The sequence below is a fragment of the Larsenimonas rhizosphaerae genome, assembly GCF_026240105.1.
Classification (GTDB): domain Bacteria; phylum Pseudomonadota; class Gammaproteobacteria; order Pseudomonadales; family Halomonadaceae; genus Larsenimonas; species Larsenimonas rhizosphaerae.
On sequence record NZ_JAPIVE010000003.1, the window covers coordinates 403298 to 518640 of the forward strand.

The 115343-nt window shown below is 58.5% G+C and carries 102 protein-coding genes and 1 tRNA gene (1 of these 103 cut by a window edge); 42 read left to right on the forward strand and 61 right to left on the reverse strand.

What is annotated here, in order from left to right:
- Window positions 1–102: 102 nt before the first annotated feature.
- A complete protein-coding gene (locus tag OQ287_RS11960; RefSeq protein WP_265896579.1) occupies window positions 103–1149 on the forward strand; it encodes an ion transporter in 1047 nt (348 codons plus the stop codon).
- Here OQ287_RS11960 and OQ287_RS11965 read toward each other — a convergent pair.
- Window positions 1119–1949: an SDR family NAD(P)-dependent oxidoreductase gene (locus tag OQ287_RS11965; protein WP_265896580.1), complete on the reverse strand. Its 831-nt coding sequence runs from the start codon at window positions 1947–1949 to the stop codon at window positions 1119–1121. The two genes, OQ287_RS11960 and OQ287_RS11965, sit on opposite strands and share 31 nt — an antisense overlap.
- A gap of 204 nt (window positions 1950–2153) precedes the next feature.
- On the opposite strand from OQ287_RS11965, the gene OQ287_RS11970 reads away from it, so the two are divergent.
- The 3 genes from OQ287_RS11970 to OQ287_RS11980 all read left to right on the forward strand — a co-directional run bounded on the left by OQ287_RS11970 (window position 2154) and on the right by OQ287_RS11980 (window position 6977).
- Window positions 2154–4514, forward strand: coding sequence for an FdhF/YdeP family oxidoreductase (locus OQ287_RS11970; protein ID WP_265896581.1), 2361 nt, complete (start codon window positions 2154–2156; stop codon window positions 4512–4514).
- A 114-nt stretch (window positions 4515–4628) separates the two neighbouring features.
- Window positions 4629–5876: an EAL and HDOD domain-containing protein gene (locus OQ287_RS11975; RefSeq protein WP_250938931.1), complete on the forward strand. Its 1248-nt coding sequence runs from the start codon at window positions 4629–4631 to the stop codon at window positions 5874–5876.
- Between the two features lie 105 nt (window positions 5877–5981).
- Window positions 5982–6977: an acyltransferase family protein gene (locus OQ287_RS11980; protein ID WP_250938929.1), complete on the forward strand. Its 996-nt coding sequence runs from the start codon at window positions 5982–5984 to the stop codon at window positions 6975–6977.
- Between the two features lie 51 nt (window positions 6978–7028).
- On the opposite strand, the gene OQ287_RS11985 is transcribed toward OQ287_RS11980, so the two are convergent.
- From OQ287_RS11985 to crcB, 11 genes are all read right to left on the reverse strand, one after another.
- Window positions 7029–8159: a 5-(carboxyamino)imidazole ribonucleotide synthase gene (locus tag OQ287_RS11985; RefSeq protein WP_250938927.1), complete on the reverse strand. Its 1131-nt coding sequence runs from the start codon at window positions 8157–8159 to the stop codon at window positions 7029–7031.
- A 52-nt stretch (window positions 8160–8211) separates the two neighbouring features.
- Window positions 8212–8703 (reverse strand): 5-(carboxyamino)imidazole ribonucleotide mutase, encoded by a 492-nt coding sequence (gene purE, locus OQ287_RS11990; RefSeq protein WP_265896584.1) that lies wholly within the window; start codon window positions 8701–8703, stop codon window positions 8212–8214.
- A gap of 118 nt (window positions 8704–8821) precedes the next feature.
- Window positions 8822–9721, reverse strand: coding sequence for a hypothetical protein (locus tag OQ287_RS11995; protein ID WP_265896586.1), 900 nt, complete (start codon window positions 9719–9721; stop codon window positions 8822–8824).
- A gap of 96 nt (window positions 9722–9817) precedes the next feature.
- Window positions 9818–10525 (reverse strand): extensin-like domain-containing protein, encoded by a 708-nt coding sequence (locus OQ287_RS12000; protein WP_265896671.1) that lies wholly within the window; start codon window positions 10523–10525, stop codon window positions 9818–9820.
- A 221-nt stretch (window positions 10526–10746) separates the two neighbouring features.
- A complete protein-coding gene (locus OQ287_RS12005; protein WP_265896587.1) occupies window positions 10747–12411 on the reverse strand; it encodes a BCCT family transporter in 1665 nt (554 codons plus the stop codon).
- Between the two features lie 239 nt (window positions 12412–12650).
- Entirely contained in the window at window positions 12651–13445 is a 795-nt protein-coding gene (pstB, locus tag OQ287_RS12010) for a phosphate ABC transporter ATP-binding protein PstB (protein WP_250939157.1), read from the reverse strand.
- Window positions 13446–13528: 83 nt separating this feature from the next.
- Window positions 13529–14404: a phosphate ABC transporter permease PstA gene (gene pstA / locus OQ287_RS12015; protein ID WP_250938921.1), complete on the reverse strand. Its 876-nt coding sequence runs from the start codon at window positions 14402–14404 to the stop codon at window positions 13529–13531.
- Window positions 14401–15312 (reverse strand): phosphate ABC transporter permease subunit PstC, encoded by a 912-nt coding sequence (pstC, locus tag OQ287_RS12020; RefSeq protein ID WP_250938920.1) that lies wholly within the window; start codon window positions 15310–15312, stop codon window positions 14401–14403. Before pstC ends, pstA begins: the two co-directional genes overlap by 4 nt.
- Before the next feature lie 130 nt (window positions 15313–15442).
- The gene (gene pstS, locus OQ287_RS12025) at window positions 15443–16489 is read right to left on the reverse strand and encodes a phosphate ABC transporter substrate-binding protein PstS (protein ID WP_250938919.1); all 1047 of its coding nucleotides are present in this window, start codon (window positions 16487–16489) and stop codon (window positions 15443–15445) included.
- 110 nt (window positions 16490–16599) lie between these two features.
- The gene (locus OQ287_RS12030; RefSeq protein WP_265896588.1) at window positions 16600–16920 is read right to left on the reverse strand and encodes a hypothetical protein; all 321 of its coding nucleotides are present in this window, start codon (window positions 16918–16920) and stop codon (window positions 16600–16602) included.
- Window positions 16917–17327, reverse strand: coding sequence for a fluoride efflux transporter CrcB (gene crcB, locus OQ287_RS12035; RefSeq protein WP_407658256.1), 411 nt, complete (start codon window positions 17325–17327; stop codon window positions 16917–16919). The genes OQ287_RS12030 and crcB overlap by 4 nt, the downstream gene beginning before the upstream one ends.
- Window positions 17328–17617: 290 nt before the next feature.
- On the opposite strand from crcB, the gene OQ287_RS12040 reads away from it, so the two are divergent.
- Both OQ287_RS12040 and OQ287_RS12045 read left to right on the forward strand, forming a co-directional pair.
- Window positions 17618–18658 (forward strand): GGDEF domain-containing protein, encoded by a 1041-nt coding sequence (locus OQ287_RS12040; RefSeq protein ID WP_265896589.1) that lies wholly within the window; start codon window positions 17618–17620, stop codon window positions 18656–18658.
- Between the two features lie 83 nt (window positions 18659–18741).
- Window positions 18742–19875 carry an acyltransferase family protein gene (locus OQ287_RS12045; RefSeq protein ID WP_265896590.1) on the forward strand — a complete coding sequence of 378 codons (1134 nt, stop codon included), beginning with the start codon at window positions 18742–18744 and terminating at the stop codon, window positions 19873–19875.
- A 2-nt stretch (window positions 19876–19877) separates the two neighbouring features.
- Here the strand turns inward: OQ287_RS12045 and rmuC are convergent, their stop codons facing one another.
- Complete coding sequence (gene rmuC, locus OQ287_RS12050) at window positions 19878–21224, reverse strand: DNA recombination protein RmuC (RefSeq protein WP_265896592.1); 1347 nt, start codon at window positions 21222–21224, stop codon at window positions 19878–19880.
- Between the two features lie 161 nt (window positions 21225–21385).
- Here rmuC and OQ287_RS12055 point away from each other — a divergent pair, with 161 nt between their 5' ends.
- The 3 genes from OQ287_RS12055 (at window position 21386) to OQ287_RS12065 (ending at window position 23624) form a co-directional block, all read left to right on the forward strand.
- A complete protein-coding gene (locus OQ287_RS12055) occupies window positions 21386–22393 on the forward strand; it encodes an aldo/keto reductase (RefSeq protein ID WP_322974127.1) in 1008 nt (335 codons plus the stop codon).
- A 70-nt stretch (window positions 22394–22463) separates the two neighbouring features.
- Window positions 22464–23027: a type 1 glutamine amidotransferase domain-containing protein gene (locus OQ287_RS12060; protein ID WP_265896593.1), complete on the forward strand. Its 564-nt coding sequence runs from the start codon at window positions 22464–22466 to the stop codon at window positions 23025–23027.
- A gap of 36 nt (window positions 23028–23063) precedes the next feature.
- Window positions 23064–23624 carry a type 1 glutamine amidotransferase domain-containing protein gene (locus tag OQ287_RS12065; RefSeq protein WP_250938912.1) on the forward strand — a complete coding sequence of 187 codons (561 nt, stop codon included), beginning with the start codon at window positions 23064–23066 and terminating at the stop codon, window positions 23622–23624.
- A 65-nt stretch (window positions 23625–23689) separates the two neighbouring features.
- On the opposite strand, the gene OQ287_RS12070 is transcribed toward OQ287_RS12065, so the two are convergent.
- The 3 genes from OQ287_RS12070 to OQ287_RS12080 all read right to left on the reverse strand — a co-directional run bounded on the left by OQ287_RS12070 (window position 23690) and on the right by OQ287_RS12080 (window position 26635).
- A complete protein-coding gene (locus OQ287_RS12070) occupies window positions 23690–25150 on the reverse strand; it encodes a sodium:solute symporter family protein (RefSeq protein WP_265896595.1) in 1461 nt (486 codons plus the stop codon).
- Window positions 25140–25373 carry a hypothetical protein gene (locus OQ287_RS12075; RefSeq protein ID WP_265896596.1) on the reverse strand — a complete coding sequence of 78 codons (234 nt, stop codon included), beginning with the start codon at window positions 25371–25373 and terminating at the stop codon, window positions 25140–25142. The genes OQ287_RS12070 and OQ287_RS12075 overlap by 11 nt, the downstream gene beginning before the upstream one ends.
- 164 nt (window positions 25374–25537) lie before the next feature.
- A complete protein-coding gene (locus OQ287_RS12080) occupies window positions 25538–26635 on the reverse strand; it encodes an NADH:flavin oxidoreductase/NADH oxidase (RefSeq protein ID WP_265896598.1) in 1098 nt (365 codons plus the stop codon).
- Window positions 26636–26815: 180 nt separating this feature from the next.
- Here OQ287_RS12080 and OQ287_RS15290 point away from each other — a divergent pair, with 180 nt between their 5' ends.
- Entirely contained in the window at window positions 26816–28783 is a 1968-nt protein-coding gene (locus OQ287_RS15290) for a methyl-accepting chemotaxis protein (protein WP_322974128.1), read from the forward strand.
- A 90-nt stretch (window positions 28784–28873) separates the two neighbouring features.
- Window positions 28874–29305: a host attachment protein gene (locus OQ287_RS12095; protein WP_265896600.1), complete on the forward strand. Its 432-nt coding sequence runs from the start codon at window positions 28874–28876 to the stop codon at window positions 29303–29305.
- A gap of 69 nt (window positions 29306–29374) precedes the next feature.
- Here the strand turns inward: OQ287_RS12095 and rpmG are convergent, their stop codons facing one another.
- From rpmG to OQ287_RS12115, 4 genes are all read right to left on the reverse strand, one after another.
- Complete coding sequence (rpmG, locus tag OQ287_RS12100) at window positions 29375–29530, reverse strand: 50S ribosomal protein L33 (RefSeq protein ID WP_250938906.1); 156 nt, start codon at window positions 29528–29530, stop codon at window positions 29375–29377.
- Window positions 29531–29560: 30 nt separating this feature from the next.
- Window positions 29561–29797, reverse strand: a complete 237-nt coding sequence (rpmB, locus tag OQ287_RS12105) for a 50S ribosomal protein L28 (protein WP_250938905.1) — start codon at window positions 29795–29797, stop codon at window positions 29561–29563.
- A 168-nt stretch (window positions 29798–29965) separates the two neighbouring features.
- The gene (gene radC, locus OQ287_RS12110) at window positions 29966–30640 is read right to left on the reverse strand and encodes a RadC family protein (RefSeq protein WP_265896602.1); all 675 of its coding nucleotides are present in this window, start codon (window positions 30638–30640) and stop codon (window positions 29966–29968) included.
- A gap of 84 nt (window positions 30641–30724) precedes the next feature.
- Window positions 30725–31576 (reverse strand): 5'-nucleotidase, lipoprotein e(P4) family, encoded by an 852-nt coding sequence (locus OQ287_RS12115; protein WP_265896604.1) that lies wholly within the window; start codon window positions 31574–31576, stop codon window positions 30725–30727.
- Between the two features lie 125 nt (window positions 31577–31701).
- Here OQ287_RS12115 and coaBC point away from each other — a divergent pair, with 125 nt between their 5' ends.
- The 5 genes from coaBC to slmA all read left to right on the forward strand — a co-directional run bounded on the left by coaBC (window position 31702) and on the right by slmA (window position 36560).
- Entirely contained in the window at window positions 31702–32940 is a 1239-nt protein-coding gene (gene coaBC, locus OQ287_RS12120) for a bifunctional phosphopantothenoylcysteine decarboxylase/phosphopantothenate--cysteine ligase CoaBC (protein ID WP_265896605.1), read from the forward strand.
- An 11-nt stretch (window positions 32941–32951) separates the two neighbouring features.
- Window positions 32952–33410 carry a dUTP diphosphatase gene (gene dut / locus OQ287_RS12125; RefSeq protein ID WP_250938901.1) on the forward strand — a complete coding sequence of 153 codons (459 nt, stop codon included), beginning with the start codon at window positions 32952–32954 and terminating at the stop codon, window positions 33408–33410.
- A gap of 34 nt (window positions 33411–33444) precedes the next feature.
- On the forward strand, window positions 33445–34827 hold the full coding sequence (locus tag OQ287_RS12130; RefSeq protein WP_265896606.1) for a phosphomannomutase/phosphoglucomutase: 1383 nt from the start codon (window positions 33445–33447) through the stop codon (window positions 34825–34827).
- A gap of 151 nt (window positions 34828–34978) precedes the next feature.
- A complete protein-coding gene (gene argB / locus OQ287_RS12135; protein WP_265896607.1) occupies window positions 34979–35878 on the forward strand; it encodes an acetylglutamate kinase in 900 nt (299 codons plus the stop codon).
- 64 nt (window positions 35879–35942) lie between these two features.
- Window positions 35943–36560 (forward strand): nucleoid occlusion factor SlmA, encoded by a 618-nt coding sequence (gene slmA, locus OQ287_RS12140; RefSeq protein ID WP_265896609.1) that lies wholly within the window; start codon window positions 35943–35945, stop codon window positions 36558–36560.
- Here slmA and OQ287_RS12145 read toward each other — a convergent pair.
- From OQ287_RS12145 to ftsY, 5 genes are all read right to left on the reverse strand, one after another.
- Window positions 36557–38290 (reverse strand): putative bifunctional diguanylate cyclase/phosphodiesterase, encoded by a 1734-nt coding sequence (locus OQ287_RS12145; protein WP_250938896.1) that lies wholly within the window; start codon window positions 38288–38290, stop codon window positions 36557–36559. The two genes, slmA and OQ287_RS12145, sit on opposite strands and share 4 nt — an antisense overlap.
- Before the next feature lie 220 nt (window positions 38291–38510).
- The gene (rpoH, locus tag OQ287_RS12150) at window positions 38511–39380 is read right to left on the reverse strand and encodes an RNA polymerase sigma factor RpoH (protein ID WP_250938894.1); all 870 of its coding nucleotides are present in this window, start codon (window positions 39378–39380) and stop codon (window positions 38511–38513) included.
- Window positions 39381–39507: 127 nt separating this feature from the next.
- Window positions 39508–40479, reverse strand: coding sequence for a permease-like cell division protein FtsX (ftsX, locus tag OQ287_RS12155; protein WP_265896611.1), 972 nt, complete (start codon window positions 40477–40479; stop codon window positions 39508–39510).
- Window positions 40476–41144: a cell division ATP-binding protein FtsE gene (gene ftsE / locus OQ287_RS12160; RefSeq protein ID WP_250938890.1), complete on the reverse strand. Its 669-nt coding sequence runs from the start codon at window positions 41142–41144 to the stop codon at window positions 40476–40478. The genes ftsX and ftsE overlap by 4 nt, the downstream gene beginning before the upstream one ends.
- A gap of 3 nt (window positions 41145–41147) precedes the next feature.
- Window positions 41148–42653 carry a signal recognition particle-docking protein FtsY gene (ftsY, locus tag OQ287_RS12165; protein WP_265896612.1) on the reverse strand — a complete coding sequence of 502 codons (1506 nt, stop codon included), beginning with the start codon at window positions 42651–42653 and terminating at the stop codon, window positions 41148–41150.
- Between the two features lie 162 nt (window positions 42654–42815).
- Here ftsY and rsmD point away from each other — a divergent pair, with 162 nt between their 5' ends.
- Both rsmD and OQ287_RS12175 read left to right on the forward strand, forming a co-directional pair.
- Window positions 42816–43424 (forward strand): 16S rRNA (guanine(966)-N(2))-methyltransferase RsmD, encoded by a 609-nt coding sequence (rsmD, locus tag OQ287_RS12170; RefSeq protein ID WP_265896613.1) that lies wholly within the window; start codon window positions 42816–42818, stop codon window positions 43422–43424.
- 69 nt (window positions 43425–43493) lie between these two features.
- Window positions 43494–43694 carry a cell division protein ZapB gene (locus OQ287_RS12175; RefSeq protein WP_250938886.1) on the forward strand — a complete coding sequence of 67 codons (201 nt, stop codon included), beginning with the start codon at window positions 43494–43496 and terminating at the stop codon, window positions 43692–43694.
- Between the two features lie 26 nt (window positions 43695–43720).
- Here OQ287_RS12175 and OQ287_RS12180 read toward each other — a convergent pair whose 3' ends face one another.
- From OQ287_RS12180 to prfB, 7 genes are all read right to left on the reverse strand, one after another.
- Complete coding sequence (locus tag OQ287_RS12180; RefSeq protein WP_250938885.1) at window positions 43721–44200, reverse strand: GNAT family N-acetyltransferase; 480 nt, start codon at window positions 44198–44200, stop codon at window positions 43721–43723.
- Window positions 44197–45033 carry a hypothetical protein gene (locus OQ287_RS12185; protein ID WP_265896616.1) on the reverse strand — a complete coding sequence of 279 codons (837 nt, stop codon included), beginning with the start codon at window positions 45031–45033 and terminating at the stop codon, window positions 44197–44199. Before OQ287_RS12185 ends, OQ287_RS12180 begins: the two co-directional genes overlap by 4 nt.
- 9 nt (window positions 45034–45042) lie before the next feature.
- Window positions 45043–45351 (reverse strand): BolA family protein, encoded by a 309-nt coding sequence (locus tag OQ287_RS12190; RefSeq protein WP_250938883.1) that lies wholly within the window; start codon window positions 45349–45351, stop codon window positions 45043–45045.
- A 57-nt stretch (window positions 45352–45408) separates the two neighbouring features.
- Window positions 45409–46797: an MFS transporter gene (locus OQ287_RS12195; RefSeq protein ID WP_250938882.1), complete on the reverse strand. Its 1389-nt coding sequence runs from the start codon at window positions 46795–46797 to the stop codon at window positions 45409–45411.
- Window positions 46798–46835: 38 nt separating this feature from the next.
- Entirely contained in the window at window positions 46836–47222 is a 387-nt protein-coding gene (locus tag OQ287_RS12200) for a hypothetical protein (protein WP_250938881.1), read from the reverse strand.
- Between the two features lie 138 nt (window positions 47223–47360).
- Window positions 47361–48875 (reverse strand): lysine--tRNA ligase, encoded by a 1515-nt coding sequence (gene lysS, locus OQ287_RS12205; protein WP_250938880.1) that lies wholly within the window; start codon window positions 48873–48875, stop codon window positions 47361–47363.
- Window positions 48876–48905: 30 nt separating this feature from the next.
- A protein-coding gene (gene prfB / locus OQ287_RS12210; protein ID WP_250938879.1) for a peptide chain release factor 2 occupies window positions 48906–50004 on the reverse strand; the annotation gives its coding sequence in 2 pieces (ribosomal slippage) (window positions 48906–49928 and window positions 49930–50004; 1098 coding nt in all).
- A gap of 175 nt (window positions 50005–50179) precedes the next feature.
- Between prfB and OQ287_RS12215 the strand changes: the two genes are divergently transcribed.
- Entirely contained in the window at window positions 50180–51763 is a 1584-nt protein-coding gene (locus tag OQ287_RS12215; protein WP_265896617.1) for a peptide ABC transporter substrate-binding protein, read from the forward strand.
- Between the two features lie 43 nt (window positions 51764–51806).
- Here the strand turns inward: OQ287_RS12215 and OQ287_RS12220 are convergent, their stop codons facing one another.
- The 4 genes from OQ287_RS12220 to OQ287_RS12235 are packed head-to-tail and all read right to left on the reverse strand — an operon-like array spanning window position 51807 to window position 57634.
- Window positions 51807–52688: a transglutaminase family protein gene (locus OQ287_RS12220; RefSeq protein ID WP_250938876.1), complete on the reverse strand. Its 882-nt coding sequence runs from the start codon at window positions 52686–52688 to the stop codon at window positions 51807–51809.
- A 3-nt stretch (window positions 52689–52691) separates the two neighbouring features.
- Window positions 52692–55184 (reverse strand): circularly permuted type 2 ATP-grasp protein, encoded by a 2493-nt coding sequence (locus tag OQ287_RS12225; RefSeq protein WP_250938875.1) that lies wholly within the window; start codon window positions 55182–55184, stop codon window positions 52692–52694.
- 56 nt (window positions 55185–55240) lie between these two features.
- A complete protein-coding gene (locus tag OQ287_RS12230) occupies window positions 55241–56176 on the reverse strand; it encodes an alpha-E domain-containing protein (protein WP_250938874.1) in 936 nt (311 codons plus the stop codon).
- A gap of 3 nt (window positions 56177–56179) precedes the next feature.
- On the reverse strand, window positions 56180–57634 hold the full coding sequence (locus tag OQ287_RS12235; protein ID WP_250938873.1) for a circularly permuted type 2 ATP-grasp protein: 1455 nt from the start codon (window positions 57632–57634) through the stop codon (window positions 56180–56182).
- Between the two features lie 402 nt (window positions 57635–58036).
- Between OQ287_RS12235 and OQ287_RS12240 the strand changes: the two genes are divergently transcribed.
- The 9 genes from OQ287_RS12240 to OQ287_RS12280 all read left to right on the forward strand — a co-directional run bounded on the left by OQ287_RS12240 (window position 58037) and on the right by OQ287_RS12280 (window position 69627).
- Window positions 58037–59623, forward strand: a complete 1587-nt coding sequence (locus OQ287_RS12240; RefSeq protein WP_265896620.1) for a peptide ABC transporter substrate-binding protein — start codon at window positions 58037–58039, stop codon at window positions 59621–59623.
- Window positions 59624–59628: 5 nt separating this feature from the next.
- Window positions 59629–60543, forward strand: coding sequence for a C40 family peptidase (locus OQ287_RS12245; protein ID WP_265896621.1), 915 nt, complete (start codon window positions 59629–59631; stop codon window positions 60541–60543).
- A 28-nt stretch (window positions 60544–60571) separates the two neighbouring features.
- On the forward strand, window positions 60572–62170 hold the full coding sequence (locus tag OQ287_RS12250; RefSeq protein WP_265896622.1) for a peptide ABC transporter substrate-binding protein: 1599 nt from the start codon (window positions 60572–60574) through the stop codon (window positions 62168–62170).
- A 20-nt stretch (window positions 62171–62190) separates the two neighbouring features.
- Window positions 62191–63774, forward strand: coding sequence for a peptide ABC transporter substrate-binding protein (locus OQ287_RS12255; protein ID WP_265896623.1), 1584 nt, complete (start codon window positions 62191–62193; stop codon window positions 63772–63774).
- 39 nt (window positions 63775–63813) lie between these two features.
- Complete coding sequence (gene oppB, locus OQ287_RS12260) at window positions 63814–64740, forward strand: oligopeptide ABC transporter permease OppB (RefSeq protein ID WP_250938867.1); 927 nt, start codon at window positions 63814–63816, stop codon at window positions 64738–64740.
- 15 nt (window positions 64741–64755) lie between these two features.
- The gene (locus tag OQ287_RS12265; protein WP_265896625.1) at window positions 64756–65700 is read left to right on the forward strand and encodes an ABC transporter permease subunit; all 945 of its coding nucleotides are present in this window, start codon (window positions 64756–64758) and stop codon (window positions 65698–65700) included.
- 9 nt (window positions 65701–65709) lie between these two features.
- On the forward strand, window positions 65710–67305 hold the full coding sequence (locus OQ287_RS12270; protein ID WP_250938863.1) for an ABC transporter ATP-binding protein: 1596 nt from the start codon (window positions 65710–65712) through the stop codon (window positions 67303–67305).
- Between the two features lie 148 nt (window positions 67306–67453).
- Window positions 67454–68005 (forward strand): cupin domain-containing protein, encoded by a 552-nt coding sequence (locus tag OQ287_RS12275; RefSeq protein ID WP_265896626.1) that lies wholly within the window; start codon window positions 67454–67456, stop codon window positions 68003–68005.
- Between the two features lie 242 nt (window positions 68006–68247).
- Complete coding sequence (locus OQ287_RS12280; protein WP_250938859.1) at window positions 68248–69627, forward strand: glutamine synthetase family protein; 1380 nt, start codon at window positions 68248–68250, stop codon at window positions 69625–69627.
- Between the two features lie 110 nt (window positions 69628–69737).
- Here OQ287_RS12280 and OQ287_RS12285 read toward each other — a convergent pair whose 3' ends face one another.
- A complete protein-coding gene (locus OQ287_RS12285; RefSeq protein ID WP_265896628.1) occupies window positions 69738–71027 on the reverse strand; it encodes an NAD(P)/FAD-dependent oxidoreductase in 1290 nt (429 codons plus the stop codon).
- A gap of 219 nt (window positions 71028–71246) precedes the next feature.
- Between OQ287_RS12285 and pepF the strand changes: the two genes are divergently transcribed.
- Entirely contained in the window at window positions 71247–73133 is a 1887-nt protein-coding gene (gene pepF / locus OQ287_RS12290; RefSeq protein WP_265896629.1) for an oligoendopeptidase F, read from the forward strand.
- A 47-nt stretch (window positions 73134–73180) separates the two neighbouring features.
- Here pepF and OQ287_RS12295 read toward each other — a convergent pair whose 3' ends face one another.
- Complete coding sequence (locus OQ287_RS12295; protein WP_265896630.1) at window positions 73181–74449, reverse strand: OmpP1/FadL family transporter; 1269 nt, start codon at window positions 74447–74449, stop codon at window positions 73181–73183.
- A gap of 228 nt (window positions 74450–74677) precedes the next feature.
- Here OQ287_RS12295 and OQ287_RS12300 point away from each other — a divergent pair, with 228 nt between their 5' ends.
- The 4 genes from OQ287_RS12300 (at window position 74678) to OQ287_RS12315 (ending at window position 79590) form a co-directional block, all read left to right on the forward strand.
- A complete protein-coding gene (locus tag OQ287_RS12300; RefSeq protein WP_250938853.1) occupies window positions 74678–75124 on the forward strand; it encodes a MerR family transcriptional regulator in 447 nt (148 codons plus the stop codon).
- A 3-nt stretch (window positions 75125–75127) separates the two neighbouring features.
- Complete coding sequence (locus OQ287_RS12305; protein WP_265896631.1) at window positions 75128–77854, forward strand: heavy metal translocating P-type ATPase; 2727 nt, start codon at window positions 75128–75130, stop codon at window positions 77852–77854.
- Window positions 77855–78052: 198 nt separating this feature from the next.
- Window positions 78053–79069, forward strand: coding sequence for an ion channel (locus tag OQ287_RS12310; protein ID WP_265896633.1), 1017 nt, complete (start codon window positions 78053–78055; stop codon window positions 79067–79069).
- Between the two features lie 92 nt (window positions 79070–79161).
- Window positions 79162–79590 (forward strand): VOC family protein, encoded by a 429-nt coding sequence (locus OQ287_RS12315; protein WP_265896634.1) that lies wholly within the window; start codon window positions 79162–79164, stop codon window positions 79588–79590.
- Between the two features lie 10 nt (window positions 79591–79600).
- Here OQ287_RS12315 and OQ287_RS12320 read toward each other — a convergent pair whose 3' ends face one another.
- The 11 genes from OQ287_RS12320 to ffh form a co-directional block, all read right to left on the reverse strand.
- Window positions 79601–80209 (reverse strand): YitT family protein, encoded by a 609-nt coding sequence (locus tag OQ287_RS12320; protein ID WP_250938849.1) that lies wholly within the window; start codon window positions 80207–80209, stop codon window positions 79601–79603.
- A gap of 107 nt (window positions 80210–80316) precedes the next feature.
- Window positions 80317–82110, reverse strand: coding sequence for a single-stranded-DNA-specific exonuclease RecJ (gene recJ / locus OQ287_RS12325; protein ID WP_265896635.1), 1794 nt, complete (start codon window positions 82108–82110; stop codon window positions 80317–80319).
- Between the two features lie 56 nt (window positions 82111–82166).
- Window positions 82167–83555 (reverse strand): threonine synthase, encoded by a 1389-nt coding sequence (gene thrC, locus OQ287_RS12330; RefSeq protein WP_250938847.1) that lies wholly within the window; start codon window positions 83553–83555, stop codon window positions 82167–82169.
- A gap of 49 nt (window positions 83556–83604) precedes the next feature.
- Window positions 83605–84933: a homoserine dehydrogenase gene (locus OQ287_RS12335; RefSeq protein WP_250938845.1), complete on the reverse strand. Its 1329-nt coding sequence runs from the start codon at window positions 84931–84933 to the stop codon at window positions 83605–83607.
- Between the two features lie 108 nt (window positions 84934–85041).
- Window positions 85042–85773 (reverse strand): DsbC family protein, encoded by a 732-nt coding sequence (locus OQ287_RS12340; protein WP_250938843.1) that lies wholly within the window; start codon window positions 85771–85773, stop codon window positions 85042–85044.
- Between the two features lie 3 nt (window positions 85774–85776).
- Window positions 85777–86673: a site-specific tyrosine recombinase XerD gene (gene xerD, locus OQ287_RS12345; protein WP_265896636.1), complete on the reverse strand. Its 897-nt coding sequence runs from the start codon at window positions 86671–86673 to the stop codon at window positions 85777–85779.
- Window positions 86674–86769: 96 nt separating this feature from the next.
- Window positions 86770–87126: a 50S ribosomal protein L19 gene (gene rplS, locus OQ287_RS12350; protein WP_250938839.1), complete on the reverse strand. Its 357-nt coding sequence runs from the start codon at window positions 87124–87126 to the stop codon at window positions 86770–86772.
- 153 nt (window positions 87127–87279) lie between these two features.
- Window positions 87280–88065: a tRNA (guanosine(37)-N1)-methyltransferase TrmD gene (trmD, locus tag OQ287_RS12355; protein WP_250938838.1), complete on the reverse strand. Its 786-nt coding sequence runs from the start codon at window positions 88063–88065 to the stop codon at window positions 87280–87282.
- Window positions 88066–88101: 36 nt separating this feature from the next.
- Window positions 88102–88641 carry a ribosome maturation factor RimM gene (rimM, locus tag OQ287_RS12360; RefSeq protein ID WP_265896637.1) on the reverse strand — a complete coding sequence of 180 codons (540 nt, stop codon included), beginning with the start codon at window positions 88639–88641 and terminating at the stop codon, window positions 88102–88104.
- Between the two features lie 16 nt (window positions 88642–88657).
- A complete protein-coding gene (rpsP, locus tag OQ287_RS12365) occupies window positions 88658–88918 on the reverse strand; it encodes a 30S ribosomal protein S16 (protein ID WP_250938836.1) in 261 nt (86 codons plus the stop codon).
- A 157-nt stretch (window positions 88919–89075) separates the two neighbouring features.
- The gene (gene ffh / locus OQ287_RS12370) at window positions 89076–90476 is read right to left on the reverse strand and encodes a signal recognition particle protein (protein ID WP_250938835.1); all 1401 of its coding nucleotides are present in this window, start codon (window positions 90474–90476) and stop codon (window positions 89076–89078) included.
- Between the two features lie 245 nt (window positions 90477–90721).
- Between ffh and OQ287_RS12375 the strand changes: the two genes are divergently transcribed.
- From OQ287_RS12375 to OQ287_RS12395, 5 genes are all read left to right on the forward strand, one after another.
- Window positions 90722–91525, forward strand: a complete 804-nt coding sequence (locus tag OQ287_RS12375; protein ID WP_250938834.1) for a cytochrome C assembly family protein — start codon at window positions 90722–90724, stop codon at window positions 91523–91525.
- A 91-nt stretch (window positions 91526–91616) separates the two neighbouring features.
- Window positions 91617–92900 (forward strand): HlyC/CorC family transporter, encoded by a 1284-nt coding sequence (locus OQ287_RS12380; protein ID WP_250938833.1) that lies wholly within the window; start codon window positions 91617–91619, stop codon window positions 92898–92900.
- An 80-nt stretch (window positions 92901–92980) separates the two neighbouring features.
- Window positions 92981–93352: a PepSY domain-containing protein gene (locus OQ287_RS12385; protein WP_250938832.1), complete on the forward strand. Its 372-nt coding sequence runs from the start codon at window positions 92981–92983 to the stop codon at window positions 93350–93352.
- 3 nt (window positions 93353–93355) lie between these two features.
- Window positions 93356–94033 (forward strand): response regulator transcription factor, encoded by a 678-nt coding sequence (locus OQ287_RS12390; RefSeq protein WP_250938831.1) that lies wholly within the window; start codon window positions 93356–93358, stop codon window positions 94031–94033.
- On the forward strand, window positions 94030–95364 hold the full coding sequence (locus OQ287_RS12395; RefSeq protein WP_250938829.1) for a sensor histidine kinase: 1335 nt from the start codon (window positions 94030–94032) through the stop codon (window positions 95362–95364). Before OQ287_RS12390 ends, OQ287_RS12395 begins: the two co-directional genes overlap by 4 nt.
- Window positions 95365–95382: 18 nt before the next feature.
- Here OQ287_RS12395 and OQ287_RS12400 read toward each other — a convergent pair whose 3' ends face one another.
- Both OQ287_RS12400 and OQ287_RS12405 read right to left on the reverse strand, forming a co-directional pair.
- Window positions 95383–97281 (reverse strand): MFS transporter, encoded by a 1899-nt coding sequence (locus tag OQ287_RS12400; protein ID WP_250938827.1) that lies wholly within the window; start codon window positions 97279–97281, stop codon window positions 95383–95385.
- Entirely contained in the window at window positions 97278–97892 is a 615-nt protein-coding gene (locus OQ287_RS12405; protein ID WP_250938826.1) for a TetR/AcrR family transcriptional regulator, read from the reverse strand. The genes OQ287_RS12400 and OQ287_RS12405 overlap by 4 nt, the downstream gene beginning before the upstream one ends.
- A gap of 121 nt (window positions 97893–98013) precedes the next feature.
- Between OQ287_RS12405 and OQ287_RS12410 the strand changes: the two genes are divergently transcribed.
- Both OQ287_RS12410 and OQ287_RS12415 read left to right on the forward strand, forming a co-directional pair.
- Entirely contained in the window at window positions 98014–98709 is a 696-nt protein-coding gene (locus OQ287_RS12410) for an SOS response-associated peptidase (RefSeq protein ID WP_250938825.1), read from the forward strand.
- Window positions 98706–101519, forward strand: a complete 2814-nt coding sequence (locus tag OQ287_RS12415; RefSeq protein ID WP_265896641.1) for an insulinase family protein — start codon at window positions 98706–98708, stop codon at window positions 101517–101519. Before OQ287_RS12410 ends, OQ287_RS12415 begins: the two co-directional genes overlap by 4 nt.
- 37 nt (window positions 101520–101556) lie before the next feature.
- On the opposite strand, the gene sbcB is transcribed toward OQ287_RS12415, so the two are convergent.
- Genes sbcB through minC form a run of 4 tightly spaced genes read right to left on the reverse strand, consistent with a single transcriptional unit; the run spans window position 101557 to window position 104898 of the window.
- Entirely contained in the window at window positions 101557–103002 is a 1446-nt protein-coding gene (gene sbcB / locus OQ287_RS12420; protein WP_265896642.1) for an exodeoxyribonuclease I, read from the reverse strand.
- Between the two features lie 45 nt (window positions 103003–103047).
- A complete protein-coding gene (gene minE / locus OQ287_RS12425) occupies window positions 103048–103308 on the reverse strand; it encodes a cell division topological specificity factor MinE (protein ID WP_250938822.1) in 261 nt (86 codons plus the stop codon).
- Entirely contained in the window at window positions 103305–104120 is an 816-nt protein-coding gene (gene minD / locus OQ287_RS12430) for a septum site-determining protein MinD (protein WP_250938821.1), read from the reverse strand. Before minD ends, minE begins: the two co-directional genes overlap by 4 nt.
- A 55-nt stretch (window positions 104121–104175) precedes the next feature.
- Window positions 104176–104898, reverse strand: a complete 723-nt coding sequence (gene minC, locus OQ287_RS12435; protein WP_250938820.1) for a septum site-determining protein MinC — start codon at window positions 104896–104898, stop codon at window positions 104176–104178.
- Between the two features lie 299 nt (window positions 104899–105197).
- Here minC and OQ287_RS12440 point away from each other — a divergent pair, with 299 nt between their 5' ends.
- A complete protein-coding gene (locus OQ287_RS12440; protein ID WP_265896644.1) occupies window positions 105198–107972 on the forward strand; it encodes a DUF349 domain-containing protein in 2775 nt (924 codons plus the stop codon).
- Window positions 107973–108034: 62 nt separating this feature from the next.
- Window positions 108035–108111, forward strand: a tRNA-Met gene (locus OQ287_RS12445).
- A gap of 159 nt (window positions 108112–108270) precedes the next feature.
- On the opposite strand, the gene OQ287_RS12450 is transcribed toward OQ287_RS12445, so the two are convergent.
- The 6 genes from OQ287_RS12450 to OQ287_RS12475 form a co-directional block, all read right to left on the reverse strand.
- Window positions 108271–109398 carry a Gfo/Idh/MocA family protein gene (locus OQ287_RS12450; protein ID WP_265896645.1) on the reverse strand — a complete coding sequence of 376 codons (1128 nt, stop codon included), beginning with the start codon at window positions 109396–109398 and terminating at the stop codon, window positions 108271–108273.
- The gene (locus OQ287_RS12455) at window positions 109395–109598 is read right to left on the reverse strand and encodes a hypothetical protein (RefSeq protein ID WP_265896647.1); all 204 of its coding nucleotides are present in this window, start codon (window positions 109596–109598) and stop codon (window positions 109395–109397) included. Before OQ287_RS12455 ends, OQ287_RS12450 begins: the two co-directional genes overlap by 4 nt.
- A gap of 33 nt (window positions 109599–109631) precedes the next feature.
- Window positions 109632–110534 (reverse strand): myo-inosose-2 dehydratase, encoded by a 903-nt coding sequence (gene iolE / locus OQ287_RS12460; protein ID WP_250938811.1) that lies wholly within the window; start codon window positions 110532–110534, stop codon window positions 109632–109634.
- Window positions 110535–110567: 33 nt separating this feature from the next.
- Window positions 110568–112415, reverse strand: a complete 1848-nt coding sequence (iolD, locus tag OQ287_RS12465; protein WP_265896648.1) for a 3D-(3,5/4)-trihydroxycyclohexane-1,2-dione acylhydrolase (decyclizing) — start codon at window positions 112413–112415, stop codon at window positions 110568–110570.
- 1 nt (window position 112416) lies between these two features.
- Window positions 112417–114375: a bifunctional 5-dehydro-2-deoxygluconokinase/5-dehydro-2-deoxyphosphogluconate aldolase gene (locus OQ287_RS12470; RefSeq protein WP_265896649.1), complete on the reverse strand. Its 1959-nt coding sequence runs from the start codon at window positions 114373–114375 to the stop codon at window positions 112417–112419.
- Window positions 114376–114701: 326 nt separating this feature from the next.
- Window positions 114702–115343, reverse strand: partial view of an ATP-binding cassette domain-containing protein gene (locus OQ287_RS12475; RefSeq protein ID WP_250938804.1) — the 3' portion only. 258 nt of this gene lie beyond the right edge of the window; only the last 642 of its 900 coding nucleotides appear in the window; the start codon falls outside the window, past its right edge — the gene reads right to left on this strand; it ends in the stop codon at window positions 114702–114704.

Sequence of the window (115343 nt, forward strand, 5' to 3'; positions counted from 1 at the left end):
GAAATGTTATATCTCGTGATCATTCATGGAGGATACGGGCAGCTCCATGCCTGACGCGCTAGACTGTCGGCAGTAATGTCCCTTTTACTTCGGAGCTTTTGAATGCCCCCGTCCCGCATTACCCGACCTGCAGCCCAGGATGCCTTTCATGCCTGGTGGGACACCATCATTGTAGTGGTTGTTGGGCTTAACCTGCTGCTCATCCTGCTCGATACGTTATACGCCCTTGGCCCGGTACATGCTCTTGTAGACCTGGGACCAGCCAGCCTTCAGTCTACCGCCGCCTGGATGCACGCGAACTTCACCACGATCGACCTGTATTTTGTTGCCCTGCTGGCACTTGATGTACTGGCGGGCTGGCTTGTTGCTATTCGAGAAAGACGTTATCACCGATGGTTCTTCTATCCCTTCATTCACTGGTATGACGTCCTGGGCTGTATTCCGGTCAGCGGATTCAGGGTATTGAGAGTGCTGCGTGTGGTCAGTCTGCTGATTCGACTTCAACGCATGGGCACCATCAATGTAAGGCAATGGTCGGTCTATCAGTTCTGCTACAAGTATTACCAGATCCTGATGGAGGAGCTGACCGATCGCGTCGCCATCAAGATGCTTGGCAATGTACAGACGGAACTCAGTGACAACGGCAAGCTGACCGACCGCATCACCCGCGATGTCCTGCTGCCTCGTAAACAGGCCCTTATCGAGGACATGACAGACCGTACGATTCGCCTGATATTGCAGGCCTACGGTACTCATCGGGCCGATATTCTCGGCATGGTTCGCAGTCTCGTGCACGACACCCTGTCAGAAAATCCGGACATGCATCGCCTTAAACGGCTGCCAATGGGGGATACGCTGGCAACTGCCATGGAGCAAAGTCTGACCGAGGCAGTATGCGGTCTGCTGGATGGCAGCATACAACGTGTCAATCAGCGCCGCTTTCGGGATCTGGCCGAATCGATGGCTGAAAGCGGCTTTGATGCATGGATCGAGGATAATGCCAGTGCCAATCGTGAAATAGAGCAGGTCATGATTGAAGTGCTGGACGTCATGAAATCCCAGATAAGACAGCAGCAGTGGAAGATGGAATACGGTGCCGAATCCCGCCCCCCACACCATCAGGATGAAGCATCGTTCAATCCGAAATAACGCTTGAGCCAGTAATCGCGCATCCGGTGTGGCAACAGCGCCAACAGCGGCAACGCAAGCCCCCCATTACCCACACGGATAATGGCTGGCCGGCGCGACGCGGCAAGGGCTGAAGCAACCTTTTCGGCCAGGCGAGAGGCCGGCGTTGAGCTCAAGAGTTCTGAAGAACCTGCACGCTTGTCAATGCCGGCGCGAAACGGCCGCCACGGGGAGTCTTCCTTCAGGCGTCCCGAAAGCTCGTGACGTGCTCGCTGCCCAAACCGGGACTCGATGGCGCCAGGCCGTACCAGCACCACGTCGACCCCGAGAGGAGCCAGCTCCATGCGCATGGCATCGTTCAATCGGTGAAGCGCTGCTTTCGATGCGCAGTACACTCCAGCATAGGGAGAACTGACCTCCCCTGCGACACTCCCGATATTGAAAACAACCCCCCCACGCGCCTTCAAAAGCAGCAGTGTGGCGCGAGCAAGTCGCACCGGCGCCATCACATTGACCTCGAACTGATGGGTCAGCGCCTTATCATCGAAATCAAGTACCGGCCCCATGGCGCCGAATCCAGCATTGTTGATCAGTACATCCAGTCCCTGGTAACGCTGCTCCACGTCAGTAACAAGGGCATCCACCCCCTGAGCGTCCGTTACATCCAGAAGTCGTCCTTCTGCTCCCAGCGCCGTTATCCGAGCCAGATCCGCTTCACGACGCACCGTGGCAATCACGTGATAGTTCAACGTCACCAACTGCTGCACCAGAGCCAGCCCAATCCCACTGGAGCATCCGGTGATCAACGCGACCTGCGACATAGTCTTCTCCTGTAGTGCGAACGACCCTTGATTTCCCTACTTTAACCAAAAAGTGCTGAATGCGGCTCGTCATCACGCCGCCGACCACCTACATTTAAAGGCACTACCGTTGTTGCGGCGTTGTCTTATACCGCAGGCGCTCGGTTTCAGGCGTGAAGCCGAGCGCTCCTTTTATTTATTTCTTCCCTTTTTGTGAGGTGGCTCATGGATGAGACATCAAGTAAAACCTCTTCCGATATGCTGGGTACTCAGGACAAATCATCTTCTCCCGGCGGCGGCTGGCTGGCCCTGAAGGCAGTAGAACAGCATATGCTTCGACAGCAGGTGCCCTTCCGTGGCAACCGACTGATGCTCAAGATGAACAAGCCCGGCGGATTTGACTGTCCAAGCTGTGCGTGGCCGGATCCAGCCAAACCCCACATGGCTGAATTCTGCGAAAACGGTGCCAAGGCCGTTGCATGGGAAACCACACACAAGCGCACCACGCCGGCGTTTTTCGAGCAGCACACTGTGACAGCGCTTCGCGAGTGGTCTGATCATGAGCTTGAAAATCAGGGACGCCTGACCCATCCAATGCGCTATGACGCAAGCAGTGATCGGTATCAGGCCGTCAGCTGGGATGAGGCCATGGCTGATATCGGCGCGACTCTTCAGCAGGTGGGCAACCCCAACCAGGTAGAGTTTTACACCTCGGGGCGCGCCTCCAATGAATCCGCATTCATGTTTCAGTTGCTGGGGCGTCTCTATGGCACCAACAACTTCCCCGATTGCTCCAACATGTGTCATGAGACCACCACCGTGGCGCTTCCCATGAGTCTTGGCGTGGGCAAGGCTACTACCACACTCGATGATTTCGATTATGCCGATGCCATCTTCATTTTCGGCCAGAATACCGGTACCAACAGCCCAAGGATGATGGGCGAGTTGCACAAGCTGGTCATGCGTGGCGGCAGTGTCATCACGTTCAATCCGCTGCGGGAAAAGGCACTGGTCAAGTTTGCCAACCCGCAAAGCACACTCGACATGCTCAAACCCGACGGCACCAGGATCAGCGCCCAGTATCATCAATTGCGTATCGGAGGTGATATTGCCGCCATTCAGGGCATGTGCAAGGCACTGATTGAAATGGATGATGAGGCGCAACAGCGTGGCGAGCCTCGAGTACTGGACCACGAATTCATCGAAGCCCACACGCACGGCTTCGAAACCTATATGGCGCACTGTCGCTCCCTGACATGGGAGGTCATCGAGCATCATTCAGGCATGACCCAGTCAGCCATTCGCGAAGCCGCCGAGTGCTACAGCAAGTCCGAACGCGTCATTGCCTGCTGGGGCATGGGAATTACCCAGCACCGCTACGGTGGTGATGCCATCCACCAGATCATCAACCTGCTGCTCATGGGCGGCAATATCGGCAAGCGCGGCGCAGGTGCCTGCCCGGTTCGCGGGCACTCCAATGTTCAGGGTGACCGCACGGTAGGAATCTTTCACAAGCCAACCACGGAAATGCTGGACAACCTGGACAGCACCTTTGAGATCCAGTGCCCTCGTGAGCATGGTCATGATGTTGCCCTGTGCTGTGAGGCCATCATGCGTAACGAAGTATCCGCGTTCATTGGCCTGGGCGGTAATTTCTTTCGCGCAATTCCCGACCCGGAACGTGTTGCACAGGCAACGATCAACCAGCTGGATCTGACGGTTCAGATTTCCACCAAGCTGAACCGAAGCCATCTTGTTCATGGTAAAAAAGCCTATATCCTGCCTTGCCTTGGCAAGACCGAGCGGGATATCAAGGCCGGTGTTGCACAGGCCAGTACAGTGGAAGACGGGATGTGCATGGTGCATGCCTCAACCGGTGAACTTGAACCGGCCTCCCCTCACCTGCGCTCGGAAGTGACGATTATCAGCGATATTGCCCGCGCTACCCTGCCGGTTCACCCAAAGGTCGACTGGGCATGGCTGGCCGAGGATCACTCTCGTATCAGGGACCGGATTGAAGCCGTCTTTCCGGACATCTTTCCTCGATATAATGAACGCATTCAGATACCTGGCGGTTTTCATATCTATAACGCTGCCCGTGAACGGGTATGGCTGACCGATTCCGGAAAAGCCAACTTCCTGTTCGATGCCGATAAAATGGATTCCGGCATGACGCCCCCAGACGCCGATTACTTTCAGCTGCTTACCACCCGTGGCCATGATCAGTTCAATACAACGGTTTATTCGCTGGATGATCGCTACCGTGATATCTACGGAACGCGGATGGTCGCCATGATGAACCCGGAAGACATCGAGGCTCACGGCCTTGAGGCAGGCAACATGATTGCATTCAGTGCCGTGGCTGAAGATAACATTCCACGTCGTGTGGCCGGGTTCAAGGTCGTGCCCTATGATATTCCGCGTGGCTGCATTGCAGGTTATTATCCCGAGACCAATGCACTGATTCCGATCGCCAACAGGGACGAGCGCAGTAATACCATCGCCGGTAAATCCGTTCCGGTGACCATTGCTCTGATGGATAGTGAAGAGGTGGAGCGCACGACTGGCTTGCTCGCCACCGGCTGAACCGACTGGTCAAGGGCACAGGAAGCTGGCATGGGGCCAGCCGTTCTTCAAGCGGTTACAGATAGTGCCGATATTAGCGAAATATCGTACAAGCATCTGTCGGAGAAGCCCCCCATGCCAGCTGTCGATGAACAGAGCCTTATGCCCTGCACTGTGCTCTATGCACGCCAGCCGATTGTAGATCGCAACAAGACACTTAAAGGCTATGAGTTTCTTTTTCGACCTGCTGACGGTAGCGGCTGCTTTCCACTGGACATGGATGGAAACCAGGCCACGGGAACGGTACTTGCCAACGTATTCATCGAATCCGGTATCGAAAAGGCCTGTGACGGTACTAAAGCCTATATCAACTTCACCGAAGAAACCCTGCACGGCGACTTTCCCTTCAGACCCGAACACCTGGTGATCGAAGTACTGGAAACCGTTGATGTCACTGATGAGAATATCGAGGCACTGCGACACCTGTACGAGCAAGGCTATACGCTGGCACTCGATGATTATAGCCAGACCGACGCAGACCACCCCTTTCTTCCCTGGGTACGTATCGTCAAGCTGGATTTCCCGGTCTATGACGATATCGCATTGATCAGAACAGTCATTCAGCTCAAACGGCGCTACCCTTCCCTGCTGCTGCTTGCCGAAAAAATAGAAACACAGAGCGATTATGAGCAGTGCATGCAGGCAGGCATCGACCTCTTTCAGGGCTATTTTCTGGCAAGACCTGCTCCGGTTCATGGTAAACAGCTCGACATGAATCATGCGGGCATACTGAAACTTCTGAAGGTGTTGAACAGCCCGGATGTTACAACGCTTGAAGTGACCCGTATCATCGAAAGAGACCCGGCACTCAGTGTGCAACTTCTCAAGCTCGTCAATTCCGCCTACTACCAGCGCGCGACCGATATCGTTTCCATCAGACAGGCCACTCTGCTTCTGGGTCTGCAACGAATACGCAGCCTGGCAAGCCTGATGGCATTGACGCGCACCAGCCAGACCGGCACTGCACTGCCTCACATGGCACTGACCCGTGCATTTCTGGCCTTTGAACTGGCAGCCCAGTTCGATTCGGATACTCAGGAAAGTGCTTTCATGGTGGGGCTTTTCTCCTACCTGGATGCCTTCTTTTCCATACCCGTGGAGCAGCTGCTGGAAGCCATTCCACTGCACGACAATATCCGCAGCGCCCTGCTTCACCATGAAGGAGTACTGGGCCTGCTGCTTGAAACGTCACGGCTGTACGAGCAGGACCAGTGGATCAGTATCCGGTGGCCGACACTTGCCGAGTACAACATTACCCCCGAATACGTTCACAAGTGTTTTCAGCAGGCACATATGGCAGCCAGCCAGCAGCGCCCACTGTGAAAGCACTCTGTCTTGATATGTTACGTTTCGCTGCCTGCATGGATCATCAACCGGCTTCCGTGGTCTGAGCCTGTCTCGAACAGACAGGCCACAGGAAACCAACGCATGCTGATCTCGGTACAGGGCCTTCGCGCCTTCGCAGCCTGGCTGGTAGTGTTTCATCACTTCATGCAGGTCTTTTTTGACTTCAATGCCACCACCACCACCGGCCACCTGCTTTCCACGCGCGGCCAGGCTGGTGTGGATATCTTTTTTGTCATCAGTGGTTTCGTGATTTATATCTCCACTGCAGGACGGGAGATGGCCTCCCATACCTTTTTGATCCATCGCCTGGCCAGAGTCGTACCCGCCTACTGGCTTTATACCCTGATTACGGCGGGAATTATCACCTTTGCCGGCGAAGTGATGCCGGTCTATGGCGTCAGCATGAGGGAGTTGCTGTACTCTCTTTTCTTTCTACCGTCGCAGAACCCGGGTGGATTCGGCCTGTATCCGATTTTGCCAGTTGGATGGTCACTGAATTTCGAAATGCTTTTTTATGTGATATTTGCCCTGTCATTCGTGGCAGGAGAGCGGTATCGCCTCTGGCTGGTCGCCGGTCTGTTGGCCGTAATGTGTCCCCTGCTGGCACAACAGCCATTTATCAGTAACTTCTATACCAATCCCATGATGTACGAATTTATCCTGGGTATCGGCATTGGCGTAATATACCGACGCGGTTATATCCCACAGGGGCGCTGGATTCCGCTGATGCTGGCGGTGCTGGCAGTGGCATTCATGTTGAAGTTCGACGATCAGTCACCGTATCGGCTGGTGACCTGGGGCGTACCCGGTGCCTTGCTGGTCGGCTGTGCCATTTCACTGGAAGCCCACTTTCAGCGGCTGCCTCTGTTGAAACAGCTGGGCGACTGGTCCTATTCAGTCTATCTGGTACATATCATTGTACTGTGGAGCGGTGAGTACCTTCTGACACGACAACTGGACATCAGCCCCGCCATGACACTGCTGGCATGTCTGCCGGTCATTCTGGGCCTGTCCTGGTTAAGCTTTGAAGTCATTGAGAAACGGCTCTCCAGAATGATCAGGCGCTGCCTTGCCTGACTCATGCTGAAACGCCCCGGTTTTCGGGGCGTTTCAGCAGCTCAAGGATTGTCATGCCTCTCGGGATGACTCCCAGGCAAGAAAGCGCGGCGCCGGCACATCCGGCACCAGCGGATGAACCTCCGCCAGACGAGCCTTGAGTTCATCAGGTGTTGGCGCCGTGACATTGAGGTGTCCCAGCTTGCGGCCGGCCCGCTCGCTCTTTCCATAGCGGTGCAGATGCACGTCTTCATGTGCCAGAATCTCGCTCGCATCCACCTCCCGCCCAATGATATTGATCATGCAGGTCGGATGCAGGGCACGAGTTGACCCAAGAGGCAGGCCCTGAATGGCCCGAAGATGGTTTTCAAACTGACTGGTAACCGCGCCGTCCATCGTCCAGTGGCCCGAGTTATGAACACGAGGAGCCATTTCATTGACCAGAAGCGAGCCATCGGCCAGCTGGAAAAGCTCCAGCGCCAGCACACCCACATAATCGAGTTCATCAAGAAGCTGCTGAATGTAGTGCTCGGCACGCGCCTGAACATCATCGGAAATATCTGCCAGCGGCGCCATGCTGTAACGCAGGATTCCCTGGTGATGATGGTTTTCGGCCATGGGGTAAAAAGCCAGTTCTCCACTCGTACTGCGCACGGCAATGATGGACATTTCACGCACGAAATCGACAAACGCCTCAACCACCAGCTGCGTGTGCCCGATGCTGTTCCAGGCAGCCTCGGCCTCATCGGCATGATGGAGTACCGCCTGTCCCTTGCCGTCATAGCCTTCCGTTACGGATTTGGCGACCACCGGTGCACCCATCGCATTGACTGCTTCGGCCAGCTCGGTGGCACTACCTACCAGCCGCCATTCAGGGGTCGGGATCGAAAGGTGAGAAAAAAGCGCCTTTTCATCGCCGCGATTCTGGCAGACAGCCAGAGCACGCCGCGAGGGATACACCGGTACGTGCGCTTCGATACGCTCGACCAGAGCAGTATCCAGATGCTCGAATTCATAGGTTACCAGATCCACCCCGGCCAGAAATTCAGCCAGCGTGTCGTCATCCTGACCGGTCATGATCCGACCGATATCGGCGCTGGGGGTGCCGGCAGGATCAAGAAGAGAGAAGCGATTTGCCAGTGGGTAGCCAGCCAAAGCCAGCATTCGGCCCAGTTGTCCAGCTCCCAGAATACCAATATGCATGAGCGCTCACATTACGATGCGGGATAAAGAAGCGTACCCTGAGGGTACGCGCTCACTGTTCTCGCGGATCCGGCGTATCCAGCACGCTACGGGTCTGCTCGGTACGGAAGTCATCGACTGCCTGGCGCACCTGCTGATCATGCGTACCGATAATCTGCGCCGCCAGCAGCCCGGCATTCTTCGCACCAGCCTTGCCGATCGCCAGTGTACCAACGGCCACGCCGCCCGGCATCTGTACAATGGACAGCAGGGAATCAAGCCCATTCAGGGCCTTTGACTCCACCGGCACGCCCAGTACCGGCAGAGAAGTCTGGGAAGCCACCATACCGGGAAGATGGGCAGCCCCGCCTGCTCCGGCGATAATCACCTCAAGGCCGCGCTCGGACGCCTGACGTGCATACTCGAACAATAGATCCGGCGTGCGATGTGCCGAAACAACGCGTGTTTCGAATTCTACCCCCAGCTGTTCCAGCATGAGAGTCGCATGCTCCATTACAGGCCAGTCAGATACCGACCCCATGATAACTCCGACGCGTGGTGCCATGATGCGCTCCGTTGATGCATACCGCCCCCTGGTGCCAGCGGCACGACAAGGCAGGAAAAGTACATTCAGGAAACCGGGCAGGATACCCCCGATCATGCATCAAGAAAAGATGGAACGCTCAGAGACAGGCGATAATCGTCAGAGCCGTCAGCACTCCCAGTACCGTGACTCCCATCGCCGTTGGCCAGAAGCGCGATGCCGCTTCGGGCATGTCTGCAGGTACAGCCGGCGCGACCTCGATGCGCCCCTGGTATAGATAGGAAGACAGGCCGGCGACCTGGGCAAATATCTGGCAGGCCTGCTCCATGGGCATCAGCGCGCGGGCTTCAAACCAGGTCGCCGGCTTGTCGACGCACTCCTCGGGAACAAGGTAGGCACAATCACTCATGAACATGAACTGACGCTCCTGCCCCTGCTCCTGCTCTTCCACCAGCCATTCACGTCCGGGAAAGGTCGCCGGAAGCGACTCCGAACCAACATGACAGGAACGCAGCGGGCGCCCGACCAGAAAGTCACCCTCCATCCCCATGATCTGGAACCGATATCCCTGCCCGCCCAGTGTTACCCGCGCAAGATAAGGGAAGCCCGGCTCGGTAAATGCAGGGGTGTAATCACGCATTTGAGTACTGTTTTCAAGACGGCAGGCCAGCGTGTCCCACAGGCCATGCGTCAACCATTCGGTCGCAAACCCATGATCACTGTACTGATTCCAGGCCAGCCGCTGCGCAATGGTGCGTATCAGGTACTCATGCAGACCTTCAGGTACCGGATAGTGGCCAGGCGCCCCTGGAAGACAACCATTGAGTGGCAGCCGTTCGGCATCAACCTTCAAAACGCCCAGCACACCGATGAAATGCTTTTCACCGTCCAGAAAATACATTTTCAGATGCCCCGGCGAATGCCCTTTCGGGTCATCATCCTGCACTGCGAGTGCGTGAGGTTCAGCCGCCGACAGTTGTTTGACGAACTGTGAAAGCACATCGATATACGAAGAGTATGAGCGATAAGGTTCCATCATCGTGATCTCGCAGGCCTATGTGCAGTTGATGCGCGAAGTACTTCCGTTATAACGACCGATGGCCGGGTTACTTCACCCGAACATGCCCGATGCTCATTACCGACAGAGACCAAAGCGCCGTGTTCCCAGATGAAAATGGTTGGCATGGGCCTGATTGTAATCAGGACCAAGAGACGTACCGAAGATATCGCAGGCCCCCTTGAACAGGGTATGCCAGTATTCGCTGCGTGCATCACCCCTCGGCCACTCCGTCAGCAGATCCAGACGGCGGCCGTCAGCCAGCTCAAGCGCCGCCAGGTCAAACGCGGAGGCACTTGCATGTTCACTGCGAGGGGCATTGGCACGATGATAGATATTACGGCATGCAAAGCTTCCATAGTGCCGTACCCGGGCTACTGACGTACCCAGCATGTCGCGTGTTATTGGCTGAAGACGCTGACGCTCGAATACCAGCCAACTGACAACCAACGGACAGCTGGCCAGAAAGGAAGCGTTGAAGGCCACGGAAGTACGATACACGCGTGACACGTTCTTCAGCGGGCATCCCTGTACTTCAAACGAGCCGACAGGCCTTACATCGATATCGGATGTTTTGACCGCCTGCGCCAGTACGGCCTGGCAGGCGCCATCATCCCGCTTCAACCGTTCAAGCTTCCAGCGCGTCAACGGCGTCACCTCATCATTGATATTCAATGGGACCAACGGATTATAGGCGTCAGGAACGAGCGAGCGCAGGGTCGGCTGGCCGAGGCCATACCAGGACACCAGTACCAGCAGTGCACTTCCGATAACAAACCAGCGCATCACGTTGTTCTCTGCTTTTTTTTCAGCATAGAAGAGAACGCTAAAGGAGCTTATAAAAAAATCCCGCACCTGAGTGCGGGATTCAAAAAGGGTCGTGCTGATGCATGCGTTAAGTGAACAGCACAGGATTCAGGACAATCATCCCGAACTCGCGCATGGTAATACCCGGCATGAGTCCCCTGACAATTGCTTTTTAATATGATGTCCATTAATGCCTGCGGCTACCCCTGATCGGTCGAGTTGCTGTCGCGGCTGGTCCTGATCCGACGATTCACCGTCCGCGGGATCCGCTTGATCCGCTCATCCGCGCTGCCCGACATCTCGTCAGCCTCGTAAATATCAGCCCCGACGGGCGTTTCACCATGTTGACGGTACAAATGGCGCAACATGTTTCTACGATCTGCTCGCAACTCCTTCATCAGCACATAAAGCATGGCATAAACAATAAACGTGAAGGGCAATGCCGATAGCACAGCGGCCGACTGCAGCCCCTTGAGACCACCCGCCACCAGCAGCGTCAGACAGATCGCTGCAATCAACACCCCCCAGACAATACGCTTGTAAAGCGGTGGGTTAAGCGATCCATTATCCGTCATCTGCGACACGATGTAGGACGCGGAATCTGCCGACGTCACCAGAAAGATGAAAATGAGCACAACGGCGACAAAGGACAGCACGCCGGAAAACGGCATCAAATCAAACATCTTGAACAGTGCTGTCGTGATATTGTCACTGGTGGCCTCGGCCAGATGCGCACCCTGCGCCAGATCCATATGAATGGCGGCACCACCAAAGACACCAATCCACAGACATGCCAGCAACGGCGGCACGATCAGCACTCCGAACACATACTCCTTGATGGTACGTCCCCGCGATACGCGCGCAATGAAAGTACCCACAAACGGAGACCAGGCAATGACCCAGGCCCAGTAAAAGACGGTCCACGAACTGGCCCAGTCTTCACCACCGTACGGCGACATGCGAAGGCTCATTCCGATGAAGTTCTGCAGATAATCTCCGATCCCCATGGTAATGGTCTGCAGAATGGCAATGGTCGGGCCGGTCACGAGCACATAGATCATCAGGCCGATACATAGCGCCATATTCAGGTTGGAAAGCCGTTTGATTCCCTTGTCCAGCCCCGAAGCCGCAGATGCCATGTAGCAGGCAAACATGATCGCCAGAATAATGAATTGCCACAGAAACCCTTCCGGCACGCCCATGACAAAATGCAGTCCACCATTGATCTGCAGTACTGCCAGACCGATGGAGGTAGCGACCCCCATCACCGTGGCAACAACGGCAAAGACGTCAAGGGCATCACCAATACGCCTGCCCTGAGGCAGCCTGGCCGTCAGAGGCGATAGAACCGTAGACACCATGCCCGTCTGGCCCTTGCGAAACTGGGTATAGGCAATGATCAGCCCCACGATGGCAAAGGCAGCCCACTGATGTACGCCCCAATTGAAAAAGGCGTACTGAATGGCAAGGCGTCCGGCCTCCGGCGTCTGTCCCTCGACATCACCAAAGGGCGGATTCATGAAATGAGTCATCGGCTCGGCCATGCCGTAAAACACCAGACCCACACCGAAGCCTGCCGCCAGCAACATACTGACCCAGGAAAAGAAGCTGTAGGTCGGCTTGCTTTCCTGAGGACCAAGACGAATCTTTCCATACTTGCTGATCGCAAGGGACAACAGAAAAATCACAAAACCAAATACCGAAATCAGGTAAAACCAGCCAAATACGTGGCTTACCCAGCCGAGTGCCGCATTGGCGGCATCGCCAAACTGCTGGGGCACGGCTGCCCCCAGTATCACCAGTAGCGTGATCACCAGTGCAGAGATGTAAAACACCTTCTGACGTCCATGACTTGGAGTGGCCATAAGCGATTCAAGTCCTTTTTTTATGATTGATGCATCGAGTGACTTGCATTGCCTGCACGTCGCAGAACACAAGCAACACCTTATTCACTGTAGACAAAAAGCCCGTGTTTGCTTTCCTCATCACACGAGGTCCCTTGCTCGACGCACAGGATTTGCCCAATAAAAAGGGGATGCTGATCGCATCCCCTGTGGCAGGTCACTATACAGAAATCATAATTTATTTCACGGCAAAGTACGCATCAACCATAACGACCCGTTATGTAATCTTCTGTCTGCTTCTTCTCCGGATGCGTGAAAATGCCATCTGTCGGGCCACACTCCACCATCTCGCCCAGATACATGAAGGCCGTGACATCCGACACACGAGCGGCCTGCTGCATGTTGTGTGTCACCATCGCGATGGTGTAGTCCTGCTTCAGCTCATTGATCAAGTCTTCGATATAGCCTGTCGAGATCGGGTCCAGCGCCGAGGTAGGTTCGTCGAGTAGAATCACTTCCGGTTTCACTGCAATGGTACGCGCGATACACAGTCGCTGCTGCTGTCCACCCGACAGGGACTGGCCGTTTTTCCTGAGCTTGTCCTTGACCTCATCCCACAGCGCTGCCTTTTTCAGAGCCCATTCGACCCGCTCTTCCATATCTCGCGAGGACAGCCGCTCGTATAGCTTGACGCCGAAGGCGATGTTATCGAACACCGTCATCGGAAAGGGCGTCGGCTTTTGAAACACCATACCGATGCGGGCACGCAGCAGATGAATATCAATGCGCTTGTCATTGATGTTTTGCCCATTGAGCAGAATCTCGCCGTCGGTCCTGAGGCCCGGATACAGATCATGAATACGGTTGAAACAGCGGAGCAGTGTCGACTTGCCACAACCGGAGGGGCCGATAAATGCCGTAACCTGGTTGGACGGAATCTCCAGGGAAATCTGTTTCAGCGCCTGAAAATCACCGTAATGAAAATTCAGGTTATTCACCTTGAGCTTGGCCGACCCGGTCGACGTGGCGGTAGTACTAACATCGTCCCCAGACATGGAGCGAGTCATCGTATTCATCGTGTTGGCCCCTGTTCGCGCGTAGGCAAACGTTTTTCCAGAAGATTGTAGTGTCATCTGCTTCATCCTTTTTTACGCTCTGCAATGACGCGAGCCAGGATGTTCAAAACGAGAATGGCTACCGTCAGTATAAGTGCACCCGCCCAGGCCAGTTCGACCTGTCTCGGAATGAACGAATTTATGGTCATGTTCTGATAAAGCGTCATCGGCAGGTTGGGCATTTCACTGCCAAGGTCAAAGAAGTTCCACTGGTTGGTATTCAACGAGGTGAAGATCAGCGGGGCTGTTTCACCGCTGATCCGCGCACACCCCAGTAGAATACCGGTGGTGATGCCGGCGCGCGCGCCGCCGTAGCAGACCTTGCATACCACCCACCAGCGATGTGCACCCAGCGCTGATGCCGCCTCACGCAGTGTATTGGGAACAAGCCGCAACATGTCTTCCGTGGCCCGAATAACCACGGGGATAATCAGTACCGACAACGCAGCCACCCCGGCCCAGCCTGAAAAGTGGCCGGTAGGCAACACCACGATGGCGTAGATATAAAGCCCGACGATGATCGACGGCGCCGACAGCAAAACATCGTTGATAAAACGCGTCAGATTGGCCAGTCGTGACTGGCCGCCGTATTCGGCAAGCCAGGTACCGGCGGCCACGCCCACAATGGTTCCCGCCACGGTAGCCAGCGACGTCATGATCAGACTGCCCAGAATGGCATTGCCAAGCCCGCCGCCGGTCATGCGCGTACGTTCGGTAAATACCGTCACATCCAGGGCGGTAATACCCTTGGTCACCAGGCTGAACAGAATCAGCAGCAACCAGAGAATGCCGAAGGCTGCCGCACTCACGCAAAACAGCATGACCAGGCGATTGAGCATCCGCCGGCGCCGATAGACGGGGTTGGACGGTGTCAGGTGAGTACTGGTGTGGGTGCTCATTTCGGAGCCCTCTGATCCATACGGTTGAGCATCACTCGCGCCAGAGCCAGCACGATGAACGTGATGACAAACAGCATCAGACCCAGAGCCAGCAGTGCCGAACGCTGCAAGCCATCGGCTTCGGGAAACTGATTGGCAATCAGTGCCGCTATGGAGGTGCCCTGTCCGGTGATGGTGGGATTGAAAAAGAGGTTGTTGCCGATGACAAAGGTCACTGCCATGGTCTCCCCCAGTGCCCGCCCAAGTCCCAGAATCACGCCCCCTACCATCCCGGCCTTGACCGAGGGGAAGATCACGTGACGCGTGACTTCCCAGGTAGTGCAGCCCAGACCATAGGCGGACTCACGCATCATGGGCGGTACGGTCTGCATCACGTCCCGAGTGATCGCGGTAATGAACGGAATGATCATGACCGCAAGGATCAGGCCGGCCGTTGTCAGCCCGGTTCCGGCCGGGAAGAGCGAAGGAAAGTGAGACTGCAGGAAAGGCGCCAGCACCTCCACTCCCCACATGCCGTAGATGATCGACGGTACGCCGGCCAGGAGCTCAACCGTGGTACCCAGCGGACGGCGGAGTGCACGCGGGCATTTCTCCGTCAGAAAAATGGCGATACCAAGTGACACGGGGACAGCAATCGCCACCGCAATGGCAGAGGTTACCAGCGTGCCGTAAATGGCCGGCAGCGCTCCAAATCGATTCAGGTTGGCGGCCCAGCGGTCTTCCGTGAAAAAGCCCCAGCCAAACTTGGCCAGTGCCGGCCACCCGGATACGATCAGGGAGCCGAGAATGGTAGCAAGCAGCACCAGCACCAGCAGAGCAAACCCACGCGTGGACAGCTCAAAGAACCGATCCCGCCGATGCTCACGCCTGAGCGCGGCCTGCTCCCCGGGTGTTGCATCAAGCAACATGTTTTTCTGTACATCTGTAGCGTTTCCAGACACAGCGCCACGCCCCCTTAAAACCGGTAGAAACACAGGATCATTCTGCAGAAAAGCGCCACAGCCTTCCGGCTGCAGCGCTTTCAGGCATTACGCAGGCCTAGTTCGTCCAGACAGCCTTGCCATTATCACCCTGCACCTTGCTCCATACATCCTGGCGGATCATGGACGCAACATTGTCCGGCATGGGCACGTAATCAAGTGACGCGGCGGCATCGCCACCATTGTTATAAGCCCAGTTGAAGAACTTGAGTGCCTGTTCAGCAGCTTTCGTGTCCTTTACATCCGTCGGCATCAAAATGAAGGATGCCCCGACAATCGGCCAGCTCTGTGCACCGGGCTGATCGGTCAGCACCAGATAAAGGCCGTCGGCATGTTTCCAGTCAGCGTTTGCTGCTGCTGCCTTGAAGCTGTCGCTGCCGGCGCTGACAAACTGGCCATCCTGGTTACGAAGCTGAGCCACCTTGAGGTTATTCTGGTGGGCATAGGCGTATTCGACGTACCCGATCCCGCCCGGCGTGCCTGCAACCTGGCTTGCCACACCGGCATTGGCCTTGGCGCCGACCCCTGCAGGCCATGCCACTGACTTGCCTTCACCCACGCTATTGGCAAATGTGTCACTGACCTGAGCCAGATAATGCGTAAAGAGGAAATTGGTGCCGGATCCTTCTGCACGGTAAACCGGCGTGATGCGCGTGTCGGGCAGATCCATGTCCGGATTGAGGCTTGCAATGGCCTCGTCGTTCCAGTTTGTCACCTCGCCCATGTAGATACGCGCCAGGGTCTTGCCGTCAAGCTTGAGCTGCGTACCGTCAATACCGGGAACGTTCACGACCGGCACAACGCCGCCCATGATCTGAGGCCACTGCACCAGATGGTTTTTGGCAAGCTCTTCGGGTTTCATGGGGGCATCGCTGGCGCCGAAGGTCACGGTACGTGCCGTGATCTGCTTGATGCCGCCACCGGAGCCGATCGCCTGATAGTTAAGGCCCACGCCAGTCGCATCCTGATAGGCATCAGCCCACTGGGAATACACGGGATACGGGAAGGTAGCGCCTGCGCCTGTGATGGTCTCGGCAGACCAGGCTGCAGCAGAACCGAGCATCAAGGAAGAAGTAACAAGTGTAGCGGCGACGTGCTTAAGCATAAGGGTGCTCCCGAGGACGCGATAAGGCCTTCATTGGGCAGAAGGCACATGTTTTTCGATGTCGCCACGGTAGCAAGTGAATATGTCAGTTTTGTGTCAGGCTGTCATAATTACGTCGTGGCCCCCAGTTGCCAGTATTCAATCGGGCGCTTGAGGCAAAAAAGAGGTAACTCCGCTGCCGTTACCACCTTGATCAATTCATTGCAGTGATGATCATCGAGAACGAACATCACTTCTTCAGGCCGATCCGCCAGCTCGAAGAAATGCGCGCTGTGCGTGCGCCCGTTCTGGCCCTGCGCCTCGGTATCCAGCCTGCGGGTATAGCTGTTGATGCCCAGCTCACTCGCCAGTGAGATGACCTTTTCCAGGACCTGCTCCCCCTGATGACGGCGCCCCTCGGGTGCCATGAAAAGCACTTCGAATCCGTTCATTGCTGACCTCCCAGCCAGAGCTTGAGTAACGCAAAGGTGCCCATGCCCAGCCCGGTCATGCATAGTGCACCGACAACATGCAGGGCAATTCCTGCCAGGGCCGTCAAGTAACGCCCCGATTGAAGGGTGGACCACATTTCAGCCGAAAAGGTCGAAAACGTTGTCAGGGCACCCAGAAAACCGGTAATGACAAACAGGCGCCAGAAGGGTGACAGGTCCGGCAGCGCCGCAAAAAATGCCAGTGCCAGTCCGATCAACCAGGCCCCCAGCAGGTTGGCCACCAGCGTCCCGGGGGGGATGGCAGGAAACAGGGCATTCAGCATCACGCCGAGCCACCACCGAAGATTTGCGCCCAAGGCCGCACCCAATCCAATCGAAAGTATGGAAGATAACATGCCGGATCTCATACTCCGCCCGAGCTACCTGCCGGGCCACCGTAAGTAAATGAACGCGCCTGAGCGCATGAATGTCACGTTTTCAATACTATGCTTTCCGGCCCTGTCCCTTCAGCAGGAATACTCTTTCGAGTCTACTGACATCAGAAGGTTCCTCCGCTGTTCCGGTACCGTTGTGAACCATTCGCGGAGCGACCACAAGCACATTATCATCTCCACTTTATCACCGAATCATGTTAGCTTTATCTAATTAGAATGAGTTCCTTCACCGGCGACCGCTGGTTTCAACAGGGCGCCACAACATGTTGAAACACATGTTTCCCAAGTATCCCCCCGCCTCGCTGACATCGCTCCAGCTACGTCTTTACACCACGTTCTGGTACGCCAATATTCTCGCCCTGCTGACGCTGGTGCCCTATCTGGTGCTGGATCTTTTCGTTGCGCCCCTGCTCTGGCCCTTCCACGCAATGGCATCGGTTCTGGTACTTTATTCCCAGCTTTTGCTGCAGTACGGGCATCTCAGACTGTCACAGCTCATGTCCCTGTCGACCTGTCTGGGTATTGTGGTTGTGGGCTATATAGCGTTTGGTAAAGACAGCGGCATCGAATACTTTTATTTCCCACTGCTGGTATCAGCAGTGACCAGCAGCGTATGGCCACTGGCACGCAGGGTCATGGTGGGGCTGATTACCGTCTGTGCCATCGCCACCCTCCTGACGTCCCTGGCTCCCCCGCCATGGGTCGCCATGGACTCTGGCACGCTGGGCTTCATCAAGCTTTATAACCTGCTGATGACCGTCATCATGCTGGCCTTTATAATGACGCGAATACGCACGCTGGTAGAGCTGCTGGGAAAGGATGCTGATATCGATCCCCTGACGCATACCCTTAACCGACGCGCCTTCTACCTTGCCGTGAATCGCCTGCAGCAGCGCAGGCAGGCGTTTGCGCTCCTGCTGCTGGACCTTGATCATTTCAAGACCATCAATGACACCCACGGACACGAAGTAGGTGATCAGGTTCTTGTACATGTCACACGGCTTCTGAAGCAGCATAATCAGCGTAATCGAGATGTCCTGAGCCGTTATGGCGGTGAAGAATTTCTTCTGTTATTACACGACGCCAGCCCGGAACAGGCATTGCAGACCAGTCAGGCCATTCGTAATACCCTGGCGGTCAACCCGTTCAAGCACGACAACACCCTCCTCACCATGACCGTTTCGATTGGTATCAGTCTTTCATCGGAAAGCAGGGACATCGACAAGGTCATCGCGCTGGCTGATGAGCGTCTTTACAAGGCCAAGAGCACTGGCCGCGACCGGGCAGTTCTTTATCATGCCTGACCCTTTCAACGACAATCACAGCATCCTGAAAACAAGGAGACGATTATATTTCACGGAAAGTTGATGCGGCACAAGGAACTATATTGATTCATGTTAAATTAAAAAATACTGATCACCACACGGATATGCCAGAGAGCTTAAAAATGTCTGCCGACCCCAAGCGACTTGAATGGATTGATGCCGTAAAGGGCGCAAGTATTCTTCTAATCGTTTTTTATCACACGATAATATTCTGCCTCGACGAGCAATTTCTTGGTGACCTTTATAGCCACAGGATTCTTGTCATATTGGCTACGGTACTTGTTCCTTTAAGAGTGCCCCTGTTCTTTCTTGTTTCAGGCTTTCTGGCCGCGTCTGCCATAGACAGGAAATCCTGGGGCAGCGTATTTCACGGACGCATAGCGAATATTTCATGGATCTACCTTGTCTGGTTTATCCTGCAGTGGATAACTGCCCTGCTGGTATTCCATCTTGGCAACCCGGATATCATGCCTCGCGATCCTGCGTTCAACCTCGCCACGTTAACGCATGACTTTCTTACCGGTGAAAGTGCAACCTGGTACCTGTATGCACTGGTTCTTTACTTTATATTTTCCAAAATAATTCATCATTCAAAAATAATTCTTGTCGGCCTGGCCGTCGTGGCTTCAATTTATGCCGACACCTTCATCGAAAGCTGGAATTTAAGAAGCATTGGACAGAATATTATTTTCTTCGTAGCCGGTTATGCATTCAAGGAACAAATCAACTCCAGGTTCAAGGCATTCAGCACACCGCGTTTTCTGGCCACAACACTAATATCCTTATTACTCCTTGGGCTCGCTTCAAAGTTCAGTTTGATGCGTGCTCCCGGCTTCCGGATGGCATTGGCCTTCATGATGATCTTTGCTGCCATCGATCTTTTATCGCTGCTTTCACGTTATTTTAAAATGACGTTATTGAAACGAATCGGCCAGAATACGCTTCCGGTTTACGTTATACATTTTATTCTTATCCAGATAATCATCCAGCTGATCGACACCTTGAATGTTTATGAACCCGTCGGGGAACAGGGAGTGCTGGGTGAGGCCATTATAATAATTCTGCCATTCCTGCTGACTGCACTGATCAGCATCATGTGCCTGACCCTGCACAAATGGTTGATGAGCGGCCCGGGCAGCATCCTGTTCACGTTGCCCCACCGTCCTTCAACCGGCAAATTGCCGGCAAGGGAGTAAATTCAACGCTGATGGCGCTCACGCACGCCCAGCGCCCTGAGCTGCTCTGCCTGACTGACAAGGCTGCCCTGCCCATCCGATAGTCGCTTGAGCGCCTGTTGGTGACTGCGTCCGGCGCGCTCCAGGTGCTCACCCAGATCGTCCAGGCTGGACACAAAGCCCTGAAACTTGTCGAGCAGACGCTCGGCGCGCTCGGTAATGGCTCTGGCATTTTCATTTTGATGCTCCAGTCGCCATAAATTGGCAACCGTGCGTAAACTGGCCAGTAGCGTGGTCGGCGTGACCAGCACGATCTGCCGATCAAATGCGTACTGAAACAGGCCAGGATCGTGCTCGAAGGCCAGCGAAAATGCCGGTTCAACGGGCATGAACAGAAAGACCATATCCGGTGATCTGATTCCTTCCAGCGCCGGATAATCCCTGGCCGAAAGCGTCTCGACATGCTGTCGAACCGCCTGAAGATGGCGCTTGAGCGCTGCGGTACGCTCGACGTCGTCTTCAGCGCGCGTCCACGTCAGATAATCGACCAGCGAGACCTTGGCATCCACAATCAGGTGACGTCCTTCCGGCAGGTCAATAATCACATCAGGGCGCCCACGCCGGCCCTGCTCTCCCTTGAAGGACACCTCACACCGATACTCCTTGTCCTTTCTCAGTCCCGAGCGCTCCAGTACGGACTCCAGCAGCATTTCACCCCAGTTGCCCTGACGCTTCTTGTCACCCTTGAGGGCCTGCGTCAGACTGGCCGCGTCCTCACTCATCTGGTGATTGAGTTCGGCAAGCTGCGTCAACTGGGCACTCAGGCGCGTCTGTTCGCGACGATCCTCGCCATGCAATACCTCCAGCCGAGACTGAAACTGTCCGACCTGTTCCCGAAATGGCTGAAGCAGCGCTTCCAGGCTCTGGCGACTTTGATCATTGAACTGACGGTGGCGCTCTTCAAAAATACGTGCCGACAGTCGTTCGAACTCATGACACAGGGCATCACGTGCCTGCTCGAGCGTTTGTATCTGAGTCTGATGGTGGGCTTCGGCCTGCTGCCACCTGGATTTCAATACCGACAGCTCGGACGCCTGCTCATGGCGCACCTGCTCACTGTCCTTGAGCATCCGGCGCGCCTCGGCATCAGCCTGACGAGCCTCTCGCAGGTGGGCACCCGTCTGCTCGAGCAGAATATCCCGCTCCGCCAGATATCGTTCGTTTTCAATCCGTTCATGCTCGCTGTGCTCAAGCCGTGAGCGAAGTAATTCATTTTCCTGTCGGGCCGCGCCGAGCCAGCGGCCGATGATCCAGACCGGCACCAGCGCCCCCAGCACGGTCCCGCCCAGCCCCGCCATCAGTAGCATCATGTCTTCATTCATCCTGCCACCCCGAAACCGTTATGTTCATGGGCAGTGTATCAGTAACCTGCGCGCCCCCTTGAAGGGGGCGCGCCATATCCCCACCCACTACTGCAAAGGCCAGGCAGAACAGCCACAAGTCTTCTAAAGTAATAAGGATGCTATCGATCATGGAGGACACGATGGAAACAATTACCCTGCCAAACAGTGAACTGAGTGGCAGCCGAATTGCGCTGGGCACCTGGGCAATTGGCGGCTGGATGTGGGGCGGTACCGATGAGAAGCAATCCATCGACACCGTTCGCAGTGCCGTCGAGCGCGGCATTACCACCATTGATACAGCGGCCGTTTACGGGTTTGGCGAATCAGAGCGCCTGGTCGGCAAGGCGCTGAAACAGCACGGTCTGCGTGATCAGGTATTACTTGCGACCAAGTGCGGCCTCAACTGGCGCGATGATGAATCCGTGTTTCGCGATGCCGGCAGAGCGCGGATCGAACAGGAGGTCAATGACAGCCTGTCTCGCCTGCAAACCGACTACATCGACCTGTATCAGCTGCACTGGCCGGACCCCACCCGCGATATTGAGGAAGCAGCCGACACGCTGAAATCACTCAAGCAGGCAGGAAAGATCCGCGCTGTCGGGGTCAGTAATTTCAATGTAGAGCAGATGAATGCCTTCAATGAAATCTGCCCGCTCAGCACTATTCAGCCGCCTTACAACCTGTTCGAGCGCGACATCGAACAGGACATCCTTCCGGCAGCGCATCAGGCCGGTATCGGTACACTGACCTACGGCGCCCTGTGCCGCGGACTGTTGTCCGGCAAGATGAAGGCCGACACCACCTTTGACAGTGATGACCTTCGCAGCAACGATCCGAAATTCCAGAAGGGACGCTTCGAGCAGTACCTTTCTGCTGTCAGCCGTCTGGATGACTATGCCCGCGAGCGCTATGACAAAACAGTGCTGGAACTCTCGCTGCGCTGGCTTCTTGACCAGGAAGGTGTATCCATCGCCCTGTGGGGCGCTCGCCGCCCTGACCAGCTTGATCCGGCCAGCAAGGTAATGGGCTGGTCGCTGGATCAGCAGGCCAAACGCGATATTGATGCCATTCTGAATGAATGCATCACGGACCCGGTCGGCCCCGAGTTCATGGCGCCCCCGACGCGCAACGAATAACTGACCACCAGGCGCGGAAGGACTCCGCGCCGTTTATCCACGATAAAGACATGACACAAGGAGTTGTCTCATGACCCAATCACTCAACGGTATTCGCGTTGCCATCCTTGCAAGCGATGGTTTTGAAGAATCCGAACTGGCCGTACCAAAGGCTGAAATGGATGCCGCAGGCATCGATGTGCACGTTGTCGCGCCGAAAGGTGGCAACATTCGAGCATGGGCCGAAACCTGCTGGGGTGATGAATACCCGGTCGACAAAACGCTGGACGACGTCAGCGAGCATGATTATGCCGCCCTGATGCTGCCCGGCGGTGTCATCAATCCGGATACGCTTCGCCAGAATGACAAGGCCCTGGCATTCGTACGCGCCTTCTTCAAGGCCGGCAAGCCGGTCGGCGCCATCTGCCATGCCTCCTGGATACTGATCAATGCAGACGTGGTGGAAGGCCGTCGCATGACATCGATCCCCTCCGTGGCCCAGGACCTGATCAATGCCGGCGCGGAATGGGAAGACAGTGAAGTCGTATGCGACAACGGGCTGGTGACCAGCCGCAAGCCGGCAGATCTGGATGCGTTCTGCAGCAAGCTCATCGAGGAAATCGATGAAGGCCGCCACACGGATCAACACGCATAATTCCCCTCATCACGGACGATACAAGGGAGTCACTACATGACTGATCTTAAAAATACGACTATTGCCATTCTTGCCACTGACGGGTTCGAGGAAGCCGAACTGACGTCACCCAAAAAGGCACTGGAAGCACAGGGCATGACTGTTCACGTCGTCGCGCCAGCGTCCGGCAGCATTACTGCCTGGGCCGAGACGGACTGGGGAACAGACTACATGGTCGACAAGACGCTTGATGATGTCAGTGCAGCTGATTACGACGCGCTGATGCTGCCGGGCGGGCTCTTCAATCCCGATACCCTGCGTACCAACGATGATGCACTGAACTTCGTTCGTGACTTCTTCAAGGCGGGCAAGCCGGTAGGTGCCATCTGTCATGCCCCATGGATCCTGATCAATGCAGGCGTGGTGGAAGGCCGCCGCATGACCTCTGTCGCCTCCGTCTCCCGCGACCTGATCAATGCAGGCGCGCACTGGGAAGATGCTGAAGTCATCTGTGACAGCGCGCTGGTAACCAGCCGAACCCCGGACGACCTCTACGCGTTCAACAACAAGTTGATTGAAGAGATCAAGGAAGGCAAGCATCGTCAGCAGCATGCCTGATAATGCCTTTCGCATCTGAACAACGGGCGCCATTGGCGCCCGTTTCTGTATTCCTGCCCGGCCTGCTACATGCGCCGCACTACCGCAAAGAATCTCTCTACTACTGCCGTTTCCGTCGGCCTCGTCACTCGGGAGACCCCGACAAATACCGGCAGATTCAGTAAAAGCCCCCAGAAGCCCGCATGAATATCGAAAGGGTTACGCCATACCAGAGTAAACAGGACCGTGACGGCAAAGCCCGCCAGAATCCCAGCCATCACCCCGGCCCGCGTAGCCCGAGGCCATAGAAAGATACCGATGAAGGCAGGCAGCACCTGCGCGGCAAATCCCAGTCCCACCAGCAGTATCATGATCAGATTGGACGGCTCGGTAATTGCCACCGGAGCCACAATCCCCGCCATGATAGGCAGCAGTAGCCAGCGTGCCAGTCTGGTGGTTGCCCGATCCCCCAAACCGACCAGCGGCTGCGCAATATCCTTCGCCCAGCTCAGCGCCGTTGAATGTATAAACGGTTCACAGGACGACATCGCGGCGGCCAGCGTGCCGGCGCCCAGCAGGCCGGTCAATACCGGTGGCATCGATGTCAGTGCCAGTTGAAGCGCAACGGTATCGGCTCGCGCCAGACCCGGAAGTGACCAGACGCCAATGAACCCCACCACCACCATCGGCAGGATAATCACATAGTAACTCGGCAGCCAGGTCGCGCTGCGCCGGAGGGTTCGTGCCTTTCGGGCACTCATCCACTGAGTCCAGACCGGCGGCATGAATGACAGCATCGAGACGATGATCGAGGTTGTCCAGAACGAAAAACTCATGGTGCCATCTGCGCCGGGCAGGGTCAGCCAGGCAGGACGCTCGGTCTGAAAACGCTCGAAAACCGCGCCGAACCCCCACTGACCGGTGAACTGATGTACCGCCCATAACCCCGTGCACCAGGCAACAACCAGCATCAGTGCCCCCTGAAAGGCGTTGGTCAACCCGATGGCACGCTGACCACTGATAAACAGGTAAACCCCCATGACCGCCAGCACCAGCCAGACGCCCATCCAGACCGGCAGCGCACCATGACTCATGACATTAAGAATATATGCCGCACCGATGGTCTGAAGAACCGCATACGCCAGCGTACCAATGGACATGACCAGCGCTGACAGTGCACCCAGCGCCGGACTTTGATATCGATCCCGAATGGCGCTGGCCTGGGTGACATGGCCAAACTCAATACCCAGCCGCCAGACCTTCGGTCCGAAGTACCAGGCCACCATGGCCAGATACGACAGATAGATCACGACATAAAAGACCGGTACGCCCTTGCTGTAGGCCCAGCCAGGTGCGCCCATGAAGGTATAAGCGCTGATACTGCCGGCACCGATCAGAAGATAAAGCATGACCGGTCCCATGCTTCGTCCGGCGACCCCCCACTGCTCCAGCCGGGTCATGGCATGGCCACGGCGTGCCAGAAGCCCCAGGGTCATGGCCACCAGCAGATAACCGATCGTGATCAGGAAGGCGGTATCAGTCATCATCATCCCCAACCAGCCAACGATTTCCGGCTACCATGACAAGCGTAGAAAGTGCCACGACCAGATAAGCCCACGCCCCGACAGCCGGCAATCCCAGGACGATAATCGGTCGATTCACCCACCCCATCACCGGCCAGAGCCCCAGGCCGATCACTCCGATAAACAACGCCAGAAACCACCACCCACGCCGCGTGAGCGGTCGCACCCCCTCAGGTAACTCCCTCATCCGCCTTTCCCTTCTCCTGTCTGGATGTACTGGCCCGATACCCATGCCCGGCGCCTCATGATGCGGCGTCATTGTGAGCAAGCCGAAAGCGACCTGCCACCCCGAACACAAAAAAACCCACCGGCTGACCGGTGGGCCATTCATAAGGGGCGCATGTGGCCATTTTACTGGCTGAAAAGGCCCTTCAGCGCATGTGGTTCACTGCGCTCATACTGAGGGGGCACCCTGACCTGGGCCTTGAGCGCGGCCGCCGCGTGCCAGGGCCAGCGGGGATTGAACAACATGGCACGTGCCAGCCCGACCATATCGGCCTGCCCGGTACCAATGATTGCCTCGGCCTGCTCCGGCTCGGTAATCAGTCCCACAGCGATCACCGGCATATCGACGGACGACTTGATCCGACTGGCCATCGGTACCTGGTAATTGGGACCAGCCGTAATCTGCTGATGCTCGGACAACCCGCCACTGGAAACATGAATAAAGTGACAACCGCGGGCCTCAAGGGCCTTAGCCAGTGCAATGGTCTGATCAGTATCCCAGCCGCCTTCTACCCAGTCCTCGGCGGACACACGCACCCCCAGCGCCATCTGCGCCGGAATGGCTTCCTTCACTGCATCGAACACCTCAAGCACCAACCGCAGCCGATTTTCGAGTGTACCGCCATAGCCATCCTCGCGATGGTTCGACAAGGGCGATAAAAACTCGTGCAGCAGATAGCCATGAGCAGCGTGCAGCTCGATCACATCGATCCCCAGAGACGCGGCACGTTGTGCGGCGGCCACAAAATCTGCCTTCAGGGTCTTGATATCATCCTCGTTCAGGGCGGTCGGTACTGGATCGCCCTCGGCAAAGGGAAGCGCGGAAGGAGCCCATGTCTGCCAGCCCCCTGTCTGATCAGGAGCAATGGATGAACCACCCTTCCAGGGAACATTGCAGGAGGCCTTGCGGCCGGCATGCCCCAGCTGAATGGACAGAGGCAGATTCGAATAATGGCGAATCGCATCGACAACGGGCTTCAAGGCATCACGATGCGCGTCCGACCACAACCCCAGATCACCTTCGGTAATGCGACCTTCCGGTGATACGGCTGTCGCCTCGATGGTCAACATGCCAGCGCCGGACATGGCCAGATGACCCAGGTGCATCATGTGCCATGACGTAGCAAGGCCATTATCGGCTGAATACTGGCACATGGGTGCCACCACGATGCGATTGGACAACGTTACGTCACCCAGCGTGATGGGCGTAAACAGATGACTCATCAGACAATCCTTTTGTAAGCATGCTAACAATATAGCCACGAGATTAGTCCGAAGGTCCTGTTTTTCAACCCATCCCACCGAATATTTCAAACACGACGTCAAGGGGCATCACTACAACGCCGATATATCGGGCATATACCATGCGGCGCATAACGCGCCCGGCGTATCAGGGAGATACTCATGCTGAAGTACCTGTTCAACAAGACCACCAGGGGCGCACTTAAAAAGGAAGTGACTGTCATCCGGACGCCCCTGCACGCCCTGGAAAAGCAGGCCCGTAGACTCAAGGGAGCGCGAGTGATATTCGGCTTTGTGTCCGCAGGTATCGAACTTGAGCCGGTACGCCGAATACTGCGTGAAGCAGCGCCCGAAGCAGGACTCATGCTGAGCATGACCGCCGGTGAGCTGCACAGTGACGGACGTGAATCGATATATATTACACCGGGCAAGGATACGATTGTGCTGCAAGGATGGCATACCGACCTTGTCGATCAGGTTCATGTTGCTCGTGTACCACTGCACTGCGAAGACATAAAAAACGGCCACCCCACCATGGACGCCGATCAGCGTGTCAACCGAATCCGCCAGGAACTCGAGCGCATCAAGCTCCCCTTTGCGCTGAATCACCACGACACTGTGGCCATTCCACTGGTAGACGGGCTGTCCAACAGCGAAAGCTTCCTGATGCGCGCCGTCTACGACAGTGGTCGCTTTCCGGTGATGTTTGTCGGTGGCTCATCCGGCGGCCCGCTCGATTTCACGACAACCTGCCTGGCCGATCGGGATGGCGTATTTGATAACCATGCCCTGATTGCATTTGTCCGGCTCAAAAAGCCGTATCGCTACTCGGTTTTCAAAAGCCAGAACTTCGAGGCAACCCGCACCCAGTTTACCGTAGGAGAAAGCCAGCCCGAGCTTAGAACCCTCACCAACGTGATCGATCCGTCGACAGGCCGGCTGGTCGATTTCATCAGCGCCCTGTGCGCCCACTTTCGGTGTGATGAATCCGGACTGGAAGAACACCTTAAACGCTACACCTTTGCCATTCGAATTCAGGGGGAGCTGTTCATTCGCTCCATCCTGAAATTCGATTACACCGCCAGACATGCGCAGTTCGCCTGTGATGTCGCCTGTGGAGACGAGCTGGTACTGGTCAAGCCTACCGACTTCTGTGCACAGACCGCCGAGGATTTTGCGCATCATCACCAGGGCAAGGGCCGGCTGGTCGGTGGCATTCTCAATGACTGCATTCTGCGCAGGCTGAATAACGAAAACGCCCTGGCACACATGGACACCTTTTCCCGTTACCCGGTCAGCGGCTTCTCGACCTTTGGGGAGCTGCTGGGCGTCAATATCAACCAGACCCTGTCTGCACTGCTGATTTACGACCCTGCCCCCGGATTCAGGGACGAGTACACCGATAATTTTGTGACGCACTACGCCAACTTCCAGAATTACTTCAGGGAGACCGAGCTAAAGCGACTTCACATGATGAACGACATGAAATCGACCCTGGTTGCCAGCCTGACCGACTATAGAAACTTTGCCGAACAGGTCACCAATGATTTCCCGGAATTTCAGGCCTCCATTGTCGGATTTACCGACATGCTGGACAGCATTACCCGGCGCGTCGAAGGCTTTACCCACGATATGAGCCTGAACAGTGCAGCGTCAGCCGATGTAGGTGAGCGAATAAAGGAACTCAATCACAATGCCGCGCAGGCCCGGGAACTACTGGCCACCATCGGCGGTATAGCACAGCAGACCAACCTGCTGGCGCTTAATGCGGCGGTAGAAGCTGCACGCGCCGGTGAACACGGCCGAGGCTTTGCCGTTGTCGCCCAGGAAGTTCGCTCACTGGCCAACAAGACGCAGGAAAGTCTGGTTCAGATCACGGAAGTGATCAACGCCGTTCAGGGCTCGGTCGATACGGTCAGTCGACAACTCGAGCAGATGGGCAGCATGGTGTCGGAAGTATCACAACAGGGTGACAGCATGCAGCAGGAGATTCTCCATTCACGCGCTGAAGCCGACCAATCCCGGGGCAACATGGAGCAGATGCTGTCGCGCACCTCCAGTATTCACGAACGCATGGCTCAGGATGCGGATTACATGGAAGACATCGAACGACTCAGCAATGCGCATTGATTGCGTCATGAAGGTTGCCCTATCCCGCACGCTCAACCAGGCTGATTCAGGTAATGGCAGTATCCTGATGACCGGTTAAGGAGAACCGACATGACGACCATGATTGTTGTTGCCGATGCGGCCCGCGCACGCATTTTTACCGAAGATAACGGCGCAATGAAGGAACATGAAGCGCTGGTGCATCCCGAAAGTCGTGAGCATACGGGCGATTTGAGAACCGGTGGCAAGGGCGCGTCAGGCAAGGGCCCTCATCAGCACCAGACAGGTAACGAGGATGCCACATCCGACAAGCATGAAGCGTTTTTTGCATCTGATGTGGCCGAGTATTTGAAGCAGGCGCATGATCAGGGCAAGATCGAGAAACTGATCATTGCTGCAGCGCCCTCATTTCTGGGCACGTTACGTCAGAAGATGGGTAAATCCCTGCAGCAGTGCATTGACCAGACCGTGGACAAGGAATTGTCCCGAGAGAGCGCTGAAGAGATTCGTGACCGGTTCGCACCCAATGCCAAACTGGGGTGAACACAATGTTCAGAATGCAAAAAGGCCCGCAAAAGCGGGCCTTTTTTCGAAGCGGATCAGGTAATTTAATTACTTGATCTTGGCTTCGCGATAAGTGACGTGCTTGCGGACAACCGGGTCGTACTTCTTGAATTCCAACTTGTCAGGCGTATTACGCTTGTTCTTGTTGGTAGTATAGAAGTGACCGGTTCCTGCAGAGGACACCAGCTTGATCTTGTCACGCATATCAGCGTACTCCGAAAAAAATCGTTTTAATTAGACGCGTTCGCCGCGGCTGCGCATTTCTGTCAGCACGGTGTCGATGCCTTTCTTGTCAATGATACGCATGCCCTTGGAGGAAACACGCATTTTGACAAAACGCTTTTCGGATTCAACCCAGAAACGATGGCTGTGCAGATTGGGCACAAACCGACGACGGGTTTTGCGCTGGGAGTGTGAAACATTGTTACCGGTCACCGGACGCTTACCGGTAACCTGACATACCTGGGACATGGAAGCCTCCAAAACCGTAAGCCATGAGCTTGTTAGGTACAAGGGATATAGTGTCGGGCAAACCGGGAAGTGGCAGGCGTCGGCCTTATGCCCTGTACTCAAAGGGCGTACTTTATACCAGACACCCCACCTGACAGCAAGCCGACACTGCCTTTTTGGCTAAAAAACCTATAGCCAGCCGCGTTCGGAAAAGGATACCACTTCTCCCTCACCGATGACGAAATGATCGAGTACGCGAATATCAAGAAGTGCCAGCGCATCACTCAGGTGACGAGTGACATCCCTGTCCGCCTGACTGGGCTCGGCCACACCGGAGGGATGGTTATGCGCGAAGATAACCGCACCTGCATGAAGGGCCAGTGCCCGTTTGGCTACCTCCCGAGGGTATACGCTGGCACTGGACAGGGAACCGGTAAACAGTTTTTCAAACCGCAGTACCCGGTGCTGTGTATCCAGAAAAAGGGCAGCAAACACTTCATGCCCCAGGTCGCGAAGATGTGCGGACAAAAACCGTTTGACCAGCATGGGAGAGGTCAGCGCATCTCCGCGTACCAGAAGGGTTTCAAGGTGGCGCCTTGATAGCTCCAGAGCAGCCTGCAGCTGAACATACTTGGCGATGCCCAGCCCGTGAGCCTGACAAAAGCGCGCCTGATCAGCACCCAGCAGAGGGCGAAGACCGCCGAACTCGTTCAACAGATCCCGCGCAAGGTCAACGGCCGAACGCCCCTTGACCCCGACGCGCAGGAAGATGGCCAACAACTCGGCATCACTGAGCGCCTCGGGGCCAAGGCCGATCAGTTTTTCACGAGGCCGTTCTCCCTCCGGCCAGTGACAGATTCCCATGTACATTCATCCATCGGCAAGACAACAGTATCTGCATGAGCTTATCGGCAGCCGAGGTAGAACATTCATGCCGACCCGGACACGTCAGGGGGTGCCGGAAGGCTGCCAGGCCTTGAGCCCTGCCTTGCGGTGGGCCGACTTCTCATCGGGAGGCAAACTCCAGTCTCCGTCGTACAATGCCGCCTCCCAGGCCCCGTATACCGGATTGGGAAGCAGAATGAACCGTCGACCAAAACGAGCCTGGTCATCAAATACGGCCTCATTGCGTACCGATGCCAGGTCACTGCCATAAATGGACTTAAAGTCAGCCAGATTATCGCCCATCATCAGCGCCACCTGATGACTCGAGGTCACCAGATCCCGACGCGCCTGTTTGTCGGAACTACCGGACTTGAGCAGCAGGTGAGAGCGTGTCAGCTGCGGGAATCCCAGGGCGGCCAGATTCGCCTGGGTATCGGTCCATGCATCCTCATCACGATTGGTGATGTAATACACATCAACACCCTGCCGATCCGCGTACTGCAAAAACGAGACAGCGCCCGGCAATGCCGTCGCCTGACGCGCTTTCATCCACTGGTGCCAGCGCTCACTACCATAGGCTTCATCCTTGCCCACCAGCCAGGCCTCGAAGGCCATGTTATCAACGAGGGTCTCATCAACATCGACGACGACCGCCAGGGGCTTGTCGTGACGCGACTGACCAGCCAGTGCGTCATCAAGCCTGTCGCGGGCAATATTAAAGGCCTGATAGCTCAGTGCCTTGTATTCCGCGGCGTGCTGCACCCACGCCGTGGCCATGACCAGTTGCTCATTCAGATCCGATAGGCTGTACTCGGATGGCGCCGGCTGCTGTTCTGACGGTGCCGAGGCACACCCGGCCAGCACCAACCCCGCGACCAGCGTACCCACCATCGGTGACAGGACACGTTGCTTCATGAAAGATCCCTTCCTGTTATGTAATCCCTTTCCAGCATAGCGAGCCTCCCCGGTCGCGCCACCATGACGTACAACAAGCGCTGGTGCTAAGGTAGCGAAGGATTATTCAATGAGCAGGACATGTCATGACATCTCTTATCGGCCGCCGCATCCTTCTGGGCGTCAGTGGCGGCATCGCGGCGTACAAAAGTGCCGTACTGGCAAGGCTGTTGAAGAAGCAGGGAGCCGAGGTCCGTGTCGTGATGACCGACGGTGCCCAGGCCTTCGTCACTCCCCTGACCTTTCAGGCACTGACCGGAAACGCGGTACGCACCACCCTGCTTGACCCGGAAGCCGAGGCCGGCATGGGACATATTGAACTGGCTCGCTGGGCCGACAGTATTCTGATCGCCCCGGCCTCCGCCGATCTGATGGCTCGGCTGGCAAATGGCATGGCCGATGACCTGTTGACCACCCTTTGCCTGGCCAGCCAGGCCACGCTCTACATGGCCCCGGCCATGAACCAGGCCATGTGGGCACATCCCGCCACAACGCGTAACACCGAGCGCCTTCGAGAGTACGGCTGGCACCTTTTAGGGCCGGACAGCGGCGAACAGGCCTGCGGTGATACCGGCAGTGGCCGGATGCTGGAGCCTGAAGCCATTGTCACGGCATTGCTTGATGCAGCCGAGCCCCCCCTCGCCGATCTGGCGGGACTGCGGATCGTACTGACCGCCGGCCCTACGCGAGAGGCCGTTGATCCGGTCCGCTACCTGAGCAACCACAGCAGTGGCAAGATGGGATTTTCGCTCGCGCTGGCAGCCAGGCGCCGGGGCGCCGATGTCACGCTGATTACGGGGCCGGTAGCACTTCCCACACCGGAAGGAGTACACCGACAGGATGTCGAAAGCGCTGTCGACATGCTGCATGCCGCAGAACAGTGCATCGACCATGCGGATATCTTCATTGGTTGCGCCGCAGTAGCCGATTTCCGGCTTGAACACCCAGAAGAACACAAGCTCAAAAAGCGGCCTGATGAAGACACACTGACCCTGACGCTTGTCAAGAATCCGGATATCATTGCCACGCTGGCCCATCGGGCCAATGCACCGTTCATGGTCGGCTTTGCCGCCGAAACCCGCAACGTGACCCACTACGCCGAAGACAAGCTGATACGCAAGCGTCTTGACCTTGTCGTGGCCAATGATGTGTCACGTGAAGGACTCGGGTTCGGCAGCGACGACAATGCGGTCACGCTTCACTGGCAGGAAAGCGGCCGACACTGCCACCAGGCCTTGCCGACCGCCGACAAACTGACGCTGGCTCATGGTATTCTGGACCATCTTCTGGTGAGGTTTCACGCTACTCACCCCGCTTCACTCTGACAGGACCCCGTATGGATCACCCGCAGCTCAAGGTAAAGATTCTCGACGACCGCGTCCGCCGGTTCGACCTCCCGCATTATGCCACTGAAGGCAGCGCCGGCATGGACCTTCGTGCCCTGCTTGATGCACCGCTGACACTGTCACCGGGCGAATGTGAGCTGGTTCGCACCGGACTGGCCGTGCACATCGATGATGCACGCTATGCCGGCATGATCCTGCCTCGCTCGGGACTGGGCCACAAAAAAGGCATTGTCCTGGGAAATCTGGTGGGCCTGATCGACTCTGATTATCAGGGTGAACTGATGATCTCGGTGTGGAATCGTGGGCAGCAGGAAGTCACGCTTGATGTCGGTGAACGTATTGCACAGTACGTGCTGGTGCCGGTCATGCAGGCCGAACTGACCCTCGTTGACGATTTTGAAGAAAGTATTCGCGGCGCCGGAGGCTTTGGCCATTCCGGCCGCCACTGACCCGCCCGACAAGAGACATTGCAAGGATGACGCCGTGAGCCAGATCCCCCAATCCATTTTCCGCGCCTACGATATTCGAGGCGTGATTGACCAGGACCTTACTGTTGCCGGCGCCCGTCTGATCGGGCAGGCCATCGGCAGCGAGGTGGTGGCTCAGGGCGAATCCCGCATTGTGGTCGCACGGGATGGGCGTCTGTCCGGCCCGGACATGCTCCTGGCCCTGACAGAAGGCCTGCTGTCGACAGGAGTCGATGTCATCGATCTTGGCCGGGTTCCCACGCCGGTCCTTTATTTCGCGGTTCATACGCTGGAGGGCGTTCACTCCGGGGTAGCCGTTACCGGTAGCCACAACCCGTCAAACTACAATGGCTTCAAGATCATGATCGGGGGTCACACCCTGTCCGGCGAGGCTATCCAGGGGCTTTATCAGCGCATCAGTGACGGTCGCTTCAGCACCGGCGAGGGCCATTGCGAGTCTCACGACATTCGAGACACGTACCTGGAACGCATTCGTCAGGACATTCACCTCAAGCGACCACTCAAGGCCGTAGTCGACTGCGGCAATGGCGTGGGGGGTGAACTCGGCCCCCGTCTGATTGCCTCCCTGGGCGTGGATACCGTCCCGCTCTTTGACGATATCGACGGGCACTTCCCGAATCATCACCCGGATCCAGGCAAGGTCGAAAACCTTCAGGATCTGATTGCCATGGTTCAGGAAACCGGGGCCGATATCGGCCTCGCATTCGATGGTGATGCCGACCGGGTCGGTGTCGTTACGCCCAGGGGCGAGGTGATCTATCCAGACCGCTTCCTGATGGCTCTGGCAGAAGACCTGTTGACCCGCAAACCGGGTGCCCGGGTCGTCTTCGACATCAAGTGCACAGGCCATCTGGCAGACATGATTGCCCGCCTGGGCGGTGAACCGGACATGTGGTTTACCGGCCATTCTCTCATCAAGGCCCGCATGAACGAGGTCGGGGCGGATCTGGGAGGAGAAATGAGTGGCCACATCTTTTTCAAGGAACGCTGGTACGGCTTTGATGACGGCATTTACGCTGCCGCACGGCTTCTTGAGATACTGGCCGGCCAGTCAGAGGATGCCGATACCTTTTTCAGCCGCTATCCACAGGACCTCGGCACGGCCGAGCTCAATGTTGAAGTCACCGATGCAACCAAGTTTGACCTGGCCCGACGCATCGCACTGGAAGGTGACTTCGGCAATGATGGCACTCGCACGACGCTTGATGGCCTGAGGGTCGACTATCCGGATGGCTGGGGACTGTGCCGAGCGTCCAATACGACACCCATGCTGGTCTTCAGGTTTGAAGGCGCCTCTCAGGCCGCCCTGGACAGAATTCAGGACTGCTTTCGAACGGCGCTGCTCAAGGTGGCCCCCGACGCCACACCAGGCTTTTAACGCGTTACGCCGCACCTTGCCGGACGCGACGATCACTACAGGCAACCAGCCCTCTCGCCTGACGAGAGTTATATCGCCTCGTTATGATGAAAGGTCGTCTCCGGCAGCCGCTTTGATGGTTTAACCCACCCCGCGCCAATCAGGACACATGATGAGCACACCAGAACGCGACCCGAGAGAGGTCGTTAGAATCCTTTCCGAGGCCCTGCCCTACATTCAGCGCTTTTCCGGCAAGACCGTGGTCGTTAAATATGGCGGCAACGCCATGACCGACGATACCCTGATCGATTCCTTTGCCCGCGATATCGTTCTGCTGAAGGAAGTCGGCCTGAACCCGATCGTGGTCCACGGCGGCGGCCCGCAAATCGGACAACTGCTTGAGCGACTTCAGATTGAATCCCGGTTCGAGGAAGGCATGCGGGTAACCGATGCCCAGACCATGGACGTGGTGGAAATGGTACTGGGTGGTCTGGTCAACAAGAGCATCGTGAACCAGATCAACCAGGCAGGTGGCAAGGCCATCGGCCTGACCGGCAAGGACAATGCCCAGATCAAGGCCCGACAGCTGAAGGTGCAGCGTTACAGCCCCGAGATGGCTGCGCCGGAAATCATCGATATCGGGCATGTCGGCGAAGTGGAGCATATCTCCACCGACCTCATCGACATGCTGTCTCAGGCCGACTATATCCCGGTCATTGCTCCCATCGGAGTCGATGATAACGGCGCTTCCTACAACATCAATGCCGATCTGGTTGCAGGCAAGGTTGCCGAGGCCCTGAATGCCGAGAAGCTGATGCTGTTGACCAACGTCGCGGGCCTGATGAATGCCAAAGGCGAGGTCATGACCGGCCTGACAACGCAGGACGTTGACAGCCTGATCGAGGATGGCGTGATTTATGGCGGCATGCTGCCCAAGATCCGCTGTGCACTGGATGCCGTCAAGAATGGGGTAACCAGCGCCGTTATAGTGGATGGTCGGGTAGCTCACGCCATATTACTGGAAATCTTCACCAATTCAGGCGTTGGCACCCTGATTACCGACAAAACCTGAGACTGGTGTTCGGCAGACTGCCTGCCGAACACCCCTCCATTTTACGCCAGGGAATGTACGCGCTATGGCTCCGACAAAAAAAGGCGCCGCCCGCCGGGAACAGATACTCCAGGCGCTGGCAGGCATGCTTGAGGGCGACAGTAACCAACGGATAACGACCGCCGAGCTGGCCCGGGAAGTGGGGTTTTCGGAGGCTGCGCTTTATCGCCATTTTCCCAGCAAGGCAAAGATGTTCGATGCCCTGCTCGACTATATCGATGAAGTACTGTTTGAGCGCATCAACCTTATCGCCCGTGAGGCAGAGGATATAACGCAGCGCTGCCACCATATCCTGACGCTGGTGCTGAACTTCGCTGAAAAAAATCGCGGGATGTGCCGCTTGTTGACAGGAGAGGTACTGACCGGCGAGCTGGCGCGTTTGCGCCCGCGAGTGCAACAGATCTTCGAGCGCATGGAAACCCAGTTGAAACACCTGCTGAGAACCGCCCGGGCAACAGATGACATCGCATTACCGATGACCGCCAGTGCCAGTGCCCACCTGATGATGGTCACGGTGGAAGGCCGAATCAGTCGTTACTCCCGCAGCCAGTTCAGACACCGCCCCTGTGAACACTGGGATGAGCAGTGGGATGTGCTTGCACAGGCACTTTTCCACGCACCACGAGCCCACATGGCGCTTTAGCGCTGTTGTGCAATGGCTTGTCGGCAGGCCATGAATTCGTCTGCCGGCATGGCGACACCAAACAGATACCCCTGAAGCGTGCGGCACTGGTGGTCTCGCAGATAATGCCATTGCCGCCTGCTTTCAACGCCCTCGACAATCACATCAAGATCCAGAGCAAGCGCCATGCTGATAATGGCCGTGATGACTCCACGTTCCTGCAATCGGTCCGGCACACCATCCACAAATCGCTTGTCAATTTTCAGACGATCCAGTGGCAGGGAAGCAAGATAGGCCAGCGACGAGTACCCCGTCCCGAAATCGTCCAGCGCAATGGCAATGCCCCGCTCGCGCAGTGTCTGAAGAATGGTATGGCTCAGCGCCAGGTCATGCATCAGCTGTGTTTCAGTAACCTCCAGCTCAAGTCGCGAGGGTGCCAGATCATGCCTGTCGAGCAGACGCTCAACCTCTTCGATCAGGGCCGGGGTCAACTGCAGGGCCGACACATTGACCGACACACGCGGCATATAAAACCCGACGCGATCCCAGTCCACCAGTTGCTGACACACGCACTCAAGACTCCAGCGCCCCAGAGCATTGATCAACCCCATTTCCTCGGCAAGAGGAATGAACGAATCCGGTGGTACATTTCCAAGCTCCGGATGGCGCCAGCGCATCAGTGATTCGGCGCCCACCATTTGCCCTGAGCAGGCATCGACCTGAACCTGGTAATATACTTCCATTTCATTACGAGCCAGTGCATCCCGCAACGCCTGCTCCATGGGCAGGCGACAGGTCTCCATATGGGAAAGGTCCGCCTCGAACTCGCCACTAATCTGGTTATTGGCGCGCGCATACTGAAGCGCCAGCCTGGCCTGACGAATGAGCACATCAGCGCTGCACGAACTGGCCTGGGCCAGACCAATACTGATATCAATGGCCAGAAACTGGCCGGCAATCTGATAGGCAGGTTTCAGGACGGTCAAAAGACGAGCCATTGTTTCATGCTGGCGATCGGCATCCGGAACGAATACGGCAAACTCATCTGCCCCCATGCGAGCCATTACAGAAGACTCACTGACGCACTGGCTGAGCCGTTGAGCCACCTGATGGAGCAGTTCATCACCGGCCTGGTGCCCCAGCTCATTGTTGATCGACGAATACCGGACAATATCAAGATAAAAAAGCGCGCCCTCGCCTCGCTCAGCAAACTGCTCAAGGTGGTTGATAAAGGGTAAACGCTGCCATAGCCCTGTCACGGCATCATGATCCACGACATAGGCCAGATGCTGTTGAACACGCTGGTGAGAGGTCATGTCCAGCAACAGGCCTTCACGAAACAGCCGCCCGCGCTCATTGATGACAACGCCGCGATCTAGCACCCAGGTCTGAGGGTGATGGCGACCGATACCGGGCTTGAGTCGATACAGAACTTCATGACGCTGCCCTTCAGACACTGCATGCGCCAGCTCACCTCGCCAGCGACAAAGGTCATCCGGATGAATCAATACATCAAAGGGGGTCTGATCGGCCAGCAGCTCATCCAGCTGGCCGTCAATCAATTCACGCGCACCGTGGCTCATGAAAAGCAGGGTATTGGAAGAGGCATCCGTGCGGTATACGCCGCCAGGCAGATTATCAATGATGGCTGCAGAGAGTGTTTCCCGCTGACTATCGGCATGAAGCGCAGATCGACGAGGTATCGCAGAGCACAGGCTGCCCATGTGATGGCACAATCTGGACCATCTCATTGCCACATACTGAAATGGCGATGATTTGCTTACCTTGCGCTGCGTCGATTTCACCAGAAGTCATGCCTCTACCAATCAGGAAATACATAGTATTGCCCTTGATTACATAACATACTTGGCTGAACGGCTTATCGCTGACTTTTGAACAAAAAATTACATTGAATACGTAAAAAGCCCGGCACGCGCAACAGGCGGGCCGGGCTCGTGAAGCGTTTGGCGATCAGGCTGCTTCGGCGTCTTCTGCCATGAAAGCCTTGAGCTTTTTCATGGCATTCTTTTCAAGCTGACGTATTCGTTCGGCAGATACCTCATAGGTTTCGGCCAGCTCATGCAGGGTAGCCTTTTGCTCCGCCAGCCAACGCTGCTGAAGGATATCCCGCGAACGCTCGTCCAGACGTGCCAGTGCCGACGCAAGCCGACGAGAGGAGTCCTCTTCCCAGTCGGTACTTTCCAGCATGGATGCCGGATTGGTCGCCGTATCTTCAAGATAATTGGCCGGCGCATGCCAGGTCTGCTCTTCATCATCGCTGGGTGATGCATCAAAGCCTGCATCATGTGCTGAAAGACGGTTTTCCATCTCACGCACTACACCCGGTTTGACGTTCAGATCCTCGGCAATGGCATCCACTTCATCATTGTTCAGCCAGGCCAAACGTTTCTTGGCGCTGCGAAGATTGAAAAACAGCTTCCGCTGCGCCTTGGTAGTGGCCACCTTGACGATGCGCCAGTTACGCAGGACAAACTCATGAATCTCTGCCTTGATCCAGTGCACCGCAAACGATACCAGACGCACACCCTGTGCCGGATCGAATCGCTTGACGGCCTTCATCAGGCCGACATTACCTTCCTGAATCAGGTCGGCCTGAGGCAGGCCATACCCGGAATAACTCCGTGCGATGTACACGACAAAGCGCAGATGTGACATGACCAGCTGGCGCGCAGCGCCAAGATCACCTTCATCATGCAGGCGCACTGCCAGAGAATGCTCTTCTTCTGCCGATAATACCGGAATGCCATTGACGATCTGTATATACCCGTTCAGGTCATTGCCCGGCGACAGATTCCCGATAGGCTGAAGACTATTACTCATATGCACTGGGTCTCCCCGTTGCCTTTTATTACGTTACCCATTAGAGGACAACATTTGAATAAGGTTCCCTTGACTCTTCAGTATAGCGTACCCATGTCATAGTGCGACAGCACCGATTCGTGCATGCCTAGCGCGGTCGCATTCGGGCCAGGTGCCGTCCTACCGCAATCCATGCGCCAAGCCAGCCAAGAACGGTACTGCATACAAGCAGCAGCAGTGAGCCCTCGAACCCCAGCCCGGGAAGCTCCCAGTCGGTACCATAACTGCTCGCCAGTGCAGACAGCGGTGAAGAGAGCCACCCCATACCGACCGCCAGCAGCACCAGTGCCAGCATCCCTCCCCCGAGCCCCAGCCAGGCACCGCTGTAAAGAAAGGGGCGACGGACAAAGGCATGTGTTGCACCAATCAGAGTAACCACTTCGATTTCGTCACGTCGATTTTCGACCGCCAGACGAATCGTGTTGCCAACGATAAGCAGAACTCCCAGTGCGAACAGTGCGCCAAAGGCCAGCACGATACGCTGGCCCAACCGGGTAAGCTGCTTGAGACGCTCAAGCCACTGCATGTCGGCGCTGGCTTCATCAACACCGTTTACCTGGCGCAATTGCATGGCCAGTGCTGCTACGGCCTCTGGCGTGCGAGTAACAGGCTGAACCACCAGGGAGGCAGGCAGCGGATTATGATCCAGCCCCTGCAGGGCATCCCCCAGATCAAGGGATGCCTGAAACTGGTGCAACCCCTCCGCAGCGGTGATCAGCTCTACATGCCCCACATCAGCGCGCTGACGCACCTTGTCGGCCACTTCCCGAGCAGATGCCTCTTCAAGCGAGGGTGACAGATACACGGTCAACTGCGCGGTATCCTCGAGATTACGATCCAGCACCTGGGCGCCTCCCAGCAACAGCCACAGGGTTGCCGGCAGTACCAGGGCCACGGCAATCGCAAACAACGTCATCAGGGTACCCAGGGGACGCTGACGCAAGCGGATCAGACTGTCGCGTGCAACCTGTCGATGATGCGCCTGCCACGCACGGCGCTGCTGCAGAAAGGAAGGCGCCTGCTGATTGGCGCCACGCCGTGAAGACATTCGTTCACTCATGATCCATTCTCGTCTGCGATCAGCCGACCATCCTTGAGTCTTAATACCCGATGTCTGAGCCGGGCAATCAGTGCCAGATCATGACTGGCAATCAACACGGTAGTGCCAATGCGGTTGAAATCCTCGAACAGGCGCATGATATCGGCAGAAAGCTGGGGATCCAGGTTACCGGTCGGCTCATCCGCCAGCAGCAATGCCGGCTTGTGAACCACGGCCCGTGCGATACCGATACGCTGCTGCTCACCGCCGGACAGCTCAATCGGCAATGCTCGCTCCCGATGAAGCAGCCCGACCTTGTCAAGCGCAGCCCGAACCCGGCGAGCAACATCCGAGGCCGGCATTCCCTGAATCAACAATGGCAACGCCACATTGTCAAAGACCGTACGATCAAACAGCAGCTGATGGTTCTGGAATACCACGCCGATCTGGCGGCGATAAAAGGGAATGCGGACGCTTCCCAGTTGCCCCAGATCATGACCTGCAACAACAATACGACCACGAGAGGGACGCTCAAGGCAGGTCAGCAACTTCAATACCGAGCTTTTCCCTGCTCCGGAATGCCCGGTGAGAAACACCATCTCCCCTCGAGACAGGCGAAAATTAACATCCGCCAATGCCTCGAAACGGCCTCCATAACGCTTCCCTACGTGTTCGAAGGCAATCATCGGCTATGACTCGCGATCATCTTGAGTAAACAGGGCCTGCACAAAATCGTCAGCCTTGAAGGGACGAAGGTCATCCAGACTTTCACCCACCCCGATGTAACGGATCGGGATACCCAACTGTTTCGCCAGAGCAAAGATAACCCCACCCTTGGCCGTGCCATCGAGCTTGGTCAGCGTAATTCCGGTTACCGGAATGGCCTCATTGAAGGTTTCAGCCTGACTGATGGCGTTCTGCCCCGTTCCGGCATCCAGCACCAGCATGACTTCATGCGGCGCCGTGGCATCAAGCTTGGCCATGACACGTTGCACTTTCTTGAGCTCTTCCATCAAATGAGACTTGTTGTGCAACCGGCCGGCCGTGTCGGCAATCAGAACATCCACGCCCCGCGCCTTCGCCGCCGCCACACCGTCATAAATCACCGATGCACTGTCAGCACCGGTATGCTGAGCGATGACCGGCACACTGTTGCGTTCCCCCCAGACCTTGAGCTGCTCTACGGCGGCGGCACGGAATGTATCACCGGCCGCCAGCATGACGCTGCGCCCCTGGGCCTGATAGCGCCTGGTCAACTTGCCGATGGTTGTGGTCTTGCCAACCCCATTGACTCCGACCATCAGAATAACAAACGGCCCCTGCCCCTTTTCAGGCAGGCGGAGCGGCCGAGCCACCGGCGTCAGAACAGTAGTCAGTTCCTCCTGCAGCGCCTTGTACAGGTTTTCGGCATCATTGAGCTCCCGGCGCGACACCCGCTCGGACAGGTTATCCATGATCTCGGTCGTTGCCTCGATACCCACATCGGCCATCAAAAGCCGTGTTTCGAGCTCTTCCAGGAGATCATCGTCAATCTGCTTCTTGCCGAGCAGCAGCGTCGCAAGCCCCCCGGTCAGGTTGCTGCGGGTCTTGCCCAGTCCCTGACGCACACGCGAGAACCAGCCCTTGCGCTCGACGGTTTCGGAAGGATCAGCTTCCATGGCCGTTTCGACTGGATCAAACATGGCCGGCAGGTCATCCACTCGGGGAGATGACGACACGACCGGCGCGGGCGCGGGCGCGGGTTCGGGAGCAAGTTCCGGTTCCGGTTCCGGTTCCGGTTCCGGTTCCGGTTCCGGTTCCGAAACAGGCTGCTCCGGCACCTCAGGAGGTGACAAGGCTTCATCACCCTTTTCGGGAGCTATTCGAGCATGATTTTCGGGCTCCCTGACCGGCGGGGCTTCGACGGGCGGCTCTTCCACCGGTGGCGTTTCCATCGGGGGCTCAGGCTCGTCGATGGCCGGGGGGGCAGATTCATCAGGCGCAGGTGACCTGGCATCCTTCAGCGCCTCTTCCCATGACGTGTCATGGTGCCGCGCTGCGGGTGATGCAACGGTATCATCCTTCCGGACGCTGTCGTGGGCAGGCTCTTCGCTGGACTGCTCGGCGGCCTCGGCGTCACGTTGCGCCTGATCCTGAACATCCTGCTCGTGCTGTTCCTGCTGCTTTTGTTTCTTGCGTTTGAAAAAACCGAACATGTTGGCTGTATCTTTTGTTGACGACCCGTCACACCTTAGCCCTGAACCGGCCGCGCTGCCCTGCCGGCTGGCCTGACGAAGTCCGAAAATTCCGATCGGGGGCTCCCGACACATGCCTGCTCATCCTACCACTCCCGTCACGCGACGGGTACAATCCACGCCATGACAAGACGCCGACCCCCAACCTCCTCTTCACGCACCAAGCGCCCCCCAGGCAAGCTTCGCCTGATTGGCGGTATTCATCGTCGCCGACAGTTGCCGGTGCCAGACCGCCCCGGCCTGAGACCCACCCCGGATCGCGTACGCGAAACCCTGTTCAACTGGCTAGGCAGCTCCGTACATGGTGCCAGGGTACTGGATGCCTTTGCAGGCACAGGCGCACTGGGACTCGAGGCACTCTCGCGAGGCGCCACTGCGCTTTCCTTCATCGAACAGGACCGCATTGCAGCCGATCAACTGGCTGATAATCTGGCAACGCTGAATGCTACGGCCACCCTGTTGCGCCAGGATGCCCTGATAGCGCTTGCCACTGCCCCTGCAGCGCCGTTTGACATCATCTTTCTGGACCCGCCCTTCAACCGTGATCTGGCCGCACCCAGCTGTAGCCTGCTGGAGCAACAGGGCTGGCTGGCATCAGAAGCATGGATCTATCTCGAGACGGAAGCCACCCTGCTTCCCGAGGTGCCTGCCACCTGGCGGCTACACCGTGAAGCACGCGCCGGAGAGAGCCACGCAAGGCTTTACCGCCGTTCAGCTCTTGCCGAGACCTGAGTGGGCGCGTAGTCTTTCGACCGACGCGGTGCGTCAGGGTGAAAAAGGACGACCAGGAGACGTGAACGAATGAGTAATGAATTGTTTGACAAGCTGGAACAGAAAGTCAGCACGGCCGTTGATACGATCGAGATGCTGCGTATGGAAGTTGAAGAACTGCGTCAGGAAAACGAGCAGCTCAAGAACGAACGTACACAGTGGGAAAGTCGTCTTAACGGCATTCTGGCACGCTTCAGCGATTTAACCGATGACGCCAGCCAGGCATCCTGATATCCGGCCCCATCAAACGCCGCGAGTCAGGCCGATGTCGTATCTGTGAGCAGCGGGTACGACATCAGTACAGCATCCTCGCGCTGCCCTCCGGCGCAGGGATAATACCCGGGACGCACGCCGTCGCGAACAAACCCCATCCCTTCATACAATGAAATGGCCGCCTGATTGCCGGCTCTGACCTCCAGCAGCAACCGCTCCTTGCCCAGCGCCGCGGACCGGGTTATTGCCGTCTGAACAAGCAGTCGGGCAATGCCCTGCCGGCGCACATCGGGCGCCACCATGATCAGTTCAAGTTCTGCATCAAAGGGCTGCCAGCCCAGCACGACAACCCCTGCCAGCACCTCATCCTGCCACATACCACACAGTAGGTTATCCGGACTTCCCAGCCCACGCAGAAACTGAACCCGGGACCAGCCGCCCTGGTGACTCAGTCTGTCGAGCGTAACCAACGCATCAAGTGCATCCAGTGTCAGAGGCTGAATCATGTCTTCATGCAATATCATGCCGCGCCGAATGCCTCCCCGTGCCACCAGGTGTGCCATTCGGCCAGCCGTGGCCAGAGGCGACGCTTCTGCGTCCATTCACCCAGCATGTCCTCCAGGGCAGGCCCCTGCCAGACGGGCAGGCCGAGAAGGTGGCTTTCGCCGTCCTCGATCTTCAGGACGGATGCCACCTGCTCATCCTGACCAAACACCATAACGCGCTCGGGTACCCAGCCACGCCCCCTGCGTCCTGAAAGAAAGGCCTTCACCCCCTCGCGCGCTTCATCAAGCGGTGCCGGACTGGGCAGCCCTTCAATCATTGGCCAGCCCAGCTGTTCAAAGACCGGCCAGTGCCCTGGCGTAATGCGACAGGCCACCAGCAATGCCTTCAACAGCGCCTGGGCCTCCGTACCGAGTGCCCGACCAGGCACCACCACCAGCCAGCGCCCTTCCAGTGCCGCTACCGCCCATGTAAAGCGCACTTCCTGAGGCACGGTATCCACCACCGGGTCAGCAGCGGATGACTCAACCTCCTGAGCAGCAGCCGGCTTTCCTGCAGATGCAGGCGAGCTGTCCGTCGATGTTCGAATATCGTCCAGCAGCGCGCGCGCCGATACTACCGATTCGGCCGTAGCACTGTCCGGCGGAGTTATCGCAGCAGCAGATTCAGATACCGGCGCGGCCGCATCACGCAACGCCGCCATTCCGCGGGTGCCCGGCTGCGGCGCAACGGCCGGCTTTTCAGGCCAGTCGCACACTGGGGTCGGCAGCGCATGGGGCAGTTGATAGCGCGCTTCCCACATCGGCAGCCCCATCGCCTCAAGGTACTGGCGGCGGTAAAATTCAGAAACCATGCAGAATGCTTACTCGCCGCCGCCAAGGCAGTTGGGTGAGTCAGGTCGCGTTTTACCTCGAGCCTCCCATTCTTCCGGCGTATACAGGTGCAAGGCCAGCGCATGCACCGGCCCGGCAAGCTCGTCGGCCAGCATGCCGTAGATACGCTGATGACGCTTGACCTGACTGAACTGCTCAAAGGCCGCCGAGACCAGCGTGACCTTGAAGTGGGTTTCTGAATTGGGCGGCACGCTGTGCTTGTGGCTTTCGTTCTCGACCTTCAATACGGAAGGGTCAAGTTCAGCCAGCTTCTGTTCAATAATCTCTTGAATGCTCATGGATCACCTCTTGTTGTCACGTTCAATCAACATCACTGCGAGGCATCCCTGCCCGTCTTATTCGCGCGGGGCCCTGAGCCGCAGGGCACTCAGTACCAGCGCGATTACAGCACTTGCAACCGCCACTCGAAGAGCCAGCACTACAGGCTCGCCACCGGCCATCGCCAGCAGGCCACCCGACAGCGCCAGCGCGACCAGCGCCGCCCCCAGGGATTGCCCGAAGGTTCTGACACTCGCCATCACTCCCGCAGCAGTACCACTGAACTGGCGCGGCAGGCTACCCATCAGTTCCCGATTATTCGGTGATTGATAAAATCCGAAGCCCAGCCCGCAAAGTGCTGTCCGCCATGCCACGTCGAGCCAGCCGGCGCCGGATTCAAGCAGGGCCAGTGAGATAACGCCCAGAATAAAGATCATCATGCCGATGGTACAGATCAGCGGCGGCGAAAAACGGTCAGCCAGTCGCCCGGCCCGAGGGGCGGAGAGCATGATCGCCAACGGCCAGGGAGTAAACAGCAATGCCGAGGCCAGTGGAGAATACCCCAGGGCGCCCTGCAGCAGAAAAGGCACGCTCAAGAAGGCGCTGGCCTGCCCCACCCAGGCAAAGAATGAAGTAACCGCCGCCATCGAAAAGCGGCTGGATCTGAAAATATCCAGCGGTAACAGCGGATTGTCGAATCGCTGCTGGCGGCGAATAAACAGCACTGCGGACACGACCCCCAGCACAAGCCACAGCATCCACCGGCTTCCCTCTGCCGAGCGAAGCTCATCCACACCGACCACCAGACCACCGAACATCAGTCCGGACCACACCGCGCCCCAGCCATCAAACGCTATCCTGCTTCCCGGAGTCACGGGCAGGTACCGCCATGTAAGCACCAGCGCGACCATCCCCACGGGTACATTGATCAAAAAGAGCAGCGGCCAGTCACCAACCGCCAGCAGCAATCCACCAAGCGTTGGCCCGGTAGCTATACCGGTGGCAACAATCATGGCCGAAAACCCCATGGCGCTTCCCAGCAATCGCGAGGGAAAGACCATCCGATAAAGCGCCGGGCCGAGGCTCATCATGGCAGCGGCACCCAGCCCCTGAAAGCAGCGAAAAAACACCAGCCATGACAGGGAGGGCGACCAGGCACATCCCAGCGATGTCACGATGAACACCACCAGACCGGAAATATAAATGCGCCGCGCCCCAATACGGTAGCTGAGCGCAGCAAAGGTCAGAATCGCGCAGGCACCGGCAAGCTGGTAGATATTGACGACCCAGATCGCATCCGACGACGAGATGGACAGGGCATCGGCAATGGTTGGCAAGGCCACATTGACGATGTTGGTATCGAGAACGGCCATGAGAGAGCACAGCATGAGTGCTGCCATGGCCATCGCGCGTGGTTTGGGGGGGTAGCCGTCATCGTCGTGACGGGAAGAAAGCAGATGCTTCACGTAATACCGTTTCTCATTTGCGTTCAGGGAACGGTATCCTAGTCATCTTCCTCGCTGGATACAAAGTCTTCGCCCATCTCATCGCTGTCAAGCGGCGTATCTGCCTCAAGATCCAGCGCCAGATAGCTCAACTGATACTGAATGAATTCCTGAAACAGCGCCCAGTTGCGTGGAGCGGGCCATTGCTGCGCATCCTCTTCCCAGGCACTCAGCTCATTCTCGAGAATATCGCTGTACCGCTCGCGTACATAGGCATGCAGCGCATCTTCGGTATCCATCTCGGGAATCAGATAAACCGTGCTTTCCTGCTCGATGTCCTTGAGCATCAGATCGTCATCGCCGTCGGTGGCTTCCAGCGAGTTGATCCAGTCAACAAAGGCCTGCGTCGGGCTGACACTCAGGGCGGAACGATTCACCAGTTTCATGGTGCTCTCCTTGTCAGGTCATGCACGTAAGTGACGCCCATTATGCGCGCTCGACCGGGCGGCGTCCAAGGCCATCAACGTAAACAGGGCAGCCATTTACGGACTGCCCTGCTGAAACTACTGCGCGCCCACGCCCTTTCAGCCCTGGCGAGGCCGCATGGCGGGGAACAACAGCACATCCCGGATCGAAGGCGCATCGGCCAGGAACATGACCAGACGGTCTATGCCAATGCCCTCGCCTGCTGTCGGCGGCATGCCATATTCGAGTGCCTGAACGTAATCGGCATCGTAATACATTGCCTCGACATCTCCGGCATCCTTCTCTGCCACCTGCGCCTGAAAGCGCTCGGCCTGGTCCTCGGCATCGTTGAGCTCGGAGAAACCGTTGGCAATCTCGCGCCCGGCAATAAAGAACTCGAACCGGTCGGTCACGAAGGGGTCGGCATCGCTGCGACGTGCCAGCGGGCTGACCTCGGCCGGGTACTCGGTAATGAAGGTTGGCCGGTCCAGCCGGTGCTCGGCCACTTCCTCGAAGATTTCCGTCTGAAGCTTGCCCAGCCCCCAGCCGGTCTTGACCTCGATACCCAGCCGCCCGGCCAGCGCGCTGGCCGCCTCAAACGAGGCCAGGTCCGCCTCGGTAATATTCTCGCCATAGCGAATGATCGATTCACGCATGCTCATGCGATCAAACGGCTCGGCCAGGTCATAGGACGTGCCCTGATACTCGACCGTGGTTGACCCCAGCACCTGTTGCGCAACATCCCGCAACAGGGTTTCGGTCAGATCGATCAGTGCCGTGTAATCGGCATAGGCCCAGTAGAATTCAAGCATGGTGAATTCGGGGTTGTGCCGAGTGGAAAGCCCTTCGTTACGGAAATTGCGGTTGATTTCAAAGACCCGCTCAAACCCGCCGACCACCAGCCGCTTGAGATAAAGCTCGGGCGCAATACGCAGATACATGTCGATATCAAGCGCATTGTGATGCGTAATGAACGGACGCGCCGTGGCACCGCCAGGAATGGGCTGCAGCATCGGCGTTTCCACTTCCATGAAGGCCCGCTCGTTGAAAAAGCGGCGAATGGCAGCGATCACACCCGCGCGAATACGGAAGGTATCCCGCACTTCGGGATTCATGATCAGGTCAACGTAGCGCTGGCGATAGCGCGCCTCCTGATCGGTCAGGCCGTGAAACTTGTCCGGCAACGGGCGCAGGCTCTTGGTCAGAAGGCGCGCCTCCTTCATCATCACGTACAAGTCGCCCTTGCCGGACTTGTGCACCGGCCCGTGGCCATAGACGATGTCGCCGATATCCCAGCCCTTGATGTCATCAAGTACGTCGGCCGGAAGGCCCTTCTTGTCGACATACAGCTGAATCTGGCCGGAAACATCCTGAATCACGATGAACGGGCCGCGCTTTCGCATGATGCGTCCGGCAACCTTTGCGTGACGATCCCGCTCCTCCAGTGCCGGCTTGTCGAGTTCACCGAGCTCGGCCTGCAGGTCAGCCGCCAGATCCTCACGATCGATATCGTTCGGAAAGGCGCTGCGGCCGGTGGCAGCCGCCTGTTCACGGCGCGCGGTCAGCTTGGCGCGGCGCTCTGCGATCAGGTGATTGTCATCCTGGCCGTCGAGTGATGTGTCCTGTTCTGACATGGTCTGTCCTATGATGAGCGAAACGCCGGCTTACAGCCCCTGCTTGAGGCTTGCCACGATAAATTGATCCAGATCGCCGTCGAGCACCTTTTCGCAGTTGCTCGACTGCACATTGGTCCGAAGGTCCTTGATGCGCTGGTCATCCAGTACATAGGAACGAATCTGGCTGCCCCAGCCGATATCGGACTTGCTGTCTTCCGCTTCCTGCTTGGCCTCGTTGCGCTTTTGCATTTCGAGCTCCCACAGTTTCGCCTTCAGCTGTTTCATGGCGAAGTCACGGTTGGCATGCTGGCTGCGCTGGTTCTGGCATGACACCACGATGCCGGACGGCTCGTGGGTAATACGCACGGCGGAATCGGTGGTATTGACGTGCTGGCCCCCGGCGCCGCTGGAGCGGTAGGTATCGACACGCAGGTCCGAGGGATTGATATCCACCTCGAAGCTGTCATCGACTTCCGGGGACAGGAATACGGAAGCAAACGAGGTATGACGGCGACCACCGGAGTCGAACGGGCTCTTGCGCACCAGACGATGCACCCCGGTTTCGGTCCGCAGCCAGCCAAAGGCGTATTCACCCTGGATGTGGATCGTGGCCGACTTGATTCCGGCGACTTCACCGGCAGACAGCTCGACGATTTCAGCGGTAAAGCCATGGTGCTCGGCCCATCGCAGGTACATGCGCAGCAGGATGTTGCCCCAGTCCTGCGCCTCGGTACCACCGGAGCCGGCCTGGATATCAAGGTAGGCGTTGTTCGGATCCATTTCTCCGGAGAACATGCGCCGAAACTCGAGCTTCTCAAGCTGATCATCAAGGCGAGCCAGTTCGGCCTTGACCTCTTCAACGGTGTCCTCGTCATCTTCCATGACAGCCAGCTCGAGCAGTTCCTCGTTGTCTGTCACGCCCTGGGTCAACGCATCAAGGGTCGATACCACGTTATCGAGCTGGGACCGCTCGCGCCCCAGTTTCTGGGCGTAGTCCGGATCATTCCAGACATTGGGGTTTTCCAGTTCGCGGGTTACCTCTTCCAGCCGGTCCTTCTTCTCGGCATAGTCAAAGATACCCCCTCAGGACGTCTGTCCGCTCGGACAGGTCCTTGAGTGTCAGATGAATCGGGTTGAGCTCTTGCATGAATGATCTCTTGTGATGACAGACGCACCCGGGCAGCCCCGTGTGCAAAACGTCCATTGTAGCCAACCCCGATGCAGTACGTCATCCGCTGCGATAACAACGCCACGACTCGAAAAGCATCGCAGAATAGGCTTATATAAGCAGCATAACTCTATCAGCACGCAAGGAAGCCACCATGCAGCCACGCACGTTTTACCGCGCCACCGCCCTCACCCTCGGGCTGGGCGCGGCCCCGTTTGCCTTCGCCGACACCCTGAATGTAGGCATCAGTGGCGATCCGGCCTCACTGGACCCGGCCAAGATTACCGGTGGAGTCTGGGAAGAAGATATTCTGCGGGATATCTATGAGGGGCTGGTCTCGGTCAGTTCAGAGGGGGACATCATTCCAGGCGTTGCCGAAAGCTGGAACGTCAGCGATGACGGTACGGTATGGACATTCACGCTGCGTGGTGACGCCAGGTGGTCAGACGGCACGCCGGTGACCGCCAACGATTTCGTGGCCGGACTACGCCATCAGCTCGACCCGAAAACCGCGGCAAACTATGCCCAGCGCCTGTATCCGATCAAGAATGCCCAGGCCATCAACGGCGGAAAAATGCCGGTAGACCAGCTTGGCGCCACCGCCAGCAAGGATGGTCGCACGCTGACCATTACTCTCAATGAACCCACGGCCTACTTCTTCAAGTCGCTGGTGCTGCCGATCGGCTATCCGATTCCGGCACATCTGGTGAAGGAGTACGGCGACACATGGAGTGATATCGGTCATATCGTGACCAACGGTGCCTTCACCCCCACCAAATGGGTCTCGCACTCCGAGCTGACCACCGTCAAGAACACGCATTTTCACGATGCCGATGCCGTCAGCCTCGACGGAGTTGATTACTTCCCGATGGAAGACAAGAACGCCGGCATCCAGCGCTTCAGGGCCGGCGAGCTGGATATTCTGCGTGACTTCCCGGCGTCCCGATATCAGTGGCTCAAAAAGAACCTTCCTCAGGCCACCCACCTCTTTCCGTCGCTGGGCACCTACTACTACGTCTATAACCTGAAAGACGGCTCTCCGGTCACGGACGTGCGCGTGCGCAAGGCACTGAGCCTTGCCATCAACCGGAAAGTGATCGCCGAAAAACTGCTGGATGGCGCCGTAACGCCGGCCACCACACTGGTACCGCCGGGCACCGCAAATTACAACGCACAATCCCAGCCGGGCCTGGATGCCCCCTATGAAGAGCGTCTCGATACCGCCAGAGCACTGATGAAGGAAGCCGGCTACGGCCCCGACCATCCCCTGAGACTGACCCTTCGCTACAACTCGGGCGACGAGCACAAGCGCATTGCAGTGGCAGTGGCGGCCATGTGGAAGCCTCTCGGCGTCAATGCCGAGCTTCGCAATACGGAAGCCAACGTGCACTACGCCGACCTGATGGCAGGCAATTTTGAAGTGGCTCGCGCTGCCTGGATCTCAAGCATTGATGATGCACAGAACTTTCTGCAGCTTCTGCTGCAAAAATCCAATAACTACGGAAACTATCAAAACACCGAATACCAGTCGCTGATGGCCAGGTCGGATACCGAGCAGGACGCTGGCGCGCGTGAGAGCCTGATGGAGCGCGCCGAGAAACTGGCCCTGGCGGAGTACCCCCTGACGCCGATCTATACCTACAGTTCGCGCAATCTGGTAACGCCTGACCTCGACGGCTGGAACAACAATGCACTCGACATTCACCCTTCCCGCTGGATGTCACTGAAGGATAAGTAAAATATCCTTCTGCGGGCCGGCCTGTCACGGGCCGGCCTTTTTTTCAGTGCGAGAGCGGCATGACATCGACTTCAACGATCAGCTCATGGGCGCCGCCGCCACTCATCAGCCCCTTCAGGGGCACCACGTCCGCGTAATCGCGCCCGAAGGCTACGGTAACATGGCGCTCACCAGGCACCATGTTGTTGGTAGGATCAAAATCAACCCACCCCACCACGGGATCAAATACGCTGAACCAGGCATGTGAGGCATCAGCCCCGATCATGCGCGGCTGACCCGGCGGTGGCACGGTTTCAAGATAGCCACTGACGTAACTGGCCGGAATGCCCATCGAACGCAATGCACTGATCGCCAGCTGAGCAAAGTCCTGGCATACCCCCCGCTTTTGCCGCAGCACGGTGTGCACGGGCGTTGCCAGTGTCGTAAAGCCCGGGTCATATCTGAACTCGTTGAAAATGCGGTGGCACAGCCGCCAGGCGCCTTCCAGCACCGGCATTCCCGGCGCAAAGACATCCTGAGCGAACGCCTTGAGTACCGGGTCCACCGGGGTCATTCGCGTCGGCGTACGGAGTAGTCGTGCCTGCAGCCCTCGGGCATCTCGAGCCGTCTCGAGCCAGACCAGCAGCGTCTCCCATGGCATGGACTCCCCCAGACGATCTTCTGTCGGGCGCGGCAACACCTCAACCTCACTGACGACGCTGACGCTCAGGGCATCATGCAGCTCGTTGACGTGAAAAAAAACATGCCGATTGCCAAAGAAATCCAGCCGCTGCTCCATGGTACCGGGCATCGGCGAGACATCCATGTGCGATGAATCCACCCTTTGCCAGGGCAGAGCCCGCGGGGACATGCACCCCAGGTTGTAACAGTTGGCGACATCCAGTCCATAGCGGTATCGCGTCAGATGGCTGATTCGATAACGCATGGCTCACCCCTCGTACCGGTCAATGGGCCGGGGAATATCAGTATGATTGAAATAGGCCAGCGTAATCGCATCCGACAGCTGAGCCAGCAGTGTCTGCACCCGGCGCATCAGCTCGACAAGCGGCTCGGCAGGCTCTCCCTGCTCGTTCATCAGCTCATCGGTATCCACCAGCTGCAGGATGGACACCAGTTCAACCATCAGACGCTGCTCAGCGTTAAGGCCCGGCATGTTGGAATCCCGCTCAGGCAGATCATGCACCTGACGCCGCAACCGCTTGCACTGATACCCCACCGACCTGGGAGTGCCCTCATCCAGCAGCAGCAGATCGATGATCGCTATCGGGTGCAGTTCAGAGCGGTACCGGCGACGATAGGTCATCAGGGTATCCGCCATGCGAAGCACAACCTCCATCAGCATCGCAGGCGGTACCGGGTGAGTCACGAACACCTTTTCAAGCATGGCGGTGGTCTTGAGGGCGCGCTCAAGATGCTGACCGATATCCATGAAACGCAGCGTCTGCGTGCGGCTCATGGTTTCATTGTTAAGGCCGTAAATGGCGGACTGCAGCAAAATGACGTTGTCCAGGGCACGTACCATCCGGGAGGTGGAGCCCTGCGCCGGAAAGCTGTTCATTGCATTCTGCAGGCGCTCCAGCACATACCAGGTATCCTCGCTGAAATACTCCCGCACCGACTGGGCGTTCATGATCAGAGACTGCATCAGTGATAACAGCCCGTCCGGGCGGTCGCGATCAAACAGACTGACCAGCTGGGCGATCACCTCATCTTCCGAAGCGGTAGGCGTGAAGTGACCACCGTTGATCGTGCAGGCAAATTCCACCATGGGAGACAGCACTCGCACCTGGTCTTCACGGGCCACGGTACTGACCAGCGGCAACGCTGCCCTGAGCGCTCGGCAGGCCAGATTGAGCCGCTCGCTGTAGCGCCCCATCCAGAACAGATGATCCGCTACCCGGCTGGGTAGCAGACCCGCCTTGCGTGACAGGCGCACCCGGCTCATGGCGCTTTGCAGGAGACTGATGCGCTGTTCGATCTCACTGGGCAGCCAGACATCCTTGCCCACGAAAGGGGCGTCCAGTCCGTGCTGCAGCTCGAGCGCATCCTCACCGCACCGGGCCAGCCCGCCGGGCAACACCATATCGCCCTGCTCGCCGAACAGCACAAAGCTGCGAAGCACTGCATGCCGGGACTGCAGCGTACTGTCCTGCCAGACCGGCACCGTACTCAGGGGCAGGGCCTGACGTGCCACGTACCGCCCCGGATCGGCCTGCAGCCGTGCCAGCCATTCCATGCGCTCGTCGCTATCAAGCAGCCCCACGGCCACGGGCGCGCCCGGGACTACCAGGTCATGGAGAATCACATCATCAAGCCGTCCCATGACCGTTGCCAGCGAGGTCGGCTCACCGCACCACCAGGCCGGAACGGTCGGTAACAACAGCGGTTCTCCCAGCAGGGCCGCGCATGACTCGGCCATGAACGGCAGTAGTGCACCACTGTCAATCACCCCGACTCCCGGGGGGTTACAGCAGACCAGCAGGCCCTGACGAATGGCCTGCAACAGACCGGCACTGCCGATCCCGTCGCCATCAAGCTCCAGCGGATCACTCAACGCATCCGGCAGATACCGCATCAGACCATCCATCGGCTGCAGGCCACTCAAGGTCTTGAGCCACAGCCGACCGTCCTTGTACATCAGGTCGGAGCCATGAACGAGTGCAATATCCAGGTAGTTGGCCAGAAAGGCGTGTTCGAGGTACTGCTGGTCCCGATAGTTGCGAGTCAGCAGCCCGATCAGGGGCTCGGCGGTATAGGCCCCGGCCGGTGCCAGAGTCTTTTGAAGCTGTTTGAAAAAGCCGGCCAGCCGCCGTTTTTGAAAGCGACCGGACAGCTCGGGTACGACCTGGGTCAGGGCCAGACGATTCTCGAGAGCATACCCCAGACCGCCAGGCGACAGCGTGCTGTCACCATAGGCACACCAACGGCCCTGCGCATCCCGCCCGACATCACAATTAAGCTGAACCAGCCACTCGCTGTCTTCATCCAGAAGCTCATGGCACGGCAGCATGTACCCGGCATTGCGAAACAACATGTCGGGGGGCAATACACCTTCCTTCAATAATCGCTGCTCACCGTAAAGGTCCCGCAAGACAGCAGACAGCACCTGTCTGCGCTGCACCAGACCGGCCTCGAGCGTTTGCCAGTCAGTGGCATCCATAACCCAGGGAAGCAGGTCGAGGCTACGGTGCTGTTCGAAACGAGGGTTGAACGCTGCGCCGTATTCCCGCAGCTGATCCTTCATGTCGGTAGAAAGATTATCGAGTGTGTCTGCATCCTGGCCTGCCAGCCATCCCAGTATGCTGGTCCAGTCCGATGCATCGCCGCAGGACACCCATTCATCCCTGCCCCCGACCCCAGCCTCATAGGCCTGTCGAAGACGTGTCAGTGTATCGAGGCAGACGCCGGCATCATCACTCATTACGTGTTCTCAATGGAGGGAGGCAGGCGCGCAGAACAGGCACGCGTGCCTGTCCGTTACGCCACGGATAACCTGAGTGCATCAGACATCAATACCGTGTGAATGTCATTCAATCCGGATTGCAGGGTATCGATCAGGGCATGCAGTCCCTCAACATCGAGAACGGCCAGGTCCTGATCGTCCATCTGCCGGCGCAGCGCCTCCAGTGTCGCCAAGAGCGAATCGTTGTGGGGCAGAAAGGCAGCCTCTTCCCGTACCCTGTCCAGGCAATAACTGATCGATCGCGGAAAGACGCGGCAGGACATCAGAAAATCGATCACATCCGACCGCTCATCCTCTCGAGTCACATAACGCTGGTAGGACTCAACACCCCCCAGGGCGTTGAGTACCGCATGCCACTGAATGCCTCGCTGCCCCCTCGGGCCCGATGCCGGCAGCAGTTGATGCAGAATCAGAATATCCATGATTCGTGAGGTCATGTCCGCCCGCTCAAGCAACCGACCGATGTTGAAGAGATGATAGGCATCATCGCGAAGCATGGTGCCATCCATGACCCCGATGACCATCTGACAGCGACGAATCACTTCCACCATCAGGGTATAGCGCTTGTGCCGGTTGGAGGCATGCAGGCACTGCTCCTGCATGAAAAGGTTAAGCCCGTTGAGCTCCTCCCATATATCCCGCGGGATCACCTCACGCACGCAGCGTGCATTGAAGCGTAGCTGCGAGCAGGAATAACGAATGGAGGCGGTGCTGTTTTCCGCCGCAATCAGACAATGCATCACGGCACGTTCGCTGGCGCTGTGTTCCTCCTTGATGAACCGCTCACTGTCCTCACCCAGCACATCCACCAGCACCGGCCAGCTGAAGCCGGTATCCCGGTGTGAATCGATCAGAATATGGGTGGTGGCATTGATCAGACGCGCCGTATCATCGATGCGTTCAAGATAACGTCCCATCCAGTACACATTTTCAGCCACTCTTGCCAGCATGGGTCAGCCCTCGTCGTTGATTATCCAGGTATCCTTGCTGCCGCCACCCTGTGAAGAGTTGACGACCAGCGAGCCGCGGCGCAGCGCGACACGGCTCAGCCCGCCGGTGGTGCAGTAAAGCTCGGCGCCCTGAAGTACGAAGGGACGAAGGTCCAGATGCCGTGGCTCCAGCTGGCCATCGCACAAGGTAGGACTGGTGGACAGGTTAAGGGTCGGCTGGGCGATGAAGTTTCGCGGCGCAGCCTTGATCGCTTCGGCAAATTCAGCCCGCTCCTGCTCGGTAGAGCGCGGACCGATCAAAATGCCATACCCACCGGATTCATTGGCAGGCTTGACCACCAGAGAATCAAGATTGGCCAGCACATGCTCGCGCTCCTTGTCATCCATGCACAGGAACGTGGGAACGTTATCAATCAGTGGGGCTTCACCGAGGTAGTACTTGATGATCTCCGGCACGAACGCATAAATGACCTTGTCATCAGCCACACCGGAGCCCGGCGCATTGGCAATGGCCACCCGACCGGCACGCCAGGCGCCCATCAGGCCGCGAACGCCCAGCACGGAATCCGGACGAAACACGTCCGGGTCAATGAACACGTCATCGACCCGACGATAAATGACATCCACCCGCCGATTGCCACGCAGGGTCTTCAGGTACACCGTGTCATTTTCAACCAGAAGGTCCGTGTTTTCGGCCAGATAACAGCCCATCTGCTGTGCCAGATAGCTGTGCTCGAAATAGGCCGAGTTATAGATACCCGGTGTCAGGATCACGATCACCGGCGTATCGTCCGGGCGGGGCGAAAGCGAGGCCAGCATGCTCCAGAGCTGGCGGGGATAATCATCCACCGGCGAGATGGTCGAACGGGCAAAAAGCTCCGGAAAGACGCGCTTCATGACCGTGCGGTTTTCCAGCATGAACGAGACCCCGGAAGGCACCCTCAGATTATCTTCCAGCACCAGAAACTGACCGGTCTCATCACGCACCAGATCCGTGCCGCAGATATGGGCCCACACGCCATGAGGCGGCGTAATACCCTGGCAGGGGGCGAGGAAGTTCCTTGATTCGTGAACCAGACTGGCGGGCACCACACCGGCCTTGAGGATACGCTGATCGTTGTACAGGTCATTGATGAACAGGTTCAGCGCTTCGAGACGCTGCTTGAGTCCATCGCTGGTACGTTTCCATAACCCGGAAGGGATGGTCCGAGGTACGACATCCAGCGGCCAGGACCTGTCGATGTTCTGACTGTCGGAGTAGACCGTAAAGGACACCCCCATCGCACGAATGGTGTCATCCAGTAACTGCTGCCGTTCGACCAGTGCCGACCCACCCTGCTCGGCGATGAACCGGGCAATCGGCAACGCATGCGGCCGAGGCGTTCCCCGTGTTTCCACCAGTTCATCAAAAAAACCGGCATAGGGTTCATACTGCTCCAATGCAAGTACATCAGACATACTGCGTACCCCCTGTAATGGCTCTCGTGCCACATTTTTGTTTTGTTCTGGACAAGAGCAGGCAGTGCCTCGAAGACCCGCGACCGGCAGGGCCTGTCAACCCGAAATACCGCGACGCTGAATCATTGCCTCCGACGGCCCGAAAATGCAGGCCGCCCTATTGATATATGCCATTTACAGCCACAGCGCCACGCCAATATCCCCCTGGAGCATGCTGAGTCCCAACCGCCGCCTCAGACGAAAACAGTAGAAAACACTTGTTTTTTAATGGCCGGTCCACTCGCCGCAGTAGACAATCCATCATTCCTGACGCTATGGTCAACTTTGCTCTCAGCGACCTTCAGATGCTCAAAAAGGTCCGAACTGTCCTTATTACAACAAACAATACTGTCAGGATATTTCATGAAAAATTCTGTCCGGCTCATGGTTGCCACCCTGACCATGACGTCTGCCCTTGCCACTACCCCGGCACTGGCCCGCACCTTGAACATCGGCGCAATCGGCGAACTGGCCTCCTTTGATACCTCTCAGGTCTCCGGTGGCACATGGGAATCGGACATCCTGATGGATGTCTACGAAGGGCTGGTCAAGGAAAACCCGAGCGGTAAACTGCTGCCGGGCATGGCCACCTCCTGGGAAACCAGTGACGATGGTCTGACCTGGACATTTCACATGAGAGACGGCGCGAATTGGTCCGACGGTACGCCGGTAACCGCCGACGACTTTGTCTTTGGCTGGCGCCACCTGCTCAACCCGGCCAACGCCTCCAAGTACGCCTATAACCTGTACCCGATCAAGAATGCCGAAGCCGTCAGCACCGGCAAGCAGCCGCTGGACGCTCTGGGCGTTGCCTCCCGCGATAACGGCAAGACGCTTGAGGTCACGCTTAACCAGCCAACCCCCTATTTCCTGCAGTTGATGGCTCACTACACCGCGTTTCCGCAGCCGAAGCATCTGGTGGAAAAGTACGGCAAGGACTGGACCGGGATGGAGCACATTGCCACCAACGGCGCCTTTCATCCGGTTCAGTGGGTCTCCCAGTCTCGCATCACGACCGAAAAGAACCCGGCCTATTACGATGTCAGCCAGGTGGCGCTTGATGGCGTCAATTACTTCACATCCGAAGACCGGAATGCCGGGATCTCCCGCTTTCGTTCAGGCCAGTTTGATGTCCTGCGGGAATACCCCTCCAACCGCTATCAGTGGCTGAAGGAAAACCTTCCCGATGCCACCCACATGAGCCCCATGCTGGGCAATTATTATTACGTCTTCAATCAGCGCAAGGGCGAGCCGACGGCAGACCCCAGAGTGCGTGAAGCCCTCAACCTGGCCATTCGCCGCGATGTGCTGGCCAAACAGATCATGGGCGGCACCTTCCTGCCGGCCTACGCCTTTGTACCACCGGGGGTGAACAACTACACCCGCCAGCCGCTAGCCTTCAAGGGCGAGCCCATGGCCGAGCGCATGAAACGTGCCAGGGCCCTGATGAAGGACGCCGGGTACGGGCCGGACCACCCGCTGACGCTGAACCTGCGCTACAACTCAAGCGATGAACACAAGAAAATCGCGATTGCCGTGGCGGCGATGTGGAAGCCGCTGGGCGTTAAAACCCAGCTGCAACAGGCTGAAGCCACCGTGCACTACCAGGCCATTGCCGAAGGTGATTTTAACGTCGCCCGTGCCGCCTGGATTGCCGATTACGATGACGCCGAAAACTTCCTGAGTCTGCTGTCCACCGGGGCAGGCAACAACTATGGCGCCTACTCAAGCCCCGCCTTCGATGCGGACATGAAAAAAGCCGCCAACACCGCCGACCCGGCCGCTCGTGAAAAACTGCTCGAACACGCCGAAGCCATTGCCATGCAGGATAACGCCGTGGCACCGCTACTGTTTTACGTGACCCGTAACCTGGTCAATCCCGACCTTGAGGGCTGGGAAGACAACGTGAAGGATAACCACCCTTCACGCTGGGTAAGCTTCAAGGAATAAGCCGCGTGCGTATTGCGGTAACGCTGGCCAACCTGTGGGCCTCTCCCCGGGCTCCTCGCCCGGTGGACAGACGCTCGACAGCCCCTGCGCCGGACATGTCGGGCTGGCTTGATGACATGACCGATCAGGACCGGCTGGGCCTGTGCCAGGACAAGCGACTGGTCACCCAGGCCCTGTTCAACACCCCGGTGACCGTCCTCGCCCGCGAGGGAGAGTGGGCAAGAGTCAGGGTGCTGGATCAGCCAACCGGCGTACCAGCCCGCGGCTACCCGGGCTGGCTGCCCATGGCGCACCTCGCCACACCATCTCGCGAACAGGGGACGCCTTACCGAGTGACACGGGAGGGCGCGACGCTGGCGCTGGACAACGGCACGTTGCTGCCACTGCTGTTTCTGACCCGGCTCACGGTGCGCGACATGACCTCAGAGTCGGCTCACGTGGAGACACCGCTGGGGTCTGGCACCCTGCCGACCCGTGCACTGATGCGCCTGGACGATATTGCCGACCATGGCCCTGACGCCCTTTTGCATCTGGCACGCTCGTTCATGGGCCTGCGCTATCTGTGGGCCGGTAACAGCCCGCTGGGGCTAGACTGCTCCGGCTTCACGCACACGGTATTTCTGGGCCGAAACATCAAAATTCCCCGCGACGCCTGCGACCAGGCACGCGGCGGCGACGCCATTACGCCAGGTCAGCAGCGACCGGGGGATCTACTCTTCTTTGAACGCCCGGACCGCAAGGGAAGCCTGCGGATTGATCACGTCGGCCTGTATCTCGGCGATGACACCCTGCTGCATGCGCCAACCAACAACGCCCATATCGAGTGTCAGCAGATTGAGGGCAGTCGATATGCCCGCGAGCTGGCTGTCGTACGACGCTACACTACCGGCAACGCCGCTTCCGGCTGCGATGCCCTTTGACTCGTTTATTACGTCAGGAGTAATCCCCATGCTCTATTCGTCACGCCGCGGGCTGCGTCGTCCGCTGCTGCTGGCCGCCCTGCTGGGCCTGTCGCTCAGCCAGGTCCAGGCCGCCACCCTGAATATCGGCACCCAGGGCGAACCCGCCTCACTGGATACCGCCCGGATCGGAGGCAGTGTCTGGGAAAACGATATTCTGGGAGATATTTATGAAGGGCTGGTGACACTGGACCCCGAAGGTCAGTATGTGCCCGGTGTTGCCAGAGACTGGCGCGTGTCCGATGACGGCCTGAGCTGGACGTTTCACCTGCGCGATGACGCCAAATGGTCGGACGGCGCTCCCGTGACCGCTCAGGATTTCAAACTGGCCTTTTCCCGTTTGTTCACGCCTGAAAATGGCGCCGTTTACGCCAGCCTTTTCTACCCGATCCGAGGTGCCGAGCCGATTACCAAAGGCGAGGAATCCATGGATGCGCTGGGCATCGACACACCGGATGACCATACACTGGTGTTTCACCTGAACCAGCCCACGCCCTACTTCCCCACACTTCTTGCACACATTGCCGCCTCACCGGTTCCGGCACATGTAATCAAGCGCTACGGGAAGGACTGGGCCAGCATGGAGCACATCACCACCAACGGTGCCTTTACTCCTGTCAAATGGGTCTCTCAGGATCACCTGACCACTGTCAGGAATGACAACTTCCATGATGCGGACTCGGTCAGCCTCGAGGGCGTCAACTTCTACCCGATCGAGAACCGCAATTCAGGCCTGACCCGCTTTCGCTCAGGCGAACTCGATATCGTGCGCGACTTTCCACCGGCACGCATTGATGCCCTGAAAGAGCAGTTACCCGGCGCAGTACACCTTGCTCCGCAGCTGGCCAATTACTATTTCGCCCTGAATCAGCGCCCCGGCCACCCCACCGCCGACCGGCGCGTCCGCGAAGCACTCAACCTGGCCGTGGCTCGCGATGTCATTGCAAGGCACATCATGGGCGGCACCGTAACGGCGTCCAGCAGTTTCGTGCCTGATGGCGTAGCCCATTACGATGCCCGCTCGATGCCCGGCATGGGGCCGGACATGAAGGCCCGTCAGGCACGCGCACGCCGCCTGCTCGAGGAAGCCGGTTACGGGCCGGACAAGCCGCTGACACTGGAGCTTCGCTATTCGACCACCGAAGCCAACAAGCGCATTGCCGTGGCGCTGGCTGCAATGTGGAAACCACTGGGTGTCAAAACGCAACTGATCAATGCCGAAGGCCGCGTTCACTACGCAGACCTGGCCGCCGGCAAGTTCGATGTCGGCCGGGCCAGCTGGGTTGCTGACTTCGATGACGCCTCCAACTTCCTCGGTATTCTAACAAGCGATGCCGTCAAGAATTACGGCGGTTATCACAGCGAGGCCTTCGATACGCTGATGGAGAAGGCAGCCACCACGCAGGACCTGGATGCCCGTCAGGACGTGCTTCAGCAGGCTGAACAGCAGATGCTGGACGACTATGCCGTGCTGCCGGTGTACATCGATACGTCTCGTAACCTGGTTAAACCCGACATTGAAGGCTTTGCCGACAACGCCCTCAATCGCCACCTGTCGCGCTGGATGCACTTTAAAAACACCCAGTAACCACCACGGGGGAGCTGACCATGACGCTGCGACGATGCCGAGTCCTTGCCCTGCTGCTGAGCCTTGCGGCCGGCAGCGGCCAGGCCGCTACACTGCATGTGGATAATGAAGGGGAACCGGGATCACTTGACCCGCAGAAATCCAACAACCAGTGGGACGCGCGCATCCAGAAGGCGCTGTTTGACCGGCTGGTGGATGTGGCTGCCGACGGCACGCTGATACCAGGGCTAGCCCGTTCATGGGACGTTTCGGCAGATGGCACGGTATGGACCTTTCATCTGCGTGATGCGCGCTGGTCCGATGGCACCCCGATTACTGCCGAAGACGCCGTTTTCAGCCTCCGACGGTTGCTGACACCGGCCACGGCCAACCGGAATGCCAATCTGTATTACGCCATTCACAACGCCCGGGCCGTCAACCTGGGCAAGACGCCCCCCGAATCACTGGGAGTGGACGCCGTGGACGAAAGCACCCTTCGGGTTACTCTGGACCACCCCAGCGGCTATTTTCTGGAAGCCATGGCCATGGCCGAAGCCGCCCCACTGCCGGCGCACGTGATAACGCGGGGAGAGCGCTGGATTACGCCTGGAAACACCGTGGTCAGTGGCGCCTTTACCCTCGGGGACTGGATCCCCCAGTCCCGGCTGACCCTTGACAGGAATCCGGCCTTCTATGCCGCGGACACGGTCGCACTCGACAAGGTCGTCATGTACCCGCTGGAAGATACCAATGACGCCATTCGCCGGTTTCGAAGCGGCCGAATCGACCTGTCCCTGGCCCAGGTTCCTTCAAGCCGGATCGACTGGCTCAGGACGAACATGCCCGAGGCGCTGCAACAGGGCCCCTGGGCAGGCGAGTACTTTTACATGTTCAACGTCCGCAAGGGCCCCCTGGCCGACGCCCGCGTACGCGAAGCACTGAACCTCGTCGTCAGACGCGACATCATCACCGACAAGATACTGGGAACCGGCATGATCCCCAGCACTCGGTTCGTGCCCGGCGCCGTCAGTGGCCAGGGGGATGCCACCATGCCGGGGCTTGACGCGCCCTGGCCGGAACGGCTTTCAAAAGCGAAGGCACTGATGAAGGACGCCGGCTACAGCCCGGCACATCCGCTCAGGCTGACGCTTCGCTACAACACCAACGACGATCATAGAAAAGTGGCTGTGGCTGTCGCCGCCATGTGGAAGCCACTCGGCGTGGAGACAACCCTGTACAATTCCGAAGCGGCAGTGCATTACGCTGCCATCCATGCCGGTCAATTCGATGTGGCACGCTATGGCATGATTGCCACCATCAACGATCCGTTCGACTTTCTCGGAAGCATGGCTCAGGGCGGCAGCGCCGCTGAAAGCAGTGGTTACACCAATGCAGCGTTCACCGAGGCCGTCCGCGAAAGCGAGACCCTTGCCAGCCCGGAGGCACGGTTTGACGCCCTGACCCGGGCCGAACAGCAGCTTCTCGACGATCATGCGGTTCTGCCCATCTATGAATACGTGGCCAGCCATCTGGTCTCGCCGCGGGTCCACGGCTTTGAAAGCAACGTCATGGATGAGCACCCGCTGCGCTTTCTTTCCATCACCCCACCCACCCCTGGAGAATGACATGGCAATGGAGCCACACCGCCATGGAGGCCTGCATCAATGCTGAGTTACATCCTTAAACGCCTGGCCTTTGCCATTCCTACGCTGCTGATCGTCATTACGATTTCGTTTTTCCTGATGCGCGTGGCACCGGGTGGCCCGTTCGATGGCGAGCGCCAGTTGCCACCGGAAATCGAAGCCAACCTGGAAGCGGTCTATCACCTCGATGAACCACTGCCCATGCAGTATCTGCGCTACATGAACAATCTGGTGCACGGCGATTTCGGCCCCTCGTTCAAGTACAAGGATTTCTCGGTCACAGAGCTGATCATGCAGGGCTTTCCCGTCAGTCTTGAAATCGGCGGACTCGCCATTGCCCTTGCGCTGCTCATCGGCCTGCCGCTGGGGGTCATCGCCGCGCTCAAGCGCAACAGTGCGGCGGATTATTTTGTGATGTCCCTGGCACTGGGCGGCATTGCCGTACCCAACTTCGTCATTGCCCCCATCATGGCACTGGTGTTCGGGGTACTGCTGGGCTGGCTGCCGGCAGGCGGCTGGAACGGCGGCGCATGGCCCAATCTGGTGCTGCCGGTGGTGGCGCTGTCGATTCAGCAGATTGCCTACATCGCCCGAATGATGCGCGCCTCCATGATTGAAACGCTGGGCAGCCATTTCATCCGTACTGCGCGAGCCAAGGGACTGAACGAAATGCAGGTGGTCATGCGTCATGCCCTTAGGCCGGCCATGCTGCCGGTCGTATCCTACCTTGGCCCGGCCATCGCCGGCATTGTCACGGGGTCGGTGGTCATCGAACAGATTTTCGGCATTCCCGGCATCGGACGCTATTTCGTTCAGGGCGCCCTGAACCGGGACTACACCCTCGTGATGGGGACAGTGGTGTTCTATGGCGCACTGATCGTGCTCATGAACCTGCTGGTCGATCTGCTCTATTCCGTACTGGACCCCCAGATTCGTTATGACGACTAACCGCGAGAGGCATTCATGACATCTTCAACTCCAACGCCCTACCGCGGCGAACATGATGGCACGCCCTTGCCGGCCGGCGCCCCCAACCCGCCCACGGGGCCGGACAGGCACGCCGGTGAAAGCCTCGGGCGCGAGGCCTGGCGGCGACTGAAGCAAAACCGGGCCGCCATGCTCAGCCTGATCCTGATGGTGATACTGGCTCTGGTCTGTTTCATCGGGCCATACCTGCTGCCCTGGGGACTTGATGAGGTCGACTGGAACAGCTTCCAGACTGCTCCCTCCATGACCGATGGCCACTATGCCGGCACCGATGCCAACGGCCGCGACCTGCTGGTGCGCACCCTGTTCGGTGGTCAGGTCTCGCTGTCGGTAGCCCTGATGGCCACCTTCGTGTCACTGCTGATCGGTGTAATCTACGGCGCCGTGGCAGGTTATGTCGGCGGGCGAACCGACAACCTGATGATGCGCTTTGTCGACATCATGTATTCCCTGCCGTTCATGTTTCTGGTGATCCTGCTGATGGTGGTCTTCGGCCGGAACATCTTTTTGATCTACGCCGCCATCGGGGCCGTCGAGTGGCTCGACATGGCCCGTATCGTGCGGGGGCAAACCCTGGCACTGAAACGGCGCGAATTCATCGAAGCCGCCCATGCCCTTGGCGTCAGCGGCCCGACCATCGTGCGACGCCACCTGATTCCCAATACCCTCGGCCCGGTCATTATCTATGTCACCCTGACAGTGCCAAAGGTCATCCTGCTGGAAAGCTTCCTGTCGTTTCTGGGGCTTGGCGTGCAGGAACCACTGACCAGCTGGGGGGTACTGATCAGCGAAGGCAAGGACATGATGGAAAGTGCACCCTGGATGCTGATCGTGCCGTCGGTATTTCTGGCCGTGACGCTGTTTTGTCTCAACTTCCTGGGCGATGGGCTGCGTGATGCCCTCGACCCCAAAACCCGCTGAGGAGGCTTCATGTCAGCCCTGCTTGATATTTCACACCTGACCGTCTCCTTCGATCTGCCCACTGGCGCCGTCGAGGCCGTCAAGGACGTCAGCTTTCAGGTTCCGGCCGGAGAGACCGTGGCACTGGTCGGCGAGTCCGGTTCAGGCAAGTCCGTCACATCAACGGCCATCATGCGCCTGCTGCCCGACCTCGCCCGTATCGAGGGTGAGATTCGCTTCGATGGTCAGGTCCTTAACCGATTGAGCCCGAAGGCCATTCGCCGGCTGCGAGGCAACGACATCGGCATGATCTTTCAGGAACCAATGACGTCACTGAATCCGATGCACCGCATCGGCCGCCAGATCGGCGAGGTGCTTCGGCGTCACAAGGGCATGAATGGCGACCAGGCACGGACCCGGGTGCTGGAGCTGCTGACACAGGTCGGCATTCCCGAACCCGAACGGCGCATTCAAAGCTATCCGCATGAACTGTCCGGCGGTCAGCGCCAGCGTGTCATGATTGCCATGGCCCTGGCCTGTGATCCGAAGCTGCTGATCGCTGACGAGCCGACCACCGCGCTGGATGTCACCGTGCAGGCCCAGATCCTGCAGCTGCTCAAGTCCCTGCAGCAGCGCTACGGCATGGCGATCCTGTTCATCACTCATGACCTGACCCTGGTACGTCACTTTGCCGACCGGGTCTGTGTCATGCAGCATGGCCATCTGGTCGAATCCGGCCTGACCCGCGAGGTCTTCGATGCCCCGCAGCATGCCTACACCCGCATGCTGCTGGCCGCCGAACCCAAAGGCCGCAAGGTACCGGTCAACGAGGACAGCCCCCTGGTGCTTGATGCCCGGGATATTCGCGTCCGCTTCACCACAAAACGGCGCATGTTCGGTCCCGACGACACCTTCGAGGCAGTACGTGGTATCAGCCTGAAGGTCAAGCGAGGCCAGACCGTGGGTATCGTGGGAGAATCCGGCTCCGGGAAATCGACCCTGGGTCGCGCCCTGCTTCGACTGCTTCCCAGTGAAGGCACCATTGCCTTTGATCAACAGGCACTGGAGGGGCTTGATCAGAAGGCCCTGCGCCCGTTGCGCTCACGGCTGCAGGTGGTCTTTCAGGACCCCTTCGGTTCGCTCTCCCCGCGAATGACCGTAGGCGAAATCATCAGTGAAGGCCTGCGGGTCCACCATCCGGAGCTGTCTCGTCGAGAGCGCGACGCCCGCGTGGTGGAAGCGTTGAAGGATGTCTCACTGGATCCGGCCATGCGCGCCCGCTATCCCCATGAGTTTTCAGGTGGCCAGCGTCAGCGAATTGCCATTGCCCGCGCCGTGGTGCTCAAACCGGAATTTCTGCTGCTGGATGAACCCACGTCGGCACTGGACCGGTCGGTACAGGTAACGGTAGTAGAGCTGCTGCGGGACCTGCAGCAGAAATACGACATGACGTACCTGTTCATCAGTCATGACCTGGCCGTGGTCAGAGCCATGTCGGACACGGTGCTGGTGATGAAGAACGGGGAAGTGGTGGAGTCGGGTACGACCGAGGCCATTTTCGACCACCCATCCATGCCCTATACCCAGGCGCTGATCGAGGCATCCTTTCTGAACCGGGCAGCCTGACGACCCGCCCCCGCCGCAGCGCGTCGGCGGGGGCGGCCACGCCAATGCCGCGTCGAAACCGGCCATCACCTTCTCGGGCCGGTATCAACGGCACGAGTATGCTATTTTTCGCAGCTGAACCCCGCCTCACCTACAAGGATGATCGCTCATGTCGGATGATGTCGGCGCCAGGCTCAAGGCACTGCGTACGTTACGCGGCATCTCCCAGCGAGAGCTGGCCAAGCGCTGTGGTGTCACGCACTCCAGTCTGTCACTGATCGAGCATGGCAAGGTCAGCCCCTCGGTCAGCTCGCTCAAGAAGATTCTCGATGCCATTCCAATAAGCGTGGGCGATTTCTTCACGATGGACTTCGAAAACACTCACCAGGTGTTTTATCACCAGCACGAATTGCCGGACATCGGCAGTGACAACGTGATTTACAAACTGGTCGGTGCCAACCGCCAAGACCGCGCCCTGTCGTTCATGATCGAAACCTACCCCGTCGGCAGCGATACCGGCCGCGAAATGATTACCCATCAGGGCGAGGAAGCCGGGGTAGTCATCGACGGCGAAATCGACATTACCATTGGCATGCAGACCCGGCGGCTCGTGGCGGGTGATGCCTATTACTTCAACACCAACCAGCCGCATCGGTTCCTGAATGCCGGCAAGGTTCCCTGCCGAATCGTCAGCTGCTGCACGCCGGCCAGAACCTTTTAGCCCGCCTCCGACGCGGGGATGGGTGTTGCCTTTTATTCAACATCCTTCTCTCATTACCCGGTGGCCATTCTCGCGCCAGAACACCATTTACCGCCATATTCACACCTCTAAGCGAAAAATTCGCTGAAGAAACTTGCCAGGCCCGCCTGCCAATAGCGCCGCTTGTACTAAAAAAATTGACAACCCCACTGCAACAGCGGAAAGATGAGGGATACCTCTACGGCACCGCAAGGAATCAGCCCATGTCCGAGTCACCGCTGCCCCGGCGCGCGCAGGCATTTCTGGATGCCCACCCCGACATTGACACCATTGATCTATTGATCAGTGACCTGAACGGCGTCATGCGGGGCAAGCGCATCCCCGGCGAGAACCTGCACAAGGCCTTTGACAGCGGCATCAATCTGCCGGCCTCCCTGTTCGCGCTGGATATCAATGGCAATACCATTGAGGAAACCGGCCTGGGGCTTGATTCCGGCGACAGCGACCGGGTCTGCCGCCCGATCCCGGGAACGCTGGCCCTGATGCCCTGGCGCCAGGAAGGCCGCAAGGCGCAGGTGCTGATGAGCATGTATGAAAATGACGGCACCCCATTCTTTGCCGATCCTCGCCACGTGTTGAACGCCGTGCTGGAGCGCTTTCGTACACGCGGACTGACGCCGGTGGTCGCTCTGGAACTGGAGTTTTATCTGGTTGAGCGCCAACGCGACAACAAGGGCCGCATCCATCCTCCCTGCGCCCCTTCTACGGGCGAGCGCGCGGTGCAAAGCCAGCTTTACTCGATCAGCGAGCTTGATGAGTACGCCGATTTTCTGGAGGACATTCAGTACGCTGCGCAGGTGCAGTCCCTGCCGCTGGATACTGCCCTGAAGGAATGCGCGCCGGGGCAGTTCGAGATCAACCTGATTCACTGCGATGATGCACTTCTGGCCGCCGACAGTGCCGTGCTGCTGAAGCGCCTGATCAAGGGAGTAGCCCAGAAGCATGGTCTGGAAGCCACCTTCATGGCCAAGCCCTATGGCGAGGAAGCCGGCAGCGGCGCCCATGTACATATCAGCCTGCTGGACGACCAGGGCCGTAATATCTTTGCAAGCGATGATAATGATCCACTGGGTACGACCGCCCTCAAGCACGCCGTGGCCGGCGTACTGGAACTGATGCCGGCATCCATGGCGGTGCTCGCCCCCAACCTGAATTCCTTCCGGCGGTTTCAGCCAGGGCTTTACGTGCCGATGGCACCCTCCTGGGGATATGACAATCGTTCCGTGGCCGTACGCATTCCCTCCGGGCCCAACGCGGCCAGACGGATCGAGCACCGGGTGGCCGGTGCCGATGTGAATGCCTACCTGTTGCTGGCTACGCTGCTGGGGTCGGTGTTGCACGGGCTGGACAGCGGTTCGGCGCCTCCGCCGCCCATCACCGGCAATGCCTATACCCAGCTCGAACCTACCCTGACCAACAGCTGGCAGCAGGCCCTGACCCTGTTTGCCCACCACCCGGTGATGAAGGAGATGTTCGGCGAGCAGTTTCACGCCGTCTACACCGCCAATCGCCAGGCGGAACGCGATCAGGCCATGCGGCGGGTCAGTACACTGGAGTACGACTGGTATCTACGACACGTGTAATGGCACGGCGGGCGACTCGCGTTGTTCAGCCACCTCCCCCTTGCTGCATTGACGCTGCACCGAAAAAGGGCCCCGACGGGGCCCTTTTCGCACATGGTCATGTCAGCGCATTACCAGCCAAGCCGATCCCTCAACTGGTAATACCACGCACCCAGCGTGGTCAGCGGTACGCTCAGTGCACGCCCGCCGGGAAACACCTGATGCTTCAGGCCGGCAAAGGCATCAAAGCGACCGCTCTCGCCATGAATGACTTCCGCCACCAGCCGTCCGGCCAGGTGGGAGCAGGTCACGCCATGGCCGGAATACCCCTGGGCGTAGTACACGCCCTCATTGATCCGTCCAAACTGAGGCAACCGGTTCAGGGTCAAAAGAAAGGTACCGCTCCAGGCATATTCGACGGCCACCCCCTTGAGCCAGGGAAAGGTCTTTTCGAGCTTGGGACGAATCGCGGCTTCAATGCTTCTGGGGTCCTGGCCGCCGTAACTGACCCCACCGCCGTACAGCAACCGGCCATCGGCGGTAAGCCGATAATAATCCAGCAGGTAGTTACAGTCCTCGACGGCCCGATCATTGGGCAGCAACTGGCGCCGTTGCTCATCGGTCAGCGGCGCGGTGGTAATGATCTGGGTACTGGCCGGCATGGACTTGTTTTCAAGGCTCGGCAGCAGCCCGGTCATGTAGGCATTGCCAGCCAGCACAACGCGGGTGGCCCGCACCTGGCCCTGAGCGGTATGGACGCACGGTGTGTCGTAATCGATACGCTCGACCGGAGAGTGCTCGAATATCTGCCCGCCCAGCCCTTCAAGGGCCGCTGCCTGCCCCAGCACCAGATTCAGGGGGTGAAGGTGTCCACCGGAGTGATCCAGCAGTGCGCCGGTATAGCGATCAGATCCGGTCTCACGGCGCGTCTCGGTGTCGTCCAGCAGTTCAAGCTGCTGATGGCCATACCGCTCCCAAAGCGCCTTGTGCTCCTTGAGCCCCTCGAACTGGCGAACATTGCAGGCCGCAAAAAGGTTACCTTCCCTGAGATCGCATTCAATGCCGTAGCGGGCGATACGCTCACGGATAATGCGGTTACCTTCAAATGCCATATCGCCAAGAGCGCGAGCTGTTGTACCACCATACTTCGCCTCGATGACATCCATGTCACGGCTGTAGCTGTTAACGATCTGACCGCCATTGCGACCTGAAGCCCCAAAGCCAACCCGCGCCGCCTCAAGGACGACCACCCGATATCCCTGCTCTGCCAGATGCAGTGCCGCCGAAATGCCGGTAAATCCGGCACCCACGACGCAGACGTCGCAGTCGATGTGCGCCTGCAGCGCCGGGCGATGGGGGCTTTCATGGGCACTGGCTGCATACCATGAGGCCACATGATCAGTTGTCGTTGAGGCGGACATGAGAATCCTCGAAACCGTGACGTTGATTTTATTTTACAATACAGAGCCAATTTACCGTTGAAGCCCTTTGAATAAAACAAATTGGTCATTTATTTAAAACATGACATCCCTGCTCAACCTTTAACATGGCCTGTCTGCTTCATGGAACACACGTGAGCACACTACACTGCTCTATCCACCGGCCTCCGGAGTCGGCAGCCCTTTTGTGATGAGGTGACGATGTTACGACGTACGCTCCGCCCCTGTCTGGCGACCGCCCTGCTGTCTGGATTGAATCTCGCACCCCTGCAGATGGCACTGGCAGAAGATACCCCACCGAGACCTCACTGGGCACTTGCCGACCTCTATCCTTCCGTGACGGCCTGGCAGCAGACCCTTGACCGTACCCGCGACGACATTGATCGGCTCACGCGTTTCAAGGGCACCCTGAGCCAATCACCCGAAGCACTGGCCAGCGCGCTGGATGCCATCGGCCGCATCGAGAAGACCACGGCGCGCCTGAGTGTGTACGCGGGCCTGGATGCCGATGAGGACCTGAACAGTAGCAAGAAGCGGGAACGGGCAGCGCAGACCACCCGACTGCAGGCACGGCTCAATAGCGTTACCGGCTATGTCACCCCGGAACTGGCGGCCATGACACCGGATGAGCTGGCCCGATGGGCCAAACTGCCGGCATTGTCCGATTACCGCTATTTTCTGACACGACTGGCCGAGCGTGCTCCGCATATCCTGAGCGCCGACACCGAATCGGCTCTGGCGGCCATGGCGCCGGTAACCTCGACTGAAAACAGTTATGCCCTGCTGGCCAATGCCGACATTCCCTGGCCCGCCATCACCATTGACGGGGTATCACGCACCCTGGACCCGTCAGGATACGCCCATTGGCGCAAGGTCGATGAGCGCGACGCGCGCGAGCAGGTCTTTGATACGTTCTGGGCCACCTTTCACCAGTATGCTGATACCTTCGGCTCCCTGCTCGACCACGACGTGACCGCTCATGTGACCTCGGCACGCCTGCACCATTACGACAGTGCCCTGTCCGCGGCGCTGGACAGCAATGACATACCTGTTGCGGTCTACGACCAGCTGGTGCATTCCGCCAATGCTCACCTGGATACCCTGCAGCGCTACCTGCGCCTGCGTCAGCGGTTGCTGGGCGTCACGACCCTGCATTACTACGACATCTATCCGCCGCTGATCCAGAAGGCACCGGAGTTTACACTCGACCAGGCTCGCCAGCTGACCATGGAGGCAACTCGCCCCCTGGGGGAACATTACCAGGCCCTGCTGGACAAGGCCCTGCATGCCAACTGGACCAGCCCATACCCGAGCAAGGGCAAGCGCTCCGGTGCCTACATGAATGGCGCTGCCTATGACGTGCACCCCTACGTGCTCATGAACTTCAACGGCAGGTTCGGTGACGTATCGACCTATGCCCACGAATGGGGCCATGGGGTTCACTCGATGCTGGCCACCGAAGCACAACCCTGGGCCACGGCGGACTACTCCATTTTCACCGCCGAGGTTGCCTCGACGGTCAATGAAATGCTGCTGTCAGATCACATGATGGCTACGGCCACCACGCCTGAAAACAAATTGTTCTACATCGGCCAGGCTCTGGAATCACTCCGTGCCACCTTCTTTCGCCAGACCCAGTTCGCCGAATTCGAACGCGAGATTCATGACGTGGTGGAACAGGGAGGATCATTATCGGGCCAGCGCCTCAGCCGAATGTACGGTGAGTTGCTGCACAAGTACTACGGTGTGGACAAGGGCGTGATGGAAATCAAGCCGGCTTATAACATCGAGTGGGCGTATGTTCCCCACTTCTATTACAACTTCTACGTCTATCAGTACGCGACCTCGGTGACAGCAGCGCGCGCCCTTGCCGACCGTCTGGCCTCCGGTGATCCGGCAGCCCGTGCCGACTACCTGACACTACTGAAACGTGGCGGGGCCGACAGCGGCTATCAGCTGATCAGGGATGCCGGCGTGGATCTGGCCGAGCCCGCCCCCTACGAGGCCTTGATGCGCTACATGAACGGATTGATCGATCAGGCCAATACGCTGCTCGACCAACACCCGGAACTGCTCGAGCGCTCATGAAAACGCCCGGCCTCCGGCCGGGCGCTTCCCTGCACACTCGCCAGGGTTCAGAAGCGCCAGGTCACCTGCGTACCAAATCCGTGACCATCGCTGTCATAGTCTGCCTTGTAGGTACCCCGTGAAGCATCCTGCATGTCGACAGAGGCCTTGTTTTCGTTGAAGTAGGTATAGGACACATCAACGGTGAGTGTCTCGGACGGCTGCCAGCCCGCGCCCACGGAATAGATCCAGCGATCTCCGGTGGGCACACGTGGCGAACGGTTGCCACCGTCCATGGGCGACTCGTCAAAGGCTACCCCGCCGCGCAGCACCCACGCAGGCGTCAACTGATAGCTGGCCCCCACGGAGTACATCCAGGTATCCTTCCAGTTTTCCTGCTCGTTGATGTCACTGATGCCATTTTCAACATTCAACTCGTCGAACCGACTCCAGTGCGTCCAGGCAGCCCCTGCCATCAGCGTCCAGCGTTCATCCAGGACCTGGGTCACGGCAAATTCGATGGTTTCAGGCAGGGTGATGTCCAGTGACGCATCACTATCCACCGAGGCGCCCGGCGCGATGGTCACGACATTGTCGAAGGTCACATCGCCCTTGAGGGTGTAATCCACCTTTGAGCGGTAGGCCAGCCCCAGGGTCGTACCGGGCTGCGGCCTGAACATGACCCCCAGGTTGTAGCCCCAGGCTTCGTCGTCGCCCTTGACGTTCACATCCCCTTCACCCAGAACTCCCACGGTCGGATCAGGTGTGGCAGAGCCCAGCTCTCCCTTGATCCGGTTGTAGGTGACACCCAGCCCCACGGACCACTGGTCATTGAAGCGATAGGACAGGGTAGGCTGCGCAGTAAAGACCTCCACGTCGCTGTAGTCGCCGAAGAAACGCCCCTTGAAGCTGCTGCTGTAATCCGTGATCAACCCATAGGGGACATAGGCACCAAACCCGAAGGTCCACTGCTCATCCAGAGGCACCACCACATAACCGAAGGGGATCGCCTTTCCGGGGATCATGTCTCCGTCGTTTTCACCGGATGTCGGTACACTGCCGGCCAGGCTCGGCTGTGTGGACTGCTGCGTATCGATATCGCTTGAAAGCGCCAGATAGACCGTACCCACGGTCAGTTGCGCCTGATTCAGAAATGACATGCCGGCCGGGTTGTTGAACACCGTCGCGGCATTTTGTGGTGTGGATGCACGACCGGCAAAGCTGGTGCCCTGCGTAGCCACATCCTGTTCATTGAGCAGAAACCCGCCAGCCATTGCCGGCCAGCACAATCCGACACCCGCCACGCCGGCGCTCAAACGTACCCATGTTTTAGTCATTGTTGTATCCCCTGCCATATGAGGTGGCAACCTGGAGTCAAACGATCGTTTGATCCCCTTCACCCTTACCGTTGTGTAAGAACCTGACTCACTGGTCAATCCCGACCTTGGCCGCACGACCAAGGTCGGGGCTGTTAAAGAGAGCCGGAAGCCCTCTGCTCACATCGCTTGACCCTTGTGTTACACCAGGGTTTTACACTGCAGGTCATGACAGACAGTGAGGCCCCCATGAGAAAAGTCAGCGAACTGGCCAGCGCCGCCGGCGTGACGGCCGAAACCGTACGGCACTATACCCGAGAAGGCTTAATAAGCTCTAACCGAAACCCGCATAATGGCTATCAGCTTTATGATGAGCAGGCCCTGCGTCGGCTGCGCTTCATTCAGCAGGCGCGTACGCTGGGCTTCAGTCTTCGTGAGATTCGCGACATCCTGGCCCATACCGAGCACGGCGATTCGCCCTGCCCGATGGTGCGAGACCTGCTCGCTGCGCGGCTTCCGCAAATACGTGAGGAAATTCATCAGCTTCAGCAGCTGGCCGATCGCATGGAGCAGGCGCTGGCAACCTGGTCTGCCATGCCGGATGCCGCCCCGGACGGACACACCCTGTGCCGTCTTATCGAACACTGGGAGCCCCCGGCAGCCACTATCGAACAGCCAGGCGCGGACAAGGAGTAACTCATGCCGACCGAACACCCCGCAGCGCTGCACCTGAGCCTGGACGGCCTGTCCTGTGGTGGCTGTGTCAACAAGACCCGCAGGGCGCTGGAAGCGCTGGACGCCGATGCCGACATCACCATTGATCGTACATCGCTGATCATGGTGACTGACCAGCGCGCCGATACCGTCATCGATGCCATTGGTGCTGTCGGCTTTACGGCCATACCGGCGACCCGGTACCGCCATATCAGCGCCATGTCCTGTCAGGGCTGCGTGTCAAACATGCGCCGGGCCATTGCCGAGGTGGATCCGCATGCACAGGTGGGAGGTGACCCGTCCAACAAGGCCCTGCAGGTTCAGACCACGCTGGGCGATGACGCACTGGACAACCTTCTGAAGGAGGCAGGATTCCCCCCCTCCGCCACCCCGATGAAGGAGACGGAGAGCGCAACCGAGGGTGAGTGTTCTCCGGCACCTGCAGAAACGCTCTCGACTGACCAGGCGCCGACCGGTCGGATAAAAACCATCGAACTGGCCCTGAGCGGCATCACCTGCGCCGGCTGCGTCGCCACCATCCAGACCGTACTGGAGCATACGCCCGGCGTTGATCAGGCCAGCGTCAACTTCGCCAGCCGCAGTGCCCGGGTGAAAGGCCGAGTGGATGCCAAAGCCCTGATTGCTGCCATCGAACAGGCCGGTTATGGCGCCAGTGCGGTCGAGAATGCCGAGGCGCTGGACGCCACCCAGCGCGACAACGCCAAACGGGAATGGCGCCGCAAGTGCCGTGACAGTGCCCTCGCGCTGGTACCCGGCGCGTTGCTGATGGGATTGATGTTTTTCCATCACCCGCATCTGGCAGGCTCCGAACGTCTGGTCTGGCTGGGCGTCGGCGTCCTGGTACTGGGCGTCATGGTCACCGCCGGGCGCGGCTTCTTCAGTGCGGCCTTCAAGGCAGTACGTCACCACCAGGCCAACATGGATCTGCTGGTCGCCCTGGGCAGTCTGGCCGCATGGATCTATTCGATGGCCGTGGTGCTGGCCCCGGCCCTGTTCCCTGTCATGGCCAAACACCTCTATTTTGAAGCGCCACTGATGATCATCGGCCTGATCAGTGCAGGCCAGGCACTCGAGGTACGCTCACGAGGGCGCACGTCCGAGGCCCTGCGGGCCCTGCTCGATCTGCGCCCTCCGACGGCGCGGCGTATTACCGACGGACAGGACGAGGATGTCGATGTCGAGGACGTGCAGCGCGGTGACCAGCTGCGGGTTCGACCCGGCGAGCGGATTCCCGTCGACGGCACGGTCGAGGAAGGCGAAAGCCGGGTCGATGAATCCATGCTGACCGGTGAGCCTATGCCCGTCATCAAACGGCCCGGCGACACCCTCAGTGCCGGCACCGTCAATGATCAGGGCACGCTGGTCTATACCGCCACCAGCGTCGGTCAGGACACCACCCTGGCTCGCATCATCCACCAGGTACGCGATGCCCAGAATTCACGGCCCCCCATCAGCCGGCTGGCCGACCGGGTGGCTGCAGTCTTCGTCCCGGCGGTCATGATCATTGCCGTGATCGCCGCGCTGGTGTGGTTCAACCTGGGGCCTGACCCACGCATCATGCACATGCTGATCGTAGCCACGTCGGTGCTGATCATTGCCTGCCCCTGCGCCCTGGGCCTTGCCACGCCGCTGTCGGTCATGATCGGGGTCGGCAAGGGCGCCGGACTGGGGGTACTTATCCGCGATGGTGATGCACTGCAGACAGCCAGTCGGCTGACCACCCTGATCATCGACAAGACAGGCACACTGACCTGTGGCACGCCTACGGTGCAGCACCAGTGGCATGCGTCAGAGACAGAAGCAGCGACCATGTCACCAGTCGTCAAGGCACTGGAGCAGCGCTCCGAACACCCGCTCGCCGGTGCATTGCTGGCCATGGACGGCATGTCTTCCTGTCAGGCGGCGCCCTTGACCGACGTGCGCTCGATGACAGCGCGGGGCATGGAAGGGCGTGATGCACAGCAGCAATGGTGGCGCATCGGCAACCGCACCCTGATGACCGAGCATCAGGTGGATCTTTCCGCGGCCGATGCCCCGCTGGCAGACTGGGCGTCTGGTGCCCCTACGGTACTGTACCTCGCCCGAGGCCGGCAGCTGATGGCGCTGTATGCCATCCGCGACCCGCTGCGCGATGATGCACTGTCCGCCGTGCAGCGCCTCAAGGCCGAAGGACTGCACCTGGTCATGCTGACCGGCGATAACGCGACCACGGCCGCCGCCGTCGCCGCAGAGCTGGGCATTGATGATTACCGGGGGGACTGCCGTCCGGAAGACAAGCAACAGGCAGTGCGCGACCACCAGAATAAAAGGGCCGTGGTCGGCATGGTCGGTGATGGCATCAACGATGCCCCCGCGCTGGCGCTGGCCGATGTCGGATTTGCTGTCGGTACCGGTACGGATGTCGCACTGCAGTCAGCCGGAATCACCCTGATGCGGGACAGTCTGCACGGCGTGGTGGATGCCATCGCTCTGAGCCGTGCCACGCTCACCAATATCCGGCAAAACCTGTGGGGCGCGTTTGGCTATAATGCACTGGGGATTCCGTTGGCCGCTGGCGTACTGTACCCGTTGACTCATCAGCTGCTTTCGCCCATGGCGGCAGCGCTGGCCATGTCACTGTCTTCGGTGACGGTCGTGGCCAATGCCAGCAGGCTGCGGCATTTTCATCCTTCAACCACCGGGGAGGCGTGAATGGACATGATCATCAACCTGATCGGGCTGTTTGTCGTGGCGCTGATCATTGGCTGGTTCTGGGGCCGCTTCAAGCGCTGAGTGGTTCTGTAAAACCGGCACATGGCCTGACCTGTCCTGCCCGGATGAGTATACTCACCGGGCATTCCATCTCCGATGATGCCCGGCCACCCCTCGACACAGGAACGCCCTTCTGCCATGCCCTTTCTTGCCCTGATTCGAAAGTATTCCCAGTTACTGGTTTATCGTTTCAGCTGGGGCAGCCTGCTGCTGGGCGTGATCATTCACTGTGCCGTGGGCTATGAAGGCCTAGTGTTCTTCGATGAAAAGGCGCTGCTGGCGCCGATGACCTATCTGTATTTTTACCTGACCACTACGCTGACGGTCGGCTATGGCGATCTGCTGCCGGTCACCGAAGGCGGCCGGCTGTTTACCGCCCTGTGGCTGATGCTGGGCGGCATTACGCTGTTGACCGTGGTGATCGGCAAGCTTACCAACCTGTTTGTTGCTCTGTGGAGAAAAGGCATGAAGGGAAAACACAGCTATGCGCACCGCGAAGCGCATACGGTACTGATCGGCTGGGACCCGGCCACCAGCGAGCGCATCATCGATCTGCTGCTGAAGGACGATACGTCCAGTGATGAGGCCATCGTGCTGTGTGACAACACCCTCGACGAGAACCCGTTACCGGGCAAGGCGGGCTTTGTACATGGCGAACAGCTGACCTCCAGAGCCCTGCTTGAGCGAGCCGGGGTCAGTACAGCCGAGCGGATCCTGATTCATACCGGCAATGACGATGTCACCCTGGCCGTTGTCCTGTCGGTGCATGCCCTGGAACCGCAGGGGCACGTGGTTGCCCATTTCAACGACCCGGAAACCGCGCGGCTGGCTCGTCTGTATGCACCAGCGCTGGAGTGCACCTCCTCCATGTCGGTCGAGATGCTGGTAAGGGCATCCCAGGACCCGGGATCGTCATCAGTGATTACCGAACTGCTGGCCGTGGATCAGGGGGCCACCCAGTATCGCACCCACCTGCCAACCACCATGACAGGCCGACTGGGCGACCTGTACCAGCGCATGAAGGAAGAGCACAACGCCATTTTGATCGGTTATATGCCGGAAGATGGCACCACGCTGCTGCTGAATCCCCATGGTGATACCCATGTCGAGGGTGGTGAAATCTTCTACATTGCCAATGAGCGCATCACGTTCTAGACATTGCCTGAACGCTGTCGCATTCATCTGACCGTAATGGCCCACCAGCTCACCACGGCCTTGCTTGTAACCGACCGCAGGAGGCGATCGCCATGACTCATCGCGCACCCGCCCTTGGCCATGTTCTGGAAAGCGTGCTCTATACCCGGGACATGGCCAGCGCCCGAACCTTTTTCGAAACCGTGATGGGGCTGACGCCCTTCAGGGCCGATGAGCGCTTTACCAGCTACCCGACGGGCAACACCATGCTGCTGCTGTTTCAGCAGGGGCTGACGGAGGAGACCGTCCATCTGCCGAATGACATGGGGACCATCCCGCCCCACGATGGCACCGGCAGAACGCATCTGGGCCTAGCCATTGCCCAGGACGATCTCCCGGCCTGGGAAGCCCACCTGGCAGCCCATGACATTGATATCGAGGGACGCTCCCACTGGCCGGGCAACAGCGAAAGCCTTTATTTTCGCGACCCTGACGGCCACTTGCTGGAGCTGGTGACGCCGGGTCTCTGGCCCAATTACTGAGCCAGCCCCCTCAGCTCTCGCCCCTATAGCGTTCCGGGCGATGGTTGATCAGCACAATGGCATTAAGCACTACGGCCCCGACCACCGAATAAGCGACCTTGTCGAGCGGCAATACAAACAGCGCCGCCACCATCAGGCTGATATCGATCACCAACTGGATATGCCCTGCCCGGGCGATATGCCGATCCTGAAGGTAAAGTGCCAGAATATTGATCCCCCCCAGACTGCCCCGATGGCGAAACAGTGCCAGGATGCCCAGACCAATCAGACAACCGCCCACCAGTGCAGCGTATAGCGGATGAATGTGCGAAAGCCCTATCCAGCCAGGCATCCACATGGAAAACAGCGACAACAACCCGATCGCCATAAAGGTCTTGAAGGTAAAGGCCAGCCCCATGCGCCTGAACGCCAGCCAGTAAAACGGAATATTGACGACGAAGAAGATCGGGCCGAATCCCCACCCGGTGATGTAACTGACAAGCAGCGCCAGGCCTGCCGTACTACCGATCAGAATCTGGGCATCGCTGTAAAACTGAATACCCAGTGAAGTCAGGCTCACGCCTATTAAAATCGCCAGCGCGTCTTCCCACGGACGATGGTGAAGCGTGGAATCAATCATCGAACCATCCTTTTGTTGTTATGCCACATGAATGGTGGCTGCAGGCGGACAGCGCTTGTGGCACTGCCGCCAACAAAAGGTAATCCCCCGACTCGCCCCTGTCGAGATCAGGCCGGTTCGAGGTGTTCGATCATCAACTGCAGGCTTTCACGCCCACGATAACGGTTACGGGAAAGCTTGAAGGCGCAACGCACCTGGTCGCCCTCGCTGACCGGCGAAGGGTCGCCGGGATCAACAGCCCGAAACCAGATGGCCCTGGTAAGCTGTCGACCGGCTTCCAGAGTCAGCATCAGGTGATTGCCTTCACTGCCGACCAGACGCGCCATATCCACCTGAAAGACGCCCTCGAACAGGGGCGGGTCAAATTCACGTCCATAGGGCGCCAGGGCTTCCAGCTCATCCAGCAGTGCAAGCCCCATGCATGAGGCATCCAGCTCACCATCGGTCAAAAGCAGCGGGTAAAGTTCGCGCTCCCCCAGTTGTTCCTCGATGGCCTGCGCAATCGCCGTCTCAAAGGCACCCAACTGCTCACGGGCAAGCCCGATGCCTGCCGCGCCGCCATGACCACCGAACCGGGGCAGTGCGTCAGGCGCCAGTGCAAAGGCCCGCTGCAGCGCATCGCGCAGATGCACTCCTTCCACTGACCGGCCGGAGCCGGTCAACATGCCGTCCTCCTCCGCCGGCGTAAGCACAAAGGTCGGTCGCCCCCAGGCCTGCACCAGTCGCGAAGCCACGATGCCCTGTACCCCCGGATGCCCCTGCTCAAGGAAGGTCACCAGCACACGGGCACCTGCCATCAGGGCCGGTTGCACCTGCGCACGCGCCGTTTCCACCATGGTCTGTTCAATGGCCTTGCGAGCCTGATTGTCCTGATCCAGCAGGTCCAGATAGCGCCGGGCTACCGTATCGTTGTCAGCCAGCATGAAATGAAGCGCTGCGTAGGGATCATCCAGCCGGGAACGGGCATTGATGCGGGGCCCCATCTGAAATGCCAGGGTTTCGGCATCAAACGGTGTGCTGTCAGCCCCGAGGCGTTCGGCCATCATCCGCCAGCACGGGGCACCCATACGGTTGATCAGCGAAAGCCCCTGGGTGACCACCGCACGATTGATGGCACTATCGCCCAGCGATACGCAGTCCGCCACGGTGCCCAGCGCCACATAGGAAAGCCAGGGCGACAGCTTGGGCGTGTCACTGCCCAGAATGCCCTGCTCGATCAGCACGGCCCGGGCCAGCGACATCAGCAGCCACGAGACCATGCAGCCTGCAATGGTGGCATCGGGGTAACTGCAGTCGGACCGTGAGGGATTGACTACCGCCAGCGCCGAGGGCGGCGGCCCTTCCACCGGCAGTGCGTGGTGGTCAGTAACAACTACATCGATACCCGCCCTGGCCAGTTGAGCAATGCGAGGCTCATCGGAAGAGCCGCAGTCAGCGCTGATGACCAGACCTGGACGAGGCGACAGGGCCAGCGTTCTTTCCACCAGCGGCTGACTGATGCCGTACCCGTCATGTATGCGATGCCCGATCAGGCTATGCAGCCGCTCGCGTGGCACACCAAACAGCTCGTTCAGGGTGCGCAGGATCACGACATGGGAAGTAATACCATCGACATCATAATCGGTCAGGATGCCGATATGCTCACCGGCACTGACAGCCTGTGCTATGCGCTCGGCAGCCAGACGTGCATCACGCAGTTTTTCAGGATGATGAATGTACTTGAGGCCAGGACGTACCAGCGCCTCGATCGGCGCCCGTGGCGACGACAATCGCCCCGCCAGCACTCGAGCCTGAAGCTCGGTAAGACCGGCAGACAAGGCCTGCTGATACAGGTCGGGATGGCAGGCTCGACGTTTAAGTTGGCGTGCCAGCGTTACCGCCGGCGTTTGTGCATCGCTCATGGCAGCATCACATCAGACACGGGATAAAGGCCGCCCTGACGGGCGGCCGGGAAAGGTCAGTGGCGGTGTTCTGCCACATAGGCCTGAACGGCGGACAGCTCCGCCGGGAGCACGGCATACTGCTCTTCACGCTCCAGCAGATCGGCCATGGATGGCGGCAGCGCCGCGCCATCAAAACCGGCCTTGACGATGGCATCCTCGAACTTGGCCGGATGGGCGGTTGCAAGGGTGATCATTGGCGTGGTCTGGTCAGCGCGAGCCTTCTCGGCGGCGTAGAACCCGGTTGCGGTATGTGGGTCCAGCAACTCACCGGTCCGCGCGAACGCATCCTTAATAACCTCAATGATGCCGTCATCGCTCAGGCTGGCACTGGCAAACTGCGCTCGCAGTCGCGCCAGTGGCGCCTCCGCGAGTACGGCAGGCTCCTGCTGAAACTGCTCCAGCAATGCCCGGACCTGGTCACCGTCACGATCATAGGCGTCAAACAGCAGCCGCTCGAAGTTGGACGACACCACGATATCCATCGACGGCGCCAGCGTGGCCAGCAGCTCCTTTTTGGAAAAGTCATTGCTGGCAAGCGTGCGGTGCAAGATGTCATTGGCATTGGTGGCAATGACAAACTGCCTGACCGGTAGCCCCATCTGGCTGGCAGTAAAGCCGGCATAGAGGTTACCGAAATTGGCCGAGGGCACCGTGAAGCTGACCTCACGATGGGGCGCCCCCAGATTCACGGCGGCATACACGTAGTACACGATCTGCGCCATGATCCGGGCCCAGTTGATCGAGTTGACCGCAATCAACCGCGTACCGTTCAAAAACTGCTGGTCTGCAAAGCTGCCCTTGACGATGGCCTGGGCATCATCGAAGTTACCTTCGATGGCTACATTGAACACGTTATCCGACAGCACGGTCGTCATCTGCCGACGCTGGACTTCCGACACCCGCTGATAGGGATGCAGGATAAAGATATCCAGGTGATCACTGTGGCGACAGCCTTCAATGGCGGCCGACCCCGTATCACCGGACGTCGCCCCCATGATGACGCCCTTCTCGTTGCGCCGGGTCAGGAAGTGGTCCAGCAGACGACCCAGCAGCTGCAGGGCAACATCCTTGAAGGCCAGCGTCGGCCCGTGAAACAGCTCCAGCAGATAGTGGTTTGGTCCAAGTTGAACACTCGGAACGACCGCATCGTGCTTGAAGGTGGCATAGCTGTCTTCGATCAGGCCACGGAAGGTGGCATCATCGATGCTGTCACCCACGAATGGCTTCATTACCCGAAAGGCCACTTCGCTGTAGGGCTTTCCGGCCATGTCGGCCAGCTCATCATGGCTGAACCGGGGTAGCGTCTTCGGCACGTACAGGCCGCCATCACTGGCAAGTCCGGTCAACAGCACGTCTTCAAAGTCGAGTTCCGGGGCAGCGCCCCGGGTACTGATATAGCGCATCGCTCTTCTCACAGAATCATGTGCCGACCCCGGCACAAGGCAAGCCTGTTCAGGCGTTATCGTCGAGGTTTTCAACACGAATACGAGTGACGGAGCCGGCCACGTCCGCCAGGGACTCCAGCTGGCGAATGGCCTCGTTCATGCTGGATTCACGTGTGCGGTGGGTCAGCATGATGATGGGCACCAACTCGCCTTCAGTGGCTTCCTTCTGGGTCAGGGCTTCAATGCTGATGCCCTGCTCTGAAAGAATCGTCGCCACGCGAGCCAGCACGCCTGGCCGGTCGACCGCCATCAGGCGCAGGTAATAAGCCGTGACGATGTTTTCCATCGGCAGCACCTGGGGTGCCTGGTCGCTCTGCTCGATGATCCCGCTGAACGCCAGATAGGGCGTGCGGTACTTGTGCTCGGTGACCATGTCACGCGCCACGTCCAGAAGATCCGCCACCACGGCAGACGCGGTCGGTTCAGCACCGGCCCCCGCTCCGTAATACAGCGTGGGGCCCACGGCATCGCCCATGATCTCGATGGCATTCTTGACGCCATGCACATTAGCCAGCAGACGCTGCTTTGGAATCAGCGTCGGGTGCACACGCAGCTCGATGCCCTCATCGGTCCGGCAGGAAATGCCCAGATGCTTGATCACATAACCAAGGTTATCGGCCTGCTCGATGTCTTCCGAGGTAATACGGCTGATGCCTTCGGTATAGGCCTTTTCGAACTGCAGCGGTACGCCGTAGGCGATCGAGGCCAGAATGGTCAGCTTGTGGGCCGCATCGATTCCTTCCACATCAAAGGTCGGATCTGCTTCCGCGTATCCCAGCGCCTGAGCTTCCGCCAGCACATCGTTGAAGTCACGTCCTTCATCACGCATGTGCGTCAGGATGTAGTTGCCCGTGCCGTTGATGATGCCCGCCAGCCATTGGATACGGTTACCGCCAAGGCCCTCGCGCAATGACTTGATCACCGGAATGCCGCCCGCAACCGCCGCCTCGAAGGCAACCATGACACCCTTCTCGGCCGCCGCCTGAAATATTTCGTTACCATGCACGGCGATCAGGGCCTTGTTGGCCGTTACTACATGCTTGCCGTTGCTGATGGCTTCAAGTACCAGTTCACGCGCGGTGTCATAGCCGCCGATCAGCTCGACCACGACATCGATGTCCGGGTTTCTGACCACCTCGAAAATATCGTTCGTGACGTTGATACCAGCCAGGTCACAGGCCGGGTTGTCACGACGTGCAGCCACCTGCTGGATGACAATCGGACGCCCGGCACGACGCGCGATATCGTCAGCGTTGCGTGTCAGAACATTGAAGGTGCCGCCACCTACGGTACCCAGCCCACAGATACCTACCTTTACCGGTTCAAGCGTTGTCATGGTTTCACTACCCAGCCAAGTCGAATAAAGATCATCTCGATCTGCGAAAAAAGAGCCCAAGTGTAACGTCATTGGGCACGGCAATGAATGCCGGGCCCGCTGAAAGGCTCAGCGCTTTTCGAGCATTTGAATCAAACGCTGCGCCGGCAGATAGCCGGCAATCATCTGGCCATCCGGCAATACAATGGCCGGAGTCCCCTGAATCCCGATCTGCTGACCCAGCTGATACTGTGCCGCTACCGTGCTGTCACAACGAGTACGTCCCCGTTTGGCGTCCCCTTTCATGGCCGCCGTCATGGCCTCACTGCGGTTCTTGCTGCACCACACGCCGGCCAGCTCCTCGGCTCCCCTGGACCCCATTCCGGCGCGAGGAAAGGCCAGATAGCGCACTTCGATACCGGCCTTGTTAAGGGCGGGCACATCATCGTGCAGCTTGTGGCAATACGGGCAGGTCGTGTCCGTAAATACCGTCAATACGTGCCTGACCTTGCCGGCAGGCCGAAAGATCACCATGTCCTGCTCGCTGACCTGATCCATCTGCGCCTTGCGCTTCTCATTGCGCTGCTGCTCGGACAGATTGACCAGCCCACCCTCGGTATTTTCGTAGAGATCCCCCACCAGCAGATAGCGCCCCTTGTCATCGGTATAGAAGGTTTCTCCGGACGCGAGGTGTACTTCATTGATCCCCGGAAGCGGGGTGCTGGCCACGGATTGAACCGGCATTTTCTGACCATTGACGACCAGGTTGTCCAGCAGGGCCTGATCATCGGCCATGGCGGCGCTGGAAAGGACACTTGCACAGGAGGCCAGCGCCAGAACGGCACATATTCGACTTAACATTCATCAACCTCTTGGATGGTGCATGGCATGCAGTGCTTCAAGGCGAGCCTGCGCCACGTGGGTATAAATCTGGGTTGTCGACAAGTCGCTGTGACCCAGTAGCTCCTGTACGACACGCAGATTGGCCCCATGATTCAATAAATGGGTCGCAAAGGCATGACGCAGGGTGTGGGGCGACAGGGGCTTGTGAACCCCGGCCACCATAGCGTGATGCTTGATACGATGCCAGAAGGTCTGCCGCGTCATGAAGCCATCACGCCGACCCGGGAACAAAGGCTCGCGCGTAATGGATGCCATCAACAGTGGCCGGCCGTTGCGCATGTATACGTCCAGCCACTCAAGCGCTGTCTCGCCCATCGGTACCAGCCGCTCGCGATCCCCCTTGCCCAGCACACGCACAACCCCCTGACGCGGATTGACATCACTGACACGCAGGCCAACCAGTTCGCTGACACGCAATCCGCAGGCATAAAGCACTTCCAGCATCGCGCGGTCCCGCAACCCCAGCGCGGTATCGGTGTCCGGCGCGTCCAGAAGGGCATCAACATCAGCCTCATCCAGTGTACCCGGGAGATCCGGCCGGACCCGCGGCAGGCTGATGCGAGCAACCGGATCATGGATAATCATCGCCTCTCGCACGTTCCAGCGATAAAACCGGCGCAGGCTCGACAGAAGCCGAGCATTGGATCGGTCGCTGTAACCGGCCGCCACCCGCTCGCTGAAAAAGGCCTCGGCATCGCCCTGCTGCGCCGTCAGCGGGCGAACGCCATGCGCTTCAGCAAAGCGCAGCCAGTGGCGCAGGTCCGTGCGATAGGCCGACAGCGTATGGGGGCTGGCACCACGCTCAAGCCACAGTGCATCCAGAAAGGTATCCACCAGCTGTTCACCGGATGGCGACATGTCATTTCCCCTGAAAATGAAAAGGCCCCGCGGCAATCATGCCAGCGGGGCCTGCTGTGAGCTACCCCTGGGGCAGCCCATCGCCTTGAGTGGCGATCAGGACAGCTTTTCCTTGATACGTGCAGACTTGCCGCTACGCTCACGAAGGTAATACAGCTTGGCCTGACGAACGTCACCGCGACGTTTGACGGCAAGGCTGTCAACCAGCGGGCTGTAAGTCTGGAAGGTACGCTCGACGCCTACACCGTGGGAAATCTTGCGCACGGTGAAAGCGGAGTTCAGACCGCGGTTACGCTTGCCGATGACGACACCTTCAAAGGCCTGCAGACGCTCGCGAGTACCTTCAACAACCTTGACCTGCACCACAACCGTATCACCCGGGCCGAACGAAGGAATTTCCTTGTTCATCTGCTCGTTTTCGATTGCCTGGATCACCTTGTTCTTGCTACTCATGACACACTCCTGATATTCATTGGTGTTCACCCCTCTTCAAGCGGTGAACGCTGATCCCGGCGCTCGAAAACGCGGGAGTCACATTGTGGATGACGCATCCTGTCAGGCATCTGCCGCCCACACTCGCACCGCGCAAATCACGTACTGCGGGTACTATGAGGATGCACCGCCGTCGCCGGGAGCGACGTAGTCCTTTTTGAACGCTTCAAGAAGATCATGTTCCTCCTTGTCGAGCGTCCGTCCTTCGAGCAATTCCGGCCGTCTCAGCCAGGTTCTACCCAGCGACTGCTTGAGCCGCCAGCGCCTGATTTCGCCGTGATGGCCACTGAGAAGCACGTCCGGCACCTGCCGACCATCAATGGCTTCCGGCCGGGTATAGTGCGGACAATCCAGCAGTCCATCGGTGAAGGAGTCCTCTTCGGCAGAGCCCTGATGCCCAAGCACCCCGGGAACCAGTCGCGCCACCGCGTCGAGAAGTACCATGGCCGGCAGCTCACCACCGCTCAGCACATAATCTCCTACAGACCACTCTTCATCGATATCGGCCTCGATGACTCGCTCATCGATACCTTCATACCGTCCTGCCACCAGAATCAGTTTCGAGTGACGCGCAAGCGCCTGAACCCCCTGCTGATCCAGCCGGCGCCCCTGGGGCGATAGATAGATCACACGGGCAGGACGATCGTCCTCGCTCGATACCTGTTCTGCTGCCCGCCGAGCCTCGTGTATGGCCGAGCGGAGGGTATCCACCTTCATCAGCATGCCAGGACCGCCCCCATAGGGCCTGTCGTCCACGGTGCGATGTCGGTCCGTGGCGTAATCCCTCGGGTTCCAGGTAGCCAGCTCGATCAGCCCGCGTTCCACGGCCCGTCCCGTGACGCCATAACGCGTAAGCGCGTCAAACATCTCGGGAAACAGGGATACCACACCTACCCACACAGGATATTCTGCCTTCCAGCGACGCCATACCGCATGTTAAAACTCCGGATCCCAGTCGACGGTCAGTTCGCCGCGGTCGAGATCAACGTCGGTTACAACATTGCTGATATACGGCAGCAATCGCTCGCGCCTGTCGATACTGTCGTCACTCCCCTTGACCACCATGACATCATTGGCGCCGGTTTCGAACAAGTGATCGATCCGTCCAAGTGTCTGGCCATCAACGGTGACAACGCGCAGACCTTCAAGCTGATACCAGTAAAGCTCGTTCGCATTCAGAGGAGCCAGCTGCTCGGTCGGTAACCGGATTTCGGCGCCGGCGAGTGCCTCGGCATCATCACGCGAATCAACACCCTCGAGAAACACCACGAGACCCTTGCCCTGCGGGCGGCCCTGAAGCACACGCATGGTGCGCGTCTGGCCCTGAGTCACGACAAGCCATTCGGGATAACCGAAAATGCCCTCGATGGGATTGGTGTATGAATACACCTTCAAGCCACCCTTGACGCCATGAGGACTGGTCAGCGCACCAAGCAGCACACTGTCCTGCGTCGAGGGACGCGTACGGGACGTCATCGGGTCAGCCATCGTCTCAGGCCTCGACAGCCTGGGCCTTGCGTGCTTCCTTGACCAGCTCGCTGACGCGTTCGGTCAACTGGGCACCCTGGCTCTGCCAGAATTCAACGCGCTCAACGTCAAGACGCAGACGCTCTTCCTGGCCGCGGGCAACCGGGTTGAAAAAGCCGAGGCGCTCGATAAAGCGGCCGTCACGGGCACGACGAGAGTCGGTGACCGCTACGTGATAAAACGGACGCTTCTTGGCGCCACCACGGGCTAAACGAATCGTTACCATCGTTAATGTCCTTTGGGTTGGTATCAATCAGAGCCTTGGCAAGCTCCGGGTGAATAGTCACGTGCCCGCATAATGCGGGCACGTTTGTTTGAAGACGCGGTATTCTACGGGAAAGTTCAATGATTGGGAACCACTTACCCTGTCCCTGACCGAAGGCCTACCTCCCGGGAAAACCACCCGGTCCGCCACCCATCGGGCCGCCCGGGCCGCCACCGCCCATCATGGAGCTCATGCCACGCATCATCTTCTGCATGCCGCCCTTCTTGCCCATCTTCTTCATCATCTTCTGCATCTGCTTGTGCTGCTTCAAAAGACGATTGAGATCGGCCACCTGGGTTCCGGACCCGGCGCAGATACGACGCTTGCGAGACCCATTGATCAGTTCCGGCTTGCGACGCTCCTTCTGGGTCATGGAGTTGATCATCGACTCGAGCTTGCCGAACTCCTTCTCGCTGGCCTGCCCCTTGGCCATGTCGGCCATCTGCCCCATCCCCGGCAGCTTGTCCAGCAGGTTGCCCATGCCGCCCATCTGCTTGAGCTGCTGAAGCTGGTCGCGGAAATCTTCCAGATCAAAGCTCTGCCCTTTCTTGATCTTGCGGCTGAGCTGATCGGCCTTGGAACGATCAACCTTGCGCTCGGCCTCCTCGATCAGGCTGAGCACATCGCCCATGCCCAGAATGCGCGAAGCAATACGATCCGGGTAGAACGGCTCGAGGGCGTCGGTTTTCTCGCCCATGCCCAGAAACTTGATCGGCTTGCCGGTAATATGACGCACCGACAGGGCCGCACCGCCACGGGCATCCCCGTCGACCTTGGTCAGAATGACACCGGTCAGCGGCAGCGCCTCATGGAACGCCCTGGCCGTATTCGCCGCATCCTGCCCGGTCATGGCATCGACGACAAACAGCGTTTCCTGCGGTGACAGGGCGCGGTGAAGCTCCTGAATTTCGCCCATCATCACGTCATCGACGTGAAGACGGCCCGCCGTATCCACCAGCACAACATCATGAAACTTGATGCCGGCATGCTTGATCGCCGCATTGGCGATATCCACCGGTTTCTGACTGCTGTGAGACGGGAAGAACTCGACCCCCACCTCGGAGGCCAGCATTTCAAGCTGATCGATCGCCGCAGGACGATAGACATCCGCCGATACCACCAGCACCTTTTTCTTCTCGCGTTCCCGCAGGTACTTGGCCAGCTTGGCAACCGAGGTGGTCTTGCCCGCCCCCTGCAGGCCTGCCATCAGGATCACCGCCGGCTCGCTGCGTCCGAAATCCAGTGGCACATTGGCCTCGCCCATGATCGATTCCAGCTCCTGCTGAACGATCTTGACGAACTGCTGGCCCGGCGACAGGCTCTTGGAAACTTCCTGGCCAACGGCACGTTCACGCACCTGATCGATGAACGCCTTGACCACCGGCAGGGCAACATCCGCCTCCAGCAGCGCACGTCGCACCTCTCGCAGCGTGTCCTTGATATTGTCTTCAGTCAGCTTCGCCTGTCCGGAAATGGACCTGAGCGTGTGCGACAGGCGATCTGTCAAACTGTCAAACATAAGCCTCTCCGGCAAAACGGCGCCTGACGGGAAGCCTCCCGGGCGCGGTGTCATGGGCATTTGACAACGGATTATACGCACAAGAGGCCCGTGCCTCCATGGGTTGGCGCTGCACCGAACGAATTTACCCGACTGCGACGTCATGGCCAGGCCATCGGATGCCACCACAGACAGCTTTACGGTATAGTGGTCAAAACAAGTCCACCCCGAATCATGCACGACCATTCAAGGAGATGACGCTCTTCATGCAGGCACTGCCCTTTGCCTTCGCGGCCATCTTGCTGTATCTCGCTGCCGGTCTGTGGCAGGCCATGGCCCTGGCGCGCCGAGTTGAACCTCGCCCGGCACCGGTACAGTGGCTGGGCGGCACCGCAGCCCTGTGTCACGGCGTCATCGTTTACCTGACCATTCACGCGGCGACGGGATTCAACCTGGGCCTGTCGGAAAGCGCATCGCTGGCCTGCTGGATCATTACGCTCCTGTTGATCGTGGTCAGCTTCTTCAAGCCCATCCTGGCTGCCTCGGCCATTCTGTTTCCGATTGCCGCCGTCTCTGTCACGGCCGTTATCGGCCTGCCGGGCAACACCGTGGAAAGCGGATTCAGCCCCGGCCTGATCATCCACATTGCTACCTCCATGCTGGCCTATGGACTGCTGAGCATTGCGGCCGTGGTCTCCATTCTGCTGGCATTCCAGCAACATGCGCTCAAGCATCATCATCTACGGGGCATCATCCAGGTGCTGCCTCCCCTGGTACGCATGGAGCGGTTGCTGTTCGAGCTTATCAGCTGGGGAATGGTCTTCCTGACCGGTGCCATCATCAGCGGCTTTATCTTTCTGGATAATCTGTTTGCCCAGCACCTGGCCCACAAGACCGTCCTGTCGATTGCCGCATGGATCATTTTCGGCATTCTTCTGTGGGGCCATCATTATCGTGGCTGGCGAGGTCAGCGCGCCGTTCGCTGGACCCTTACCGGAAGCGTCTCACTGCTGCTGGCCTACCTCGGCAGCAAACTGGCACTGACCCTGATCTACCACTCTACCTTTTGATGGGCAGGCGCCGATGCAGGCCCCGTGCCTTGACACCGGCGCAGCAAATCCCTACAACCATCTCTGGCTTTATATCGAGGATTATTGAATTTTGAGCAACGACACATCGTTGTGGGTGATGTTTGTCCTGCTGGGACTACTGATTGCCCTGTCAGCCTTCTTCTCGAGTTCCGAGACCGGCATGATGTCCATCAACCGGTATCGCCTGAGCCACCTCGAAAAGGCCGGTGACAAGCGCGCCAAGCGCGTACTGCGTCTGCTTGCCCGTCCGGACCGCCTGATCGGTGTCATCCTGATCGGCAATAATTTCGTCAACAATCTGGCAGCCTCGATTGCCACCATCATCGCGATCCATTTCTTTGGTGATGTTTCCGGTCCGGCCATTTCCACGGCAGCCCTGACGCTGGTAGTACTGATTTTTGCCGAAGTGACGCCCAAGACCATGGCTGCAGTAAAGCCCGAGCGCATCGCCTTCCCCGCCTCGGTAATTCTTGAGCCCCTGCTGAAGTTCATGTATCCGCTGGTCTGGCTGGTCAACGGCATCTCGAACGGCCTGTTACGCATGGTTGGCATCAAGGATGTTTCAGGCGGCGCTTCCAGTTTAACGCGAGATGAACTCAGAACCGTGGTGCACGAGGCCGGCACGCTGATTCCCCGCCGCCACCAGTCCATGCTGATCTCGATTCTTGATCTGGAAAACGTCACCGTCAACGACATCATGGTGCCTCGCCACGAGATTGTCGGCCTGGACCTGGACAGCCCCATAGACAGCCTGCTGGCTGACATCCGGGCCAGCCAGCACACGCGGCTCCCGGTCTACAAGGGTGATATCAACAATATCATCGGTATTCTTCACCTGCGCAATGCTGCGCGCTTTCTGTCCAAGCCGGAAGTCACCAAGGCTGCCATCGTTCAGGAAGCCCGCGAACCCTACTTCATCCCCGAATCCACCCCGCTCCACACGCAACTGCTCAACTTTCAGCAGCAAAAGCGGCGCATCGGTATCGTGGTAGACGAGTACGGCGACATTCAGGGGCTGGCAACACTCGAAGACATTCTCGAAGAGATCGTGGGAGAATTTACCACCGACGTCTCGGGCACCCATCAGGACATACACCTGCAAAATGACGGCAGCTATGTCATTGACGGTACAGCCAATATTCGTGAGGTGAACAAGGTGCTCGGCTGGCAGCTTCCCACGGATGGCCCAAAAACCCTCAACGGACTGATTCTCGAACACCTGGAGTCCTTTCCCGATGCTGCAGCCTGCCTCCAGATCGGCACGTCCCGGATGGAAATTCTGGACGTCAAGGACAACCTGATCACTGCAGCGCGCTGCTGGCAGGCTACCGTACGTCGCCCCATTCGTGACTAGAGGGCCGACACAAGGGCTGTTTCAGGTTGAAGTGGCGCGAATACAGTAGTCTTTGAGCCTTTGACGCGACGGAGAGCACCATGACTCTCGCCTACCATTGGCCGGCTGCTGCCGCAGGGATGCGGGCCATAAGGCACCCTGCCACTTTCCTGTGGATCGGCGGGCCGTGCCTGGTCCTGGTATGCCTGATGGCCATGACCCAGCCGTGCCAGGCTGATCTCTCCCAGGATGATGTGCTTCGCCTGACCCGCTCGGGCCATATCATTGAATTTCCAGCCATACTGGAGAAGGCACGACGCCATCACAGCGGTAAATTGCTGGAGGCCGAGCTTGAAAAGGAACATGACCGCTATATCTATGAAATTGATATTCTTGATGACCAGGGCACAGTCTGGGAATTGAAATTCGATGCGGTCACAGGTGATTACATTACCGCCAGCGAGGAAAAATAAGTTATGCGGTTGCTACTGGTTGAGGACAATGTCCCGCTTGCCGATGAGCTCAACGCGCTGTTCAGCAGAAACGGCTACGCCGTGGACTGGTATACCGATGGCCGCGACGCTGCCACCATGGCGGTCAAGGAACCCTACGATGTCATCGTACTGGACCTGGGGCTCCCGGGCCGACCCGGCCTGAGCCTGCTTGAAGAATGGCGTGAAGCCGGTCTGGATATCCCCATCCTGATTCTGACGGCTCGCTCAAGCTGGAGCGAACGTATTACCGGCCTTCGCGCCGGTGCAGACGATTACCTGCCGAAGCCGTTTCATCCGGATGAATTGATTCTGCGTCTGCAGGCACTGGTTCGGCGCCGTCATGGCCAGCGCCCCTCTCCGACGCTGGCTGTCGCAGGTGTAACTCTGGATGAAAACAGCCAGACAGCAATGCGCGACAGCGAAGGCAAGGCCGTCAGTCTGACCCGCGCCGAATTTGCGATCATGCGCTATCTGATGCACCACCCCGAACACGTTATTCCCAAGGATCGGCTGCTGGATCACCTGTACGACAGCGAGCATGACCGCAACCCCAACGTGGTCGAAGTCCACATCAACCACCTTCGCCAGAAACTGGGCCGCAGCATCATCGTGACCCAACGTGGCCAGGGCTATCGATTTGGTGGCGACAGCACGACATGATGTCGCTGACCCGACGGCTGGACATGGGGCTGTTGCTGGCCAGCCTGGTCGTCATGCTGTTGCTGGCCCAGGGCAGCGTGCTGCTGTTTGACTACGCAACGCGCGATTATCTGGGGGAGCGACTACAGGAGGATGCTGAAAGCCTGATCGCCAACCCCCAGCTTGAAAACAGCCCACAGCGCCTTGATCCGGATACACTGCGAGCATCCTTTAATCGCGTATATTCCGGTCACTACTTTCTTATCCAGATTGACGACCTGCCGCCCATTCGCTCCCGTTCGCTGTGGGACTTTCAGATCAAGCCCCATAGCCAAGGCCTGTCCCACGGACTGGAGCCCGGTCCGGAAGACCAGAAACTACTGGTATGGACAGGTCAGTACCACCGTGGCACTCATGAAATCCAGGTCACGACTGCGCTTGACTATACCCCGGTAACCTACCGGCTATTCTGGCTTCGCTGGTCCATCTGGGGGCTCGGCGGGGCCATGGCAGGGCTTCTGGTATTGATTCAGCGTCGTGTGATCCGGCTTGGCCTCAAGCCACTTGACCGCCTGCAGCAGGAACTGGCCCAGCTTCACGAAGGCGAACGCATGGCCCTTGAAACCCCCATGCCCGCTGAAATATCTCCGGTCGTTACCGAGCTCAACCATCAGCTCGGACGCATCGAGCAGGTGCTCAACCGCTCACGCGATGGCATTGCCAATCTGGGGCACGCCCTCAAGACACCGCTGGCCGTGATGGAAGCCCTGCTTTCCAGGGAAGAACTCAATCAGCATCCTGATATCAAGAAGGGCCTGCAGCACCGGCTGGATGATATCCATCGACTGGTCGAGCGTGAGCTACAGCGAGCACGTCTTGATACCAGTGAGGTATCACCGGCCGCACGCTTTCGCCCGGAACACGATTTGCCGCCACTGCTGGATACCCTGCGTGAAATTCATGGTCCCAGGATTCGCTTTCTCTGTCTGGGGGACAAGCCTGCCTCTCTTCCGTGGGACAGGGATGAACTACTGGAAGTGCTGGGCAACCTGCTTGATAACGCCGGCAAGTGGGCAGCCAGTCAGGCTCGCCTCACGCTTCATGCCGAAGAACATGCCATGCGCCTGCAGGTTGATGATGATGGCCCAGGGATAGCCATCGAACATCGAGGTGATGTGTTGAACAGGGGAACGCGCCTGGATGAGCAGGTCAGCGGGCACGGACTGGGGCTGGGCATTGTTGAACAGATCGTTGGCCACCATGGCGGCACCCTCACCCTGGGCGAGAGCAACCTTGGCGGCCTCTCTGCAACCATCACCCTGCCCTGGCCCACCCCCAAGCTGGCAGGATAAGCCAGCCTGGTGAAGAAGCTAGTGTGGCGGTGAAAGCGGAGCGGTACTGGCGGTCAGATCGCCCTCTTCCTTCAACGCCATGACGGCATGCTGCAGGTCCAGACGGCTGGTATCCGCCGGCAAGGGCTCACCGAATCTGAGGCAGACCCGTGCACGACACCGGCTCGGCCATCCCTTGAAGGGCCGCCCCCCTTGGCGGGAAGTCCATGACCCCCACAGGCCGGACAGGGCCGCCGGCACGACAGGTACCGGGTCTCGCTTCAGGATCAACTCGATCCCGCGCCGAAATTCATGTACCTGACCATCCCGGGTCAACCGACCTTCGGGAAACAGCATCACCACTTCACCATTACGCAACGCGTCGCTGATTTGATCGAGCGCTCGGCGCATCCCCTTGGGATCACGACGTTCGGATTCCACCGGAATAGCGCCGGCAATCCGAAAAAACCAATTCATCCACGGTGACTGATAGATCGGCTTGTCCATCAGAAAGCGCAGCGGACGTGAGCTGGCGCCCCCCATGACCAGTGCATCCATGAAGCTGACATGATTACACACGATCAGTGCAGCGCCCTCGGCCGGAATATGACGACGCCCGGAAAGCCTCAACCGATACCAGCAATGCACCAGCAGGAAAATGACAATGCGCATGGTGGGCCGAGGATGAAGACTGGCTACACTGACGGCAATCAACAGGGCCAGCAGGGCCAGCAATACAAACAGGGTGGATAGTGAAGCCTTGAAGACACTGAGCACCAGCACACCGAACACTGCTGCAGCAATCATGAAGACAGCATTCAGCAGGTTATTGGCAGCGATCATCCGCGCTCTCTGATCTTCCGGGCTGCGCAACTGAATCAGCGTATAAAGCGGCACGATATAAAGCCCGCCTCCCACGCCCACCGTCGCCAGCTTCAAAAGCATCCACCACAACGCGGGCATGGACAACAGGGACGCCATCGATTGTGGCGCACTGGCCAGGGGGTCTGTCATGGCAAACCCGAACCCACCCAGTGCAATCAAAAGGGCACCAATGGGTACCAGGCCGACTTCAAGGCGGCCGGCTGACAGGCGTGCACAGATCAAGGCACCCAGCCCGATACCGACGGCAAAGGCAGCCAGCAACAGACTGACAGCCGTTTCACCTCCCATGACGATCTGGCGAGTCCAGATCGGCAACTGTGTCAGATAACAGGTGCCCAGAAACCAGAACAGGCTGATGGCCACCAGGGCTGGAAAAACCCGTTTGGCACGCCAGGCGTCCTTCATGACGCGCGTTGATTCGCGAATGGGCTGCCAGCGCACCTTGTGAGATCTGACAGGAGGAGCGGAGGGAATAAGCCAGCAGGTGCCCAGCCCGATCAATGCCACGACCACCAGGCATATGGCGGCCAGCCAGTTGCCTTCCGAAGGCTCGGACAGCAGAAAGGAAGATGACAGGGTACCCAGCAAAATGGCGAGAAAGGTACCCATTTCAATCCAGGCGTTGCCACTGACCAGTTCATGTCGCCCTAGGTGCTGGGGCAAAATGGCGTACTTTACCGGGCCAAACAGCGCTGACTGCGTTCCCATCATGAACAGTAGCGCCAGTAATACTTCGAAGGCTCCGTTGATCAATGCCCAGGCAGCCCCGAGCATGGTCAACAGCTCCAGCCATTTAAGCGCAGTAATCAGGCGCCGCTTGTCCATGGCATCGGCCAGCGCACCGCCCAGTGCGGAAAACAGCAGAAAGGGAAGAATAAAGAGACCGGCTGCCAGGTTATTGACAAGACCGGCATCCCAGCCGCGCTGTGGCACGGCAACAAAGGTGACCAGCAACAACAGGACATTCTTGAACACGTTGTCGTTGAATGCACCCAGCGCCTGAGTCCAGAAAAAGGGCGCAAAGCGCCGGTGCCACATCATTTCTGCACTCACGCGCTGTCCTTGTAGCGGAGACCGCGAATGATGGTAGCCAACAACTGATCCAGCAGCTCCGTGACCTCCAGCGGCTTGCCCTGCCAATATCCCAGACGCTCGTTAAGTCCCAGCTGCACCAGCCCGTGAACACTGCCCCACAGAGAGCGGGCCATGTAGTTGGCCTCGACCTGACTAAGCGTGGGCTGAATCTCCCGAAGAGTCTGCTCCACGCGGATGAACAACTGCTCGATCATGTTACTCTGGCGCTGATCAAGCTCTCCTTCCTGCGCCAGCGGATGGTCAAAAAGCAGTTGCCATCGGTACGGGTATTTCTGGGCAAACTGCCAGTAAAGGCGAGCAAGACGGTAGATGCGCTCACTTGGCGCATGATCTTCATTGTCTTCCTCGATGCCGCTTCGCAGGGCATTGAGGGTATCGATATTGACGTATTGCAACAGATTACTGAAGCTGCCGTAGAGTTTAAGCAACGTACTCGGCGCGCACCCGACTTCTCGGGCGATGGAGCGTAACGACAGGGAGTGGATCGGCTGAGACACGAGCCACTCATCACATGCCGCCATCACTCTCGCATGCAGCTCATCCGGTGCATGCTGTCGTGGACGGGCCATTGCATTCCCCTGGTATAATTATCATCGAACAGCGTTTTCGTACAGCATATCGCGCACCGGTTTAAACGCAAGGGCTTTGTTCCCCTGTGTAAAAACATGAACAAACAGGTTAAGGAGTGGCATGGCAGGTCGACTATGGGTAGGTGATTTTTCCCTCCCCTCCGCAGTATCGCCACTGACGCGACGCGGGCCGGTAATTACCAGTACCAATCTGGCACCTCGGCGCCCCATCAGCACCCTGCGCCATGAGGCCGGAGTCGGTGCAGTACTTGATCAATGCTTCTGGGGCCTTACCCCCCCATGGCTCAAGGTACTGGACCATGCGCCTCACTGTGCTCGAGCCGAATCCCTGTTCGAGCGCCCCATGTTCCGGGATGCCATCACCACGCAGCGCTGCCTGATCCCGGTATCCGGTTTTTACGTATGGAAGCCGCAGCCCAAGCGCAAGCAGCCATTTCTGGTCGTTCATATCCAGCGGCGACCGCTGCTGCTGGCCGGACTATGGTGTCGTTTTGAACAGCAGTTCACTCATTACGACAGTTGCGCATTGATTACCGTTCCCTCGCTGCCCCACCTGACGCCACTGACCGATCGGCTGCCGGCCGTCATAGCGCCTCACCGGGCTCGACAGTGGCTGTCACCGGACACGCCGATGGATGAGGTGCACCAGATGCTTTCCTGCCCGTTCCCGGAACCCCTGGGCGCCTATCCGGTCACAACCCTGGTCAACAGTCCAGAGAACCAGTCCATGCAATGCACCCACCCGACCGGCCCGATGCTGGTCGACAGGCACCACGACACACCGGATACACCATGACGCCTTCCCGGCTCGCACTCTGCCTGCTGCTTACAGGATTGAACCTTGCCTCCCTGCCGATGACCGCAGCGGCCTCGATCATCAAAAAAAGCCCGAATGATCCGGCCACCTACCAGGCCATGACGCTGGATAACGGCCTGACCGTCATTACGGCTCACGATCCGGGTGCCGAGCGCGCGGCGGTAGCCGTAAACGTCGAAACCGGCAGCGAGGATGACCCGGCGGCCTACCCGGGGCTTGCCCATCTGACCGAACACATGCTGTTTCTGGGTACACGGGACTATCCGGCGCCCGGGGCCTTTGACACCTTCATGAGTCGGCATCACGGACAACACAACGCCTACACCACACTGCGCAATACCAACTACCACGCCAGTGTAAGCCCCAAAGCGTTACCAGCATTGATTGAGCGTTTCAGCGGCTTTTTTACAGCCCCCACACTGGATAGCCATTACGTCGACCGGGAACGTCACGCCGTCAATGCAGAATTCAGCATGCGGCTGGATAATGACGCGGATGGTCGACGAGACGCGATGATTCAGGTCATGAACCCGGATAGCCCGGTACATCGCTTTACGGTAGGCAATCTTGAAACACTGGGCGGGGATCCTGACCGACTGGCGCAGGCGGTCAGAACGTTCTATCAAACCCATTATCACGCAGGGAAAATGACCGTGGCACTGGTCGGCCCGCAATCTCAGACAGAGTTGCAGTCTATGGCCCGTGCCCATTTTTCCCGGGTCCGCGCATCGGACACCGCCTTGCCTGATCACGAACGCACATCCCCGGCGCTCTTTGAGCCAGAAACCCTGCCCCGCACCCTGAACGTACACAGCCGTCGCGACCAGCGCTCCGTAAGCTTCATGTTTCCGATCGCCCATAACGAGCGCGATATTCACAACAAGTCCGCCGATTTCATTGCAGGCCTGATCGGTGATGAAGGACCAGGCAGCCTGCTGGCTCGCCTGAAGGCCATGGGCTGGGCCAATGGCCTGACAGCCGGTGTCAATCAGCTCACTGGACGCCAGGCACTGTTCACTGTCGGCATCCAGCTTACTCCTGAAGGAGCACGCCATCTGGACCGGATTCAGGCCAGCCTGTTCGACGTTGTGACTCACATCAGGGCCGGGGGGCTGCTGCGCTGGCGCTACCAGGAACAGGAACAACTGGCTCGTCAGCAATTCCGCTTTGAAGACGTCCCCGATACCGACAACCTCGCGATCTACCTGAGCAGCCACGCCCATCAGTACCCTCTGACGGATTTGCGTCGGGCACCCTATGTCATGGACCAGTTCAATGCTCCTGAACTGCGTGCGATTCTGTCAGCCCTGCGCCCGGCGCGGCTGCTTCGACTGTACAGTGGTCCCGACATTCAAGGGCAGAAGACCAGTCCCTGGTTCAAGGCCAGCTATACGACGCATGCCGTCACCGCGTGGCCTGATGCCGAGCCACTTGATGGACTGCGGCTCCCCTCACCCAATCCTTATATCGCGCGCAATCTGACCCCGGAAGGACCAGAGAGGCAGCCACCGGCCCGCCTTGTTGATCTACCGGAAATGGATATCTGGTATCAGGGCACCCGACAGTTTCACAGCCCCCGAACAGCGTGGCGACTCAGCCTGCAAACGCCACGAGCCAATGCCAGTGCACGAGAGCAGATCCTGACCTCTCTGCTGGCCCGATGGTGGATCGACAGCCTGAGCAGTACCCTTTATCACGCCGCCACTGCCGGTCAGCAGATCGGCGCCTACAGCCATGCCAGAGGCATCACCCTGTCATTGACCGGCTGGAGAGACCGTCAGCCCCTCATCATCAAACGCATGCTGACCCAATTGAAGACTGGCGCCATACAGGCTGACGATGTGGAGCGGCTCACCACCGAACTGCGCCAGTCATTGATCAGTCAACGTCAGAATCCTGCCTGGCAGCGTCTGGCAGCCGCCCTTCACCCTTTGACAGTGATGCCCGCCTTTACCGAGCAACAGCAGCAACAGGCGCTCAAGGGCATTACCGCTTCGGACCTGCGAGCATTCCGGGCACGTTTCATCAACCACCTGCATCTGGAGGGAATGATTACCGGCGATATCACCCAGGATCATGCCCTTCAAGCTGTCGAGGCAATCAAACAGCAATTGCATCCGAACCTGACGGATACCGCCATCGACACCCCCGCCCCCCAGTATCCAACGCGTCAGGCGCCGGCCTGGACCATTCCGGTCGATGACGGCAATCATGCCGTCATCCGCTACCTTCAATGGCCCTCACGGGATGAAAGAACGCGCGCCGCCGCTGCCGTACTGGGACAGTGGATCGCCTCGCCCTTTTATAATCAGTTACGTACCGAGCAGCAGCTGGGTTATGTGGTAAGAGCCGGTTATCAATCCATACTGGATGCCCCAGGCATCATGATGACCGTACAGTCTCCCACACATGATGGAGATGACCTGAGCCAGCGTATACAGACACTGATTCAGGCCCTGCACCCGCCCGCCACTCCGAAAGCCCTGGCCCCCTACCAGAAGAATCTGGTACGCGAGCTGCTGAAAAAACCACGCACACTCGACGAGTTGACCAGCAGGCACTGGCAGGCACTGGGAATGAATACACTGGGTACGCATCCCCGACAACGCATGGCTGACGCCGTACGCGCACTCACACCGGATGACGTCCAGGCCGCATGGAAACAGGCCCTTGAATCCCCCTCGATAACACTCCACGCCCGCCCGAGCGACAAGGCCGTGCCGCCACCCGCGCCTGACTGGGGGCTGCGCCCCCTGCCTCCGGCACCAGCAATGAAAAACGCGCCCTGAGGCGCGTCTTTCATTGCTGTAAAGGTAGAGTGCCGAGCTAGCCGAACGCTTCTTCCGGCATCATGCCCTCGACATACAGCACCAGCTCTTCCAGTAGCTGACGATCACGATCTTCAAGGGGCTGCTGATTAAGCCGTTCGATCGCACGCGCAAACTGCTGCAGCGTCAGCGATGACAACTGAGGCGAGTTCATGCGCTCCCAGCGAAACTGCTCCCATTGTCGGCGTTCTTCATCACTGAGCGTGACCGGATAATTGCGCGCCCGATACCGGAACAGCATTTCCTCCAGCCGCGGATCCTGAAATGACGGCTGCAGCTCATGCAGCGCCTCTACGGGACACTCACGCACCCGAGCCATTTCCCGCTTGTCACTGCCGGAAAAGAACGCTCCGCTGTACAGCATCAAATCCGGGTCTTCCACGGCAGCACCGGGTGGCCCCTCGCCGAAGACGGCCTCGACCTTGCCGACCACGTCGCCTCGCCCGGCCAGCGCCTTCCAGTGCTGCTCGGCCTGCGCCTTGTCAATGCCAAGACGCTGAGCCACGGTTTCATCCACTACGCTGATCGGCATGACGACCGGAGAGCGATTGATATGAATCACCTTGAGAGGAATACGATGTTCACCCTCGCTCAGCTCATCGGCACTGGCAAACACCCGTGCACGGATAGCCTCCGGCGACAGCTCGAACAATGGCTCCGGATCCACCGACAGGTCATAGACAATGACCCCATTGGGGTTGGAGGGATGCCTGGCCAACGGGATGATCAGCGCACTGCAACCGCGTACCGCCGGATAACGACGAGAGATATGCAGCATGGGCTTGCGGCGCTGCACATCCAGCTGCTCGGCCACCGTCTGCTTGCGCCGCAGCGACAACAGGTAATCGAATAGCCGGGCATTTTGCGCTCTGAGCAGCTTCGCAAGCTCGATGGTGGCATACACATCCGCCAGCGCATCATGGGCGTTGCCGTGTTCGATCCCGTTGGCCTGGCTTAGATGCTCAAGCTTGAAGCTGGGCACCCCGGGCTCACGCTCCGGCCACTGAATACCGTCAGGACGCAGCGCATAAAACGCGCGTACCACATCGATCAGGTCCCAGCGTGAATTGCCGTTTTGCCATTCACGTCCGTAGGGGTCAATGAAGTTACGGTAAAACAGATGACGACTGATCTCATCATCAAAGCGCAGGGTGTTGTACCCCAGTGAACAGGTATTGGACACCTGCATCAGATCGGCAATTCGTCCGGCAAACTCGGTTTCAGGCATCCCTTCCCGACGCGCCTTCTGAGGCGTCAGACCGGTAATCAGGCAGGCATCGGGATGAGGAAGATAATCATCCGCCGGCTGACAGTACCAGACAACCGGCTCACCGATCACATTGAACTGCTCGTCAGTGCGAATGGCAGCAAACTGGGACGGACGGTCCCTTCGCGCATCTGCACCAAAGGTTTCATAGTCATGAAACAAGAATGTGGCCTGCACCCCGCCTCCTGTTAATCAAATACCGGACATGGACCCCTGCCGGGATCAGCTGTCCTTGCTGTTGGGCAGTGTGACGTTCAGCTCGAGGATGGAGCAGTCATCTTCGCTGTCGAGCGTAATATTGACTGCTTCCTGATCCACCGACACATAGCGGCGGATTACTTCCAGCAGTTCCTGCTCGAGCATGGGCATGTAATCGGGCTGGCCGCGATGGCCTCGCTGGTGCGCCACGATGATCTGCAGCCGCTCCTTGGCCACCGAAGCGGACTTTTTCCGCTCGCGCTTAAGAAATTCGAGAAGTTTCACCGGCGCCCTCCGAATATACGACTGAGAAAGCCTTTCTTCTGGGCCTGGTGGAAGCGAAGGGTGACCTCTTCTCCCAGCAGGCGAGAGACAGTGTCGGCATACGCCTGACCGGCGTCGCTGCTGTTATCGTGCGTGACCGGCACCCCCTGGTTCGAGGCCCGAAGAACGGCTTCGGATTCTGGAATCAGACCGATCAGCTTGATCGACAGGATTTCGGTAATGTCATCCAGATTCAGCATGTCTCCATGATCCACCCGTTCCGGATTGTAGCGGGTGATCAGAAGATGCTCGCGTACCGGATCGTTGCCCTGCTCTGCGCGACGGGTCTTGGACGACAAAAGGCCCAGAATCCGATCCGAGTCCCGCACGGAAGATACTTCGGGGTTGGTCACCACGATGGCTTCGTCAGCGTAGTACATCGCCAGCTGGGCACCTCGCTCGATACCGGCCGGTGAGTCGCAGATGATGAAATCAAATTCTTCCTTGAGCTCACTCAGAATGCGCTCGACGCCTTCCGGTGTCAGCGCATCCTTGTCACGCGTCTGGGACGCGGGAAGGATATACAGGTTTTCAGTACGCTTGTCGCGAATGGTGGCCTGGTTGAGCGTCGCCTCCCCCTGAATCACATTGACCAGGTCATATACCACGCGGCGCTCGCATCCCATGATCAGGTCAAGGTTACGCAGGCCCACGTCAAAATCGATAACAATGGTCTTGTTGCCACGAAGCGCCAGCCCTGTCGCAATCGCTGCCGCGCTGGTGGTTTTCCCTACTCCGCCCTTGCCGGAGGTCACTACGATAATCTTGGCCAAAATCACATTCCTATGCTGACGTTACGCAGTACATTATCCGGTTGCCCTCGGATTGTTACAGCGCCTCGATATATAAATGATCGTTGTTCAAATACACCTGAATGGCTCGCCCGAGCAATGCAGGGTCAATATCTTCCAGCCGCTTGTAATTCCCGCTGATCGAGAGCAGCTCGGCATTCAATTCGTTGCAGAACACCCCGACATCGGTATCGCCGTGGATACCGGCCAGAGCGCGTCCACGCAATGGGCCATATACATGAATACTGCCTGCCGCCAGAATCTCGGCGCCGGCATTGACAGCACCGACTACCACCAGGTCGCCGTCGGGGGCACTGACCTGCTGACCGGAACGTACCGTTCCCCGGTATACGCGTCCACCACCAGGTACCGCAATATCGACGGCCGGCTCTGCCGGTACCACCGCCGGTACGGACTCCACGGTGCGTGCGCGTTCCTCGGTAGGCGGAAACCAGCCAAGCCCAAGAGCCCAGGCTGACTGCTTGACCCCGTCAGCGCCACCCCGCACCGCGACCGGCAGCAGTTTGTGAGCACGACAGACGGCACACAGACGCTCCAGCGCCAGGTGCGGCTCGTCGAGTTTTTCGACGCTCAGCACCACCGGCGTATGCTGAAAAAAGGCCGGCGACTGACTGATCTTGCTGACCAGTTGCGCCCGGATCTCTTCCGGGTCGGCACTGGACAGCTCCATAACCGTCATTGGCAGCATGCCGCCCTTGAAGGTAAAGGCCGTATTTTCCCTGTCCATGTTGAGGCTCATGCCATGCTCCACATTGGCTGATATTTCCTGGATCCCGTACCGTATTTCACGCATCCAGGCGGCTTACGCTATAGGCAGTAACGGTCAAACGCAATTGATGATACGGCTTGTTCCCGGCAATGTCAGGTGTAGATCAGAAGCGACATAACGGGCAATCGCGGTATTGTACGCCGGGATGAGCAAGGACGTGCTTAAAATGGGTGCCCCACCCATGTAAACTGCTTCACTGTATTTCAATGCCGGTCGTCACGGTACCGGCTTCTATTGCGTCGACTCACCCATCGCGCTCAGGACATCCCATGCTCGGATTTTTCAATCGCTTTTTCGCCCCCGCCTGGCGTCATCCCGATCCACAACGTCGCCGGCAGGCCATCGACTCCCTGGACCCGCAGCAGGACCGGGAAACGCTGACAGCACTGCTCAATGATGACAATGCCCAGGTACGTGATGCGGCCCTGTTTCGCCTTGATGACCCGGAGCTGATGCTGGCCCGCCTCGACAAGCAGCAAAATGATGTCATTCAGACCCGATTGATCAAGCACCTGAACGGCACCTCCGCGCACCCCCTGCCGATCGAGAAGCGAAAGCAGCTGCTTGAGCTGATCAGCGAGCAGGCGCTGCTGAAGGCGGTCGCGTCCAACGCCGATAATCAGCAACTGCGTCTTGCTGCACTGGCGCGGATCCGGGATGAAAAGTGCCTGATCGAACAGGCCTGTCAGAATCGGATCGCCGCAGTGCGTCACGCCGCCGCCGAACGAGTAGAAAGCGATGAAGGCCTCGAGCAGCTTGTCCGCCAGTCAACCCGCGACCGACATATCGTACGTTATGCACGCGATCGCCTGAATCAGCGCCAGCAGGATGCGCAGGAAGTACAGCGCCGCCACGAACAGCGGGAAGCCCTGATCGCGAGTCTGGAAAAACACGCCACGGCGCCGTGGGATGCCCTGTATGAACATCGGCATCGCCATTTCCTGAAGGAATGGGACACCATGGCCAGCGAAGCCGGCGAAGAGCAGGTGCTCCGGTTCCAGAATGCCCATCAGCGCTGCGAGCAGGTCATCCGTCATCATCATGCCGAGCTGCTTGCCGCACAGGAACACGAGCAGGCCCTGAACAGGGAACGTGAAGACCGGGCCGCCGTTGTCGAAGCTCTCGAGAACGCACTGACACACCTGAAAGGCGAGGCTCACCCGCGACGTCAGGATATCGACAGCCTGCTGGCGCTAAGGCGCCTGCAGGCAGAACGCTGGGGCTACCTCAGTGAACACAATTCACCCACACCGGAACGCCAGGCCCGTTACCACAGTGCGCTGGTCATCATTGACCAGCTTGTTGATGCCTGGCAGCTGCTGGATGATCACCGAGCGGATATCGAGCAGGCGCTGGATGAACAGGACATGGGTGAACTGGCCCGACTTCGCGGCCTGGTGCACTGGCCGGCAGATTACCCACTGCCCCTGTTGATGCGTGAAGTCGACACCGCCCTCGAGACCCACCAGAGCCTGAAACAGACTCGGGATGACACTCGAAGCCGTGAAGACAGCCAGCGCCTTGAACAGCAGCTGGACGAACTGGATAAGCTCCTGACAGACGGAGAGCTTCAAAGCGCAACGCGTCTTTTTGATGCCTTGAATCACCGTTTCGGCCGCCTGAGTGACGCTGATCGGCACCGCCACAATGCCACGGTCAAACGGCTTCGAGCCCGACTGGCCGAACTGCGGGACTGGCGCAGCTTCGTTGCTTCGCCCAAACGAGAGCACCTGTGTACCGCCATGGAAGAACTGGCCGAGCAGCCCATGGCCGATGTCAACAAGGATCAGCGCCATCGCCAACTGGTCAATGAATGGCGACTGCTGGGAAATGCCGCAGCGACGCGCGAGCTGTCCCAGCGCTTTCGCACGGCCTCGGATCGTATTCGGTCAAGCCTGGCAGACTACTACACCCAGCTTGGCCAGCAGCGCGAGGAAAACCGCGCGTTCTGTGAAGCCCTGTGCACTCAGCTTGAAGAACTGATTGCCCATGCCGACCAGCGGGCTGATCCGGATGCCCTGCGTACCATTCGCAACAAGGCCCGGGAAGAGTGGCGGCAGCACACTCCCCTGCCTCGCCAGCATGTTGACGCCCTGAAACACCGGTTCGGGCTTGCTCTTCAAAGTGTACAGGCCCTGATTGACCAGCAGGCGCATCATATTGCCGAACAGAAGCGGACACTGGCCGAACAGGCCGAAGCTCTGCTTGTGGATACACGGGATATCGAGCAGCGCACCCGAGAAGCCAAGGATCTGCAACAGCAATGGCGCAGTCTGGGGCGAGCCCCCAAGGGTGAGGAACAGCGACTCTGGAAACAGTTTCGTCAGGCATGCGACCAGCTGTTCGCCTGGCGCGATGATGAACGCAAGACGCGCCGCAACGAACAAGACAGCCATCTGGACGATCTGCAGACGCTGATTGATCGCATCGATAACTGGCATCCGAATCACGCTTCGGACGCCGAGACCCTCGATCAGGCCGAAGCCGAATTCAATACCTTTGAGCCCCTGCCACGCGGCCGGCGCAGCGAAGGCATGCGCAAACGCTGGCGCGGCATCGTTCGTCAGCGTCGCGATGAACTGCACTCACTGGCGCATGATGTACTGAAGCAACGGTGGCATGCCTGGCGCCCTCTCTTCGACGCCCATGTATCAGCCGATGATGCCGCCCTGGCTGATCAGGGCATCGAGGACGTATCACTGGTCAATGGCACAGACCTTGACAGCGATGCGCGCCAGGCTCACCAGCATCGCAACCTTCAGCGACGCCAACCGGTTCGGGTAGAGGATGATACGCTGCAGCGACTGCGTGTTCACCTGGCACTGATGGCCAACGCCCCGATCGATGACAGTGACAACGACCGCAGGCTCGATATCCAGGTCGCACGTCTGAACGACAATGTGGGCCAGATACACAGCCTCAGCGAAGAGTTTGCACGATGGCTGTGCAGTCTGCTGGCGACCGGTCCGGTGAGTCACGCCCAATGGGAAGCGCTGCACCCTGAGCTTGATGCCCTGATCGGCCGACTGGATTTTGAAGATTGAAATTGATTTGGTGTAATTTGTTGACAGATATAAAAAAAAGCGTAGTATGCACCTCAAGTTGATGCGGGGTGGAGCAGCTTGGTAGCTCGTCGGGCTCATAACCCGAAGGTCATCGGTTCAAATCCGGTCCCCGCTACCAAACATTGAAAAAAGCAGGCCAGTTATTACTGGCCTGCTTTTTTTATGTCTGATGACCGGCCCGCTGTATCTGCATGATGTCTGACTATCATTGCTTCCTTTCCACCTGTCAGAGCAGGGACGACGCCCGGACACTTATCCGGAAGCGGCACAGACCTCCTCAGGACGCTACCTGAACCCACTGACGGGTCTTGTCCGACTTCTCGATGGCATCAATCAGACGGTTTACTCGTGCAGCTTCACGAAAGTCGGGATAGAGGGAACGTTGGCCGAAGATCCCCTCGATCAGATCACGCACTTCGATAATCTTTTGATCGTTATAGCCCAGGCCATGCCCCGGCGCAGGACTGAAAGCGGCATAATCGGGGTGTTCGGGACCTGCCAGCAACGTGGTAAAACCACGCCGCCCTGTCGCATCGTCAGCGCGATAAAGCTGCAATTCGCTCATGCGCTCCTGATCAAACACGATGGCCCCGCGGGTTCCCGTCAACGTATAAGCAAGGCCCATTTTTCTTCCGGCGGCTATCCGGGACGTTTCGATATTCCCCATCAACCCCCTGTCAAAGCGCAGCATGGCCTGAGCCTGATCATCATTTTCCACGGCAGCCATGCCGGCACCGTCGGCTTCAGGCCGCGACGCGATAACGGTCTGCAGCTGACCGCACACCTCAGTAATACGCTGCCCGGTTAAAAACTCCGCCATATTGAGAATATGTGACCCTATATCGCCCAATGCCCCGGCGCCCGCCATTGCGCGCATGGTATGCCAGTCATGGGGTTTTTGCGGATCAAGCAGGTAGTCCTCATTGTGTCGCCCCCGGAAGTGAACCAGCTCGCCGATTTCGCCGCGCATGACAATCTCGCGAGCCAGCTGAGTGGCTGAATTGCGAATATAGTTGAAGCCCACCAGAGTTTTAACGCCAGCCCTTTCAGCCGCCTCCACCATCTCTTCGGCATCAGCCGTACAAAGCGCAAGCGGCTTTTCGGCATACACATGCTTGCCAGCGGCAATGGCGGCCAGCGCTATTTCCTTGTGCAGGAAGTTGGGGGCACAGATATCAACCACATCCACCCTGCTGTCCGCCACCAGGGCACGCCAGTCATCAGTGGCGCGAGCAAACCCCCAGGCACTTGCACGGCTTTTCGCTCTGGCGAGATCAGCATCGGCGAGCAACTCACAAACGGGCCTTGCAGGTAGATCAAAAATACTGGAAACCGCATTAAGGGCAACAGCATGGGCCTTGCCCATGAAGCCGGTGCCGATCAGGCCAATATTAAGTGTTTTCATTGTGTCTTCGCTCCGGCAGGCAGGACGAACAATGCGCAAGCGCCGGGCTGGGCCCGGCGTACCGCGTCGCGGGTTCCGTCGGCACTGGCCAGCACCACCTGAACAATCTGCTCGCCGGTAGCCGGGTTATAGACCGGTGCATGACGCTGATGCCGGCCGGTCACATACCGGCCGCCGAAATAGTGGGATAACGTCTTCACAAGGGCTCCAGATAACAGGGCGCGGGGGCTGTGTCAGTCGGCAATGTCAAAACCGGCCTGTTCGGCAAGCTGGCGCAGATTACGGTAGCCCAGACGAGCATAGGTCAACGGGTGGGCAACTTCGGGGTCCTGTTCGGCTTCAACTACCAGCCAGCCTTGATAGCCCTGTTCGCACAGAAGGGTCAGGGTTGGCAAAAAGTCCACGTTGCCATCTCCAGGCACGGTAAACAGGCCGTCCAGTACACCATTCAAAAAGCTTTTATCCCGATTTCGAACTGCATCCAGCACAGGAAAGCGCAGATCCTTGCAGTGAACATGATGGATACGCTGACTATAGCGCCGGGCAATGGCGAGCGGATCACCATTGGCACCGCGCAGATGACCGAAATCAAGCAGCAGGCCCACCCCCATGCCCGTGTTATCCATCAGGCGCTCAATGTCGGACTGACTTTCGATCACCGTCCCCAGGTGATGGTGATACACCAGTTGAATCCCCTGAGATTGAAGATAGTCACCAACAACGTTCAACCCATTCAGCAGGCGCTGCCAGTCATCCTCGGCAAGGTGCGGTCGCTGGGAAAGCGGACGCTGCTGATCGCCATGTACGCAATGAGTAACTTCACAGAGCACCATCACTTTGGCTCCACACTGCTTGAGAAGCTGCATGTGATCCTGAATGGCTTCAATCTCTTCGTCAGGGCTACGCTCAAGAAGGCGCGCGGAATACCAGCCTGATACCAGTGACAGATCGTGGGAACGCAAAACGCTGTTCAGGGCCTCGGGCGTTCGCGGAAACTTGTTGCCCAGCTCAAAACCGCTGAAGCCTGCTTCGCGCCCTTCCTTCAGGCAGGTTTCCAAAGGCGTTTCACTGCCCAGACTGGGCAGGTCATCATTCGTCCAGGTCAGCGGATTAATACCCAAAGTGACGGTTGGCATAACGTAATTCCTTGGCATTGAATATTGTTGGCATTAATGGCGCTGGCGCTGCTTGGCCTCTCGATAGCCTTTGTAAGCGGCATTGACCGCTTCGCGCTCAGAGACCTGGGGTACGGCGACCTCCCACCAGGCACCGCCTTCCTGGGTGCTGGGTAATGGGTCCGTTTCAAGGGCAATCACATAGGTAGTCCGAGCAGCGCGGGCGCGCACCAATGCCTGCTCCAGTTGCGCAATGCCACTTACCGTTTCGGACTCGCAGCCCAGCGCCTTGGCGTGAGCTGCAAAGTCGGTTTCAGGTGCCCCCGCATCGATAGCGCGACAATCCTTCAAGAGGTTGTTGAATCCTGCACCGCCGGTGGCATGCTGCAAACGGTTGATACACCCGTAGCCGCGGTTATCAAGCACTACCACCACCAGCTTGTGGCCCAGCATCACCGAGGTCGCCAGCTCCGAGTTGTGCATCAGATAGCTGCCATCGCCTACCATCACCACCACTTCGCGCTCGGGCCTGGCCATTTTAACGCCCAGCCCACCAGCAATTTCATACCCCATGCAGGAGAAGCCATACTCCACGTGGTAACTGCCCGGCCCCGAGCATTGCCAGAGCTTGTGCAATTCACCGGGCAGTCCACCGGCGGCACAGACTACGGTGGTATCGTCGAGGGCCTGCCGATTGACCGCACCGATCACCTGAGCATCCGTGGGCAGCTCGAGTCCCTGATCTGCCGTTATGCGGTGTACCACGTCACTCCATTCACGCTTGAGGGTGCCGGTCTGTTCACGCCATACATCACTACTGCGCCATTCGCCCAGCGCGGCATCGAGCTGTTCGAGCCCGATCAGGGCGTCGCAGCACAGCGGAAGGGCCTGATGCTTCAGACTGTCGAAACGGCCCACGTTAAGCGCAACAAGCGTTTTATCGCTGCTTTCGAACAATGCCCGTGATCCCGTAGTAAAGTCCTGCAGCCGCGTACCTATTGCCAGGATGACGTCGGCCTGCTCCGATAACTGGTTGGCGGCGGCGCTGCCGGTCACACCAATGGCTCCTGTCGCACAGGGATGGCTATCTGCCAGTGCGCCCTTGCCGGCCTGAGTTTCAGCGACGGGAATACCTCGCGCCATGGCAAATGCTGCCAAGGCCTCGCAGGCATCGGCGTAATGAACTCCACCACCGGCAATGATCAGTGGCCTGCTGGCCTGTTTCAGTGCAGCAATCGCCTGATGCAACTCATGAGCATCCGGTGGCGGGCGGCGAACATGATGTACTCTCGGAGTAAAAAAGGCGGCTGGGTAGTCGTAGGCAAAGGTCTGTACATCCTGTGGCAACGCCAGGGTTGCCGGGCCACAGTTTTCAGGGTCAAGCAGCGCAGCCATCGCCTGGGGCAGACTGGTCAACAACTGCTCGGGACGATGAATGCGGTCAAAATAGCGTGATACCGGACGAAAACAGTCGTTGACGCTGATGGTGGGATCACCGAAATGCTCCACCTGTTGCAGGACCGGGTCAGGTTCACGAGTGACAAAGGTATCCCCTGGCAGCAGCAGGACCGGCAGGCGATTGGCATGAGCGAGCGCAGCAGCCGTCACCATATTGGTCGCCCCCGGGCCAATCGAACTGATCGCCGCCATTAAACGCCTGCGACCGTTGGCTCTGGCAAAGGCAATGGCTGCGTGGGCCATGGTCTGCTCGTTATGAGCACGAAAGGTCGGCAATTCATCCTGTACGTGGTAAAGGGCTTCCCCCATGCCGGCCACATTGCCATGACCGAATATTGCGAATACCCCCTCAAACAGTGGCACCTCCCGGCCAGCCATCTCGATACGCTGAGCCGCGAGATATTTGACCAGCGCCTGGGCCATGGTGAGTCGAATAGTATGCATTTCAAGCTTCCTCCGAATGGACCAGCGGTTGCGACTGTGCCTGCCTTGATTGACGCCATGCCTGTATCAGCTCGGCATAGTTTCCGGCCACCTGCGTTATCAGGTCAGCATCATTTATTCGCCCGGCCAGCCACTCTCGACTGGCGCTGGAAAACAGCGTGCGTCCGACGGTAAACCCCTTGCAGCAGGGGTGTTTGGCGGCGTTTTCAAAGCCACGCTTCATGTCATCCATGGGCGCATCCAGTCCAAGCAGCACAACGCCTCGGCAGTAGGGATCCTCGCTCTTGATCGTCTCGCACACGGCATGCCAGGCCGCATCCGGCATGGCAGGAAGTTTCCACCAGTCGGGGCGAATGCCCAGGTTATAGAGCCGTTGCAGAGTGCGTGGCAAAACGCTGACATCACTGGGCATGTCCACTGGAGGAATGACTTCCATCAACAGCTCCAGTCCATAAATACAGGCCGCCTGATAGAGTTGACGCAGGCGTTCTTCCTGCTCGAGACGCAGCGAGATATCATCGTCAGGATGGTAAAACACCAGACATTTGATGATCTGTTCCCGCGGCCACTGGCGAAGACAGGCCCCCAGGTCATCTCCGTGCTGGAAGCGCAGTGGCCGTGATCCCGGCAGCTCCACCGGGCGTGCGATCCACCACCCCTGACCGCTGGCCTTGTTGAGCGCTTCCTGCCCCAGAACATCATCCACCAGAATGGCGGGAGTCGTTAAGCCGCCGAGCCTGGCGCCCTCTCTGGCTGCAGTGACAAGGAGTTTTTTCAATGCCGGCAACCGTGCACTGTCCGCATGCTCTTCGCGGGCCATATCGGTGAGCTGACGGCGGTGATCAAATGCCAGTCCCAGTACTTCAGGCCACTGGGCAGGCACTCGGGTGGTTACTCGATGCAGGTGATTCAGGCGCTGGTCGATATCGGGGCGAGGGACATCATCGCGGCGGGCCAGATAATCAAACAGCTCGTCCTCGGTGGGCATGGCAGGAGCACAGCCATGACGGGAAACCACCAGCGCACCACAGGCATTGGCATAGGCTGCGGAGGTTTGCCAGCTTTCACCGCGCAGCCAGCCACGTAACAACCCACTCATGAAAGCGTCACCGGCGCCCAGCACATTCAGTACCTCAACCTGAACGCCCCTGACCAGGATACCGTCTTCCAGACGATCCGGAACAGGACCTTCAAATACCACACAGCCCATGGGCCCCAGCTTGCACACAAGGGTAGCCTTGCTCACCTCGCGCACCGCACGCAGTGCCTCGAGGGTCTCGGTCATGCCCCCGGCGATGTGAAATTCTTCCTCGGTGCCCACGATCAGGTCGAAGTCAGGCAGCCAGTGCTGAAGATCCCTGGTGACCTTGTCATCAGCGATGAAACGGGTTTCGCCATCACCTGAATGGGTCAATCCCCACAGTACGGGCCGATAGTCGATATCCAGCACTCGCTTCACACCATAACGAGCAGCGGCGTCCAGCGCCCTGCGGCATGCCCGCCGAGTTGTATCGGTTGAAAGGTGCGTACCGGTAATCGCCAGGGCTTTTGAGCGCCCAATGAACTCGGGGTCGATGGCATCGGCGTCGATGGCCATATCAGCGCAGTCACGACGGTAGAACAGCAGTGGGAAACTTTCGCGATCCTTCAGGGCCAGCAGCACCAGCCCAGTGTGGCGTTCAGGGTCGACCTGAAGCGCGGTGGTATCCACACCGGCACGCTCCAGTTCCTCGCGTACAAAGTTGCCCATCTGCTCGTTACCCACGCGTGAGAGCATGGCTGATTTAAGCCCCAGCCTCGCGGTGCCGTAGGCCATGTTGCCGGAACTCCCTCCCAGATATTTGGCGAAGCTGGCTACGTCTTCCAGGCGGCTGCCAATCTGCTCGGCATAAAGATCCACTGCCACGCGCCCCAGGCAAACAAGGTCAAGCGGTTGGTGTTGCGTATTATTGTTCGTCATAAAGTCTCCCCACGTTACAAACTCGTTGTACTGGGCAAGTGATAGCTAGTACATGAAGGCGTCTAAAGCATCCATTACACGGCATTCATCCAAGGCGAGAAGGCGGTCGGGAATCGATCGAGTGCAAGGCTCTGCACTACCGGAAGTCCAGCCTTCCAGACCCACAATGTCCTGACATTCATGTCGTTCAGAGCATTGGCGCAATGGTCGGGGAGTTGATGTCACCCGTTCCAGGTTCACAGCATCCGGGTACATCAGCCACGTGAACTTCACACATGCCGGGCCTGCAGCGACGAAGGAGCTGTTGATACATTCATGACAACTCCTCAGCGGTCACTGGCCAGCCGCTCTCCGGCAGGAGCATCAGCATGTCCGGCTGCTGCCACCGACTCGGAATGACCGGGAGCAGGCGCACCATCGGCCTTCCTTTCGCGGTCATTTCGCTGAAACTCGGCCAGTTCTGCATCCAGGTTTTCCAGCTCGGCACCACCCGCCATCATGTTGAGCACCTCCTCGCGACTGATCTCTTCCTTGCGGAAGGAGCCCAGGCTGCCCCCCCGTGACAACAGAGTGAACGCATCAGCTACCGGGTATGCATGGTGGACGTTGTGGGTAATGAAAATGACCGCAAGACCGTCAGCCCTAGCCCTGGCGATGTAACGGAGAACTACGGAAGCCTGCTTGACCCCCAGTGCCGACGTAGGCTCATCCAGGATCAATACCTTGGCGCCGAAATAAACGGCTCGCGCAATCGCCACACATTGACGCTCCCCTCCCGAAAGCGTCCCTACCGGCTGGCTGGGGTCGCGTACATCGATGCCGATCCTGGCCATTTCCTCCTTGGCAATGCGATCGGCATACTTCCAGTCAATGCGCTTCAAGGGCCCCCAGCCAATGGTTGGCTCACGCCCCATGAAGAAGTTACGGGTGATCGACATCAGTGGAACCATTGCCAGATCCTGGAAAAC

Coding starts and splice junctions, on each gene's coding strand:
- OQ287_RS11960 (WP_265896579.1), top strand. CDS start 103: ATGCCCCCGTCCCGCATTACCCGACCTGCAGCCCAGGATGCCTTTCAT.
- OQ287_RS11965 (WP_265896580.1), bottom strand. CDS start 1,949: ATGTCGCAGGTCGCGTTGATCACCGGATGCTCCAGTGGGATTGGGCTG.
- OQ287_RS11970 (WP_265896581.1), top strand. CDS start 2,154: ATGGATGAGACATCAAGTAAAACCTCTTCCGATATGCTGGGTACTCAG.
- OQ287_RS11975 (WP_250938931.1), top strand. CDS start 4,629: ATGCCAGCTGTCGATGAACAGAGCCTTATGCCCTGCACTGTGCTCTAT.
- OQ287_RS11980 (WP_250938929.1), top strand. CDS start 5,982: ATGCTGATCTCGGTACAGGGCCTTCGCGCCTTCGCAGCCTGGCTGGTA.
- OQ287_RS11985 (WP_250938927.1), bottom strand. CDS start 8,159: ATGCATATTGGTATTCTGGGAGCTGGACAACTGGGCCGAATGCTGGCT.
- purE (WP_265896584.1), bottom strand. CDS start 8,703: ATGGCACCACGCGTCGGAGTTATCATGGGGTCGGTATCTGACTGGCCT.
- OQ287_RS11995 (WP_265896586.1), bottom strand. CDS start 9,721: ATGATGGAACCTTATCGCTCATACTCTTCGTATATCGATGTGCTTTCA.
- OQ287_RS12000 (WP_265896671.1), bottom strand. CDS start 10,525: ATGCGCTGGTTTGTTATCGGAAGTGCACTGCTGGTACTGGTGTCCTGG.
- OQ287_RS12005 (WP_265896587.1), bottom strand. CDS start 12,411: ATGGCCACTCCAAGTCATGGACGTCAGAAGGTGTTTTACATCTCTGCA.
- pstB (WP_250939157.1), bottom strand. CDS start 13,445: ATGTCTGGGGACGATGTTAGTACTACCGCCACGTCGACCGGGTCGGCC.
- pstA (WP_250938921.1), bottom strand. CDS start 14,404: ATGAGCACCCACACCAGTACTCACCTGACACCGTCCAACCCCGTCTAT.
- pstC (WP_250938920.1), bottom strand. CDS start 15,312: ATGTTGCTTGATGCAACACCCGGGGAGCAGGCCGCGCTCAGGCGTGAG.
- pstS (WP_250938919.1), bottom strand. CDS start 16,489: ATGCTTAAGCACGTCGCCGCTACACTTGTTACTTCTTCCTTGATGCTC.
- OQ287_RS12030 (WP_265896588.1), bottom strand. CDS start 16,920: ATGAACGGATTCGAAGTGCTTTTCATGGCACCCGAGGGGCGCCGTCAT.
- crcB (WP_407658256.1), bottom strand. CDS start 17,327: ATGAGATCCGGCATGTTATCTTCCATACTTTCGATTGGATTGGGTGCG.
- OQ287_RS12040 (WP_265896589.1), top strand. CDS start 17,618: ATGTTGAAACACATGTTTCCCAAGTATCCCCCCGCCTCGCTGACATCG.
- rmuC (WP_265896592.1), bottom strand. CDS start 21,224: ATGATGCTACTGATGGCGGGGCTGGGCGGGACCGTGCTGGGGGCGCTG.
- OQ287_RS12055 (WP_322974127.1), top strand. CDS start 21,386: ATGGAGGACACGATGGAAACAATTACCCTGCCAAACAGTGAACTGAGT.
- OQ287_RS12060 (WP_265896593.1), top strand. CDS start 22,464: ATGACCCAATCACTCAACGGTATTCGCGTTGCCATCCTTGCAAGCGAT.
- OQ287_RS12065 (WP_250938912.1), top strand. CDS start 23,064: ATGACTGATCTTAAAAATACGACTATTGCCATTCTTGCCACTGACGGG.
- OQ287_RS12070 (WP_265896595.1), bottom strand. CDS start 25,150: ATGATGACTGATACCGCCTTCCTGATCACGATCGGTTATCTGCTGGTG.
- OQ287_RS12075 (WP_265896596.1), bottom strand. CDS start 25,373: ATGAGGGAGTTACCTGAGGGGGTGCGACCGCTCACGCGGCGTGGGTGG.
- OQ287_RS12080 (WP_265896598.1), bottom strand. CDS start 26,635: ATGAGTCATCTGTTTACGCCCATCACGCTGGGTGACGTAACGTTGTCC.
- OQ287_RS15290 (WP_322974128.1), top strand. CDS start 26,816: ATGCTGAAGTACCTGTTCAACAAGACCACCAGGGGCGCACTTAAAAAG.
- OQ287_RS12095 (WP_265896600.1), top strand. CDS start 28,874: ATGACGACCATGATTGTTGTTGCCGATGCGGCCCGCGCACGCATTTTT.
- rpmG (WP_250938906.1), bottom strand. CDS start 29,530: ATGCGTGACAAGATCAAGCTGGTGTCCTCTGCAGGAACCGGTCACTTC.
- rpmB (WP_250938905.1), bottom strand. CDS start 29,797: ATGTCCCAGGTATGTCAGGTTACCGGTAAGCGTCCGGTGACCGGTAAC.
- radC (WP_265896602.1), bottom strand. CDS start 30,640: ATGGGAATCTGTCACTGGCCGGAGGGAGAACGGCCTCGTGAAAAACTG.
- OQ287_RS12115 (WP_265896604.1), bottom strand. CDS start 31,576: ATGAAGCAACGTGTCCTGTCACCGATGGTGGGTACGCTGGTCGCGGGG.
- coaBC (WP_265896605.1), top strand. CDS start 31,702: ATGACATCTCTTATCGGCCGCCGCATCCTTCTGGGCGTCAGTGGCGGC.
- dut (WP_250938901.1), top strand. CDS start 32,952: ATGGATCACCCGCAGCTCAAGGTAAAGATTCTCGACGACCGCGTCCGC.
- argB (WP_265896607.1), top strand. CDS start 34,979: ATGAGCACACCAGAACGCGACCCGAGAGAGGTCGTTAGAATCCTTTCC.
- slmA (WP_265896609.1), top strand. CDS start 35,943: ATGGCTCCGACAAAAAAAGGCGCCGCCCGCCGGGAACAGATACTCCAG.
- OQ287_RS12145 (WP_250938896.1), bottom strand. CDS start 38,290: ATGAGATGGTCCAGATTGTGCCATCACATGGGCAGCCTGTGCTCTGCG.
- rpoH (WP_250938894.1), bottom strand. CDS start 39,380: ATGAGTAATAGTCTTCAGCCTATCGGGAATCTGTCGCCGGGCAATGAC.
- ftsX (WP_265896611.1), bottom strand. CDS start 40,479: ATGAGTGAACGAATGTCTTCACGGCGTGGCGCCAATCAGCAGGCGCCT.
- ftsE (WP_250938890.1), bottom strand. CDS start 41,144: ATGATTGCCTTCGAACACGTAGGGAAGCGTTATGGAGGCCGTTTCGAG.
- ftsY (WP_265896612.1), bottom strand. CDS start 42,653: ATGTTCGGTTTTTTCAAACGCAAGAAACAAAAGCAGCAGGAACAGCAC.
- rsmD (WP_265896613.1), top strand. CDS start 42,816: ATGACAAGACGCCGACCCCCAACCTCCTCTTCACGCACCAAGCGCCCC.
- OQ287_RS12175 (WP_250938886.1), top strand. CDS start 43,494: ATGAGTAATGAATTGTTTGACAAGCTGGAACAGAAAGTCAGCACGGCC.
- OQ287_RS12180 (WP_250938885.1), bottom strand. CDS start 44,200: ATGATATTGCATGAAGACATGATTCAGCCTCTGACACTGGATGCACTT.
- OQ287_RS12185 (WP_265896616.1), bottom strand. CDS start 45,033: ATGGTTTCTGAATTTTACCGCCGCCAGTACCTTGAGGCGATGGGGCTG.
- OQ287_RS12190 (WP_250938883.1), bottom strand. CDS start 45,351: ATGAGCATTCAAGAGATTATTGAACAGAAGCTGGCTGAACTTGACCCT.
- OQ287_RS12200 (WP_250938881.1), bottom strand. CDS start 47,222: ATGAAACTGGTGAATCGTTCCGCCCTGAGTGTCAGCCCGACGCAGGCC.
- lysS (WP_250938880.1), bottom strand. CDS start 48,875: ATGTCAGAACAGGACACATCACTCGACGGCCAGGATGACAATCACCTG.
- OQ287_RS12215 (WP_265896617.1), top strand. CDS start 50,180: ATGCAGCCACGCACGTTTTACCGCGCCACCGCCCTCACCCTCGGGCTG.
- OQ287_RS12220 (WP_250938876.1), bottom strand. CDS start 52,688: ATGCGTTATCGAATCAGCCATCTGACGCGATACCGCTATGGACTGGAT.
- OQ287_RS12225 (WP_250938875.1), bottom strand. CDS start 55,184: ATGAGTGATGATGCCGGCGTCTGCCTCGATACACTGACACGTCTTCGA.
- OQ287_RS12230 (WP_250938874.1), bottom strand. CDS start 56,176: ATGCTGGCAAGAGTGGCTGAAAATGTGTACTGGATGGGACGTTATCTT.
- OQ287_RS12235 (WP_250938873.1), bottom strand. CDS start 57,634: ATGTCTGATGTACTTGCATTGGAGCAGTATGAACCCTATGCCGGTTTT.
- OQ287_RS12240 (WP_265896620.1), top strand. CDS start 58,037: ATGAAAAATTCTGTCCGGCTCATGGTTGCCACCCTGACCATGACGTCT.
- OQ287_RS12250 (WP_265896622.1), top strand. CDS start 60,572: ATGCTCTATTCGTCACGCCGCGGGCTGCGTCGTCCGCTGCTGCTGGCC.
- OQ287_RS12255 (WP_265896623.1), top strand. CDS start 62,191: ATGACGCTGCGACGATGCCGAGTCCTTGCCCTGCTGCTGAGCCTTGCG.
- oppB (WP_250938867.1), top strand. CDS start 63,814: ATGCTGAGTTACATCCTTAAACGCCTGGCCTTTGCCATTCCTACGCTG.
- OQ287_RS12265 (WP_265896625.1), top strand. CDS start 64,756: ATGACATCTTCAACTCCAACGCCCTACCGCGGCGAACATGATGGCACG.
- OQ287_RS12270 (WP_250938863.1), top strand. CDS start 65,710: ATGTCAGCCCTGCTTGATATTTCACACCTGACCGTCTCCTTCGATCTG.
- OQ287_RS12275 (WP_265896626.1), top strand. CDS start 67,454: ATGTCGGATGATGTCGGCGCCAGGCTCAAGGCACTGCGTACGTTACGC.
- OQ287_RS12280 (WP_250938859.1), top strand. CDS start 68,248: ATGTCCGAGTCACCGCTGCCCCGGCGCGCGCAGGCATTTCTGGATGCC.
- OQ287_RS12285 (WP_265896628.1), bottom strand. CDS start 71,027: ATGTCCGCCTCAACGACAACTGATCATGTGGCCTCATGGTATGCAGCC.
- pepF (WP_265896629.1), top strand. CDS start 71,247: ATGTTACGACGTACGCTCCGCCCCTGTCTGGCGACCGCCCTGCTGTCT.
- OQ287_RS12295 (WP_265896630.1), bottom strand. CDS start 74,449: ATGACTAAAACATGGGTACGTTTGAGCGCCGGCGTGGCGGGTGTCGGA.
- OQ287_RS12300 (WP_250938853.1), top strand. CDS start 74,678: ATGAGAAAAGTCAGCGAACTGGCCAGCGCCGCCGGCGTGACGGCCGAA.
- OQ287_RS12305 (WP_265896631.1), top strand. CDS start 75,128: ATGCCGACCGAACACCCCGCAGCGCTGCACCTGAGCCTGGACGGCCTG.
- OQ287_RS12310 (WP_265896633.1), top strand. CDS start 78,053: ATGCCCTTTCTTGCCCTGATTCGAAAGTATTCCCAGTTACTGGTTTAT.
- OQ287_RS12315 (WP_265896634.1), top strand. CDS start 79,162: ATGACTCATCGCGCACCCGCCCTTGGCCATGTTCTGGAAAGCGTGCTC.
- OQ287_RS12320 (WP_250938849.1), bottom strand. CDS start 80,209: ATGATTGATTCCACGCTTCACCATCGTCCGTGGGAAGACGCGCTGGCG.
- recJ (WP_265896635.1), bottom strand. CDS start 82,110: ATGAGCGATGCACAAACGCCGGCGGTAACGCTGGCACGCCAACTTAAA.
- thrC (WP_250938847.1), bottom strand. CDS start 83,555: ATGCGCTATATCAGTACCCGGGGCGCTGCCCCGGAACTCGACTTTGAA.
- OQ287_RS12335 (WP_250938845.1), bottom strand. CDS start 84,933: ATGACAACGCTTGAACCGGTAAAGGTAGGTATCTGTGGGCTGGGTACC.
- OQ287_RS12340 (WP_250938843.1), bottom strand. CDS start 85,773: ATGTTAAGTCGAATATGTGCCGTTCTGGCGCTGGCCTCCTGTGCAAGT.
- xerD (WP_265896636.1), bottom strand. CDS start 86,673: ATGTCGCCATCCGGTGAACAGCTGGTGGATACCTTTCTGGATGCACTG.
- rplS (WP_250938839.1), bottom strand. CDS start 87,126: ATGAGTAGCAAGAACAAGGTGATCCAGGCAATCGAAAACGAGCAGATG.
- rimM (WP_265896637.1), bottom strand. CDS start 88,641: ATGACGTCCCGTACGCGTCCCTCGACGCAGGACAGTGTGCTGCTTGGT.
- rpsP (WP_250938836.1), bottom strand. CDS start 88,918: ATGGTAACGATTCGTTTAGCCCGTGGTGGCGCCAAGAAGCGTCCGTTT.
- ffh (WP_250938835.1), bottom strand. CDS start 90,476: ATGTTTGACAGTTTGACAGATCGCCTGTCGCACACGCTCAGGTCCATT.
- OQ287_RS12375 (WP_250938834.1), top strand. CDS start 90,722: ATGCAGGCACTGCCCTTTGCCTTCGCGGCCATCTTGCTGTATCTCGCT.
- OQ287_RS12385 (WP_250938832.1), top strand. CDS start 92,981: ATGACTCTCGCCTACCATTGGCCGGCTGCTGCCGCAGGGATGCGGGCC.
- OQ287_RS12390 (WP_250938831.1), top strand. CDS start 93,356: ATGCGGTTGCTACTGGTTGAGGACAATGTCCCGCTTGCCGATGAGCTC.
- OQ287_RS12395 (WP_250938829.1), top strand. CDS start 94,030: ATGATGTCGCTGACCCGACGGCTGGACATGGGGCTGTTGCTGGCCAGC.
- OQ287_RS12405 (WP_250938826.1), bottom strand. CDS start 97,892: ATGGCCCGTCCACGACAGCATGCACCGGATGAGCTGCATGCGAGAGTG.
- OQ287_RS12410 (WP_250938825.1), top strand. CDS start 98,014: ATGGCAGGTCGACTATGGGTAGGTGATTTTTCCCTCCCCTCCGCAGTA.
- OQ287_RS12415 (WP_265896641.1), top strand. CDS start 98,706: ATGACGCCTTCCCGGCTCGCACTCTGCCTGCTGCTTACAGGATTGAAC.
- minC (WP_250938820.1), bottom strand. CDS start 104,898: ATGAGCCTCAACATGGACAGGGAAAATACGGCCTTTACCTTCAAGGGC.
- OQ287_RS12440 (WP_265896644.1), top strand. CDS start 105,198: ATGCTCGGATTTTTCAATCGCTTTTTCGCCCCCGCCTGGCGTCATCCC.
- OQ287_RS12450 (WP_265896645.1), bottom strand. CDS start 109,398: ATGAAAACACTTAATATTGGCCTGATCGGCACCGGCTTCATGGGCAAG.
- iolE (WP_250938811.1), bottom strand. CDS start 110,534: ATGCCAACCGTCACTTTGGGTATTAATCCGCTGACCTGGACGAATGAT.
- iolD (WP_265896648.1), bottom strand. CDS start 112,415: ATGCATACTATTCGACTCACCATGGCCCAGGCGCTGGTCAAATATCTC.
- OQ287_RS12470 (WP_265896649.1), bottom strand. CDS start 114,375: ATGACGAACAATAATACGCAACACCAACCGCTTGACCTTGTTTGCCTG.